Annotated in this window: 103 protein-coding genes and 8 tRNA genes (2 of these 111 cut by a window edge); 73 read left to right on the forward strand and 38 right to left on the reverse strand. The window is 38.7% G+C overall.

Translation table 11 applies throughout. The annotated features are described in order from the left end of the window. Both FHR28_RS02730 and FHR28_RS02735 read left to right on the forward strand, forming a co-directional pair. Positions 1–2,339, forward strand: partial view of an Hpt domain-containing protein gene (locus FHR28_RS02730; RefSeq protein WP_166781878.1) — the 3' portion only. The gene continues 2,188 nt to the left of window position 1, outside the view; only the last 2,339 of its 4,527 coding nucleotides appear in the window; its start codon lies beyond the left edge, outside the window; its stop codon occupies positions 2,337–2,339. An 8-nt stretch (positions 2,340–2,347) separates the two neighbouring features. Then, complete coding sequence (locus FHR28_RS02735; protein WP_105714352.1) at positions 2,348–2,812, forward strand: hypothetical protein; 465 nt, start codon at positions 2,348–2,350, stop codon at positions 2,810–2,812. A gap of 76 nt (positions 2,813–2,888) precedes the next feature. Here FHR28_RS02735 and dapE read toward each other — a convergent pair whose 3' ends face one another. From dapE to FHR28_RS02750, 3 genes are all read right to left on the reverse strand, one after another. Further along, the gene (gene dapE / locus FHR28_RS02740) at positions 2,889–4,022 is read right to left on the reverse strand and encodes a succinyl-diaminopimelate desuccinylase (protein WP_004723792.1); all 1,134 of its coding nucleotides are present in this window, start codon (positions 4,020–4,022) and stop codon (positions 2,889–2,891) included. A 156-nt stretch (positions 4,023–4,178) separates the two neighbouring features. Next, positions 4,179–4,319: an entericidin A/B family lipoprotein gene (locus tag FHR28_RS02745; RefSeq protein WP_004723791.1), complete on the reverse strand. Its 141-nt coding sequence runs from the start codon at positions 4,317–4,319 to the stop codon at positions 4,179–4,181. Between the two features lie 115 nt (positions 4,320–4,434). Then, a complete protein-coding gene (locus FHR28_RS02750) occupies positions 4,435–5,280 on the reverse strand; it encodes a DUF1853 family protein (RefSeq protein ID WP_166781879.1) in 846 nt (281 codons plus the stop codon). Between the two features lie 226 nt (positions 5,281–5,506). Between FHR28_RS02750 and FHR28_RS02755 the strand changes: the two genes are divergently transcribed. From FHR28_RS02755 to FHR28_RS02800, 10 genes are all read left to right on the forward strand, one after another. Beyond that, a complete protein-coding gene (locus tag FHR28_RS02755; RefSeq protein ID WP_004723787.1) occupies positions 5,507–5,905 on the forward strand; it encodes a YbaN family protein in 399 nt (132 codons plus the stop codon). A 282-nt stretch (positions 5,906–6,187) separates the two neighbouring features. After that, a tRNA-Val gene (locus FHR28_RS02760) sits at positions 6,188–6,263 on the forward strand. Positions 6,264–6,286: 23 nt separating this feature from the next. Continuing rightward, positions 6,287–6,363 (forward strand) — tRNA-Asp (locus FHR28_RS02765). 44 nt (positions 6,364–6,407) lie between these two features. Further along, positions 6,408–6,484, forward strand: a tRNA-Asp gene (locus tag FHR28_RS02770). 72 nt (positions 6,485–6,556) lie between these two features. Continuing rightward, positions 6,557–6,632, forward strand: a tRNA-Val gene (locus tag FHR28_RS02775). 8 nt (positions 6,633–6,640) lie between these two features. Further along, positions 6,641–6,717, forward strand: a tRNA-Asp gene (locus FHR28_RS02780). Between the two features lie 107 nt (positions 6,718–6,824). Beyond that, a tRNA-Val gene (locus tag FHR28_RS02785) sits at positions 6,825–6,900 on the forward strand. An 8-nt stretch (positions 6,901–6,908) separates the two neighbouring features. Then, positions 6,909–6,985: transfer RNA gene (locus FHR28_RS02790), tRNA-Asp, on the forward strand. Positions 6,986–7,170: 185 nt separating this feature from the next. Further along, positions 7,171–7,246: transfer RNA gene (locus tag FHR28_RS02795), tRNA-Val, on the forward strand. Between the two features lie 75 nt (positions 7,247–7,321). Further along, on the forward strand, positions 7,322–7,789 hold the full coding sequence (locus tag FHR28_RS02800) for a DUF2750 domain-containing protein (protein ID WP_166781880.1): 468 nt from the start codon (positions 7,322–7,324) through the stop codon (positions 7,787–7,789). A gap of 33 nt (positions 7,790–7,822) precedes the next feature. Here the strand turns inward: FHR28_RS02800 and FHR28_RS02805 are convergent, their stop codons facing one another. The 4 genes from FHR28_RS02805 to yccS all read right to left on the reverse strand — a co-directional run bounded on the left by FHR28_RS02805 (position 7,823) and on the right by yccS (position 14,375). Next, positions 7,823–8,608 carry a YdcF family protein gene (locus tag FHR28_RS02805; protein WP_105714350.1) on the reverse strand — a complete coding sequence of 262 codons (786 nt, stop codon included), beginning with the start codon at positions 8,606–8,608 and terminating at the stop codon, positions 7,823–7,825. Positions 8,609–8,732: 124 nt separating this feature from the next. After that, the gene (locus FHR28_RS02810; RefSeq protein ID WP_166781881.1) at positions 8,733–11,381 is read right to left on the reverse strand and encodes a PepSY domain-containing protein; all 2,649 of its coding nucleotides are present in this window, start codon (positions 11,379–11,381) and stop codon (positions 8,733–8,735) included. A gap of 159 nt (positions 11,382–11,540) precedes the next feature. Further along, a complete protein-coding gene (locus FHR28_RS02815) occupies positions 11,541–12,101 on the reverse strand; it encodes a YcxB family protein (protein ID WP_004723779.1) in 561 nt (186 codons plus the stop codon). A 99-nt stretch (positions 12,102–12,200) separates the two neighbouring features. Then, positions 12,201–14,375, reverse strand: a complete 2,175-nt coding sequence (yccS, locus tag FHR28_RS02820; protein ID WP_081401077.1) for a YccS family putative transporter — start codon at positions 14,373–14,375, stop codon at positions 12,201–12,203. Positions 14,376–14,521: 146 nt separating this feature from the next. On the opposite strand from yccS, the gene FHR28_RS02825 reads away from it, so the two are divergent. Both FHR28_RS02825 and FHR28_RS02830 read left to right on the forward strand, forming a co-directional pair. Next, on the forward strand, positions 14,522–15,733 hold the full coding sequence (locus tag FHR28_RS02825; protein WP_004723774.1) for a multidrug effflux MFS transporter: 1,212 nt from the start codon (positions 14,522–14,524) through the stop codon (positions 15,731–15,733). 354 nt (positions 15,734–16,087) lie between these two features. Continuing rightward, the gene (locus tag FHR28_RS02830; RefSeq protein ID WP_004723773.1) at positions 16,088–16,537 is read left to right on the forward strand and encodes an ABZJ_00895 family protein; all 450 of its coding nucleotides are present in this window, start codon (positions 16,088–16,090) and stop codon (positions 16,535–16,537) included. A 108-nt stretch (positions 16,538–16,645) separates the two neighbouring features. Here the strand turns inward: FHR28_RS02830 and FHR28_RS02835 are convergent, their stop codons facing one another. After that, positions 16,646–17,068: a hypothetical protein gene (locus tag FHR28_RS02835; protein ID WP_004723771.1), complete on the reverse strand. Its 423-nt coding sequence runs from the start codon at positions 17,066–17,068 to the stop codon at positions 16,646–16,648. 534 nt (positions 17,069–17,602) lie between these two features. Here FHR28_RS02835 and FHR28_RS02840 point away from each other — a divergent pair. The 3 genes from FHR28_RS02840 (at position 17,603) to FHR28_RS02850 (ending at position 19,771) form a co-directional block, all read left to right on the forward strand. Next, positions 17,603–19,225 (forward strand): mechanosensitive ion channel, encoded by a 1,623-nt coding sequence (locus FHR28_RS02840; protein WP_004723768.1) that lies wholly within the window; start codon positions 17,603–17,605, stop codon positions 19,223–19,225. An 83-nt stretch (positions 19,226–19,308) separates the two neighbouring features. Next, a complete protein-coding gene (locus tag FHR28_RS02845) occupies positions 19,309–19,473 on the forward strand; it encodes a hypothetical protein (protein WP_004723765.1) in 165 nt (54 codons plus the stop codon). 145 nt (positions 19,474–19,618) lie between these two features. After that, positions 19,619–19,771 carry a hypothetical protein gene (locus FHR28_RS02850; protein ID WP_004723764.1) on the forward strand — a complete coding sequence of 51 codons (153 nt, stop codon included), beginning with the start codon at positions 19,619–19,621 and terminating at the stop codon, positions 19,769–19,771. A gap of 168 nt (positions 19,772–19,939) precedes the next feature. Here FHR28_RS02850 and FHR28_RS02855 read toward each other — a convergent pair whose 3' ends face one another. From FHR28_RS02855 to FHR28_RS02875, 5 genes are all read right to left on the reverse strand, one after another. Further along, positions 19,940–21,139, reverse strand: coding sequence for an NAD(P)/FAD-dependent oxidoreductase (locus FHR28_RS02855; RefSeq protein WP_004723762.1), 1,200 nt, complete (start codon positions 21,137–21,139; stop codon positions 19,940–19,942). Between the two features lie 80 nt (positions 21,140–21,219). Then, positions 21,220–22,083, reverse strand: a complete 864-nt coding sequence (locus FHR28_RS02860) for a 1-aminocyclopropane-1-carboxylate deaminase/D-cysteine desulfhydrase (RefSeq protein WP_166781882.1) — start codon at positions 22,081–22,083, stop codon at positions 21,220–21,222. 181 nt (positions 22,084–22,264) lie between these two features. Further along, entirely contained in the window at positions 22,265–23,392 is a 1,128-nt protein-coding gene (locus FHR28_RS02865; RefSeq protein ID WP_166781883.1) for an HlyD family secretion protein, read from the reverse strand. Between the two features lie 75 nt (positions 23,393–23,467). Beyond that, complete coding sequence (locus FHR28_RS02870) at positions 23,468–25,120, reverse strand: MFS transporter (RefSeq protein WP_004723756.1); 1,653 nt, start codon at positions 25,118–25,120, stop codon at positions 23,468–23,470. A gap of 11 nt (positions 25,121–25,131) precedes the next feature. Next, a complete protein-coding gene (locus tag FHR28_RS02875) occupies positions 25,132–25,680 on the reverse strand; it encodes a TetR/AcrR family transcriptional regulator (protein ID WP_004723754.1) in 549 nt (182 codons plus the stop codon). 209 nt (positions 25,681–25,889) lie between these two features. Here FHR28_RS02875 and FHR28_RS02880 point away from each other — a divergent pair, with 209 nt between their 5' ends. The 5 genes from FHR28_RS02880 to FHR28_RS02900 all read left to right on the forward strand — a co-directional run bounded on the left by FHR28_RS02880 (position 25,890) and on the right by FHR28_RS02900 (position 29,295). Beyond that, the gene (locus FHR28_RS02880) at positions 25,890–26,561 is read left to right on the forward strand and encodes a D-Ala-D-Ala carboxypeptidase family metallohydrolase (protein ID WP_004723753.1); all 672 of its coding nucleotides are present in this window, start codon (positions 25,890–25,892) and stop codon (positions 26,559–26,561) included. A 329-nt stretch (positions 26,562–26,890) separates the two neighbouring features. Further along, positions 26,891–27,535: a hypothetical protein gene (locus tag FHR28_RS02885; RefSeq protein ID WP_004723752.1), complete on the forward strand. Its 645-nt coding sequence runs from the start codon at positions 26,891–26,893 to the stop codon at positions 27,533–27,535. 98 nt (positions 27,536–27,633) lie between these two features. After that, a complete protein-coding gene (locus tag FHR28_RS02890; protein ID WP_004723751.1) occupies positions 27,634–28,395 on the forward strand; it encodes a class I SAM-dependent methyltransferase in 762 nt (253 codons plus the stop codon). Between the two features lie 56 nt (positions 28,396–28,451). Then, positions 28,452–29,015 (forward strand): hypothetical protein, encoded by a 564-nt coding sequence (locus FHR28_RS02895; protein WP_004723750.1) that lies wholly within the window; start codon positions 28,452–28,454, stop codon positions 29,013–29,015. 106 nt (positions 29,016–29,121) lie between these two features. Next, positions 29,122–29,295, forward strand: coding sequence for an NF038215 family lipoprotein (locus FHR28_RS02900; protein WP_004723748.1), 174 nt, complete (start codon positions 29,122–29,124; stop codon positions 29,293–29,295). A gap of 89 nt (positions 29,296–29,384) precedes the next feature. On the opposite strand, the gene FHR28_RS02905 is transcribed toward FHR28_RS02900, so the two are convergent. Beyond that, the gene (locus tag FHR28_RS02905) at positions 29,385–31,004 is read right to left on the reverse strand and encodes an oleate hydratase (protein WP_166781884.1); all 1,620 of its coding nucleotides are present in this window, start codon (positions 31,002–31,004) and stop codon (positions 29,385–29,387) included. 399 nt (positions 31,005–31,403) lie between these two features. Here FHR28_RS02905 and FHR28_RS02910 point away from each other — a divergent pair, with 399 nt between their 5' ends. The 4 genes from FHR28_RS02910 (at position 31,404) to FHR28_RS02925 (ending at position 33,886) form a co-directional block, all read left to right on the forward strand. Continuing rightward, positions 31,404–32,027 carry a LysE family translocator gene (locus FHR28_RS02910; RefSeq protein WP_016539406.1) on the forward strand — a complete coding sequence of 208 codons (624 nt, stop codon included), beginning with the start codon at positions 31,404–31,406 and terminating at the stop codon, positions 32,025–32,027. A gap of 128 nt (positions 32,028–32,155) precedes the next feature. Then, the gene (locus tag FHR28_RS02915; protein ID WP_151956502.1) at positions 32,156–32,827 is read left to right on the forward strand and encodes a CsgG/HfaB family protein; all 672 of its coding nucleotides are present in this window, start codon (positions 32,156–32,158) and stop codon (positions 32,825–32,827) included. A 10-nt stretch (positions 32,828–32,837) separates the two neighbouring features. Then, positions 32,838–33,215 carry a DUF4810 domain-containing protein gene (locus FHR28_RS02920; RefSeq protein ID WP_105714339.1) on the forward strand — a complete coding sequence of 126 codons (378 nt, stop codon included), beginning with the start codon at positions 32,838–32,840 and terminating at the stop codon, positions 33,213–33,215. Then, positions 33,212–33,886 (forward strand): DUF799 domain-containing protein, encoded by a 675-nt coding sequence (locus tag FHR28_RS02925; RefSeq protein ID WP_105714338.1) that lies wholly within the window; start codon positions 33,212–33,214, stop codon positions 33,884–33,886. The genes FHR28_RS02920 and FHR28_RS02925 overlap by 4 nt, the downstream gene beginning before the upstream one ends. Positions 33,887–33,965: 79 nt before the next feature. On the opposite strand, the gene FHR28_RS02930 is transcribed toward FHR28_RS02925, so the two are convergent. From FHR28_RS02930 to FHR28_RS02945, 4 genes are all read right to left on the reverse strand, one after another. Beyond that, positions 33,966–34,709, reverse strand: a complete 744-nt coding sequence (locus FHR28_RS02930; protein WP_004723740.1) for an amino acid ABC transporter ATP-binding protein — start codon at positions 34,707–34,709, stop codon at positions 33,966–33,968. A gap of 13 nt (positions 34,710–34,722) precedes the next feature. Beyond that, positions 34,723–35,400: an amino acid ABC transporter permease gene (locus FHR28_RS02935; protein WP_004723739.1), complete on the reverse strand. Its 678-nt coding sequence runs from the start codon at positions 35,398–35,400 to the stop codon at positions 34,723–34,725. Positions 35,401–35,402: 2 nt separating this feature from the next. Further along, positions 35,403–36,245 carry an amino acid ABC transporter permease gene (locus FHR28_RS02940; protein ID WP_004723738.1) on the reverse strand — a complete coding sequence of 281 codons (843 nt, stop codon included), beginning with the start codon at positions 36,243–36,245 and terminating at the stop codon, positions 35,403–35,405. Positions 36,246–36,336: 91 nt separating this feature from the next. Further along, entirely contained in the window at positions 36,337–37,248 is a 912-nt protein-coding gene (locus tag FHR28_RS02945) for an amino acid ABC transporter substrate-binding protein (protein WP_105714337.1), read from the reverse strand. Positions 37,249–37,771: 523 nt separating this feature from the next. Between FHR28_RS02945 and FHR28_RS02950 the strand changes: the two genes are divergently transcribed. From FHR28_RS02950 to hisC, 8 genes are all read left to right on the forward strand, one after another. Further along, positions 37,772–39,220 (forward strand): RNA polymerase factor sigma-54, encoded by a 1,449-nt coding sequence (locus FHR28_RS02950; RefSeq protein ID WP_034613871.1) that lies wholly within the window; start codon positions 37,772–37,774, stop codon positions 39,218–39,220. 179 nt (positions 39,221–39,399) lie between these two features. After that, entirely contained in the window at positions 39,400–39,741 is a 342-nt protein-coding gene (hpf, locus tag FHR28_RS02955) for a ribosome hibernation-promoting factor, HPF/YfiA family (protein ID WP_004723731.1), read from the forward strand. A gap of 135 nt (positions 39,742–39,876) precedes the next feature. Next, positions 39,877–40,128: a BolA family iron metabolism protein IbaG gene (gene ibaG, locus FHR28_RS02960; protein WP_004723729.1), complete on the forward strand. Its 252-nt coding sequence runs from the start codon at positions 39,877–39,879 to the stop codon at positions 40,126–40,128. A gap of 6 nt (positions 40,129–40,134) precedes the next feature. Continuing rightward, the gene (murA, locus tag FHR28_RS02965) at positions 40,135–41,394 is read left to right on the forward strand and encodes a UDP-N-acetylglucosamine 1-carboxyvinyltransferase (protein ID WP_004817645.1); all 1,260 of its coding nucleotides are present in this window, start codon (positions 40,135–40,137) and stop codon (positions 41,392–41,394) included. A 4-nt stretch (positions 41,395–41,398) separates the two neighbouring features. Then, on the forward strand, positions 41,399–42,094 hold the full coding sequence (gene hisG / locus FHR28_RS02970; protein ID WP_056515646.1) for an ATP phosphoribosyltransferase: 696 nt from the start codon (positions 41,399–41,401) through the stop codon (positions 42,092–42,094). Between the two features lie 102 nt (positions 42,095–42,196). Beyond that, the gene (locus tag FHR28_RS02975) at positions 42,197–42,859 is read left to right on the forward strand and encodes a DUF4272 domain-containing protein (RefSeq protein WP_166781885.1); all 663 of its coding nucleotides are present in this window, start codon (positions 42,197–42,199) and stop codon (positions 42,857–42,859) included. 128 nt (positions 42,860–42,987) lie between these two features. Then, positions 42,988–44,289, forward strand: coding sequence for a histidinol dehydrogenase (gene hisD, locus FHR28_RS02980; RefSeq protein ID WP_166781886.1), 1,302 nt, complete (start codon positions 42,988–42,990; stop codon positions 44,287–44,289). A 175-nt stretch (positions 44,290–44,464) separates the two neighbouring features. Beyond that, entirely contained in the window at positions 44,465–45,562 is a 1,098-nt protein-coding gene (hisC, locus tag FHR28_RS02985) for a histidinol-phosphate transaminase (RefSeq protein ID WP_166781887.1), read from the forward strand. Here hisC and FHR28_RS02990 read toward each other — a convergent pair. Further along, complete coding sequence (locus tag FHR28_RS02990) at positions 45,559–46,902, reverse strand: anthranilate synthase component I family protein (protein WP_166781888.1); 1,344 nt, start codon at positions 46,900–46,902, stop codon at positions 45,559–45,561. The two genes, hisC and FHR28_RS02990, sit on opposite strands and share 4 nt — an antisense overlap. 264 nt (positions 46,903–47,166) lie before the next feature. Between FHR28_RS02990 and FHR28_RS02995 the strand changes: the two genes are divergently transcribed. The 6 genes from FHR28_RS02995 to FHR28_RS03020 all read left to right on the forward strand — a co-directional run bounded on the left by FHR28_RS02995 (position 47,167) and on the right by FHR28_RS03020 (position 55,365). Then, positions 47,167–48,093: a DUF6160 family protein gene (locus tag FHR28_RS02995; RefSeq protein ID WP_166781889.1), complete on the forward strand. Its 927-nt coding sequence runs from the start codon at positions 47,167–47,169 to the stop codon at positions 48,091–48,093. 209 nt (positions 48,094–48,302) lie between these two features. Continuing rightward, positions 48,303–49,136, forward strand: coding sequence for a C39 family peptidase (locus FHR28_RS03000; protein WP_166781890.1), 834 nt, complete (start codon positions 48,303–48,305; stop codon positions 49,134–49,136). A gap of 54 nt (positions 49,137–49,190) precedes the next feature. Next, positions 49,191–50,417, forward strand: coding sequence for a hypothetical protein (locus FHR28_RS03005; protein WP_166781891.1), 1,227 nt, complete (start codon positions 49,191–49,193; stop codon positions 50,415–50,417). Between the two features lie 13 nt (positions 50,418–50,430). Beyond that, the gene (locus tag FHR28_RS03010) at positions 50,431–52,095 is read left to right on the forward strand and encodes an OmpP1/FadL family transporter (RefSeq protein WP_166781892.1); all 1,665 of its coding nucleotides are present in this window, start codon (positions 50,431–50,433) and stop codon (positions 52,093–52,095) included. Beyond that, complete coding sequence (gene filE, locus FHR28_RS03015; protein WP_166781893.1) at positions 52,095–53,384, forward strand: putative pilus assembly protein FilE; 1,290 nt, start codon at positions 52,095–52,097, stop codon at positions 53,382–53,384. The genes FHR28_RS03010 and filE overlap by 1 nt, the downstream gene beginning before the upstream one ends. Before the next feature lie 10 nt (positions 53,385–53,394). Beyond that, complete coding sequence (locus tag FHR28_RS03020) at positions 53,395–55,365, forward strand: hypothetical protein (RefSeq protein ID WP_166781894.1); 1,971 nt, start codon at positions 53,395–53,397, stop codon at positions 55,363–55,365. A 105-nt stretch (positions 55,366–55,470) separates the two neighbouring features. Here FHR28_RS03020 and FHR28_RS03025 read toward each other — a convergent pair whose 3' ends face one another. Continuing rightward, positions 55,471–56,019: an NUDIX hydrolase gene (locus FHR28_RS03025; RefSeq protein WP_034613876.1), complete on the reverse strand. Its 549-nt coding sequence runs from the start codon at positions 56,017–56,019 to the stop codon at positions 55,471–55,473. Between the two features lie 125 nt (positions 56,020–56,144). On the opposite strand from FHR28_RS03025, the gene FHR28_RS03030 reads away from it, so the two are divergent. The 13 genes from FHR28_RS03030 to FHR28_RS03090 all read left to right on the forward strand — a co-directional run bounded on the left by FHR28_RS03030 (position 56,145) and on the right by FHR28_RS03090 (position 69,497). Then, entirely contained in the window at positions 56,145–56,759 is a 615-nt protein-coding gene (locus FHR28_RS03030; protein WP_056515624.1) for a CoA pyrophosphatase, read from the forward strand. A 59-nt stretch (positions 56,760–56,818) separates the two neighbouring features. Further along, positions 56,819–57,352, forward strand: coding sequence for a gamma carbonic anhydrase family protein (locus FHR28_RS03035; protein WP_166781895.1), 534 nt, complete (start codon positions 56,819–56,821; stop codon positions 57,350–57,352). A gap of 168 nt (positions 57,353–57,520) precedes the next feature. Continuing rightward, positions 57,521–58,186 (forward strand): tRNA (adenosine(37)-N6)-threonylcarbamoyltransferase complex dimerization subunit type 1 TsaB, encoded by a 666-nt coding sequence (gene tsaB, locus FHR28_RS03040; RefSeq protein ID WP_166781896.1) that lies wholly within the window; start codon positions 57,521–57,523, stop codon positions 58,184–58,186. A gap of 32 nt (positions 58,187–58,218) precedes the next feature. Next, positions 58,219–59,043, forward strand: coding sequence for an undecaprenyl-diphosphate phosphatase (locus tag FHR28_RS03045; RefSeq protein WP_004723699.1), 825 nt, complete (start codon positions 58,219–58,221; stop codon positions 59,041–59,043). Continuing rightward, positions 59,037–59,855, forward strand: a complete 819-nt coding sequence (locus FHR28_RS03050) for a class I SAM-dependent methyltransferase (RefSeq protein ID WP_154129599.1) — start codon at positions 59,037–59,039, stop codon at positions 59,853–59,855. The genes FHR28_RS03045 and FHR28_RS03050 overlap by 7 nt, the downstream gene beginning before the upstream one ends. A 121-nt stretch (positions 59,856–59,976) precedes the next feature. Beyond that, entirely contained in the window at positions 59,977–61,395 is a 1,419-nt protein-coding gene (locus FHR28_RS03055; protein ID WP_056515613.1) for a C13 family peptidase, read from the forward strand. Between the two features lie 122 nt (positions 61,396–61,517). Beyond that, complete coding sequence (fghA, locus tag FHR28_RS03060) at positions 61,518–62,354, forward strand: S-formylglutathione hydrolase (protein WP_056515610.1); 837 nt, start codon at positions 61,518–61,520, stop codon at positions 62,352–62,354. A 159-nt stretch (positions 62,355–62,513) separates the two neighbouring features. After that, positions 62,514–63,620: a YjgN family protein gene (locus FHR28_RS03065; protein WP_166781897.1), complete on the forward strand. Its 1,107-nt coding sequence runs from the start codon at positions 62,514–62,516 to the stop codon at positions 63,618–63,620. A gap of 20 nt (positions 63,621–63,640) precedes the next feature. Next, positions 63,641–64,765: a M48 family metallopeptidase gene (locus tag FHR28_RS03070; protein ID WP_171527294.1), complete on the forward strand. Its 1,125-nt coding sequence runs from the start codon at positions 63,641–63,643 to the stop codon at positions 64,763–64,765. 278 nt (positions 64,766–65,043) lie between these two features. Then, entirely contained in the window at positions 65,044–65,730 is a 687-nt protein-coding gene (gene rpe / locus FHR28_RS03075) for a ribulose-phosphate 3-epimerase (RefSeq protein WP_151801562.1), read from the forward strand. Positions 65,731–66,138: 408 nt separating this feature from the next. Next, a complete protein-coding gene (locus FHR28_RS03080) occupies positions 66,139–66,549 on the forward strand; it encodes a hypothetical protein (protein WP_228722730.1) in 411 nt (136 codons plus the stop codon). 55 nt (positions 66,550–66,604) lie between these two features. Then, positions 66,605–68,584: a multicopper oxidase domain-containing protein gene (locus tag FHR28_RS03085; protein WP_166781898.1), complete on the forward strand. Its 1,980-nt coding sequence runs from the start codon at positions 66,605–66,607 to the stop codon at positions 68,582–68,584. Next, on the forward strand, positions 68,571–69,497 hold the full coding sequence (locus tag FHR28_RS03090) for a copper resistance protein B (RefSeq protein WP_166781899.1): 927 nt from the start codon (positions 68,571–68,573) through the stop codon (positions 69,495–69,497). The genes FHR28_RS03085 and FHR28_RS03090 overlap by 14 nt, the downstream gene beginning before the upstream one ends. A 121-nt stretch (positions 69,498–69,618) precedes the next feature. Here FHR28_RS03090 and FHR28_RS03095 read toward each other — a convergent pair whose 3' ends face one another. Both FHR28_RS03095 and FHR28_RS03100 read right to left on the reverse strand, forming a co-directional pair. Beyond that, complete coding sequence (locus tag FHR28_RS03095) at positions 69,619–70,011, reverse strand: GFA family protein (RefSeq protein ID WP_166781900.1); 393 nt, start codon at positions 70,009–70,011, stop codon at positions 69,619–69,621. Positions 70,012–70,078: 67 nt separating this feature from the next. Beyond that, complete coding sequence (locus FHR28_RS03100) at positions 70,079–70,570, reverse strand: DUF6985 domain-containing protein (protein ID WP_166781901.1); 492 nt, start codon at positions 70,568–70,570, stop codon at positions 70,079–70,081. A 218-nt stretch (positions 70,571–70,788) separates the two neighbouring features. Here FHR28_RS03100 and FHR28_RS03105 point away from each other — a divergent pair, with 218 nt between their 5' ends. From FHR28_RS03105 to FHR28_RS03120, 4 genes are all read left to right on the forward strand, one after another. Beyond that, positions 70,789–71,106 (forward strand): DMT family transporter, encoded by a 318-nt coding sequence (locus FHR28_RS03105; protein ID WP_056515587.1) that lies wholly within the window; start codon positions 70,789–70,791, stop codon positions 71,104–71,106. A 109-nt stretch (positions 71,107–71,215) separates the two neighbouring features. Further along, the gene (locus FHR28_RS03110; RefSeq protein WP_034617609.1) at positions 71,216–71,533 is read left to right on the forward strand and encodes a DMT family transporter; all 318 of its coding nucleotides are present in this window, start codon (positions 71,216–71,218) and stop codon (positions 71,531–71,533) included. Positions 71,534–71,569: 36 nt separating this feature from the next. Next, entirely contained in the window at positions 71,570–72,052 is a 483-nt protein-coding gene (locus tag FHR28_RS03115) for a methylated-DNA--[protein]-cysteine S-methyltransferase (protein ID WP_004723675.1), read from the forward strand. A 35-nt stretch (positions 72,053–72,087) separates the two neighbouring features. Beyond that, complete coding sequence (locus tag FHR28_RS03120; protein ID WP_166781902.1) at positions 72,088–72,744, forward strand: nuclease-related domain-containing protein; 657 nt, start codon at positions 72,088–72,090, stop codon at positions 72,742–72,744. 108 nt (positions 72,745–72,852) lie between these two features. On the opposite strand, the gene FHR28_RS03125 is transcribed toward FHR28_RS03120, so the two are convergent. Both FHR28_RS03125 and FHR28_RS03130 read right to left on the reverse strand, forming a co-directional pair. Continuing rightward, positions 72,853–73,398, reverse strand: a complete 546-nt coding sequence (locus tag FHR28_RS03125; protein WP_154129609.1) for an XAC2610-related protein — start codon at positions 73,396–73,398, stop codon at positions 72,853–72,855. Positions 73,399–73,502: 104 nt separating this feature from the next. Further along, the gene (locus FHR28_RS03130; protein ID WP_004723672.1) at positions 73,503–74,270 is read right to left on the reverse strand and encodes a hydroxymethylpyrimidine/phosphomethylpyrimidine kinase; all 768 of its coding nucleotides are present in this window, start codon (positions 74,268–74,270) and stop codon (positions 73,503–73,505) included. Between the two features lie 102 nt (positions 74,271–74,372). On the opposite strand from FHR28_RS03130, the gene FHR28_RS03135 reads away from it, so the two are divergent. Then, positions 74,373–75,020, forward strand: coding sequence for an HAD-IA family hydrolase (locus FHR28_RS03135; protein ID WP_171527295.1), 648 nt, complete (start codon positions 74,373–74,375; stop codon positions 75,018–75,020). A gap of 138 nt (positions 75,021–75,158) precedes the next feature. On the opposite strand, the gene FHR28_RS03140 is transcribed toward FHR28_RS03135, so the two are convergent. Together FHR28_RS03140 and FHR28_RS03145 are read right to left on the reverse strand one after the other, a co-directional pair. Further along, a complete protein-coding gene (locus FHR28_RS03140) occupies positions 75,159–75,323 on the reverse strand; it encodes a hypothetical protein (protein WP_166781904.1) in 165 nt (54 codons plus the stop codon). A 31-nt stretch (positions 75,324–75,354) separates the two neighbouring features. Further along, positions 75,355–75,819 (reverse strand): Lrp/AsnC ligand binding domain-containing protein, encoded by a 465-nt coding sequence (locus FHR28_RS03145; RefSeq protein WP_004723670.1) that lies wholly within the window; start codon positions 75,817–75,819, stop codon positions 75,355–75,357. 139 nt (positions 75,820–75,958) lie between these two features. On the opposite strand from FHR28_RS03145, the gene FHR28_RS03150 reads away from it, so the two are divergent. From FHR28_RS03150 to FHR28_RS03175, 6 genes are all read left to right on the forward strand, one after another. Then, positions 75,959–77,218, forward strand: coding sequence for a D-amino acid dehydrogenase (locus FHR28_RS03150; protein ID WP_004723669.1), 1,260 nt, complete (start codon positions 75,959–75,961; stop codon positions 77,216–77,218). Positions 77,219–77,302: 84 nt separating this feature from the next. After that, complete coding sequence (alr, locus tag FHR28_RS03155; RefSeq protein ID WP_166781905.1) at positions 77,303–78,427, forward strand: alanine racemase; 1,125 nt, start codon at positions 77,303–77,305, stop codon at positions 78,425–78,427. Between the two features lie 10 nt (positions 78,428–78,437). After that, a complete protein-coding gene (locus FHR28_RS03160; protein WP_216076319.1) occupies positions 78,438–78,809 on the forward strand; it encodes a RidA family protein in 372 nt (123 codons plus the stop codon). 185 nt (positions 78,810–78,994) lie between these two features. Further along, complete coding sequence (locus FHR28_RS03165; protein ID WP_004723666.1) at positions 78,995–80,425, forward strand: amino acid permease; 1,431 nt, start codon at positions 78,995–78,997, stop codon at positions 80,423–80,425. Positions 80,426–80,677: 252 nt separating this feature from the next. After that, positions 80,678–81,787, forward strand: coding sequence for an acyltransferase family protein (locus FHR28_RS03170; protein WP_166781906.1), 1,110 nt, complete (start codon positions 80,678–80,680; stop codon positions 81,785–81,787). 5 nt (positions 81,788–81,792) lie between these two features. Continuing rightward, positions 81,793–82,314, forward strand: coding sequence for an SMI1/KNR4 family protein (locus FHR28_RS03175; RefSeq protein WP_166781907.1), 522 nt, complete (start codon positions 81,793–81,795; stop codon positions 82,312–82,314). Between the two features lie 34 nt (positions 82,315–82,348). Here FHR28_RS03175 and hemJ read toward each other — a convergent pair whose 3' ends face one another. The 8 genes from hemJ to FHR28_RS03215 form a co-directional block, all read right to left on the reverse strand. Continuing rightward, positions 82,349–82,801: a protoporphyrinogen oxidase HemJ gene (hemJ, locus tag FHR28_RS03180; RefSeq protein WP_166781908.1), complete on the reverse strand. Its 453-nt coding sequence runs from the start codon at positions 82,799–82,801 to the stop codon at positions 82,349–82,351. An 81-nt stretch (positions 82,802–82,882) separates the two neighbouring features. After that, on the reverse strand, positions 82,883–84,115 hold the full coding sequence (locus FHR28_RS03185) for a beta-ketoacyl synthase N-terminal-like domain-containing protein (RefSeq protein WP_004723663.1): 1,233 nt from the start codon (positions 84,113–84,115) through the stop codon (positions 82,883–82,885). Positions 84,116–84,563: 448 nt separating this feature from the next. Further along, the gene (locus FHR28_RS03190) at positions 84,564–88,298 is read right to left on the reverse strand and encodes a DUF4132 domain-containing protein (protein WP_374759605.1); all 3,735 of its coding nucleotides are present in this window, start codon (positions 88,296–88,298) and stop codon (positions 84,564–84,566) included. A 218-nt stretch (positions 88,299–88,516) separates the two neighbouring features. Then, the gene (locus FHR28_RS03195; protein WP_166781910.1) at positions 88,517–92,359 is read right to left on the reverse strand and encodes a DUF4132 domain-containing protein; all 3,843 of its coding nucleotides are present in this window, start codon (positions 92,357–92,359) and stop codon (positions 88,517–88,519) included. A gap of 129 nt (positions 92,360–92,488) precedes the next feature. Further along, complete coding sequence (locus FHR28_RS03200; RefSeq protein ID WP_166781911.1) at positions 92,489–94,642, reverse strand: hypothetical protein; 2,154 nt, start codon at positions 94,640–94,642, stop codon at positions 92,489–92,491. Beyond that, positions 94,639–95,823, reverse strand: a complete 1,185-nt coding sequence (locus FHR28_RS03205) for a VWA domain-containing protein (protein ID WP_105714309.1) — start codon at positions 95,821–95,823, stop codon at positions 94,639–94,641. The genes FHR28_RS03200 and FHR28_RS03205 overlap by 4 nt, the downstream gene beginning before the upstream one ends. Then, a complete protein-coding gene (locus tag FHR28_RS03210; RefSeq protein WP_171527296.1) occupies positions 95,820–98,447 on the reverse strand; it encodes a DUF5682 family protein in 2,628 nt (875 codons plus the stop codon). Before FHR28_RS03210 ends, FHR28_RS03205 begins: the two co-directional genes overlap by 4 nt. A 2-nt stretch (positions 98,448–98,449) precedes the next feature. Further along, entirely contained in the window at positions 98,450–99,541 is a 1,092-nt protein-coding gene (locus FHR28_RS03215; RefSeq protein WP_004817563.1) for an ATP-binding protein, read from the reverse strand. Positions 99,542–99,854: 313 nt separating this feature from the next. Between FHR28_RS03215 and FHR28_RS03220 the strand changes: the two genes are divergently transcribed. From FHR28_RS03220 to rimI, 8 genes are all read left to right on the forward strand, one after another. Beyond that, positions 99,855–101,336, forward strand: a complete 1,482-nt coding sequence (locus FHR28_RS03220) for an EcsC family protein (RefSeq protein ID WP_166781912.1) — start codon at positions 99,855–99,857, stop codon at positions 101,334–101,336. Positions 101,337–101,483: 147 nt separating this feature from the next. Beyond that, the gene (gene rpsL, locus FHR28_RS03225) at positions 101,484–101,858 is read left to right on the forward strand and encodes a 30S ribosomal protein S12 (protein WP_004648013.1); all 375 of its coding nucleotides are present in this window, start codon (positions 101,484–101,486) and stop codon (positions 101,856–101,858) included. A 179-nt stretch (positions 101,859–102,037) separates the two neighbouring features. Next, positions 102,038–102,508: a 30S ribosomal protein S7 gene (gene rpsG, locus FHR28_RS03230; protein WP_004655203.1), complete on the forward strand. Its 471-nt coding sequence runs from the start codon at positions 102,038–102,040 to the stop codon at positions 102,506–102,508. Positions 102,509–102,695: 187 nt separating this feature from the next. Continuing rightward, positions 102,696–104,834 carry an elongation factor G gene (fusA, locus tag FHR28_RS03235; RefSeq protein ID WP_004723654.1) on the forward strand — a complete coding sequence of 713 codons (2,139 nt, stop codon included), beginning with the start codon at positions 102,696–102,698 and terminating at the stop codon, positions 104,832–104,834. Between the two features lie 93 nt (positions 104,835–104,927). Continuing rightward, complete coding sequence (gene tuf, locus FHR28_RS03240) at positions 104,928–106,118, forward strand: elongation factor Tu (RefSeq protein WP_004723653.1); 1,191 nt, start codon at positions 104,928–104,930, stop codon at positions 106,116–106,118. 58 nt (positions 106,119–106,176) lie between these two features. Then, the gene (locus FHR28_RS03245) at positions 106,177–106,902 is read left to right on the forward strand and encodes a hypothetical protein (protein ID WP_166781913.1); all 726 of its coding nucleotides are present in this window, start codon (positions 106,177–106,179) and stop codon (positions 106,900–106,902) included. A 152-nt stretch (positions 106,903–107,054) separates the two neighbouring features. Beyond that, positions 107,055–107,936, forward strand: coding sequence for a metal-dependent hydrolase (locus FHR28_RS03250; protein WP_004817558.1), 882 nt, complete (start codon positions 107,055–107,057; stop codon positions 107,934–107,936). Positions 107,937–108,049: 113 nt separating this feature from the next. Further along, entirely contained in the window at positions 108,050–108,508 is a 459-nt protein-coding gene (gene rimI / locus FHR28_RS03255) for a ribosomal protein S18-alanine N-acetyltransferase (protein ID WP_004723651.1), read from the forward strand. A gap of 38 nt (positions 108,509–108,546) precedes the next feature. Here the strand turns inward: rimI and FHR28_RS03260 are convergent, their stop codons facing one another. The 4 genes from FHR28_RS03260 to trxB form a co-directional block, all read right to left on the reverse strand. Then, positions 108,547–109,362: an arginyltransferase gene (locus FHR28_RS03260; protein ID WP_004723650.1), complete on the reverse strand. Its 816-nt coding sequence runs from the start codon at positions 109,360–109,362 to the stop codon at positions 108,547–108,549. A gap of 23 nt (positions 109,363–109,385) precedes the next feature. Beyond that, entirely contained in the window at positions 109,386–110,117 is a 732-nt protein-coding gene (gene aat, locus FHR28_RS03265; protein WP_004723649.1) for a leucyl/phenylalanyl-tRNA--protein transferase, read from the reverse strand. Positions 110,118–110,185: 68 nt separating this feature from the next. Next, positions 110,186–111,736, reverse strand: coding sequence for a class I SAM-dependent methyltransferase (locus FHR28_RS03270; protein ID WP_154130297.1), 1,551 nt, complete (start codon positions 111,734–111,736; stop codon positions 110,186–110,188). A gap of 110 nt (positions 111,737–111,846) precedes the next feature. Then, complete coding sequence (gene trxB / locus FHR28_RS03275; RefSeq protein WP_004723647.1) at positions 111,847–112,800, reverse strand: thioredoxin-disulfide reductase; 954 nt, start codon at positions 112,798–112,800, stop codon at positions 111,847–111,849. A gap of 312 nt (positions 112,801–113,112) precedes the next feature. Here trxB and FHR28_RS03280 point away from each other — a divergent pair, with 312 nt between their 5' ends. After that, positions 113,113–115,343 carry the 5' portion of a DNA translocase FtsK gene (locus tag FHR28_RS03280; protein ID WP_166781914.1) on the forward strand. Its footprint extends 892 nt past the window's final position, so only the first 2,231 of its 3,123 coding nucleotides appear in the window; it begins with the start codon at positions 113,113–113,115; its stop codon lies beyond the right edge, outside the window.

Raw genomic sequence — 115,343 nt, forward strand, 5'->3', positions numbered from 1 at the left:
GTTTAGATCCTGTTGAAGTTGTTGCCCGAGAAACCTTTATCGAAGAAGCAAGAGAGCTGATTGATGATGGTTTAAGCATTTTATCTCAATGGTTTGATCAGCGTAGCAACCGTAGCTTCCTACTCCAATTACAACGTATTGCACACAGCTTAAAAGGCGGTGCAAAAATGGTGAAATTGGAAGAAGTTGCTGATATTGCATATGAATTAGAAAATGCATTTGAGCAATTTGGTTTACATAATTTTAACTCGAATGTTTATGATGGTTTACTGGAAAAAACCTTTCATTGGCTAGATGCAGCAATCTTTAAACATCACTACGATAACTTTGAAGGCTTAAAGTCGAGTTTACATGGCATTGAATATGTTGATGTTTCTGCACAGCTTCCAGAAAAATTATCTCGAACAAATTTAATCTTTGAGCAATCAATCAGTGAGTTTGTTCAGGGGGATGGTACTGAGCCACCGTCAATGCTGGGTGAATGGGATCTTTCACAAAAAACTGAATCCAACAATGAGATGATTCGTATCTCTGCGGATTTGGTTGAAAAAATGATTGACCTTTCTGGTGAAAACGCGATCAACCGTTCACGTATTGAGATGGATTTGGGGCAGTTAGGGAATACCTTGACTGATATGGAGTTGGCTATTCAACGTTTGGCTGATCAGCTACGCCGTATGGAAGGTGAGTTAGAAAGCCAAATTATTGCAAAACATGGTGATTTAAGCGCTCGCTATGCAGATTTTGACCCTTTAGAAATGGACCAATATTCATCTCTAAACCAGTTATCAAAATCGTTGGCTGAATCTGCATCTGACTTGGTTGATTTTAAGACCACGTTGGCTGAAAAGATTCGTGATACTGAAGGTTTATTGCTTCAGCAATCTCGTATTCAAGCTGAAATTCAGGAAAGCTTGATGCGTACTCGTCTGGTACCATTCTCAAGATTGTTGCCTCGATTACAGCGTTTGGTTCGTCAGACCTCTTCAACCGTGAATAAACCCACTGAGCTTTTAGTCAATAATACTGAAGGGGAGTTGGATCGTAATATTCTGGAAAAATTAGTTTCACCGTTAGAGCATATGTTGCGTAATGCGATTGACCACGGGATTGAAGAGGCGGAACAGCGTCAGAAGTCGGGCAAAGCGTTGACAGGTCGAATTGATTTGAATATTAGTCGTCAAGGTACAGATGTACTTGTATCGTTTAAAGATGATGGTAAAGGAATTGATCCAAAAGTTATTCGTGATAAAGCAATCGAAAAAGGCTTAATCAAAACTGATCAGCAGTTAGAGCCTGAGGAAATCCTACAGTTTATTTTCCATCCAGGTTTTAGTACAGCACAGCAAGTGACACAAATCTCTGGTCGTGGTGTTGGCTTGGATGTTGTGCAAAGTGAAATTAAATCACTTGGTGGACAAGTGAGTGTCAGTTCTGAGTTGGGGCATGGTTCAACCTTTACGATTACCGTACCTACAACAGTTGCGGTCAGCGATGCCTTGATGGTGAAAGTCGGTGATCAGCAATTTGCAGTCCCATTATCGCAAATTGATCGTATTGTTCGAATTTCACCAGCCGCTTTGGAAGAATATTTTGAAACTCAAAATGACTATTTTGATATCGATTTCCAAAGCTATAAGCTACGTTATTTAGGTGAGTTTACCTCGAATCAAGTCACTCCACGGTTACATGGACTTGCACATTCATTACCAGTGTTGTTGATCAAGGGAAGCTTGGGGCAATCCATTGCCATTCTGGTTGATCAGTTAATTGGTTCACGTTCACAAATTGTGGTTAAACCGATTGGTAAGCAGTTTGCTACCATCAATGCGATTGCGGGTGCAACCATTCTGGGTGATGGTCAGGTGTGTTTGATTTTGGATGGACAAAATATTGCACGACAAGTTCAAGCATCTACCCGAGGTGGCGCTGAACATCTTCAACATGATAAACAACGTCATCGTGATCAACGCCGTTTGATTATGATCGTGGATGACTCAGTTACCGTTCGTAAGGTCACTTCACGTTTGCTTGAACGCCAAGGTTTCGATGTGATTACTGCGAAAGATGGTGTGGATGCGATTGAGCAACTTGAAAATGTCAAACCAGACTTGATGTTGCTGGATATTGAAATGCCTCGAATGGATGGTTTTGAAGTCACCAACTTGGTTCGCCATCATGAAATTCACCGCGATTTGCCAATCATCATGATTACGTCACGAACAGGTGAAAAACATCGTGAACGGGCATTTAGCTTAGGTGTGACAAATTATATGGGTAAACCATTCCAAGAAGCTGATTTATTGGAAAATATTGAAGCTTTGTTGACGGTTAAATAGGAACGCTCATGACAAAGAATATCGAAAAGTCTGCAATTGATAAAATTAGCACACGGGAATTACAGCATTTAATTACGGTGTCTACTGGGTTTATTGATGCATATATTATTGATTGTTATGATAAAGCACCAATGTTATTACCACAAAATGTGGTGCTTTCTGCTCAGAATAGTCCAACCTATGTCAATGTCGTGGAATGGCATGAAAAGAAGTTACCGACATTTAGTGTCAGTGATCCTAAAAAGACCCTGGGTGTCGCACTGATCATTGAAGGGGAAGATGCAGACGAGCGTTTTGCCTTGATGTGCAATGAAATGCCAAGCTCGATACGGCTACGGATTTCAGAAGTGGTCGACGCAGAGGATAGCATCAAAGATAAGACGATTTTACAATATGTGAAAATTGGCGATAAGACTTATCATGTGCCGGATTTGGATCAAATCCAGTTACAGATTGGGATAAAGAAGGCTTGATTTGCAATGCTTTCAAAGCTTATCTGTAAAAAAGGACGCATTTGCGTCCTTTTTTACTTAGTGAGAATCGCTCAGCTTAAGCGAGTAATTCGACTAAGATTTGTTCGTAGATTTCAGCCAAAGGCTCTAATTCAGCAATATTCACATGCTCATTAATTTGATGAATCGTTGCGTTTAAAACACCTAACTCAAGCACTTGAGCGCCTGTCGGTGCAATAAAACGACCATCAGAAGTCCCACCACTGGTTGAAAGCTCAGTCTCTGTTCCTGTCACATTTTTAATTGCAGTTCGTGCAGCATTGACCAATTCACCGACTGGGGTTAAGAAGGGCAAACCTGATAAGGTCCACTCAATATCATAATCAACATGATGGCGATCTAAAATCTCAAGAACACGTAATTTGAGTTGATCTGCAGTTACTTCAGTTGAGTAACGGAAGTTAAAGGTAACGGTCATCGTGCCAGGTACAACATTGGTTGCGCCTGTACCTGCTTGAATATTGGAAACTTGGAATGAAGTTGCGGGGAAGTATTCATTGCCATTGTCCCACACCGTATCACATAGTTCAGCTAAGGCTTTTGACGCGGTATGAATGGGGTTGATGGCTAAATGTGGGTAGGCAACATGGCCTTGTTTCCCTTTTACTGTTAACACTGCATTTAATGAACCACGACGGCCATTTTTTACGATATCGCCCAGCGTATCTGTACTTGAAGGCTCACCGACAAGGCACCATGTCATTTTTTCATTACGTGCTTCTAAGGTTTCGACAACTTTAACCGTACCATTGATAGAAGGGCCTTCTTCATCAGAGGTGATTAAAAAAGCAATAGAACCTTTATGGTTGGGATGATTCTTTACAAAACGTTCAGATGCAACCACCATTGCAGCCAATGCTGTTTTCATATCAGCACTGCCACGACCATAGAGTTTGCCATCACGAATTTCAGGTAGGAATGGATCAGACTCCCATGCATCTAGATGACCTGTAGGCACAACATCGGTATGACCTGCAAAACAGAAAACTGGAGATGCCGTTCCGCGTCTTGCCCAAAGATTATCAACATCTTCAAAACGCATATTTTCAATATTAAAGCCAATAGCAGACAGACGATCTGCCATGATAGTTTGGCAGGTATGGTCTATAGGTGTCACGGAAGGCTGACGAAGAAGTTGTAAACTCAGTTCTAAGGTATCCGAATGATTCATGGACATTGATCAAGTAAGTAAATTGAACAATATAATAGAGGAAGATAAAACCGAATGAAAACCTTAAAGCTTGAGAAAGGATAAAACTATTTAAATTGGCATTAAAAAAGCCTTATCTATTGAGATAAGGCTCATGTTGTAGAATGAAGTTGAGTCTTACAATTTATTTTCAACTTTTTCTGCAGAATTCGTAACAGCATCCCCCGCTTTAGATACATCCTTACCAACACCTTTAAATGTGTTGCAACCAGCTAAAACAAAAGCGAATAACATTGAAACTGCTAAAATTTTTTTCATTACTATCTCCGTGTTTCACGCGTTAATTAGAATTTTAGTATACGAGCATCGGGTCAATATATCGTTATGTTTTTATGAGTGGATTGGTTAAACCATGTATAAGAAACGTGAATAATTAAGCATTTATGTCAAAGAAAAGCGCCAGAGGGGCTTGGCGGTACATATAAAATTGCAGGCTATGGGTATCATGATATAAACCATTACACCAAAATTGGGCAGCAGCTGAGCTTTGCTTTAGATCTGGGCAAATCCATTCATGCCGTTGTAGGCGGTAAAAATCTTGTGCAATGTGATGTCCCCATTGCCCCAATCGACGTTGCGTATTGATCCATGAGGGGGATGCAACACCGTCTTTATTGTGAGGCAGATAAAGCTGTCCTTTCATCACAGCCAGTTTCTTTTCAATTTTAAGATCTAAAGCCTGGGTAAATTGAAATTGTTTTTCTGAGAAATGATTTAGTTTTCGTAAAAGGGTGTCGCTACGATTTAGACCATACCAATGCTTTAAGTGTAAGTTTGATTCGCCTAAATAGTACTTTAAAGCAACTTCCCAATGCTCAATCTGTTTTGTGGCCTGATTACGAACAAGGAAATCAATTTCGCCTAATGTATTCTTTGCTTCAATGATTTGGATACTATGCTGAATCAGTTGATAGTGTTGATTGGCTTCATCTTGTAACCAGAACCAAAATAAATATTCAAAACGTAAACCTAAACGTGTGCTTTTAAGCTGTTGTACAAATTCAATGAGTGGGGTGGGGTCATGATCAAGTTGATCTAAGCGTGTTTGAAAATCTATATATTGTTGTTGCCAAAACGCCGTGTCGTGTACTTCAAAACGATTTTTAATTTCTAATTCATCAGGCAGATGCTGAATAATATTGGGACTGGCAATGCAAAAAGCCAATTGACGAACAATAGGGTGTTTGTACTTTAACCAAGGCTCAAAGAAGTCTGTCATTGTATGTTGTCCTAAGCTGAGGACTCACTCAGTTTATTTTTAAAGAAAAGGTTTTTAGTGTGTTGAGATTCAAGCAAATAAGTGGATCAACATGCAAGCTCAATTTGACTGTATTGGAAATGATGAACACCGTGATTTTAAAATACAATGATTTCAATTGATTTAAAATATACTGGCAAAATCATTTGGGCGGTATACTAGTCGAATGGGCAGATTGAGTTAATCTATGAAAGTTTTGTTTTGGCGAACATTGGTGATTGTTTTTATTGTACTCGGGTTTATTGGGGCAATATTACCGGGAATGCCAACGACAGTTTTCCTCATCTTGGCAGCTTGGGCGGCATCAAAAGGTTGGCCACAGGTTGATGCTTGGTTACTCAATCATCCAAAATATGGTGCAACGCTTCGTGCTTGGCGTGAAAATGGGACTGTGCCACGTAAAGCGAAGTGGATCGCCAGTATTATGATGTTGATCAGTGGAGTAATTATGTTATTCACCAATGCACCACTGGCTGTGAAAATTTTTACCGATGTGACCATGTTGATTGTGGCTATCTGGCTTTGGTTGCGCCCTGAACCAAAACCTATTGTAAAAAATCTGAATGAAATGGATAAATCCGAATAGCCTTTATTTGATATTCTTGATCATTCAGTACTGAATATTTTATTAAGTTTAGAGCAAATAGATAATAGGGTTAAAATATTGATTAAATGATCAACTCAATTTAATTAAAATACAGGTTTTAAAACCTTATAAATAGATAAATAATAAACAAAAAACACCAATTTAAACTAAAATGATCTATTTTTTAATCACTCAAACCTAAAATAGGTAAAACATCGAGAAAAGCGTTTGACACTCAGTAAAGATTCTCTATAATGCACCTCACAAACGATGAAGTCGTTAGGGCGCTTAGCTCAGTTGGTAGAGCGTCTGCCTTACAAGCAGAATGTCGGCGGTTCGATCCCGTCAGCGCCCACCAAGCTTTAACGTTGAATTTTTAGTGCAGCGGTAGTTCAGTTGGTTAGAATATCGGCCTGTCACGCCGAGGGTCGCGGGTTCGAGTCCCGTCCGCTGCGCCACTTAAATTCAATCATCGTATGTATAGCAATTCATTTGTTAAAGTGCAGCGGTAGTTCAGTTGGTTAGAATATCGGCCTGTCACGCCGAGGGTCGCGGGTTCGAGTCCCGTCCGCTGCGCCACTTTACAATGATTTTGCAGTGACATGTAATACTGAATTAGAGTCTAAATAGTTTTTTATTTATTCTAGTTTAGGGCGCTTAGCTCAGTTGGTAGAGCGTCTGCCTTACAAGCAGAATGTCGGCGGTTCGATCCCGTCAGCGCCCACCATATACAATGCAGCGGTAGTTCAGTTGGTTAGAATATCGGCCTGTCACGCCGAGGGTCGCGGGTTCGAGTCCCGTCCGCTGCGCCATTTATCTTATTTCCTGAGATTAAGATATTTGGATGTATAAGAATTTGAAAGGGAATATTGTTTTCTTTTATGTTCTGATAAAGTAATATTGTGATGATCCTCACTCAGGGCGCTTAGCTCAGTTGGTAGAGCGTCTGCCTTACAAGCAGAATGTCGGCGGTTCGATCCCGTCAGCGCCCACCATATACAACGCAGCGGTAGTTCAGTTGGTTAGAATATCGGCCTGTCACGCCGAGGGTCGCGGGTTCGAGTCCCGTCCGCTGCGCCATTTATCTTTTTTCCTGAGATTAAGATATTTGGAATTGTAAGAATTTGAAGTTTTTTGATTTTTAAAAATCAAACATTATAAACTTCGTATCGCTTACTCCCCATCTTTAGGTTAGAACTTAAGATTAAATCATCGATTTTTCTTATAGATTCAAACAGAGTAACTACTTTGTTTATCCTCACTCAGGGCGCTTAGCTCAGTTGGTAGAGCGTCTGCCTTACAAGCAGAATGTCGGCGGTTCGATCCCGTCAGCGCCCACCAAATTTTCCAATCTAGTTATTTGTTTAGAACTTCTGTATAATATATAAGCATAAGTATTTTAAAAATAAATTTTCTATGCGAAATCCATATCAACGTAAAGCAGCGTCTTCAACTCAAAGAAACTCAGTTCAAACCCTAGACCAATACAAACATTTTGTCGAAATGATTGTTTCGCAAACCAAGGTTTTTGTTCTGTATGATGACGGCTGGGCTTTGTGCGCATCACCGACAGGGCAACAGTCTTTAGCTGTTTGGCAAAGTAAAAATTTGGCACAACTTTTGATTAAAGATAACTGGAGCCGCTATGCAGTTCAAGAAGTTGAACTCATTGTTTTTATTGAACAGATGATTCCTTTTATCAAACAAAATAATACGGCAATTTCTATAAATTTAACCCCAGAAGGGCGGAATATTTTAGTTTCAACAAATAAATTTTTACTCGATATCAAAAATTATTTATATCAGATGTATACGACTCAACCTGAGTTATTTCAAAACAATAAACGCTTACCGTTACCACGGAAAATTCGCTTACATCAGTAACGCTGTATAAACAATCATATGGCGTTCTACGTCTTAATATTCACCGAGCACCCAACCGCTGATATAGGCAAAATACTCTCTTAACCATGCGTTATAGCGTGTCGTGAGTGGAGTTTCAGCACCTACAGTAATGAAGTTATGATAGCCTTGCTTTCTGGCGATTGCTGCGGCACGTAAGGTGTGAAAATCACTGGTCACAATCGCAATTTTAGAGTCTAAAGTTAAACCATGCGCTTTTAAAATCGCTTGGCTATTTTTTAGATTTAAGTCAGTACTGGTACTTTTATTTTCTTGTAGGACTCTACTGGCTTGGATTTGCATATGCTCTTGTAAATATTGCGACATAATTTCCGCTTCAGGTTTTTCTTCACCAAAATCTAAACCACCACTGACAATGATCAAAGCTTGTGATTGTTGTTTTGCAATTTCACCGGCTTGATCTAAACGTTTTGCGAGGGTCGGTGAGGCTTTTCCTTGAGTAATGCCACTGCCTAAAACAATAATTGCTTGTAGATTGTTTTCTGCTGTATTTTGTTGGGATTTTAAGTGGATATAACCAAAGAAGCCGATTAAGCTGACTGACCAAAGTGTAAATAGAACCCATCCTAAGCGCCAGATTTTCTTTAACTTTAAGTGTTGTGCCAAATACTGCTGAATGTGTTGGCTCCATAGCGCTGTAGTGATAAAGACTAAGCCAATCAGCAAAGGGAGTATTGTTCCTAAGTGGATTTTTTTATATAAAATTAAAATAAATCCATCGAGGAATAAGACAAATCCCAGCAAAAAAAAGACAATGCGGAAGAGTTTATTGTTATACATGGGTGAAAACAAATCATTAAAAATTAGTCTAATTCTAAACGAAATCTGTGTATTTATTATATATGAATCAAAAAAAACCGAGCAATCGAGCTCGGTTTTGGCGGGTAAATTTATTCAATAGAGCCTAATAAACGTCACGACGATAACGACCATCTAAACGTAATTGTTCAACTGTGTCTTCTCCAAGGATATCAATTAAAGCAAGATCAACATCAGTTGCCATACCATTGATACTGCCACAGACATAGATCACCGCATCATTGGCCACCCATTTTTTCAGTTCTTCCGCTTGATCACGCAGTTTATGATGTACATAAATTTTTTCAGCTTGATCACGAGAGAAGGCTAAATCAATACGTTTTAGCATCGCTGTATTTTGCCAAGCTTGAATTGTATCTTTAAAGAAATAATCGTTTGCTTGTTGGCGTTCACCAAAAATCAACCAGTTTTCAGTATAGTCCATACGAACACGGGCATGAATCAAACTCATTAATCCCGCAATCCCGGTACCATTTCCGATACAGATAATCGGGCGGTTATCGGTAATTAAATGGAAAGATTCATTATTACGAATTCTTAACGCAATTTTATCACGCAATTGCACATGTTCTGTCAGCCAACCAGAACCGAGACCAAGCTCACCTTGAGGATTTTGTTGCTGACGAACCACCAAACGCAACACTTGCTGACTTGGAATACTGGCAATCGAATACTCACGAGTCGGTAGTGTAGGGAGTTGCTCAAGTAAATGTTCCATATTGGCAAAAGGTTCAACAGCAACAGTTAAATCGCGATTCCAAAGCGCTTCTTGAATACTTTGTTCGAGTGAATCCACTTTTGTTTCTGCATGAACTTGATATTTATCCAAGAACAATTGAATACGTTCTGGGCTATTTCCCGTTTGAATTTCAGCAATATCACCTGCTTGCCAAGCTGTATCATAACTGGCTTGTAATTCAAGATTAAATGCGGGTGCGCCTAAGCTGTTTGGATTGAGTAATTCTCGTTTTGTTAGACGCCATTGATCAAAAACTTTATCAATAGACATTGTTTGTAGATCGAGTTTTGTGGCTTTTGCTAAAGCATCATTCCAATGTTGGATATCTGCATTATTGCCATTGTTGACTTCAAGCGTAGCAAACAATTGTTGCGCACCAGAATGTTTTAACCATGCATCTATGCGATGCCCAAAGCTACAATAGGTCTCAGGATAGTCTTGTGAACCCAATGCTAGAACCGCATATTTTAAATGCGAAAGATCAAATGATGTAGCCATAAGCTTTTTCTCAAAGTGCGAGGCTAAGTCAGGTGCTTCACCTGTACCATAGGTACTTGCAATCAAGAGAATCTGTTTGGCTTGCTTGAGGTCATCTTCAGAGAGTTGTTGTACAGCTTTTACCGTTGTTGGCTGATGGGCTTCTTGTAGACTGGTTGAGGTGCGCCATGCCAATTGCTCAGACATTCCTGTTTGAGAGGCATAAGTAATTAACCAAGGTGTTGCATTTGGATCAATTTGAATTGCTGAACCCGCTTGTTTTGCAGCAAGCGTAAGTCGCTTTTGCTTACGACGTTTTAAATACAGCATCCATCCAGTAACAAAAAATAATGGCATTGCCAATGCCGCAAGCATTGCGATGAATTGAAAAACTGGGCCAAAGAAACTACCACGGTGTACAGGGAGCATACTTCCCATGATTTTTTCATTGAGTGGTTTGCTTTCGTATAAGTCTAATTTTTCAATTTGTGCAGTTTGATAGTTATAGGTTGCTTTATTTCGTGCACGCTCATGTTGTGGAATAGCATCAACAAAAGTGAGTTCAACTTTACCATCTGGCTTTTTAGGGATCGAAACAGTCAGTGTCGAATAGTCACGATTAATTTGAGCATTAAACCCATTCCATGTTCGAGTAAGTACATGTTGAATTTGTTCTGGTTTTAAACCTTCTTTATTCTCATGCTTATTTTCACGGTCTGGTTGTTGATGACCTGTCGTTTGATTTTGCTTTTCGCCACGTTGTTGTGGTTGTTGTTGAGGATTGCCAGAAGCCCCTTGACGTCCTTGACCTTCTCCACCGCGTGCCGCTTGCATTTCAGGCTGAGGTCGTTCAACCCCCATTACTTTAAACATACCATTACGCCACCAGTCATACGACCAATACAGCCCAGTACATGCTAAAAGTAAATAAAAGATCACCACCCACGTTCCGACTACAGCATGTAGATCCCAAAGAAAATTACGACCTTTGAGTTTAGGCTTAATGGCAAACCATTGTTTAAAAGAATGCTTTTTCGGCCAGCGTAAATAGAGGCCACTGAGTACAAAGAAAATTAACATCAAGGTACTGGCGCCAGTAATTTGTTTACCGACTTCACCGACAGTTAAGTTACGATGCAGTTGCTGTATAAATTGAAAAAAATCTTTGCCTTTCACTTCTGGAAGAACTTCGGCCGTGTAAGGGTTTACCATCATGGTATAACCTCTACGAGCGCCTTCTTTGACAATATTAATGTTTGAAGCTTCTTCAGCGGCTTTTGCGACAGTAATACTGTTGATCTTCATTTCAGGGTTTTGGGTTTGGAAATGTTGATAAATTTCAGCAGGCGTGAGTTTTGCCTGATTTTCAACTTTTACCGTGTAGCTGTCTGGGTTTAACCATCTTTGAATAGGTTGTTCATAAGAATAGATTGCACCAGTCACTCCCATAATTGAGAGAATTAAACCAGCTGTAATCCCTAGAAACCAGTGAATTTGAAAAAAAGTCTTTTTAAACATGGCAATGCAAAGGGCAGAATATTTTTGATAGCAAATTATAGCTGAATAAATCGGAGAGATAATGAATTTTGCAGATAATATTTATTCTCATTATCATTTTTATTAAAATAGCGAAGTACAAAAAAACCTCCAAAAATGGAGGCCTTTTAAAATTTTAAATTAAAGTGTCTTGGGTTCACCAACAACTTCTTTTAAATGTTTACGCAGTGTTTCAAAGGGGAAATTCTTGCTATCCATACGTTTAGGTAGAATATATGCGCCTTGTTGGCCTTTTACTTTAAAGTTTACCAGTAAGAATTCAGGGGTGTTGTACCATTCATAAATGTCTTTCCAAGCCACGGTTCCAACACCCTCTTGTACACCCATTTGTTGACGCATCACAATACCACTTGGCTGCACCCCTAATTTTACACCTTTGATTTCCTGAACTGGAAATTCATTCATCTTGCGTTTTACATACCATTCAAGACCGAACTTGCGAACCAAAAGATAGATGGCAACTGCAGCAAGAACCACCCAAAAAATAATGGTTGAATAGTTTTTAATTAAAGCGATGCCAAGTAATGAGAGTACCACTGCTACACCCATGATTGCCCAAGCTTTAATCCCAATTTTATTGGTACTACGCCAAATTGCAAGTTGAGCGCCGCGTTGTTCGGCTTCCGAAACTTCGTACGGAACAGGTTGTAAGGTATAAGCGTAAATATTCTTGGCAGTCATAGTGTCAGTAATGTATGTAAATCTAGTCAGAGTTTAGCACTAAATCTCAAGATTTAGTGCACCTATTGTACCAAATAACGATGCAATTTTGATGCAGATTTATAAAGAAGCCAATTCAGTAGATTGATCATCTCGTTCATGGCTTAAATTCTGTTTCAAGCTACTTAATTGCTTTAAAATACTGAACATTAATGACAATTGTTGAAGAATAATGAGTGATTTAGAGTCTTCTGACTCGGATTGGCTTAAACGGGTACGAATGGCTTTCAACATATTGTGCGCGGTTAAATCAGGCATTTCATCCCGTAATAAAGCCCCAGAGATATCATCTAAAGCTTGATCCAATAAATTAAGTACCTGTTGGTCTTTCACTTGCTCACGATGTGCGCCGAGTGCTGCAATATAGCTAAGAAAGGTATGATTTAGACATAAGAACTCAAAAGCTAAGCTTTTTTGACTTGGGTCAAAATCTGGTTCAGTGGCAAGGGTTGAAATCAGTGAGGCAACATCTGCATCCCGATTATGTGCAGCACGGCGAACAATTCGATACTCTAAACTATTATTGCGTCCCTGATGATATTGAGCGACTACATTTGCCAAATAATTGCATTGAGCTTCCAATGAGCGTTGAATCGTGCGGGGTAAACGACGGAATTTCCAGTCAGGGAAAATAAAGCTGACACCGAACCAGGCGAGGGCACAGCCAATCACTGTATCAATCATACGAGGTAGCGCTGCCTCATAGCCAAGCCCATCCAAGTTAAAATTGATCAGCGCCATGATGGTAATAAAGGCAGTGGCTTGGGCATATTGTTTACTGCGTAAATCAAAAAACAATACACCACTGAGTACGAGTAATAAGAGTTGTCCTTCAATAGAGGGCACAAAATACAAAATTGCATAGCCTAAAATAATGCCGCCTAAGGTTCCAATAATCCGTAATCTTAAACGTCGTTTGGTCGCATTAAAGTTCGGTTGGCTGACAAACAGTGCGGTTAATAGAATCCAGTAACCATATTCAATATTGGTGAGTTGCACAAAAACATAGCCAATAAACAAAACAATCGAAACACGAATTGCATGTCTAAAAAGTACAGACTCGGGAGTTAAATTTTGTTTGATTCGAATGACAATATCATCCCAACCTTTGAGGTCATCATCTTTAAGTTGGTTTTCGAAATTTTTACTTTGATCGTATTTTATATGTCGTTCAGTTTCGAGATTTTGTAATTGGGCATCAATCGACTTTAAGTTTTGATAAAGTGCAAACAATGAATTGATCCAAATTAAGTCATAATTTTCTTCTTTTTTGAGTTTATCCAGCGAGTATCTGAGGTTTTTAAAAGCATGCTCAAAACGGACATTATGCTGGTAAGTGGTACGGTGTAAGATACTATCGCTTAGATCCTTACAGGCTTTGCCTTGCAGCGCTAAAATGCGTTGAAAACGAAATAACACATCGCTATGTTCAAACATTTTGGCCAGCTTTTGATAATCAATATGTGCTGAATCGGCCCGTTCATGAATATCTTGTGCAACAAAGTAATATTGTAAACTACGACGTGTATCACGTTGTCCTCGGTCACCCTTTAAACGCGTCAACAAGGCGGTACGCATATCATTAAAAATGCTGATGAGCTGCCCATTTTCCATAGACAAACTAATCATACTGTCTTGATAGCTGGTTGGTGTCATATCGACATCAAACAAATTGGATTTGGAAAATAGAAAATTACCTAATGAGGAAAAACATTGAGACAGCTTGTCTTGAACTTGCCGTACTGGGAACAGTAAAAAACTGATGGTTGAAATAACCCCATACCAAATTGCACCAACCACCAATAGACTTGGCTGGATATACCATTGATCAAATAAATGCACCCCAAGCATGGAATACACAGAAACCACCAGACAGCCATAAGAAATGGTGGCATAGCGACGTCCCAAAGAACCCAATAAAATCCAACCGATACAAGAAACAATCAAACCTAAGGCAAACAGAATAGGGTAAGGAAAGAGCAGGCTCACTGAGGCAGCGGTGATAAAGAATCCGATATAGGTATAGATCAAATTCATGATACGTACAGAGAAGCGATCGTCTATATCACTGAGACCTGCTGCAACCACCCCTAAGGTGAGAGGAATGGTCATTAACTGCTGTCCCAACAGATAAGGTACAAATGCAGTCCCTGTAAAGGCAATGATCATTCTCAAGTTATACATGAAACTTGTGTTGTAGGTTGCTTTTCTGAGTTTTAACAGCCAAGTGTTCAAAGGAAATCCTTGTTAAATCAATAGGGTGTTATTTACTTGGGAAATGCGATTTGGCTTATATGACTTTTCACTTATCTTTGTGACAAATCATACAATGGACAGTGTAAACTTGTCTGCAACATTCCTTATCAAATTATAAACCATCTATGTCTGAAAAAAACGTTGGTCAGCAGTATTCAACGGGCTGGATTATGCTTTTGGCTTTATTTACTTCTTTGGGTCCATTATCCATTGATATGTATTTGCCAGCATTACCACAAATGGCGCAAGATTTTAATGTGACGACCCAGCAAGTCGCCAATACCTTGCCGGCGTATTTTTTTGGTCTTGCTGTTGGTCAATTGATTTATGGTCCAATCAGTGACCGTATTGGGCGTAAGAAACCGCTTTATTTTGGTATGACCTTGTTTGCTTTTGCCAGTTTGTTGTGTGTTTTAGCACCTGATCATTGGTCATTGATTGCCGCACGCGTTTTACAAGCTTTGGGGGGCTGTGTGGGTGTGGTGATGGCACGGGCTGCAATTCGAGACCGTTTAGATGTGCAAGGTTCAGCACAAGCTTTTTCCAGTATGATGATTGTGATGGGGATTGCCCCAATTCTTGCTCCAACCTTGGGTGCCGCCATTCTACAATTCTTTAGTTGGCAAGGTGTCTTTATTGCCTTGTTTGTGATTGGTCTGTTTTGCTTATTTTGTGTACATTTTTTATTTAAGGAAACACTCGCACCAGAACGTAGGCTGCGTCTCAACTTTAAACAAGTTTTTATTTTATATGCTGCTATTTTTAAAGATCGAAGCTTTCGCTTTCCAATGTTGGCAGGTTGCTTTACTGGTGCAGCACTATTTTGTTATATCAGTTCCGCGGCAGCAGTGTTGATGGATGGTTATCATTTAACTCAGCAACAGTTTGCTATTGCCTTTGGTTTTAATGCTTTTGGTATCATTTTACTGTCTTCTATCAATAAGCGTTTAGCCAACAAACTCTCGGTGATCCTGCGGTTAAAAATTGGTGGTTTGATTCAGGTCACAGGCGCATTGATTATTGTCAGCGCAGGTTTCATGTCTGATGCACCATTGGCGATTGTGATGTTGGGCTTATTTTTCTCTGTTTCAGGGATTGGTTTTACTGGACCGAATGCGATGGCATTGGCGATGTCTGAACAAGGCTCAAGAGCAGGAACTGCAAGTGCAATTATGGGCAGTATGCAATTTGCGTGTGGTCTATTGGGTGGTGTGGTATTGAATTTTCTCATATGGAATCATTTATTAAATATGGGAATTTTGATGTTGGCTTTTACTGTGGCTGGATTTATGGCAATTTTAAAAGTGGCTCAACAGTTCAAGATGAAACAAATTTAAGCTTATATCGATACTGAACAAGTACGCGATACACATACACGCGGTCAAAGCAGAAACGATAAAAACACAAACGCCAGAAAAACAAAAGCCGACGATTCGAGTGATGAGTAAATCGTCGGCCAAAATACTTCGTTATAAAGATTCAGGCTGCTAAGTTGAATCTTAAGAAGCATAAGTTTTTAGTTTCTCTGAGAGAAGGTCTCCAAATTTCTTTGCGGATGCCGTGCAATCAATTTGGTTGCTGCAGACCTTATACTTATATAACGACAACAGTTTCAAATTGGTTGACAAGAAAATGAAAAAAAGTTGAAAAAAAATTATAATATTGTTCTTTATGCAATCTAGGCTGTCGTCATGGTGTCTTTAAACAAATATTTTTTGTGGTTTTTGCTGCTTTGTTTAGTCTTGACCATGGTTGCAGGTGTGTTAGCAGCATTACTGCCCAATGAAATTGCTGGCGTGTTAACCGCAATACCTTATTTGATTGCGATGATTATCGTGTTATATCGTTTTCTCAAACAACAACGCCGTGCACCTACAGACCAAGAGCGTAAAAAACTGACCCTTGGTTATACTGCAATATTTTGGGGCTATAATTTACTTGGGGTATTTGCGGGCGTTTGGTTTTTTTCTCAAAATGATCCAGAAGTGTGGAAAACTTTTGTGATGTATCTGCAAAATACTCAATTTTTGCTCACTGCATTGATCATGTTGTTGATGTTGGCAATCCCTTTATATTTAATTACCTATTGGTTTTATGGAAAGCAAGCGCAGCGTATGGCAGTTAAAATGTTTGGTCAATGATCTGTTTAAATTGTTGACTTTACTTTGAGAAATCAAAGTCATTGATGAAATCTGTATCAATACAAATAAGCAAAAAATAAATCTTATTTTTAAGCTATGGATATGCTGTTAGTGTACGAACATATCCATAAATTCGCGTAATTCTTGAATCGCAATTTCAATGTCTGTGGTTAACCACGTTGGTTCAAAGATCCCTGCATAATGTTCTAAACGATCTTGAGGAACAACAAGTCGTATCGGGCAGTCTTCTTCAAGTAAACGCCATGGCACGATTGGAACTTCATTATCCAGAAATGGTACGACATTGCGAATATCAATAATCATTGCATTGACACATTCTGGGAACGGCATGACCGACAATTCATCTGTACGGCGACGGAAATACTCTAAATCGCCCCATTTTAGAATATAACTTGGCTTGTTAAATTCAATAATTCCAATGAGATGATCATCTCTTGAGGTATGTGTGAAGCATTGATGCGTGACATCAGTGTCCAAGTCCAACCCGACACTTTGTCGTTGATAAGCCATATCTACAATAGCCAAAAAATGGGGTACATATTATAGCTCATTTATCTATCAAGAACTGCTCGAATTAAAATTTACTTTTGCTTAAAATATTTTTACACACTGATCACAAATAGCCTGTTAGTATAAAAATACATCAATTCGATGGAGGTGGACGTCATGAAACACGATTTCAATAAACCATCTTATGTAACAAGTACTGAAGATATAACGCATAAGAATCGCTTACCCATTTATATGCTTATTCTTGTGGGGTTATTTCTTGTTTCCTTGCTTGTTTACATGATCGCCGATTGGGTTTAATCCCATATATCATCTATAAAGATTATATTGATCAGACAAACTCTAGCTGCAAAGCTGGAGTTTTTCATTTTTGCATGCTTTTGTTGTATTTATGCAGTTAAATTTGCTCGTTATATAAGCAATAGATAAAGTAGAAGAGTAATTCATCAAGTATCCAATTCAAATAAAGAATGTTGCTTAAAGTCATTTGAGCACGCTCAGATTGTTATAAATCTATAACTTGAGGAAATAAAAATGAATGAAATTTTACAAACAAGGGGGAGATTTGATGCCATGTATTATTGGGATCAATTCCACCCGATTCTCGCCGCTGTTGCCATCCTTATTGTGGGATGGATTATTGCACTGATTGTTGCAGCAGGAATTAAAAAAATCCTAGAAAAACTAGGTACAAATACAAAATTGTCTTCAGCAACAGGTCATCGTTCAAATATTGAAAGTATTCTTTCTCGAATTGTTTTTTGGGTGGTGATGGTGATCGCGGTGATTGGTGCATTAAATGTGCTGAATCTTACCAGCGTAAGCAGCCCATTTAGTTTAATGATTCAGCAATTCTTATTGTTTATTCCACAATTACTGGCTGCCGTGGCCATCGGGTTCATCGGCTGGATTGTGGCAAATCTGGTTAAAGTCGGCTTAAAAAAAGCCTTGGATCGGACTCAACTTGATGAAAAATTAAGTGCCGATGTTGGGGTCAGTCCGATCAGTCAGAATATCGCTGATATTGTGTACTGGCTAATTTTATTGCTGTTCCTACCAATTGTATTATCAATTTTAGGTTTGCAAGGCTTATTGCTTCCAGTGCAGAACATGCTGAATGAGGCAGTCTCTTATATACCAAATATTTTCATTGCGGGTGTCATCGTTTTTGTCGGTTATATCTTGGCAAAAATCCTGCGCGGGATTGTTGAGGGTTTAATCAACAGTCTAAATTTACAAACCCAAATAGAAAAAGTAGGGCTATTTAAAAACTCAAACCAAGGTTTAGCGAAGTTTTTAGGCTCTTTTGTTTTTGCCGTTGTCATGATTACTGCGTTAATTGTGGCTTTTGAAGCACTTGGTATACAGGCTATTTCACAACCAGCAACCGCAATGCTGGGTGAAATCATGTATGCAATTCCACATATTATTGCAGCCGGATTAATTTTAATTGTGGCCTATGTGGTGTCTCGTTTTGTGGGGCGTTTGGTTTCAGAAGTTGTTGCTGGAACAGGTGTTGATGAAATTCCTGCAAAATTAGATTTGCAACGCTTTTTAGGTGACACGAAAGTTTCTTGTATCATTGGTTATCTGATTGTTTTCTTTACCATGTTATTTGCTGTTTCCGAAGCGGCAAATCGACTGGGCTTTGAGCAAGTTAGTCATTTGATTTCAATGTTTATTTACTTTGGTGCCAACATTTTGTTAGGCGCAGTGATTTTGGTGATCGGTTTCTGGTTGGCCAATATCGTGGCGAATGTGGTACAGCGTGGTGAGTACAATAGCTCAAGATGGTTAGGCAACTTGGTTCGTGTTTTGATCATGGGGCTGGTGATTGCAATGGGTTTAAAAGCCATGGGAATTGCCGATTCGATCGTTAATCTTGCTTTTGGCTTAACCTTGGGTTCTGTGGCAGTTGCTTTTGCATTGGCCTTTGGTCTAGGTGGACGTCAACCTGCAGAACGCGTTTTAACGGATTTAATCGATAAAGCCAAGAAAGAGGCAAATCAACCGAATCCATTAAAGCAAGAAAATACTTATTCATCACAGCCAAGTGGCACAGATGCTACGCAAGTAACCGCGGATACCCCTGCGATTGAAAATGAGTACAAGTCACTTACTGATTCATTGAAACAGGACAAAGATGACCCGAATTAACATTTAAATTCTTTTAAAGATCGATCAGGATTGATGCTTGATCGATCTTTTTATTTTTAGGTCAAAAGTGAGAGGGAATAGAGATGTCTAAGAAAAAGCCAAATAATTTCATTGCACCCATTGTGATTGCAGGAATCACTGTGGGTTTTTTAGCAAGCGCTTATAAATTTGTGTTTGCAAAACCGAAAAAGCAGCCATCAGAAATTGTTAAGCAACAACATGAATCTCAAAACAAATCTCAAGAGTGATTGTGTTCGCAAAGCATGAATTTTATCGGTTTTTTTATAGAAAACAGATAGACATCAGATGATTTATTGTCTAGATTGAATGGGTGAATATGTAGGCAATATAAAACACACTCATCTGATAAATATCATTTTCAAAGGAATTGAAATGAAGATCATCTATTTTTTACACAAAATTCATCAGTCGTTATTTGCAAAAAACCATGATCTAAAGTCGATGGATTTGGCGATTCAACGTGTGACCCAGAAGCAGCAAATTCAGAATCAACTTATCTTATTTAAAACAGATTATCTGGAATAAGCTTTCTATTAGACTTCTTTCATAAGTTCGTTTTAAAACCATAAAACAACATAAAAGTGTCCTCATCCTAGCCTTCTCCCAGCGAGAGAAGGCGCTTTCAATACCCAAATGATTCACTCCACATGATCATTTTTTGATTTATAAAAGATCTTTATTGATCAATTTAAATTAGACATATTCTGAAGCTGCATGTGCTGAAGCCCATGCCCACTGGAAATTAAACCCGCCTAAATGACCAGTTACATCTAAGATCTCACCTATAAAAAATAAACCTTTTTGTTTTTTACTTTCCATGGTTTTTGATGAAACTTCAGTGGTGTCAACACCGCCTAAAGTGACTTCTGCAGTCCGATAGCCTTCAGTACCAGAGGGTTTGACTTCAAATTGCTGTAGTTTATTGGCAATCGTTTCAAGTTTTTCATCACTTAATTGCCCAATCGCCGTTTCAGCCCACTCGGACCAAATGAGATTTTGTAGTTCAATCACCACACTTTTCGGTAAAAGTTCAGTCAGTAAGGTTCTGATTAACACCTTGGGTTGGCTTTGCTTTTTGCGCTTTAAAAAATCAAACAGCTCAAGACTTGGTAAAAAGTTAATATGGAATGCTTGTCCTGCATTCCAATAATTTGAAAGTTGTAATGAGCTTGGACCACTTAAACCACGATGTGTAAACAACAATGCTTCAGTAAATGCAATCAGTTCGTTAGATAGTGTTGCTTCAACTGCATTGCCGCTTAAACGAGTGGTAACTTCTTTAAATTGATCTGAAAAAGTGAAGGGAACTAAACCTGCGCGTGTAGGATAGATGTGGTGACCAAATTGTTTGGCAATTTCATAGCCGATGCCAGAGCCACCCAATGTTGGAATAGATAAGCCACCTGATGCAACAACAACAGATTCAGCCTGAAAATAGCCTAAATTGGTGGCGACTTGAAAAGTCTGTTCGTCAACCGTGTTGATCGCTTTGACTTCACAACTGGTTTTAATCTCAACATGATGTGTTTTTTCACATTCGTTGAGCAGCATGCTTAAGATTTCTTTTGCGCCATTTAAGGTAAACAGTTGTCCATGTTTGCGTTCTTCATAGTCAATGCCATATTCACAGACCATCCCAATAAAGTCCCAATTGGTATAACGAGTCAGGGCAGAGATGACAAAATGTGGGTTATGTGAAATAAAATTTTCAGGCTCAACATAAAGATTGGTGAAGTTACATTTACCACCACCTGACATGAGGATTTTTTTACCAATTTTATTGGCTTTCTCAACCACTAAGACTTTACGACCTCGAGCAGCTGCTTTTGCCGCAAGCATTAAACCTGAAGCACCCGCGCCGAGGACAATCACATCATATTGGTTAGAAGACATATCACACTCATGGAAACTTTGAGCAGGGGATTATAGACAAATTTAAAGTAATTTTCAGGACAATTATAAACAGATGAGATTTAGCTACGTCCTTGCAAGCCACCACTGTGCAGGATCAAAATTTTTGCATTTTCTTCAAAGTAACCTTTTGAAATTAAGTCAAAAATTCCATAAAACATTTTTCCAGTATAAATCTGTTCAAGCGGAATGTGATATTGTTGCTCAAAGTTGTTTATAAAGCTAAGTAATTCAGCAGTGGTTTTGGCATAGCCCCCAAAACAATAATCATCCAGTATTTTCCAATTGCTTTTATGGGTGAGTTGACTGACATCTTGTTGTAAAAAATCACCTTTAAGTGCTGAAAATCCTAAAATTTCCTGCTGTGGTGAACTGGCGTTAATCAGCCCAGTGATTGTGCCACCTGTTCCTACCGCACAGCAAATCACATCATAATGATTTAAATCTTCTGTCGTTAAAATTTCCTGACAACCTTGTATAGCAAGCTCATTGGTTCCACCTTCAGGAATAATATAAGTGTTTGGATAATGTTGTGTTAATTCATCGATCCAGTCATGATTATTTTTTTGTCTATATTTTTCACGTGAAACAAAAACTAGCTGCATGCCCAACTGCTGTGCTGTCGTTAGAGTAGGGTTGAGCGGTTTATGCGCTAACTCCTCGCCCCGAATAATCCCGATGCTTTTAAATCCAAATAACTGTGCTGCATAGGCTGTGGCAGCGATATGATTGGAATACGCACCACCGAAAGTCAGAATGTGTTTTAGGCCAAGCTGACGTGCTTCAATCAAATTATATTTGAGTTTAAAAAATTTATTGCCAGAAATTTGTGGATGGATTAGATCAAGCCGTTTAACTGTAAGTTGAACAGATCCAGCAAAATCTAAACTTTGGTAGGGAATAGTTTGGGCAATACGATCAAACATGCTGATTTTTTAACTGAATGGGGGTATATGAGTAGCTTTGCTTTGAATTAAGCCTGTTCAAGATATTCTAATCAAACCTGTAAAGCAAGACAGGTTTGATTGAGTTTCATGTCTATTATTGGGGATAAATTTCTAGGCTTTAACTCAAGCCTTTTTAACTCAAGCTTTTCACTTAGGCGGATCATTGAGTGTTGGTATCGACAGAAGTCACCACAGACATCCCCGGTCGTAAAAATTCTAAACCTTTTTGATTGGGATCAATAGCAATCCGCACAGAAATACGCTGTACGACCTTGGTAAAATTACCTGTGGTGTTGTCAGGCTTAAGCACACTAAACTCAGCACCTGCAGCAGGTGAAATCTGTTCAATACGGCCAGTAAATTTTTGATGTTTCATAGCATCTACCGTAAATGTTGCTTTTTGCCCGATGTGCATATCAGCAATTTGTGTTTCTTTGAAATTGGCAATCACCCAGGTTTGTTGCGGAATTAGATACATTAACTGGGTACCAGCTGCAACATATTGTCCCACACGAGGAGTAACTTCGCCCAACTGTCCATCCATCGGTGCTGCAATCACGCTGTAGTCTTTTGTCGTTACCGCTTGATCAAATTGTGCCTTGGCATTGGTGACTTGTGCTTTTAAGCCCGATTGAGCCACTTGAGCTGTTTTTAACGCTTCTTGAGCAACCAATACATTGGCTTCCGCTTGTTTGAGTAAGGCTAAATTATTTTTTACATCCGCAGCCGCTTTGTCTTGTTCTGTTTTAGAGGTTGCGCCAGTATTTCCCAATTGTTGATAACGATTGAGTTGTGCTGTTGAAAGTTCATAACTTGCTTTGGCTTGTTCAACTTTGGCTTGTGCAGCCACAATATCTGCTTTGCGTTGTTCAATCGCTTGGGTTTGATTGACTAAAGTGGTATTGGCCTGATCAACACCTGCTTCAGCTTGAGTCACTTTCTGATCATAGGTTGTGGTATCAATATGCATTAACGGCTGCCCCTTTTTGACATGGTCAAAATCAGTCACCAATACATCTTTGACATAACCATTGATTTGAGAAGATAAAACTGTGGTTCTGCCTTTGATATAACTATTGTCGGTGGATTCTATGCTGCTATCAAAAGGGCCAATTTTCCATGCGCGCATAATCACAGCAATCCCCACCAACAAGACCAAGAGCATCAACAGCAATGTTCTTTTTGCAGTTGGGATAAGCTTACTGGATGGTGGTGGCGCTGCTGCTGTTGCAGGTGCTTGTGGTGGTGTAACTGCTGCTTGCTCTGTTGGTTTTTGATCTTGCGACATAAGAATTCTCAAATATTTTTTAATACATAGCGTGACATCATGGATCATCTGATTTCGGAATAGCCTGAGATCTGTCTAACTGCTATTGAGGACCTGTTGCTGTTTTTTGAGTTGATAGCGTGTCCAAGCAATATTAAAACTACTCCAAATCAACAGTAAAATGGCGAAAATTCCATTTAATGCAATCACATCATTATAGGCACGCACTTGCGCTTCTCGTGTCACAATCTGGTTTAAATTGCGATAAGCTTGGTTCTGTTCGAGTGATGCATCTAAAGTATATTTATTGGCTGCTTGCTGATAGGCTGCAAGTCGTTGCACCACCAATGGATCAGTGGGTGACAAGTCACTGACAATTTCAGCCCGATAATTTTGGGTGCGTAATTGTTGATAGGTTGAAAAGAATGAATTTCCAATTAAACCACCAAAGCTTTGTGTTGCAGAGAACAACACCACAAAAGTGACCATGTGTGATGGGCCTTTTTGTAAGGCGTTAATAATCCCTGTCAGCAACAATGGTCCGATAAACATACCACTGGCAAAGCCAACGATAAATTGGCTGCGGTAAAAGTTTTCTGGTCGTACATCACTGGTGAGGTGATAGTCTAAAGCGCAGGCGATAAGAACCAAGACCACAGCACCGACCAAGTGCCATGAGATGCGCTCTCTTTTAAAGGTCATGGCGCTAAAAACAGTGCCGAGCACAATGCCAAGAAAAATCACGCTATACAAGGTAACGAACTGATCAGGTCCCATGCCCATAGTTTTTAAAAAGTTAACAGCCGCGTAACTTTGCTCAGACATGAGCAAGCGAATCGCCAACGCACCAAACACAAATTTAAGTGTGGTGGCTGAACCTAGCCAACGGGTAATGATAAGCGGATTGACACGGTAATGTTCATAAGTCAGTCCGATAATAATAAGACAGAATCCTGCAATTAAGGCATACCCTAACCATTTGACTTCAAACCACCAAAGGATTGGGCCTTGGGTCAGGACGATACATAGCAGGGCAAAGCCAGGTGCGAGTAAGGCAAAAGTAAAGAAATCCTGTTTTTCAAAGACTTCGATTCTTAAGCTACGCGGCAGTTTTAAAGAAACCACCATAGCCAAACAACATATCGCTAAACCCAACTCAAAGGTATAGAGCACAATCCAGTCATTTACATCGACCAGAGATGGGGAAATGATCCATGCCAGTGGAATACCCAATTGTTGAAAGCCCAGCGCGAGATAAATTCCTCGCCCAAAGTTTTCTCGTTTAAAGGCCTGCATGATGTAGTACATGCCTAAAGAACTCAGGGGGGCGGCAACCAAACCGCTGATCACACGGACAAACAATGCCATTTCAAAGGTGTGCACAAAGATATGCAGCACCAACACACAAATAAAAAGCACTAAACCAATTTCAGAAAAAAGCCGTAACCCATATTGTTGCCGAGCTTTAAATAGAATCATGTTGGAACTAATATTTGCCATCACATAAGCTGCGGGAATCCATGCAGCCTCTGAAGGCGTTAGCGAGTATTCACCCTGAATAAGTGGTAAATTTGCGGTAATAAAACCATTACTTAAACTGCCTGAGATCGCAACAAACAGGCCAATAAAAAAATAAATCAGCTTCTTATGTGTTGGATGTGCAATAGCCGCAGGCGAGCCTGGTAATGTTGGACGTTCTTCAGGTGTCCAATCTGGGGCAGGTTCAAGTAAACGTGGCGATTTATCCATAATTGCCTCAATTATGCCTTGATGCCATCAATCAGTAAGTCAACTGCACGAGTGGCCAGTTGAACCTGTTCTTCATCGGTTAGTCCTTGAAAGGAAGCTCTTAGAATACCGGTAATTAGCGCATAATCTTTTGGGGTGAGATCTGGTCGGCAAATATGATGGGCAATGGCTTGATCAATCAGCGGTTGAAGAATTGCGTCACGCCGTTGATAAATATCCACCATACTTGGGTCATTACGATCAATCACACGCCAATATTCCATCAATGCGGTGAGATAAGGCAGATTCTCGACATGATTACGAATTAACCGAATCAAACCGTCAGGATATTCTGAAAAGCTTTTTGCCCGTTCATCTAGACGAGTTAATGCTTGTTCCATCAAGGCGATGACTAACTCACGGCGATCTTGAAAATTACGATAAAAGGTTGCTCGTCCAACGCCAGCTTCATCAATCACGAGCTGTAATGGCGCACGAATCCCTTGTTTACGGAATATTTTCAGTGCAGCATTGAGCAAATCTTCGCGATTTTGTGCCGCTTGTTTTTGACGTATACGCATAGGGAAAATTGCATTAAATTTTACTCTGATATTTAACGGACATTTTTGTCCGTTGTAAATTGCTAACTCTGTGGATTTTTGTAAATAGCAGCTTTAAAGTGAATGAGATTGGTTAGAATGACTTAGGTCAATGATTAATAAATCGTATAAATAGGTTTAGATTTCTAAATATTTACCCTTTAAAATAAAACAATAAGTGTGCTGAAATTGTGAAAATTTTTAAAAATATTGTTATTTCGATCTGCTGCATCAGTGTATTGGTGTTAAATGCCTGTACGCCATCTGAGAAAAAAGCAGATCAGGCCGCATCTTCAAGAAAATCATCAGATCATCAGATTGAACAACAATTCAAGCTTTGGAAGGCGCAACAAGACCCCCAATTATTGGCAGATTATTATCAGTTTATGTCGCAGTATTTAAAACATCCGCCTAGTCTGATGGAGCTGACAACCAGCCGAAACTATATGCCAGAACAGTGTTACTCAAAACGTTTTGCCATTCCACCTAAAGCCTTTTGGAAAAATGTGGTGAGTAGTTTGCAATTGGTGGAAAAGTTAAATCGAAATGAATATTTTAAAACATATACGATTTCAGCAATCTATCGTGCCCCTGAATTAAATAAATGCATAGGTGGGGCGGAAAAAAGTAAGCATTTAAGTAATTATGCCGTTGATTTTCATGTGCTATCACCCAAAGAAACCATTAAAAAAGATCGCGAATTATTGCTTAAAAAAATGTGTCATTTTTGGCAAGTGGAAGGCAAAAGTTATAAAATGGGTTTAGGTGTTTATGGTAATAATCGCTATCATATTGATACCCAAGGATATCGTACTTGGGGTAAGGACTTTAAATCGAAAAGTTCGCCGTGTCTAAAAAGTTAAAATTGTATTTTTGAGCAAGAATTGAACTTGAATCTATATTAAAAAATGTTGAGAGATTGGGAACGTTATGTATGTTGAACATAGGGTCTGCTGACAATTCGTCTATGTTTGCGACTACGTGTGTTTTTTAGACGATACTAGGCGCGAAATAGGAAATTTAGTCATTCTAAATGAGTAGTTTGTAACGACGTAACGTCAAAAACACGCTAGTCCCGAAGGGTTGTGGCTAAAATTATCTCAGCCTACGTTATGAAACTCGAAAATAGTCTCGCTATTCTCTTCGTTTCCTGCCTTGACTGCTCAATTTTAACCTACAACGCAAGCCATTTATGAAATGTCTACAGACCCTAATAAAGGGTTGTTTATTTGCTCTGCCTTTTTTCAGTAGTTATTCTGCTTTTGCGCAAGCTGATGCTGCTGTCGAAGTTGACCCTGAATACGAAGTATTGGGGCGTGCAGGAAAACTGAAAATTCAAAAAGAGTCTTGCACTCAGTATGGTTCTAGTTGTGACTATGTACTCTATGATGCTAAAGGAAAGAAGCAGGTATTAATGGAAAAATGGAGTAAAACCGCAAATGTTTATCAATTTAATCCAAATTTAATGGGTTTTTTGTTGGGGCTAACAGGAAGTGAGTATAATCTCACTGTGATTAACGATAAAAATCAACAAAAAGATTATGGCAGTTTTCTTGCGATGAATGGGCAGCAAAGTTGTTTTGTAACTTTTGAATCGAATTTAAAAAATATGCCAAATTCATTGGTATTTTATAGTATTCCTGATTTTCGGGTACGTTTAGTGCTCAACAACAAAGTGCCACAGTTTAAAAAGCTGAACTATCCTGCAACGGCAAATTTTGAGGATAATGGTGATTTTTCATTTAACTATAATATCAAGATCGGAAACGAGATGGGGGTACAGGATGTTATCATTCAAAACCCTTGTCAGTCTGATTATCGGGTGATCATGAGTTAATATAAATAAAATAAAGTTATTAATTTTATTAAAATTCATCATTTTTATTTTTGAATTGAGTTGTCTATTGTCGTTTTATTCAACAAGAGGACACGACAATGACCACTCAACAGCAAGTTAATCAGGCACAATATCAAAATAAATCAGAAGCATACTTAAATAGCCAAGTACATGCACAAGGCATTGAGTTTGAAAAAATGCAAAATTTAATCCAACAGCATCAATTCAAACGAGTTTTGGATCTAGGCTGCGGTGGTGGGCATGTCACTTATCAGATTGCAGCATTCATTGAGCAAGTAATTGCCTATGATATTACGCCTGAAATGGTCAATCTTGTGACCATGCAATCTCAACAAAAGGGATTCGATCATGTCATAGGGAAGGTTGGTGCAGCAGAGCAATTGGATTTTCCTGTTGAGCATTTTGATTGTGTGATCAGTCGTTATTCTGCGCATCATTGGCAAAGTATCACTCAAGCAATTCATGAAATTTATCGTGTATTACGTGCTGATGGCAAAGTGATCCTGTTTGATATTATTGGCAACTCTAACCCTATTTTAGACACCTTTATTCAGACCATAGAAACCATTCGTGATCCAAGCCATGTTCGAAATTATAGTTTGGCGGAATGGGTACAAATCGTAGAACAAGCAGGCTTTAAGGTAGAAACCATTGAAAAGCAAAGTTTAAAGTTAAATTTTCAAAGTTGGGTGGAGCGTATGCAAACACCAGTAGAGGGCATCAATACCATTCGCTATTTGCAGTCCAAAGCCGCTGATCAAGTACAACAGTATTATCAGATTCAGCAAGATGGCACATTTACCAGTGAAGCTGTATATTTGGTATTGAGTAAAACTTGATTAGAAATCTGATGTCAAAAAAAATAATCAATACAATATTTCCGATATTATTTAGCATGATGGTCTATTCCAGCAGTAGTTATGCTGAGCAGATTCATCGAATAGTGGCCAAGATAGGGCAATTTTCAGTCATTCAGCAAACATGTGATGAAGATGCAAATTATCATTGTGATTTTGTACTCTATGAAGGCGATGACTATAGATTACCTTTGGTCATGGACTGGGAGCGTGGTTTAAATGTTGAAAACCAAACCGAGGATTTCTTGCATTTAAGCTATGGCTATACCTTTAATGTTCATCATAGTCTTTTCATCTCGAAGGCGGGGATCGTTCAGGCTTTAGACAACGTTGTTGCTGTGGATGAAAACACTGAGTGTATCGCCCGATTTGAATTAAAAAATGCGCCTACGATTATTTTCCAAAAAGTATTTACTGCAAAAGTTTTAAATAAAATTCAATTTCAACCAGAGCAATACTCTAAAATTGAGTCTGTAAGCGTAGATGCTTTTCAATATTTTAGTGACATGGAATTTGATGGAAATGGTGGCTTTCACTATCGTTACAAAAATAAAAATGGTGAAGATCAAACTGTTTTAATGATAGATCCTTGTGAGGTATAGCAACTTTCTATAGAGATAGACACCTTTTGAAATAAAAAATAGCTGTATTTTTAATCAGAACTGTTATGCTCGAACTATAAATAAAACAAAAAATGGAGGAGATGCCATGAAAAAGCTATCCATCAGTTTGAGTGTAATACTTGCAGTATTTTTGGTTGGGTGTGAAAAGAAACCACCTACACCAACAAAAACTGAAGTTCGTTCAATCCATATCGCTGGTATGCCTGTGTATGAAAAAGACTATCGTCTCAGTGTTCGTTCAGTGGATTCACAACCCTGATTTTTATTCAAAATATAAAAACGAGTGCATCAAAAGAGGATGCACTCGTTTGGTTTTAATTCAATTTAACTCAGTTGATTTTAAATGAATTAATGAAAAACAGTTTCTAAAGCTTTTAGTCCGACTTTAGGATCAAGTAATCCATTATAGATATCAGGAATTTCACGTTCTACGTCAAAGAACTCATAAATTGCAATCATGGCACCACGAACAGAATATTCAACTGTAAAAACCACATCATCTTCAATTTCAACAAATTGTCCCAAGAATGCGAAGTTTTGTGAGCCTTGTGGAATAACCTGTGGGCGGTCACCAGGCTTACGGCAAGCAAATAAAGCTGATGCATAAGGCATCATGGCTGTTGTTACAATAGTGTTTGCTAGAACATGTTCAAGAATGTCATCAAAGCCGAGTTGTAGAATCAGTTCAGTGAGTATTTCATTGCCTGTTGCTTGTGACATCGGTTTTTTGATGTAGTCACCTGTTTGATCAATTTGGAAACCATAGCCCCAGAGGGTAAAGGTGCCTTCTGGTAAATTTGCAAAATGCGGTTGAGCTGGCACCACAATCGATAAATGCCAACCAGATTCAAACCAAGTCATCAGTGCCCCAGTACCTGGCTGGTTGCCTGTGTAATCAATGATGCGATTTAACAGAACATCGTCTTTCATGGTGAGTGTAAAAGACTCCCATTTATGTTCATCAATGTTGCCATAAAAGGTCATTGGTCGGCCAAAGTCCAGTGCTTTTTTCGCAAGGGTTTCCCATAAGGTCCAACCATGATCAAGTCGATCACGAATAAGCGCTGGAATATCATCATTCCCTGCATAACGAGAATCTGCTGTAATTGAACCTAAAGTAAATATTGCAAGATCATTCTCTTGAAGGTTGATTTGCTCAGTACCTTCAGGAAGGTTGACATACAAGCGTGTTGCACGACGTTCTAGGGTTACATCATCGGTTTGAAAGTCTGCATCTGTCACATAATTACCAAAACGAACATCTACGCCTTGTTCAAGCAACCAACGTTGTAGCGGCAAAATCATGGAATCATATTGGTTGTATTTGGTTCTTTTTACCCCAGCGAGGGTATGAATACGTGGTAACTCTTGGATAAAACGTAAGAAATAGCGACGAAGTTCTGCTGCACTGTGCCATTTTTGGAAGGCAAATGTCGTACGCCACATACGCCAAAAGTTTGTTTCAAAGAAGGTCTCATCAAAAAATTCATCAATACGACGGCTGCCAATTTTTTCTTCTTTCGCTGCCAATAAGCGTAACATTTGCGCGCGATGGCGTGTATTTAAACCCAGTTTAGCGGCATCTGAAATTACATGCTGCGCATTAATTAAACGGGCTTGTGCATGGGTTTTGACTTGCTCATTGAACTCACGACATTCTTCACGAACAGAAATTTCAGGATTTTCTAAGGATGGAATACTCGAAAATAAGTCCCAAAGACATAAATATGTTTCATCTGTCAGCATCCGCCCGCCACGGGTAACCCATGCTTGTGCAGCATGTGGCGTATGGCCGCCATCCATTGAACCACCTGAGACATCTAACTCTTCGAGAATGTGAATATTTTTAGCCGGTACTTTGGCATCACGTATGGCAAATGCGGCAGCTGCCATTCCAGCAATTCCACCGCCAATGATCCACAAATGTGCTTGGCTTGCATCTAAGCGGTTGGTTTTATTGTTGTGCATTTTTTACCCCTGAGTATAAATATTGATTTTGGATAATTTAAAACCATAGTTTTATTATGGTTTTTTATAGCCTATAAATACATGAAAATGGAAGTTAATTTTTGTGATTAATGTTGTCTATTTTATGGCTTTTTAGGATATTTTATATACCTTGATGATTTTATTGATATAATTAAAATATTGAAAAATAAATTTTTTATTGAGTTTTTACTCTAAAAACATTTGTTTACTCTGTTTGTGGTGATAATACACAAGTGTACTTAAATTTATGATTGAAATTTTGATGAATTTGCATTGAATAAAAGTGTAATCGCGAAATAATAAAGATTTTTATATCTTCAAAAATCGGTTGTAGCGTAAAATATCTATTCTTAAAAATAGTCTAGGTCGGGGTGTCTCTTGGAATCATTATTGATTTTAGGTTCAATTGCATTGGCATTAATGCTAGGCGCAATTAGCCCTGGTCCTACATTTGTTTATGTGGCTAAAAATTCAATTGCGATTTCTCGTAAACATGGTCTGTTTACCGCTTTAGGGACAGGCACGGGCGCAGCTTTATTTGGTTTTTTAGCTGTAATGGGATTACAGGCAATCTTATTGGCTGTACCTTCTGCATATTTAGCTTTAAAAATTTGTGGTGGTCTATATTTACTTTGGCTGGCTTATAAAATTATTAAACATGCTAAAGATCCTATGGCGCAGGCATCTGACTCATCCACGGTGATGAGTTATCAACAAGCGTTTCGTTTAGGTTTAATTACCCAGTTAAGTAATCCTAAAATTGCGATTATTTTAGCCAGTATTTTTACTGCGCTTTTACCCAAAGAAATTCCAACATATTTTTATTTTGTTTTGCCTATCTTGTGCTTTTTTATCGATGCAGGCTGGTATTCACTAGTTGCAGTGGCGCTTTCAGCAGAAAAGCCGCGCCGTGTTTATTTAAAGTTTAAAAAAGTCTTCGATCGAGTCGCAGGCGGTGTCATGACATTACTTGGTTTAAAGTTAATTTTTGGTATGAAATGATTGTTTTTACGAGTAAAAATAGTTATACATTTTATCAGTAGATCTCATTTGTTAAAAATTAATTAATAGTGTGTTTAGTTTGTGTTATATATATTCATTATAATGGTTTAGACCTTAGAGATGTAATTTTGAAAAAAATATTATTGATTGCTGCCTTAAATGGCTTGGTACTTACAGCTTGTTCTACCACTGAAAGCTCTAAAACCATCCAAGCACCTCAAGTGGCTGTAGCGACTTCAGCGGTTAAATATTCAGGTGCGAAAACAGCAGTTTCGATTGGTAAGTTTGATAACCGCTCAAGTTATATGCGTGGAATCTTCTCTGATAATGTCGATCGTTTAGGCGGTCAAGCAAAAACGATTTTAGAAACGCACTTGCAACAAACAGGATATTTTTCAGTCTTAAATCGAGACAATTTATCAGAGCTGCAACAAGAGGCTGGTTTTGGTAAAGCATCTCAATCCATTAAGGGTGCACGTTATGTGCTCACTGGGGATGTATCTGAATTTGGACGTAAAGAAGTGGGTGACCATCAATTGTTTGGGCTATTAGGGCGTGGTAAAACTCAAATTGCCTATGCAAAAGTCAATATTAATGTTGTCGATGTAAAAACAGCAGAAGTTGTCCATTCTGTGCAGGGTGCAGGTGAATACGCGCTCAGTGAACGCGAAATTTTAGGTTTTGGTTCTACAGCATCTTATGACTCAACCTTAAATGGTAAGGTTTTAGATCTGGCTGTACGCGAAGCAGTTAATCACCTTGTCACAGATATTCAAACAAACAAGTGGTCCGTACAATAGGTTTGAATAAATGAAACGGGTTTTATTATTCTTAAGTTTTTTTACAACGTTAACTTTGGTTGGGTGTGCATCTGGACCACAGTCTTTATATAGCTGGGGCGGATATCCACAGCAAACCTATTTAATGCTGGCGGTTCCAGAAAAAACTTCGCCTCAGCAACAAATTTTAGCGCTTGAAAAAGATGTTGAGAAAGCAAAAGCAAAAAATGCCGCAGTTCCGCCAGGTTTATATGCGCATTTGGGCTTGTTAAATCTTAATATTCAAAATGGCCCACGTGCAATTGAATATTTTGAGTTAGAGCGCCAAATTTATCCTGAGTCAACCGTATTGATGGATCGTTTATTGAAGAAGATGACCACTCAATCGACTGAGGTAAATCCCAAATGAAAAATATGAAACAATTATTTGTACTTGGTTTACTGATGATGCTTTTCACCGGTTGTGCGGTATCACCTAAACAGAATCGTGATTTAGCAGCATATCGTGAGCATATCCCTAAGTCGATTTTGGTACTTCCTCCAATCAATGAGTCTCCTGATACGCGTGCAACCTATGGATATTGGTCAACAGTAACATTGCCTGTGGCTGAGGCTGGTTATTATGTATTTCCAATTTCTGTTGTTGACACCATGTTTAAAGAGAATGGGGTGACCAATGGATTTGATGCTCAAGCAATTCCACCTCAAAAGTTAAAAGAGATTTTCGGAGCAGACGCCGCGTTATATATTAAAGTTAAAGAGTATGGTTCTAAATATCAGGTGATTCAATCTGTAGCTGCAGTTTCAGTAGAAGCCAAACTTGTAGATTTGCAAACTGGAACATTACTCTGGCAAGGTGAGCAGCGACTTCAGCAAGCCAATGATAATAGCAATGCAGGTTTGATTGGCGCGCTGGTCGGTGCTTTAGTTGATCAAATATCCAATCATTTGTCAGACAAAGCCTATACTTTATCCAGTACTGTAAGCTCGCAATTATATTCACCAAGTCTAAATCAGCAAAAAGGTCTGTTATATGGACCACGATCTCCAAACTTCACCCAAAATGCGGTGAAACCTTAAGCACTGGTACTGTTTGCGAGCATCAAATAAAAACCCCAATTTAAAAATTGGGGTTTTTATGTTTAAAGCATATTGCTGATTAGTGCACCATAGAAATCTTGTCTAAGAAGAATTTGGTTCTTTCATGACGCTCATCCGGCTTATTAAAGAAGTCATCTGTTGCACAGTCTTCTAAAATCTTGCCTTGATCCATGAAAATAACTCGACTTGAGACTTTACGAGCAAAGCCCATCTCATGAGTTACACACATCATGGTCATGCCTTCTTTTGCCAATTGACTCATGACTTCAAGCACTTCACCCACCATTTCAGGGTCTAATGCCGAAGTAGGTTCATCAAATAACATGCACACTGGATCCATACACAGACCACGGGCAATCGCAACACGCTGTTGCTGACCACCAGACAGTTGACCTGGGAACTTATTTTTGTGGGCTGCCAAACCAACGCGATCTAAATATTGCAACGCTTTTTTCTCAGCCTCTGCTTTAGAACGATTTAAAACCTTAAGTTGCCCAATGGTTAAATTATCCAAAACAGTCATATGTGGGAACAATTCAAAGTGTTGGAAGACCATTCCCACACGAGAACGGAATTTTGCCAGATCAGTTTTTGAGTCTTTTAACGCTGTTCCATCAACAACAATATTGCCTTCTTGGAACGGTTCTAATGCATTTACAGTTTTAATCAGTGTAGATTTACCAGAACCTGAAGGTCCACACACCACCACAACTTCACCTTTTTCAATTGAAGTGGTGCAATCTGTAAGAACTTGAAAATCTCCATACCATTTTGAGATATGTTGTATTTCTATCATTGGCATATTGATTCTCCAATTATCGAATTATTGCTATTTTTTGATGTAAACGCTTCACAAGTCGTGAAAGCGCAAAGGAGATACAGAAGTAAACAACTGCTACAATCAGGTAGAAAGTTGCTTTGGTTTCAGCACCGTAGGTATTTGCTAAGGTATTGGCATTGCCCAAGAAGTCTGGCGCACTAATCACGTAAACTAATGATACATCTTGGAAAAGTACGATAGATTGAGTCAAAATGACAGGTAGCATGTTTCTAAAAGCTTGTGGCAACACCACATTGGACATGGTTTGTCCATAGGTGAAACCAAGTGCATAACCTGCATTGACCTGACCTTTGGAAACAGACTGAATCCCTGAACGGACAATTTCTGAAAAGAATGCTGCTTCAAAAATTGCAAAGGTCACCACACTTGAAAACAGTGGGCCATAATAGGTATCTGACTGAAACTCAAAAATCTTTGGCAATAAGAAATAGAAAATGAAGATGACTTGAATCAGTGGTACACCACGGAAGAAATCGACATAAACTTTAGCAAAATTACTGGCGACTTTATTGTTGGATAAACGCATCATGGCCAAAGGTGTGCCAATCAGAATCCCGCCAATAATCGATAAAATCGTCACCGTAACGGTAAATTTAAACCCTGCGATCAGCGTTTGAATAACATCTTGATTTTGTAAAATACTAAAATCCATGACTATTTACCCCCCGAGCCTAGACCAGGAACAGCCATACGTTTTTCAATCCAAGCCATGATCAATTTAATGGTATAGGTAATGACTAAGTAAACTGGTGTCGAAAGAATAAGAATAACAATATCTTGGGATGTTTCTTCACGCATGGTTTTGGTATAAGCAAAGAAGTTCAAAACACTCAGTGCATAAAGCACGGCAGAGTTTTTGAAAATATTCATTGCTTCAGAAGTGAGCGTTGGCCAAACAATACGATAAGCGACAGGGAGAATGACATAGCGATAACTTTGGCTTTGATTTAAACCAATTGCAAAAGCTGCATTTTTTTGTCCATTTGAAACCGTATTAATACCTGAACGTACTTGTTCAGCAATACGTGCTGCAGTATATAGACCGAGTGCGAACACCCCAACCACGGCGGGATTGTCATTGAGAATATTTTGCCACCATCCACCATGAACCATCTCACCACTACCAGTACTTAAGCTGAGTGGCAGTAATTGTGGGAATACAAATGCCCAGAAAAACAGTTGAACGATCAAGGGGATATTTCGGAAAAGTTCGACGTAGCAGGTACCAATAAATGAAAGTGGTTTATTGGGTAACGTACGTAAAATCCCGATGAGAGATCCAAGAAGAAATGCAATGAAAAATGCAGCAATCGCGGTCCAGACCATGGTCCAAACACCTGAGCCTAGAAGTTGTAGCCAGGTTGGTGCATCTGCAACAGGGGAATAACTTTCACCACCAATCGCTTTACAGACAGATTCAGCCCATGCAGCTTTATCAAGACTATATTCATTCGAGGGGAGACAATATGCTGTCCAGTTAAGTGAGCCTACGGACATGTGTGCTCCTTGTATTTTTAATTTTATAAAAATTTATAGACCAGACTTTAAACCGAATCTGATCTATAAACCGTTGTTTTAAACTACGTTATTAGTTAATACCAGCATCCGTAGGATTAGCTTTAAGCTTTAAATATGATGAGCTCATTGGCATATTTAAATTGACATTTTTAGGTGCAATTGGTGATTGGAACCATTTTTTATATAGCGCCGCCATTTGACCATTTTTCCACATTGTTGTTACTGTTTTATCTGCGATTGCTTTATATGCTGCATCGCCTTTCGGTAACATAATGCCATATGGTTCAGAAGAAAGTACTGGACCTACAATTTTAAAGTCTTTTGGATTTGATGATTTTGCAATTAACCCTGCAAGAATATTGTCATCCATCACAAATGCTGCAGCACGGCCAGAAGCGACCATGGCAAATGAGTCTGAGTGGTCTTTACCATAAACGTTGTTTACGTTGACTTTTTCGCCTTTCTCACCCATTTTGATGTATTTGTCAGATGTAGTCCCTTGGGTGGTTACAACTGCTTTACCATTTAAATCTGCAATTGTTTTAATTGGTGCACTGGCTTTAACTGCCATGCGTACTTCTGTTGCATAATAGTTGGTTGAGAAGCTTACCTGTTGTTGGCGTTGAATAGAGTTTGTTGTCGTACCGCACTCCATATCGATATTGCCTGCCAACATTTCTGGAATACGCGTAGAAGAGGTAACTGCTTTATATTCAACTTTAAGATTTGGCATCTTGAGCGTTTTTTTCAGCTCATTGGCAAAGTTATTACAAATATCAACAGCGTATCCCATTGGTTTACCACCAATCACATAAGAAATCGGATCAGATGACTCACGGTAACCAATGATCACTTTCCCTGATTGTTTGATCTTTGCTAATGTATCTGCTGCTTGAACCTGTGAAAAAGCACCGCCAGCCATAAGTATACCAAGCGCTGTGGTTAAAACTTTTTTTGATAGTGTTTTTGTAGATAGTGTCATTTGAGTTCTCCATTACATGATTTTTTTGGCAGTTTAAGCCGCTCGTTTCTAAAATTAAGCAGTTATCGTGCCAAACCTTTTCCTTGAAACTACGATTCATCATATTTCTTTATATCATTATTTTTATACTCACTATTCCAATAAGTAAAGGATAAAAATAATAAATTTCACAAACTAGAAATGTGACTGGTCTCACAAAGTGGAACCTATTTTATTTAAATATTTTGAAATAAATAGCCCTAAAGCCATTTATTTTTGCTTATAGGTTTTAAATCTCTATTTATATAATTGATGACTATTTCAACAGATCTGGATCGAAGGTCTTTTTAAAGAATTGAATAAAAAAACGACATAATTAAAATTTATCTTTAATTGATAAATAACAAACATTTTTATGTAACGTATTCATTTTTTTTACTGGTCCTAATCCCTTTCCTGTGATATAAAAAATCAGTAGGCATGAATTTTGCATTGCTTATTCACATAAGATGAAATGAAATAATACAGTGTGGGAATTATGGGTATGAAGTTATCGGTTGGATTAAAAGTTGCAAATTCGTTGTCGCTTACGCCACAACTGCAACAAGCCATTCGATTACTGCAATTATCGAGTTTGGAGCTTGAGCAAGAAATTCAAATTCAACTTGATAGTAATCCTTTGCTTGAAAAAGTTGAAGAAGAGACACATGAAAGCCCTGAAAATGTAAAACAAGAACAACAAGAATATGAGCTTTCAGATTCTTTAAATGCCAACCACTTACCTGATGAACTGCCTGTAGATACAGATTGGGATGATGTCTATACCCATCAATCAACTGCAATGGAGCGCCCAGAATTTGAAGATCGTGAAGATAATCGTCATTCAGAAGCATCATTAAAAGAACATATGTTGGGGCAAGTCAATTTATTGCATTTTTCTCCAGTGGATAAATTGATTGCGTATTGCATTGTCGATGCTTTGGATGAAAAAGGATTTTTGGCTGCCGATATTGAAGAAATTGTTAGCTCAGTACAGCATCTACTACAACAAATGGATTATGACATTGAAGTTGAAGAGGATGAAGTTCTGGTTGTTTTAAAACATATTCAACGCTTAGAACCGATTGGTATTGGTGCTCGTAGTCTTGCAGAATGTCTTTTTGTGCAAATTGAGGCTTTAGCTACCACCACACTGTTTAGGAAAGAAGCGCTGATGTTGTTGAAACATTATGAGCTTTTGGTCAGTAATGACTTAAATAAACTGATTAAGCAAACGGGTTTAAATGCTGAGTTATTAAAGTCAGCAATTGATTTATTGAAAACCCTTAAACCTTATCCGGGTGCTGAATTTGAGCAAAAAGAATCAGATTATCAAATTCCAGATGTGGTGGTGTCCAAGAAAAATGACCATTGGTATGTTCAACTGAACCCAGATATTTTACCAAAACTTCGAATTAACTCATTTTATTCAGGCATGATTAAACGTGCTGATCAAAGTGATGATAATCAATATTTACGCAATCAAATGCTTGAAGCAAAAAACTTTATTAAAAGTGTCGATGAACGTCACAAAACTTTATTAAAAGTTGCAAGTTGCATTGTGCAACATCAACGTGAGTTTTTAGAAATCGGTGCTGAAGGAATGAAACCTTTGGTTTTGCGAGATGTTGCAGAAGAAGTGGAATTACATGAGTCAACAGTTTCCCGCGTCACCACCAATAAGTTTTTACTGACACCTCGTGGTCTATTTGAGCTGAAATATTTCTTTTCGAGTCACGTTGGAACCACTTCTGGAGGAGAAGCATCGTCGACGGCCATTCGAGCAAAAATCAAAAAGCTTGTTGCAGATGAAAACCCGCGTAAGCCGTTGTCAGACAATACAATTGCCAATTTATTAAAAGAAGAGGGGATTGATGTGGCACGACGGACAGTCGCAAAATATCGTGAATCGTTACATATTCCGTCTTCATCTGACCGAAAAGTGTTGATCTAAATTTTAAAGTGTGGCTATTCTAATTGTTCATTATGACGAAATAATGAATCGCTTTTTGTCTTTTGGAGTAACTTAAATGATTGCATGATATTGAGCACAGTTTCTTCCTTGGTGAATGCTGTCATGAGATCGTTTGGGTTATGACTTTCATATTCCTATATAAGGAGAGGGATAAAGCTATGCAAATTACAATCCGTGGACATCACTTAAGTATTACACCAGCAATAGAAGAAAATATTCGAGATCGATTTACCCAGATGACCAAGCATATTGATCAGGTCAATAGTATGCAGGTCAAGCTGAGTAAAGATCATCAATTGGATAAAAGATCAAAAAAAGGCAGTGCAAATCATATTGCTGAGGCAATTGTTCGTTTGCCGGGTATAGAGCTTTTCGCCCAAGCGAGCGCTGATGATATGTATAATGCGATTACAAAATTGACAGATAAATTAAAAAGGCAATTAGATAAGCATCGGAAAATGCAGTTGGATTATCAACCAATGGAAATTTTAGCGACATAAAATTGATATTTTAAAAGAGGTTGAAAAGACCTCTTTTTTTTATCTATATTTTTTGTACAAGTTAATGAATTATTTCGGTGAGTTATAGTAAAATATCCGGTTTTTACACTGTCAGTCCTATAAGAGGTCGATGCAATGAATAGTGAACAGCTCACTGAAATCTTAAAAGCAGCTTTTCCTGATGCTGAAGTTGCTGTCAGTGGACAAGCAGGTAAATTTGACCTCCGTATTGTCGACAATCAGTTTGAAGGGAAACGTCCTGTTCCTCGTCAACAAGCTGTTTACGCGCCACTTAATTCTTATATTGCCAGTGGTGAGGTACATGCGGTAACTATTCGTGCAATGACTAAAGAAGAATGGCGCAAAGCCAGTATGTTTGGAGCTTAAGCGTCAATGGATAAATTTGTCATTCAAGGTGGTGTAAAACTCGAAGGTGAAGTTCGTATTTCTGGTGCGAAAAATGCGGCTTTACCTTTATTGGCTGCAATGATTCTTGCAGATACACCGATTACATTAAAAAATGTTCCAGATCTAAAAGACGTTCGTACTTTAGTTAAGCTGATTGGTGGTTTAGGTATCACCATGAGTTATGAGGGCGAAACGGTTATCGCGGATACCTCTACACTGGATAATCAGTTTGCACCTTATGAACTGGTTAAAACCATGCGTGCATCTATTTTGGTGCTCGGGCCACTGTTGGCGCGCTATGGTAGTGCAAAAGTTTCACTTCCTGGTGGTTGTGCAATTGGTTCACGCCCTGTTGATCAGCATTTAAAAGCCTTAGAAGCTTTGGGTGCACAAATTGAGGTCGAAGCAGGTTATGTTCACGCCAAAGTGGATGGCCGTTTAAAAGGCGGTGAAGTCATCTTCGATATGGTGACTGTAGGTGGAACCGAAAATATTTTAACTGCAGCAGTATTGGCAGAGGGTGTTACAACAATTCGTAATGCGGCGCGCGAACCTGAAATTACAGACCTTGCACTAATGCTTATTAAAATGGGTGCAAAAATTGAAGGTTTAGACACAGATACCTTAGTGGTCACTGGTGTTGAAAGTCTCCATGGCTGTGAATATTCAGTGGTTGCTGACCGTATTGAAACCGGTTCATATTTGGCCGCGGCAGCAATTACGGGCGGTAAGGTAAAAACCACACATACTGACCCAAATCTTCTTGAATCTGTTTTAGATAAGTTTGAAGAAATGGGTGCAGAAGTCACACGCGGTGAAGACTGGATCGAATTGGATATGCTGGGGAAACGTCCGAAGGCTGTCAGCTTCCGTACCTTGCCACATCCAGAATTCCCAACGGATATGCAAGCACAGATCATGGCGGTAAATGCCATTGGACGTGGTTTTGCAACAATTTCTGAAACGATTTTTGAAAATCGTTTTATGCATGTACCTGAGTTAGCTCGTATGGGCGCAAATATTCAGGTTGAAGGTAATGATGCTGTTGTGACAGGTGTGGAAAAATTATCTGCTGCACCTGTTATGGCAACTGACCTACGTGCTTCGTTTTCTTTAGTTTTGGCTGCTTTAGCTGCTGAAGGGGAAACCATCATCGATCGTATTTATCATATTGATCGTGGTTATGAAGATATCGAAGCAAAGTTACAAGGTCTAGGTGCCCAAATTAAGCGAGTGAGCGAGTAAGTTAATGAGCGATATGAGAAACGATGATCCTAACTTTGACGTAATGGGCAATTTTGATCATGGTTTAACTTTGGCATTGAGTAAAGGGCGTATTTTAAAAGAAACGTTGCCTTTACTTGAAACTGCTGGAATTAACTTATTGGAAGATCCTGATAAATCTCGTAAGTTAATTTTTCCAACCACACACAAATCCGTTCGTATTTTAATCTTGCGTGCTTCTGATGTGCCAACGTATGTTGAGAATGGCGCCGCGGATATTGGTGTAGCGGGTAAAGATGTGTTGATGGAACATGGCGCTCAAAATGTCTATGAACCATTAGATTTAAAGATTGCCAACTGTAAATTAATGACCGCCGGTAAAGTGGGCATGGTTCGTCCTAAAGGACGTTTAAAAATTGCCACCAAGTATGTAAATTTAACCCGTCAATATTATGCAAGCTTAGGTGAGCAAGTTGATGTGATTAAACTTTACGGCTCAATGGAATTAGCCCCATTGGTTGGTTTGGGTGATTATATTGTCGATGTAGTGGATACCGGAAATACATTACGTGCCAATGGTCTAGAGCCTCTGGAAGAAATCTGTAAAGTCTCTTCACGTTTAATTGTCAATAAAGCCAGCTTTAAGCGTAAGCAAACTTTATTAAATCCAATTCTTACTCAGCTTGAAAAAGCAGTAGAAGAACGTCAAAAGAACAATTAATTCATTTAGGTTTGATCGATAAAGATACCGTCTAATTTTAGGCGGTTTTTTTATGCAATTTATGTTAAAAAATAACCATCCATGATTTAAAAAAAAGAGTTTATGAAAACACCTCAACAGCGCAAAGAACAATCTATTTTAAAACTTAAAAAGTATTCAATTCCTTATATTGACTGGTTACCTGTGATCGAATCTGCTGAAGACGTGCAAGCACGCAGTGCAGAACAGATTGCAAAACGTGCGATTGCTTGTTTGTGGGTGATTCAAGTCGCATGTGATCTGAATAATGATCAATATGATGATGAAACACAGCTATTTGTATTTGATATTTTGAAGAAAATGCAGGTCCTAGATGCTTTAACAGAGAAAGAACAGGCAATTTTAAATCGTGAGGCTTCAGCGCAAGATATCATCAATATGGTGTGGAAATATGAGGCATATTGGGTATTGTTATGGGCTGTGGGGATTGTGGCTGAGTTAAGTTATCCAGCAGATATCGTTGATTGTGATTTTGCTATTCAAGCTGTATCGTCGTGCGATACCTTTGCTGAATTTATGGCAAAAGTACAGTTGCGGGATAGCGAAGAAATTTTAGATCAGGCTGATTTAATCTATCGTTATGATTGGGCATGTGTAAATGCGCGTTTAAAGCAACAGGATGCACCTGAAAATTTAAATTCATCTATTGTTGTGGAACGGCATGGTGCATTGAACTGGCTGATTCAGGCTGATAGTGACTGGGATCATCCTGATGTGAGTACCTAAATAAAAATTTGCTGTGTCAAAAGTTTTTTGCAATCAAACTTTCCTATTAAAGTAAGTTGAAATGTTGCGGTGATGTTGCCCACAAGATACTCAAAACAAGGTAAACTAAATCTTTCTTAAACAACCTTGTGGGTAAATTGATGCGACGTTTATCGACTCAAGAGCAGAACTTTAAACAAGTCTTTGCTGACTTGTTAGCTTTTGAAACAGTGAGTGATCCTGAGCTTTTAAAAACAGTAGACCAAATTATTGCAGATGTGCGTCAACATGGCGATGCACATGTACTTAAACTCACTCAACAGTTCGATCGACATCCAGCGCATCAATTTTCAGATTTAGAACTGACACAAGAACAACTTAAAGTTGCATTTGAGGGTTTAACTTCAGAAGTACGTGAAGCTTTGGAAATGGCAGCCAATCGGGTTCGTTCATTTCATGAGGCTCAAAAACAAGAAGGTTGGTCCTATGTGGATGAATTAGGAAATACTCTTGGTCAAAAAGTTACCCCTTTAGACCGTGTTGGTATTTACGTTCCAGGTGGTTTGGCTTCTTATCCATCCTCTGTGCTGATGAATGCTTTACCCGCGCACGTGGCTGGGGTAGCAGAAATTATTATGGTGGTACCTGCGCCAAATGGTGATTTAAATCCTTTGGTATTGGCGGCTGCTTATTTAGCGGGTGTAAGTCGTGTGTTTACGATTGGCGGTGCGCAAGCAGTTGCCGCACTTGCTTATGGAACAGAAACGATTCCAGCGGTAGATAAAATTACAGGACCGGGTAACCGTTTCGTTGCTGCCGCAAAACGTGCTGTTTTTGGTCAAGTCGGTATTGACATGATTGCTGGACCTTCTGAAATTTTGGTTTATGCAGAAGGTCACAATGACCCGAAATGGTTGGCGATGGATGTTTTGTCACAAGCTGAACATGACACGGTTGCGCAAGCGATTTTTATTACACCAGATGAACAATTGTTAAATGATGTTGAGCAAGCTATCGAAGAACATTTGGCTGCACTACCTAAAGCTGAAATTGCACGAACTTCGATTGCAAATCGTGGCGCTTTGGTCTTGGTTAAAGATCGCCAAGAAGCCATTGATTTGATTAATCAAGTTGCGCCTGAGCATTTGGAATTGTGCTTAGATGACGCTGAGCAGATGTCACAAAGTATTCGCCATGCAGGTGCAATCTTTATGGGGCGCTATACACCAGAAGCGATTGGTGATTATTGTGCGGGACCTAACCATGTCCTACCTACTTCTGGTACAGCACGCTTTTCATCACCGTTAGGTGTTTATGATTTTCAAAAACGTTCAAGTTTGATTATGTGTTCTGAGCAAGGGGTAAAATCGCTTGCCAAGGCCGCAGATATTCTTGCACAACAAGAAAATTTAGATGCGCATGCCCGATCAGCAAGATATCGTTATCAGTAATTCACCAATGGCCCAGTATCCGTAAAAAATCCTTCTCCTTGAGGGAGAGGGCGAGGATGAGGGGATAAAAATTTAACTGACTTAGTTTGGGGATTCTATTGAAATGTCCAAACTCTCTCCTAGCGTGAGCGCGCTTATGTGAAGTAAGTCAAATGAGAAAAAATACGAGATAAAAATGCCAAATATTAGCCCTGAGCAAATGCGTTTTTGGAGCCCTGATGTACGTGAATTAGAACCGTATGTTCCGGGTGAGCAGCCTAAAATCCAAAACTTATTAAAACTGAATACCAATGAAAACCCATATCCACCATCGCCAAAAGTGGTTGCAGCGGTTCAGTCCGTACTTATAGATTCAGCAGATGTATTGCGACTTTATCCAGATCCAGATGCATCGGCACTCAAACAAGCGATTGCGAAACAACAACATGTAGATGTCGCAAATGTCTTTGTTGGTAATGGGTCTGATGAGGTTTTGGCCCATATTTTTAAAGCATTTTTTGTTCAAGATAAGCCGATTCTATACCCAGATATTACCTATAGCTTTTATCCTGTTTATAGTCAGTTTTTTGGAATTTCAACCCAAACTAAAATATTGCCTTTAAATGAGAATTTTGAAATTGATGTGGCTGATTATAAACAGCCTAATGGTGGGATTATCATTACCAACCCTAATGCACCAACCAGTATTGCATTGGGACTATCTGCAATTGAACAAGTCTTGCAAGCCAACCCAGATTCGGTGGTTGTGATTGATGAAGCATATGTAGATTTTGGTGCTGAGTCAGCTGTGAGTCTGGTTGAGAAATATGAAAACTTAGTGGTTTGCCAAACGACTTCAAAATCGCGGTCTTTGGCAGGTTTACGCGTTGGTTTTGCAATTGCACAGCCACATTTGATTGCAGCATTGGAAGCTGTTAAAAATAGTTTTAACTCCTATCCAATTGATCGTTTTGCAATAGCTGCAGCTGTCGCATCATTTGAAGATCAAGAATACTTTGTAGCACAATGTCAAAAAGTTATTGTGAGTCGTGACAAACTGGTGGCAGATTTAGCGGCGCTTGGGTTTAACGTATTGCCATCTTCAGCCAACTTTATTTTTGCGTGTTTACCCTCAAAAGATGCTGGTGAATTGGCAAAAGCATTGCGTGAGCGTGGCATTATTGTTCGCTACTTTAATAAGCCACGGATTGATCAATTCTTACGTATCACTATTGGTACAGATGAACAAAATCAACGCCTTGTTGATACATTAAAGCATGAGATTTTAGTCTAGGATTCATGTTGATGTTGATGCCATGTATTGAGTAAATCAAGCATGGCAGCAACTTTATCAAAACATTCCTGATATTCTGCATCACAATCTGAAGCGATGGTGATTCCACCGCCTGCCCACAATGAAACATCATCTTGATATTTTTGAATTGAACGAATCAAAATGTTCCAAGAACCGGTTCCATCAAAATTAAAATAGCCCAGTGATCCGCAATAAGCGCCTCTTGGCGCACTTTCAAGTTCTTCAATAATTTGCATGGCGCGAATTTTGGGTGCACCAGTAATTGAACCACCTGGCAACGCTGAAAATAAGACCTCAAATGGGTTGACATCCGGTTTTAGGATGGCAGTCACCTCACTCACCATATGATGTACTTGGTTAAAAGATTCAATATTAAACAGTTTTGGGGTTTTTACTGAGCCAGTTTCAGCATAGACACTTAAATCATTGCGTAATAAGTCCACAATCATGACATTTTCTGCTTGATCTTTTTTAGATTGAATCAAAGCATTTTTTGATTGCGCATCTAAAGTTGGATCGTCATAACGAGGCATTGTCCCTTTAATTGGTCTGGTGATAATTTTACGATCAGTTTCAAAATCAATAAATAACTCAGGTGAGCAGCTCAGTAATTCAAAATCATTGATTTTTAAATAACCCGAATAGGGAGCATCTGTGAGTTTCCAAAACTTTTCAGCGGTATCTAAAAGTGAACCGTGTGCCTTTGCAGTGAATTCCTGAGTTAAATTAATTTGATAGCAATCACCCGCTTTAATATATTCTTGAACTTGTGTAAATGCATGATCATATTGTGGCTTTGTCCACGTCGCAGTACAGTTTGATAAAAGTTTAAAGCTTTGATTCTGGGTGACTGGTGTGGTTAATAAATCTTGTATAAAGTTGAAAAACTCTTCTGCACAGGCTTCTAAACTATAAAAAAAGAGTTGCTCATTTTCTCGTTTGATAAATGTTTTATAAATACCCATGTAAAAATTGGGCTGAGATTTGCTTTGAGCATCAACATATTGCTGACTGGCATAGTTATAGTCAATAAAACCCATGTATCCACCCTGAAAACTGTGCTGTTTCGGAGCTGATTGAGCGGTGAAGTTAAAGAAGTGTTTTAAATGAGGATCGCTTTTATCTTTTTGATAATGGGTAAAATGATTTCTTGTATAACGATAAAGTTGTTGCTGGGTTGAGATACAGTATTGTTCAGGTGAAAAAGCAACAATGTCTTCACCCGCGTTTTTTAAATAGATACAACCGAATAATGAGTCAAGACGGTGTAATAAATCTGCAGTGCTATTTGATGGAAAATCTAATAACTTCCGAAACATAGGGAGGTTTAACTCAAGCGCAAAAAGGGTTTGTAAGGCACTATTCTACCTGAAAATAGCACTTATAAAAGTGTTTACCGTTTATCGGTTTAATTGGCTTTTTGATAAACAGCAGTTGAACAAAAAGTAACATACCGTTAATTTAAAAGGGCAAAACGGACTACTCAAGGATTGGTGTTCTAAGTTGTAAAACAACTAAAAACAACAGGGAACTATGGAGAGTGGTTAAAAATGAAAAAAAATGCTCTTGGGAGAGTACAGATTATGAAATTATTTACTAAACTTGCTTTAGTTTCCGCAGTGGCTATGAGTTCAAACGCAATGGCAATGCAAGCAATGGATGATGCAGCGCTGAGTGCTACTACTGGTCAGGATGGTATCAGTATTGGTATCGATGCAGATAAAATTGAAATTGCAAAACTACATGTTTTTGATGGTGATGGTTTAGCTGCTACAGGTACTCCTGGTGTTACTGCTGGTTCTGGTGGTTCAGGCAAAGCAGGTGCGATTACTTTAAATAACGTGGTTGTAACTAAAACTGGTACAGGTAACTTAGCTGATTTGGTTATTGATACTGATGGTAGTGCTACGGCTGGTGCTACTGGTACACCATTCTTAAATGTTGCTGCTGCAATTAATGCATTAAAAATTGAGTTAGGCAAAATTGAAGTGAATAATGTTACGGGTTCAGCAGGCGCATATAAACCTGATGCTGGATCAGCTGAAATTTTAAGTGGCTTGACTGTGAATGTAGGTTCTACTACTGCAAATATTCAATTGGGTAATACGCCTCAAGGTGCAATGATTAAATTGAATGGTTCGATGATTGGTGGTTTATCAATCAGTAACTTGGCCTTGAAAGATGCTTCTGCAGCAGGTGGTGGTTATATCGTATTAGGCGGTATTAAAGTGACTGACACTGGTTCAACGAATTTAGCTTTAGATGCTGATGTTGCTGTTACAACGAAAGGTTTGGCTGTAACTGCAATGAAAAGTACAACAGGTACAGATATTTATCTAAGTAAAGTTGTATTGGGTGGTGGTACTGGCTTTGTACCAGGTACGCCAGGCACTGCAGGTACAGGAATAGGTTCGGGTTCGATTGGTGATGTTGCGATTACAGGTATGAAATTCTATAACGGTGGTTCAGCAACAGCAAATGGTGTAAAACTGTCGATTTCTGGTCACTAAGCCTAGAATTAAAATCTTAAAAAAGACGCATGCAAAGCATGCGTCTTTTTTTTACAAAAAACTGAATAAAAAGCGACAAAAGTTGAAAAAAAGACTGTTTTTTTTTTCAAAAACCGTTATCTTCATAATCACAGGGACGTAGAGTGTTCACTCTAAAAATAAAATCAGCACTTTAGGCAAAATACTGCCGATACTTGATAGTTAAAATTATGATAGAAATTACTTTAGGTTCGGCATTAATGTATTATTTTGCCAACCACGCCTTAGATGTGAAACCCAAGCCAAAGGATGCGATTTACTATACTGAGCTTGCGGATTCCAGAGATAAATCATTTACACGTAATCATCGTGAAATGGTGCATGTTAAACCCGCCTTAGAAAATCAATTCCGTGGCATCGTACGTCAAGGATATGACTATAGTTGCGGTTCTGCTGCGTTAACAACACTGTTAAATGGCTATGTTGGGACAAATTTAACTGAGCAGCAAACCATGGAAGGCTTATTACGATTTGGTGAATACAACCGCATTATTGAGCGACGAAGTTTTTCATTGTTAGATATGAAGCGTTTTGTTGCTGCAATTGGATATGAAAGCGGTGGCTATAGAGGCGAGTTCACAGACCTAATCAATCAAAATCAACCGGTGATTGTGCCAATTTCTTATGCGGGTTTTAAACATTTTGTTGTGTTTAAAGCTTATAAAGATGGCCGTGTTTATGTGGCAGATCCAGCCTTGGGGAATATTAGTTTTGATCAAGAGCGATTTAAGCAAATTTGGGAAAATAACACCTTATTTGTGATCAATGCGCCAAAAGATCAGCAACGTAATCTGTTGGCACTACAAGATGCGGATATGCGTCATGTAGAGGATGCAACGATCAACCGTTATGCTTTAGTTGAAACGCAATATTCAACGGATTATATCAATAAATTAGCAGATAGAGCCTCTACAATGCGTAAGGTGATTGACCAAGATACCAAGTCTGCAACATACAATCAGCCAATTACATCCTATATGCGACTCTATTATAAACGTAAGTAAAAGATGGATTAAAAAATTACATAATTGAATTGGATTTTTGGGAATAGGAAGAATATGAATAATCAGTGGATGAAACGGACTTTACTTGCAGTGAGTATTCAGTTTGCAATTGGAAGTTTATATGCAGCTGAAACAGAGGCAAGTGCGGATGTAGTAGCAGATCAGGCTGCAAATAGAGACAATGTCAGTTCTGCAACCAGCAGTCAAGCAGCTCCAGTTGCAAATGTGGCGCAAGCTACAGAAGATGTAAAAATTAATAAAGATGAAACAAAATCTTTAGCACCTAAACCTGGTACGCAAGCTGCAGAAGCATTACAAAAGAAAGAAGGTGATGCTTCTCAAGAAACCAACTTACAAGAAGTTTTTACATCCAATGAACGTCAATACTCTTTAATTAAAAAAGGTGAGTTCTCAACTTTTTATGATTTAGATTATTCTTACTATCGTGATTCGCAATTAAATTTAGGAATTAACGAAGGCACAGCTTATCAACTTCGTGTTGATGAAGATGCAAGTCATACCATTAGTAATACTTTTACTGCACAGTACGGGATACGTGATAATTTAACCTTTACCGCATCTATTCCATTTATTGCTAAATCAGATAGCTTAAAAGATGCCACGGCTGCGGGCCTAGGGGATATTAACTTTGGTGCACGTTGGGAACCGTTCCCGCTGAAAGCAGGGCGTTTACCACTTATTTTATTTGGTAGTTTATCTACCAAGACAGGGGATAGCCCATATGAAATAAACCCTGAAAAAGACCTTTCAACAGGTAAAGGCTATTATTCTGTAGGTGTTGGCGCAAGTACCCGTAAATATATCGACCCTGTTGTACTGTTTGCATCGGTCTCTGCCAATTATGGATTTAAAGAAACCGGCTTAAATCAAGTGCGTGGTGGGGGTAATGCCAATGGTCAAGGTGGTGATCAGACCTACCAACGTGTTTTAGAAGAGTTTGATCCTGGTATGACCGGTGGTTTCTCTTTTGGTTTTGCTTATTCATTTAATTATGATGTTTCAATGACCATGTCATACCAACAATCATTCAATATGAATACTTCGTTTAAGTATAGACCTACAGCGGGACTTGCAGATTCATATAAAGCAGCTGACCAATCTAGTGGGATGTTTTCCATCGCTTTAGGGGTTCGTGTTAATCCAGATACGATTGTCAATGGTACATTGGGGATCGGTTTAACTGAAGACTCACCAGATATTTCGCTTGGTCTATCTTTCCCATTGGATATTTTAGGCTTTGGTAAGAAGAAAGCGAACTAAAGGAGTGTAAAGTATGAAAAACATACGTTTGCGCCCATTAGTTACAGCGATTTTATTAACAGGGTGTTCAACTCAAGTATTTGCGGCGTTAGGACTTAACCTATCGGTAGATATACGCTCACTAACCATGGGGAATGCAGTAACTGCAGACCCACCTGGAATTAGTGCGATTCATTTTAACCCCGCAGCATTAACGAAACTCAAAGGCTTACAAACTGACGTACAAGGGATTGTTGCAAACTTTGATATACAACGTGAATTTTCTGCGCCACCTGGTTATAACGTATTTGGTTATTCTGATGACCCATTGATCTGTAATGATGCACCAGACAATCCTTCGGGGCTTTGTACAGATTATAAAGATTCAGTGCGTGGCGATGTAGAGTATGCAAGTTTATATGTCCCCATTCTAAAAAAAGTCGTGGATTTGGGACCAGGCTGGCCAGTGTTAGCGCCAACGGGAGGGATTTCTTATAATCCTCCAGGCTCAAAATTGACCTATGCAACTGCTGTATATGCACCAATGGTGGCAGGTTTTGGCTCAGAAGATGGTAACCCAGGTAACTATATGGGGCAGCAAGTTGCCATTGAGCGTATAACCTATTTGTCTCCATCTATTGCATACCAAGTCAGCGATGAATTGTCTATTGGTGCTTCGATCGGGATGTCATACAACGCAATGGCATTAAAAACCGATTTAAGATTTCCAAATGAAATGATCGGTGTTCTAAGATTGATTGATGAATCGGTTTGTGGGCCTTTCCGTAATAATTCGAATGTGATTACAGATCTTCTATTATTTGGTATTTGTAATGCGGATGAAGGCATGAACCCATTTGGTCAATTCGGCAAAATGCAGGTGAGTCTTGAGCAAAGTTTAAGCCCAAGTTATAACTTAGGTTTAATGTGGGAACCTACAGAAAACTTCGGTTTTGGTATGGTGTATCAAAGTTCCGCCAAAATGCGTATGAAAGGTAAATATTTTATCGATAATGCCAACGCACCACGCGAGCTTATAAAAGGCTTAAACTCTTCAGCAACAGGTCAAATTCTTGCGGCGATTTTAGGTTTTCCAGGCTATATTCCACCAACCGAATCAGGTTTGATTTCAATGGATTTGGAATATCCTGCTCATTTTCAAACCGGTATAAAATATAAGATTTTACCTGATTTACAGGTGAATTTTGATGTGGGCTGGACCGACTTTAAAGCATGGGAAAAGTTTCAGTTTGAATTTGATCGACAAATTTCAGCATTAAAAATTGCCAAATTATTATCCAATCAAGTCACAGATACCTCATTGGCTTTTCCACTAGGCTTTCAATCATCGTGGAGCTGGGGAATTGGTATTGAGTATTCAGCAAATGATCGTCTAAAACTTCGTGCTGGTTATGAACCTCGTGCCAGTGCGATCCCCGATGATAAACGTAATACCATGGTGCCGATTAACAATGCACAATTATTTGGTTTAGGTTTAGGTTATCGTTTTGATGAAGATAGTGATATCGACTTATCGATCGGTTTCTTGCGTAGCCGAGATAATATTCCAGCAAATACCAGTAGTTTGGCTAATAAAACAGGGGTGGATAACTTGTTACTCAACCCATATGCTGGTTTAAATGTAAAGACCAATACAAAAGTTACAATTCTAGGGCTTAACTACAGAACGAGATGGTAATGCGTTTGAATGTTGGAAAAAAAACAGTCGTAACTTCTTTGTGGCTAGCTTTAAGTTTTAGTCTAGCCACATCAATTTCTTATGCTGCCAATTTTTATACAATTATTGGCCCTGATGGACATCCGATGATTGTTCAAAAACCTGAAGCAGCTCCAAAAGTAGATATAAAGCAAAAAAATAAACCAATACAAGATGTTAAACCAATAATAGAAGTCAAACAAATACAAGAGACTCAAGCTGCCAAGCCTAATGTACCAATAATAGAAGCTCCAGCTATCGTTAAACAAAGTCAAAAAGAGAGAGCGCCTAAAAATACGCCATCAGCGGTTACTACTGCTCAGCCTGCACAGCAACCCGCTTTAATGGAGCATAAAGCTAAAATTCAAAGCCCTGTTCAGATACCTGATCAGCCTTTACCACCAGCGTCACAGATGATAGTACCTCAGCTTGTTGTGGAAAAACCTCCACAGCAGCCCGCTGATATTACTCAAAAAACCAATAAGGTTGAGAAACTAGAGAAAATAACGCCAGTAGACCAAACTGCGGTCAAGACCAATAAAGAAGTTGCCCCAAAAAGTACTCAAACGATAGAGGATCAGCATTTCACCGTTATTGATGGTGAACAATATGTCAATAATGAGTATTTAGAGGATCGTGAATTTAATTTAGAAGGTAAAAAAAGATTTTATATGACGCCTGAGATCGGCGCAGTGCATGGTCGTTATGAAACCATCGAACGGCAAAAAGGTCTAAGTGCGAGTCTTTTAAATAGTATTCGCGGCAATTCAGAATCGAAAGAAAAAAAGCCAGTTGTTTTATCTTCAACCTATTTTCGTTTACCTAAAGATGAAGTTGTTCATAATTTAGAACAAGCGTGTTTTTCTGGTAAAAAAATAGCTAAAGCAAAAGATTTATCCATAAAAAATCAGGAAGTTGGCTTGTGGCCAGTTGCTCCAATCAAAGAGACCTTTGCTTATGAAGTGGTGAAATTAGATTCTCAAGTGCAAAATATTTTATTAACATCCTATGCATCCTCTTCAAAGCTTCAAAGCTATTATTGGCCTTTGGTGGTATTTTTAGATGGGCAAGGCTGTGTTCTCGAAGGTGTCAGCGGTTTTAAAAATGAAGAATCTCACGACAATAATTTACAATATGCGGCTATGGAAGGCGTTTTAAGAAAACCTGATCAGGCTGTATATTTATTTTTAACTCCATTATCCTCAGCTTTAGATGTGGAAAATAAACAATTAACAAATCATGGACAAATTAAGCTGAGTGTACTTCAGTAAGGATGAAGATATGAAAAAAAGATTATTCGCCCCTTTAGTTTTAACAAGTTTAGGCCTAACACTCGTAGGGTGTGGTGGTGAAAGCGCAACAGTCAATGAAGATCCATATAAAGGCATGACTATGTATGCAAATGGTTGTAATTCAATTGATGAAAAATGTTTGGGCTTTAATGTTGACTATCCAATAGAAGGTTTAAATTTTGATTGTAGTGGAAATACTAAAAATCATTACATGACTAAAATCGAAGGAGGGGCAGCAGTCGGTGGCTGTTTAATTGGTGATAAAGCGAAATTCTATATAAAAGGTTCTCAATCGGAAAGAAAAATTGTTTTAGGTGATGTTGATCTTGCAAAAATTCGTCCTTTGAAAATTCGAGGACAAATTGCAACAATCGGCTTGATTGATATTGCAAGTGCTATGACAGGCAAGCCACCAACAAGTATGACCATGAGTGATGAGACATTTAAAGTGATGGTTGGGTTGGTTCGCGTTTTCCAAGCAATTGGATTGGAGCAAGATACCAATCAGGTTGGTGATATTCAGCTTCTTGATTTAACGGATAATATTAAAAATAATTTAAAAGCAGTCAATGCAGATATTGTTGTAAGCGACTTTATCAATGGTAGCTATGTTGAAAAATTAAAACCGTGGGTCAATATTGATAGTGTCGATGAAGCTTCAGGAGTCGCGACTGCGCAACGCTTGATTCAACAATCATTGGTTAATAATTATTCGACAAATTTCCTTATTTTAAATACTGTAAATGCCGATATTCAAGGTTTTTCAGGTAAAAGTGAATTAAGTACCAAAAATGAATCTATTGCCAATATGTATTTAGTCACTGACCGTCAGGGTTATACCACAGGCTATGCAATGCAGTGGGTCGGTGTACCTCAAAAAATAGAAGGGAATAATAACAATAATAATGATATTACTAACACACTCTTAAGGTTTTTATTGTTAAGCCAAGTTGCTCCAGAAAAACTCAATGTAAATGGTCAACAAGGTTGGATCAATCCACTCACCCGTAAAATTACTAATCCACTGGTGTTTAAAAAAGATCAAAATTCAACGGATAAGCTTGAAATTTATCAGGGTACTTTGCTGAATAATACCAATGTTGCTGGTACCGAATATATGTATAAGCAAGTAACAGGTGCAACAACAGCACCTACAGATCCAACGGTATATGGCAAATGGCGCCAAACTTTAAATGGAGATCAGCTTTCTGGCGGAATTGATATTTATAAAACCAATTCTGCCAACTATTTGGATCGAAAAGTTTTTCTTACTAAAAACACAGTGAAAACAGGCGAAAAATATTATTTCCCACTGTATGCGAATATTACATTTACGTTTGATAATAAAGAGGTTTCTCCAAATAGGCAAACACTCGGTATTGTGATTGATGAAAATGGAAATATTCGCACCAATTTAGGTAAAAATGGTGCGCTAAATTCAGATACATGTGCTGAGGTAGATCCAATCACTTATATAGATAAAGAAACAGATGTACAACAATATCGTATTGGTACTACAGGTACAGCTTATATTAGAGGGGATGTTGAAAAGTCGATTACACTACGTATGATTTTGGCCAATCCTGTATTTGGCAGTCTTGATGGCGCATTAGCGGGTTTAAATGAAACATTAATTGTTAGACCCATCAATACATCTTCAGGTAAGACATCTCCAGAAGACCTAGCTAAAGCCTCTGAATCTTCTGGTGGTATACGTTTAAATCTTCAGAGATTAATTAATGAACAGAATACCACCAGTGGTGTCAATATTACCAGTTGGAACGGGGATGTTCCTACTACAGCGACTTGGTTAAATTTACAAGCAGTTTATCAGTCGATGTATAATATTGTAGAAGCCAATCAAAATAAGCTTACCAACGAGCAAAAGGAGCTAGCGAAGCGTCAAAAAGGGACTTTAACTGTAAGCTTACCGCAGTGTTATACCATTAAAACCAAGTAATTTATGTTAATTAAAAAAGCCTCAATTCAAGTGATTTGAATTGAGGCTTTTTTGTGCTCATATTTTTAATGCTCAACCATTGGTCGAAGCAATATCTATTTGTGATTATCCTGTCTGATCTAATCGGGTGCCTAATGTTTCAAGATGCATTGGAAAGGTATTGGTTTTACGGTCTTCAAAATAATGTCTTAATGTGCGTTCTACACTTGGGAAAGCTAAATCGTTCCAAGGAATTTCATGTTCTTCAAATAAACGACTTTCGATAGTTTCCTCACCAGCACCAAATACACCATCTTTTATTTGTGTTTTAAACAAAACATAAACTTGCCCAATCCGTGGAATATTATACATGCAGTAAAGTTGTTCAATTTCAACCTCAGCTTCAGATTCTTCACGTGTTTCGCGTGCTGCACCTTGTTCCATGGTTTCAAAAAGTTCCATATAACCAGCAGGTAAGGTCCATAGTCCATAACGTGGTTCTATTGCACGACGACATAGTAAAACTTTATTTTCCCAGATCGCCAAAGCGCCACAAATCACTTTAGGGTTAACATAATGAATGGTGCCGCAGTGTGTACAAACTTTACGGATTTTTTGATCACCTAAAGGAATTTTTTCTATGGTTGGATGACCACAAGCACTGCAAAAACTCATAAGCTTCATTAAAAATGTGAGATAACTCAGCATAACTGAAAAATTCTACTTTCGCATCATTTATAGCCTTATCGATAAAATTTCCTATATGATAGAACGAGAACAAAAAAGATAGAGTGAGATCAATGAAGGATGATGAGCTAACCCAAGTATTGCAAAATCGATTACGTTTTGGCAAAAGAACCTATGCCGCCAATGCCGCAGTGCTCATTGCAATTACTCAAGAAGCTGATCCTAAAATTTTGCTGACCAGACGTTCTGCTTATTTATCAAATCATGCTGGAGAAGTTTCCTTTCCAGGTGGAAAGCGTGATCCAAATGATACCAGTAATATCGTTGTGGCTTTGCGAGAAGCATGGGAAGAAACAGCACTCAATCCCTTTGATGTTAAGCTGATTGGTGATTTACCCATGGAACGGGCGAAAAGTGGAATGACAGTAAAACCTGTTGTTGGATTAATCCCGCCAGATATTCAATTGATTGCTCAGCCAAGTGAAATTGATCGTATATTCTATGCACCGATTAAAAAAATGATGGAATCACAGCCTATTCCTTATGAGGTGCGTTTGGCACATCAATCGGTTTATTTTCCCAGCCTAAGAATTGAAAATGAAATCATTTGGGGCTTAACCGCCAGAATTCTAATTTCATTATTTAAATATGGTTTGGACTATCAAAAAAACTGGCCATTTTTATTGAATTCTCCATCATTTAAATCACAAATATTCAATAAAAAGTAATGCTGAAAAGCTATGATCAAAGCGAATGGTCTCAAAGTATCTCAAAGGAATGTAATACCATGATGTATAAATTTAAAGGTTTTATGCCAAAAGCTTTGCATGCACCTTTTGATGGTTGGATTGCGGATAATGCGACGGTGATTGGTCAGGTCGAACTGGGGCAACAAGTCAGTGTCTGGTTTGGTGCAGTCATTCGTGCCGACAATGCCAAAATTCATATTGGGAATTTTAGTAATGTTCAAGAAAATGCCGTTTTACATACAGACACTGGGATTGAATTAACCGTTGGCGATTATGTAACCATTGGGCATCAAGCCATGTTGCATGGTTGTACGATAGGCGATAACAGTCTAATTGGTATTAACGCCGTGGTTTTAAATCATGCTGTGATTGGTAAAAATTGCATCATCGGTGCAAATAGTTTGATTCCTGAAGGTAAAGTTATTCCCGATAATTCTTTGGTGGTGGGCTCACCAGGTAAAGTCGTGCGAACTTTGGATGAGAATGCAGAGAATTTATTAAAAATGAGTGCTTTGCACTATGCATCCCATTACAAGAATTTTATTGATTTAGAAGAATTTAAATTTGATTAAAGTCGTGGTTTTAAAATTATCACTTAAATGCCAAGCACAATGTCTTGGCATTTTTATGGATTATTTTGGTCTAATGGATTTTATCTGACTGGCTTTATCTCTAAGCCCTCGCGCTATTGAAATGAGTGGAGTATCATAGGCAGCATTTTTAACACAGTAAGGTTGTGCATGAAATTGCTGGCATTGGAAACTGCCAATGAGCAGTGTTCCGTTTCGATTGTTGATGAAACTCAAACACTCTATTTTCAACTTGATACGCGAGCAAAAGCACAAACTCAAACCATTTTGCCGATGATTGAGCAAGGTTTTGAGCAAAATCAAATTTCCAGTAAAGACTTGACTGCAATTGCATTTAGCCGTGGGCCAGGTTCATTTAGTGGTGTACGTATCAATGCAGCAGTGACTCAAGCTTTAGCCTGGGCAAATGATATTCCTGTGATTCCAGTTTCAACCTTGCAAGCTTTGGCGCAAGCTGCTTATCAGCAAGCCCAATTGATTGAAGTCACGGCTGTTTTAGATGCACGTATGCAAGAAGTTTATATGGCAAGTTTTAAGCTTGACCAAAATAACATTATGCAACTTGTAGACGAAGAAAAATTATTAGACTATCAACATGCTGCAGAATATCAAAAATATACCTTGATCGGTTCAGGTTCAGCTTTGGTGAATGTAGAGGCTGTTGCGTTTCAACAGATTACTGCCTCCGCTAATGATATCGCCACAATTGCGCGTCAAAATGCACTGCAAAAGCAATGGTTGAGTGCAGAACAAGCTTTACCTGTATATTTACGTGATAATGCATGGAAGAAAATTCCAGAACAAGGTAAACCATAATCGTTTTTCGCTTTAATTTTTAGGATTTCACAATGGATCTTTTACTGCTACTCAAAGCAGCCATTATGGGTATTGTTGAAGGTATTACCGAATTCTTACCTATCTCAAGTACAGGGCATTTAATTCTTGCATCTGAATTAATGAATTTCTGGACCAAAGAAAAAAGTGACTTATTTGTCGTTGCTATTCAAATGGGTGCAATCGCTGCGGTGATTTATGAGTATTGGGGCAAGCTTTGGGGTGCAGCAATTGGTTTGTTTTCAGGTGAACCGAAAGGGCGTCATCTTGGGATCAGTATTATTGCAGCCTCTATTCCAATTATGCTGGTTGGCCTAACCTTTGGCGATATTGTAAAAGAGTTGTTGTTTAATGATATTTCTGTGGCGATTGGTTTGATTGTCGGTGGTTTAATTATTTGGTGGGTTGAAAAAAATCCGCCAAAAGTCAATGCGGTAGAAGTGGAAAATATCTCGATTAAAGAAGCGATTTATATTGGTTTAATTCAGGTATTGGCGCTTATTCCAGGGACTTCACGTTCCGGTGCAACCATTATTGGCGGCATGATGTTGGGTGTATCGCGTAAGGCTGCAACTGAATTTTCGTTCTTCCTCGGTATACCTGTCATTGTTGGTGCAGGCTTATTAGATCTTTTTAAAAATTACCATATTTATGAAACAACACAAGATTGGACCGTATTCTTTGTAGGGCTAATTGTTTCTTTTGTTTCTGCTTTAATTTTGATCCGTGTTTTGGTGGCTTATGTTTCTAAGCGTGATTTCATGGTCTTTGCTTGGTATCGTATTGCTTCAGGTTTGTTGATTTTATTGTTTGCATTAACAGGTTGGAAATTATGGTAAGCGAAATTCGCTTATTTACTGAATCCACATTTTTTGAGAAAGCACAGTCCTACCAAACTGTGCTTTCTTTACGTGGTGTCGTGGTAAACATTGCAACGATTGAAAAACTCAATGCACGGTTTTTAAGATTGAACCCTGAACTTGCCTTGTGTGTTGATGAGCAAGGGTTAAGCCTGTGCGCCAATGGCATGAAAATGCAACCTGACTGGAAAGCTGAGATCCCACGTTTAAAACGTGCGAGTTTAAAATCTGAAATGATTGCACGGGCATGTAATATTTCAGAAAAACCAAACTTAATTGATGCAACTGCTGGTCTAGGGCATGACGCATTGTTGATGGCACACTTAGGGGCGAAAGTAACCCTGATCGAACGTCATCCAATTTTATTTACTTTACTGGAAGATTCAAAAAAACAGCTGGAAAACGACCCGTTTTTAGCCAAAGTTGTTGAGCGTATTGATTTGATTTTTTCTGATTCAGCTGAATATTTACAACAATTGATCATCACCCATCAAACTGTCGATGTTGTTTATTTAGATCCGATGTTTCCGCAACGGGATCAAAATCAGCAAGCCATAAAAAAGCAGGCACAAGTGAAAAAGCAAATGCAGCTATTACACATGCTTTTACCTGAAGATGGTGAAATGGATTTAGGCGATCATCTTTTAGTCTTAGCACGTCAAATTGCTAAGCGAGTTGTGGTAAAACGTCCTAGACTGGCTGTATTTTTAAATGATCAGGCAACCGATCATCAATGGCAAGGTGATGCTTGTCGTTTTGATGCCTATTTTAACAGCAATCTTATTGAGTAATTTGGTAACTGTTTCAATAATAGTCGAATTATTGATATATAGTTAAATCAAACATTGATAATTTTTTAGCCAAGCCTAAACTAGATAGGCTGATTGAAGCCACTGCCTTAACAGAATCTTTATGATAGATCTTAAACCCTCGATTAACTTTTGGCATGATTTGAAAAGTAACCAACGTGCAGGGATTTGGTTATTCTTAGGTTCGCGAAAGTCTTTACAAATTGTTCGTCCATCGATTCTTCAATTGATTTTTTGGGGGCTGTTGGGTGCAGGTGCCAATACACTATTTAGCTGGTTAGTTGCTGGTGATGGTGGTGTTTTTAATCGGCAAGGTCTTGTCAGCTACGCATTGTGGCCTTTTATTGCCTTAATTGTAGGGATTTTCCTATCACAACGAACCAATAATCCGCGTTTGATGTTGGTTCCAGCACTGTTATGGCTGGTGCTTGATACGCACATCATGTTGTTTCAATGCTTGCTGCAATATTTGGGCAATCAAGATCTACTACCTTATTTCACTTACGATGTAATCCCACTGCTATTTTTTGCTTTGTTTATTTGGCAAAGCCTTGCTGTGGTGTGGGTATTTTCAAGAGAATTAAAATGGCCATGGTGGGAACGTGCTTTGATCATGTTTGCTACTGTAGCCACTTTGTTCACTTGGCAGGTTTCGATTAAGGAACAGCCGATTTGGAAAGTAGAAGACGTTCCTCCAACGATCAGTGAAAATGCTTTTTATGCACAAAGCCATTTACTCAATAAGGCATTGGAACAGGTTCAGTTTGGTGAGTTTGCTCAAACGCATTGGTACTTTTTAGGTGTTGCTGGTGCAAGTTATCAAGACGTGTTCAAATTTGAAATAGATCGAATTAAAGAACAATTTGATACCCGCTTTGGAACCTTTGGACGCTCTGTTGAGTTGGTCAATAACCCACAAAGTATTAAAGACACTCCTATTGCATCTAAAACCAGTATTGACCTTGCTTTACGCCGTATTGGCCAACAGATGAATCGCGAAAGTGATGTATTATTTCTTTATATGACTTCTCATGGCTTACCTAATCGTTTTGAACTAGAAAATGAACCGATTAATTTGGATGATGTCGATCCAAAATGGTTAAGAGAAACCCTCGATAAATCGGGTATTCGCTGGAAAGTGATCGTGATTTCAGCCTGTTATTCCGGTAGCTTTGTTTCAGCACTCCAATCACCAGATACTTTGATTATTACTGCTTCAGCAGCAGATCGTGCCTCATTTGGATGTTCAAATGAAGCCGATTATACTTATTTTGGTCGAGCTTTCTTTGATCAGGCAATGCGTGAGCAAGGTTCTCTCAAAGCCGCATTTAAAGAAGCGACTGAAACAGTTGCAAAATGGGAAAATGCACAAGGTTTTGATCCATCTGAGCCGCAATGGGTGATTGGGAAAAATATGGAAATGATGTTACCGCAGTTGGAACAACATTTATTTCCACAACAGGGTGTTATCACTTCTGCACAAACCCAAAATGTAAAATTGGATACGCAACAAAAGCCATGATAAATAACGGCGTTTTAAATGCGAAAGCAAAAGCGCTTTAATTTATATTGAGTTGAATCTATTGATGCTATAAGACGGTAGCCCTAAACAATTTAAAGATCAAAATGTGGAGCGATGCGCTGATGGAACTTTTAAGTAAAAATATCTGTTTTGATGGTGAACAAAGAATTTACCAAACTCAGTCAAATTATTTAAAAGGGGCAACGAAGTTTGCGACATATCTTCCGCCTCAAGCATTAAAAGGGCAGAAATGTCCTGCATTATTCTATTTAGCAGGACTGACCTGTACAGAAGAAACCTTTATCATAAAGGCGCATGCACAGCGCTTGGCATCTCAGCTTGGTTTAATCTTGATTACACCTGATACATCACCTCGTGGTGAACACGTTGCACAAGGCGATTCATGGGATTTGGGGCAGGGTGCAGGATTCTATCTCAATGCAACTCAAGCACCTTGGGCTGAGCATTTTCAGATGGAAAGTTATATTGTAGATGAACTTTATCCATTGCTAATAAAAAATTTACCGATTCAATCTGAAGCTGTGGGAATCTTTGGTCATAGTATGGGCGGGCATGGCGCACTAACACTGGCTTGGAAATATCCAAATTATTTTAAATCAGTATCTGCATTTGCACCGATTTGTGCACCGACAGAATGTCCTTGGGGTGAAAAGGCTTTTTCTCATTATTTAGGCGCTGATCAGTCTGAGTGGACAAAGCATGATGCGACTCAATTACTGCTTTCTAAAGGTCAGTTATTTGACGAAGTGCTTATCGATCAAGGTATAAAAGATCAGTTTTATAGTCAATTGAATCCCGAGAAATACCAACAAGCTTGTCATAAAGTTGGGCAAAAACTCACCTTAAGATTTCATGAAGGTTATGATCACGGTTATTATTTCATTCAAAGTTTTATTGATGACCATTTACAATTTCATGCTTTGCAACTACAAAAATAATTGAATCGTCTAACAAAAACTGAATTTTGAGTAAAAGTAAATCGTTGTTTGCTTTTACTCTATTTCTTTCAGCGCAGAAAAAATATAAACTGCTTTTTGAGGTTTTTTATTTCATATCATTTTAGATTGTCATCAAATAATTTGAATAAAGAGAAGAATATGCAAGAACAAATACCGCCTCCATTTCCGAGTCATTTGAGTTTGGAAAAAGGCGTTACACCACCAGAAATACAGCAACCCGTAGATCAGCAATATCCTAGAATTCACCGTTTTAAATTTCACGGTGATGCGATGGAATATTTTGGTATATGGATTGTGAATATCTTATTGACCATCATTACCTTAAGTTTGTACGCGCCTTGGGCGAAAGTACGTCGTTTACGTTATTTTTATGGTAATACTGAATTCTTTAAAAGACGTTTTGACTTTACTGGTATCCCCACCAAGATTTTAGTTGGACGTTTGATTGCATTGGGTATTTATGCCGCCTTTTCAATTTCCTCGCAGTATTCCATGATTGCGACGGTGGTTGGTTTAGTGGTGCTGTATGCAGCAGTGCCATGGCTGATTCGGGCAACAATGCGCTTTACCGCAAGAAACAGCAAATTCGGCAACAGTCGGTTTTATTTTGCGGGAACCACAAAAGAATCCTATAAAGTCTTTTTTCTGAGTATTTTAATTTATATTTTTAGTTTAGGGATATTTGCTCCTGTTGCGATCTGGTTGTATAAAAAATACTACATCGATCATTTATATGCAGGGCAGTTGGATTTTAAATTGAATGCTGATTGGTCAGCTTATATGGCGGCAGTTTACATTCCAATTTTTATGTCTTTTGGAATTATGCTGGCATTTGGCATTATCTATTTCGGTATTATCGGCCTTATTGCAGGGTATACGCCAAACTTTTTTATCTTTGGTATCTTTGCGATGTACGCTGTGGCAGGGTTGTTTATTTATCCATTGATCGCGGCACGTATTTTTATTACCACATGGAACAATACAACAGTTGGCAGCAGCCAATTTAAAACAGATTGTAATCAATGGCGTTATGCATGGATTGTGGCATCAAATTGGCTGGTTAAAATATTAAGTATTGGTTTAATGTCTGCCTGGGCGGCAATTCGTATTCACAAATATCAAGTTGAGTCGATGAGTTTAATTTTGCATGATGATCCAGATCAAATGATGAATCTTGCACAGCAAGAGCAAAGTGCTTTAGCTGAAGAGATTAGCGACATCTTTGACATTGATATTTCTTTATAATGATATGAGTTGAATAATTTATGTCACGACCAATAGAAGTCATTTTCTATGATGGTGTGGTGTCTAAACCACACCATGCCCAACTTTCTGCTCAATCTGAGTCCGAAGTGCTGATTCAGTATGGTGAGCGTTTAGAGCATCAACGCCGTTATGCATATCGCGATATGGAATTAATTGGCGCACTTGGGCAATTAAATCCTGCGATTGAGCTTAAAGATGATGCACGTATTGAATTTCAGGGTGCTTTACCAGAATGGTTTAATTTGGGGGCTAAAAATGTCCAGCATTCGATCTGGAAATTAGAACGTTCTCCAAGTTTAATTGTATTCAGTATCATCTTTGTGGTGGCTTTTGTTTTTGCTTTAGTAAAATGGGGTGTTCCTGCGGCATCGCATTATGTTGCTTTTCAGCTGCCTGAAAATAGTTTAAATAAATTAGGCGATGAAGCGGAAAAATATGTGTTGAATAATTGGACTAACCCCAGTCATTTGGCACAAGGTCAAAAAGATCAAATTTCCAAGCAATATCTAAATACCATCGCTGAAGGAAAGCCAGCAAAATTGGTCTTTCGTGAAGGTGGGCGATTGGGCGCCAATGCGGTGGCTTTACCCAACAATACGATTATTATCACCGATGAACTGGTTGAAATGGCGCATAGTGATCAAGAGATTTTAGGTGTATTGGCACATGAACAAGGGCATTTGGTTGAACGCCATAGCTTACAGCAAGGCTTGACCAGTTTGGGGTTGAGTGTGCTGTATATTGCCATGACGGGAGACAGTTCAGACTTATTGACCTCGTTACCTGCTGCGATGATCGGTGCAAATTATTCACGCAAATTTGAAGCTGAGGCGGATATGTATGCGCTGAAATTGATGGATCGTAAAGGCATTGAAGTGTCTCATTTTGCTAACTTCTTACAACGCTTAGGTGATGAAACTGCGTTGGAAGAAAAACCAAAGCAAGCAGGCAAAACGGCTGAAGCTGATAAAAAAGCGGATCCAAATAAAAAACAACCTCAAAATGAATCTACTGAAAAAGAGAGCTCTTTAGAGATTTTTGATGCATTGTCTTCACATCCTGCAACTGAAGAACGCGTTAAAATGGTTCGTGATTTTGAGAAAAAACAACAGGCTAAACCTTAAACAATAAAGATAAGCGATGCTTATCTATAGATTATGCAAGGTGGCGGTGACTTGATCTAGGGCTTAATTAAGCCCTTTATTTTTTTGTATTTTTCTCAAAGACCAGAGCACTCGTTAAAACCCATATCATCAAGTAATAGGCAGTCGTTGATTAAACTAGGTTGATTGCTATGATCTGATAAATTAACCAAGATGAGTAAAACTGTTGCTTTTTAAAACAACCCAGTAGGGTAAGTTTGTTATAATAGGAAAAATTTTTATCTTTGCCAGGTTGTTTCATGTCCAAGCCATATCTGATTGCACCTTCAATTTTATCTGCTGATTTTGCCCGTCTGGGTGAAGATGTGGAACATGTATTGGCAGCTGGTGCAGATGTTGTCCACTTTGATGTCATGGATAACCACTATGTTCCAAACCTAACTTTTGGTGCGGGTATATGTAAGGCATTAAAGAAATATGGGATCAAAGCCCCAATTGATGTGCATCTTATGGTTTCCCCTGTTGATCGTATGATTGGTGATTTCTTAGAAGCAGGCGCAGATATTATTACTTTTCATCCTGAAGCAACGCATCATATCGACCGTTCATTACAATTGATTAAAGATGGTGGTGCTAAAGCAGGTTTAGTGTTTAATCCAGCAACACCTTTGCACTATCTCGACTATGTTTTAGATAAAGTGGATCAAGTGCTTTTGATGAGTGTAAACCCTGGCTTTGGCGGTCAAAAATTTATTCCTACCACTTTGGATAAATTACGTGAGGCACGTAAAATTATTGATGCTTCAGGTCGTGACATTCGTTTAGAAATTGATGGCGGTGTTGGGCCAGCAAATATCCGTGAAATTGCTGAAGCGGGAGCAGACATGTTTGTTGCTGGTTCGGCGATTTTTAGTAAACCTGATTATCAAGCTGTGATTAACGAAATGCGCGCTGAATTAGCAAAAGTTGGACAAGTTTCGGCTTAAACTTTTCCACAAATGTATTGTGTGAATTGTGGATAACTTTGATGATAACTATATGGATAACCATGTTGATAAGCATATGGATAAGCTGGGTATAGATTAATCAAAGGGTGATCAATCGTTTATCACACATGCAATTTTTGTTTAAAAAGAGCTCAAACGAGCTCTTTTTTAATAAGAATAGTCCGCTACTCATCAATTTAATTATTCATTTTTTATTCAAAGTGCAGTTGATGGAAAATTATTCAGTGATATTGGCAATCTTTCCGCGTGATATTTGCCAAACTCGTCATTATTGGCTATGCTTTAGCTTCATCTTAGATTAAAACATAGGTTTTAGTTTTGTTTAGACAACTGCACAAACGGCTTTGGTTTGTTTGTCTTATGGTTTTTGCCATAGGGTGGAGCAGTGTGTCTATTGCATCTGTAAATGTGATGCAACATGAGCAAATGATGAATTCATCGCTTTTAGATGAACATCAATCGATGATGAAAAACAGTGTTGTACAAGAAATGAAACAGCACTGTGCAGATATACAACAAAAACAAAATGATCAAAACTCGCATCTCAATCATGAGCAACAGGCGCAAAATCTAAAAGATTGCCATAATCAACAGGTTCAATCTCAAGATAGGCAACTGACTAAATGTCTAGATTGTGCTGCATTCTCATGCCAATCTTCAGTGGTTTGGTTCAATCCTGATATTCCAAAATTGATTGCACCTGATCACCTGCACAATACTCAAGCCTATCAAATCAATTACCAAGCTCAGCACCTCGCAGGGCATTGGCAAGAAATCCTACGCCCTCCAAAAGCTTAATCTGATTTTAGACACTTTTTTATTCAAAGTTGCTTGTTAAAATTTAGGTTAAGTTATGTTTATTCAGTTATCTCAAAAGCGATTAGCTCAAAGCTTGATTGCGACATTGTGCTTGGTCTCCTCAACTTGGGGAATTGCCGCAATTAAAGAATATCAACTCAGCATTGATGAAGGAATTGTCAATGTAACAGGTAAACCGGTAAAACGAATTACTGTAAATGGCCAGTTCCCCGCACCACTTTTAGAATTTGAAGAAGGTGATGAAGCGGTGATTCGAGTTAAAAATAATTTAAAGAACCAAGATTCATCGATCCATTGGCATGGTCTATTATTGCCAGGCATTATGGATGGTGTACCTGGCTTTAATGGTTATAACGGGATCAAACCCAACGAAGAATTTGTCTATAAGTTCAAAGTTCGTCAGAGTGGAACCTATTGGTATCATGCCCATTCGAAAGGCCAAGAACAGGATGGTTTATATGGTTCTTTAGTGATTTATCCAAAGAATAAAAAACCGCTGGCAGCGCATGAACGCACAGAGCGTGATTATGTGGTGATGTTGTCGGATTTTCATGAGCAAACCAGTGACCAGATCCAAAAAAATCTAAAGGTTTCCGCAGAATATTATCAAAATCGACGTGAAACATTAGGGGATGTTTGGAAACAGTTACAACGTGATGGTCTAAAAGCAACGTGGTCTGATCGCAAAATGTGGAATCAGATGCGTATGTTAAAAACAGATATGTCAGATGTGACAGGTTATACCTTTCTTGTAAACGGAAAAACCCCTGAACAAAATTGGACGGGTCTGTTTAAGCCAAATGAAAAAGTTCGACTGCGCTTTGTGAATGCATCGGCAATGTCGTTCTTTGATGTACGTATACCTCAGCTTAAAATGACAGTGGTCAGTGCCGATGGGCAGCCTGTAAAGCCAGTGGCTGTGGATGAATTTCGTATAGGTACTGCTGAAACCTATGATGTGATTGTTGAACCTAAAACCAATCATTATCAGATTGAGGCAGAGTCTATTGACCGTTCAGGATTTGCGATTGGAACACTCCACAATGAATTAACAGCAAAAAGTGCTGCTATTCATATGCCTGCTGCTCGTCCACGTGCTGTGCTGACTATGGAAGATATGGGAGGTCATGGTGGCGGAGGGATGGATCACTCTAAGATGAGTATGGGTGATATGTCAGGCATGGATCATTCAAAAATGAATGCCAACGAAATGCAAGGTATGGATCATTCAAAAATGAATGCTGACGATATGCAAGGCATGGATCATTCAAAAATGAATGCTGACGATATGCAAGGCATGGATCATTCAAAAATGAATGCTGACGATATGCAAGGTATGGATCATTCAAAAATGAATGCTGACGATATGCAGGGTATGGATCATTCAAAAATGAATGCGAATGATACCCAAGCTATGGATCATTCACAGCATCGCAATTCATCGGCAGCGCAAAAAAATGATCAAGTGGTTTATGGTTGGGCAAATGCCTCGACACCGCAAGGAGATAAAGCACTGCAATACAGTGATTTAAAATCACTAACCCCACAACCTGATACTCGGGATGCCACCAGTGAATTGGTAATTCGTTTAGGCGGAACCATGGAACGCTACGTTTGGACAATTAATGGTAAAAAATTCAGTGATGCTGAACCACTCAAAGTGAAATACGGCGAACGTATCCGAATTAAATTTATCAATGACAGTATGATGGCACATCCAATGCATTTACACGGCATGTTTATGCAATTGGAAAATGGTCAGCCTGCTGCGGATATGCCCAATAAACACACCATTGTTATACCACCTGCAAAAACAGTTACAGCATTATTAACCGCTGATGAATTGGGTGAATGGGCAATCCATTGTCATTTGCTCTACCACATGAGTGCAGGGATGATGAATAAATTGATTGTTGCCAATGTGAGTGATGGCAAAGTGTCCACCCAGCCAGTTCAAACAACAAATACCACTCAAAAGGCTGAAGTGAAAGGAGACGAACATGCAAATCATTAATCTTTTTTCTAAATCAGTTCTGGCAAGTTCATTACTTATGCTGAGTGGTTTGGCTTTGGCCCATGAAGGGCATCAGATGCAAAATGATGTGAGTATTGCGACAGACTCAGCTGTCGTGACTGATCATTCAAGCATGGATCATTCAAAAATGAATCAGTTGGATGAGCAAAGCAATCCTGTAGATCATACACAGCATCAAGCGCTTACAACCACTACGGGAGAGGAAAGCATAGCTTCACATAGTACCCATGATCATCGTAAAGAACATGGTGCGCAGGTTTATCAGCGAGTGACTATTGATAATGCTTGGATGCTGGATGAAGATGGAAAAGGTACTTTAGATTCATCTTTAGAGTTACGCATAGGTACTGATGAAAATAAGTTATTCATTAAAGGGAGCTCCAGTAAGGCTGAATCAGACAAAATAGAATATGATCTAAGTGCCCTCTATAGCCGTAACATTGCTGATTTTTGGGATGTACAGGCGGGTGTGCGCTACAGTGATAATCCTGAACGAACCACTGATCAGGAACGTGTAGATGCGGCTTTGGGTTTACACGGCTTGGCGCAGTACTTTTTTGAAACCGATGCTTATCTGTATTTCGGACAGGACAGTCGGGTTGCATTTAGCCTAGAAACTGAACGTGATTTATTATTGACACAAAAGCTGATTTTAAAGCCTTATTTAGATTTAAATGTGGTCTTTAGCGATGATTCACGCTATGCCCAAAAAACAGGCCTAAACAGTATTAAAACAGGTTTAGAAACCCGTTATGAAATCACAAAAAAGGTGATGCCTTATGTAAGTGTGGCCTATGCATATTCTAAAGGTAACAAAGAGACAGCATGGCAAACTGCAACTAACTCCGAATCAGGTTGGTTATATGGTGCAGGTCTGCGTTTTAGATTCTAAGCTTTCGTTTTTCGTATAAAGCAAAAGGTCACTTCTTTGGGAGTGACCTTTTTAAATGTAATCTTAATTTTTTAGATAAATCGACAATTCATGATTTAATGTAATTTATGAGTGATTGGTATCATGTCGGATTTTCTTGGAATTGTGTGGCTGAATCGCATATTTCATACCAAACGGGTTTGGACGAAACAAAAACATGAAATTGATTTCTAAGCACAGGATCATCATCTAAACAATTCACAGGCACAGGAAAAGACTCACTGTTTGAGCCAATTTCACCTAAAGCTGTTCCACATCTTTTACAGAATGTTCGGGCATAAGCAAATGGAGATTCAGGAGTATATGTTTGTATGAACTCTTTACCTTGAAGCAAATTAAAAGATTCTTTTTTAACGAAAACAATTGTGCTAGAACCTAATTTTCGACAACGAGAACAGTGGCATGTTCCCATCATATCGGGCGTAGTATTTAATTCAAATTTTATGGAACCGCAGCAACAACTACCTTTAATCATAATTATTTTCTCTTTTTAGGAAAGCTAAATAATTAATTTATCAAAAAAAAGCATTTATGTCATGTCTTTAAGTTTCTGCAATGCCAGCAACACGTTCAAGCTGGTTATTTACAAACTTAAATTCCATTCCATGCTCTGTATCTAAATCATAGTGAATAGAGAGGGTTAAGGTATCGGGTGCACTCACACGCAAATTTAACATGGTCTGTATATAAGGATTATGAGATTCCACATCTTGAATATTCAATGCAGCCTCACCTGATTTTTCTGGATTTTCATAATAATGTGCATAAAGCTTTTGATAGCGTTCAAAAGCATGTTGCTGAATGGTCTGAATATGTTGTTCAATACTGTTGATAAATAACTGGTAGGTTTTCGCAAAAGCGTTGAGTTGATCTAGATTGGGCGTTTCTTCGATTTCATCGCCATCTTCATCAAACTCTTCCCCTAAGAAAATCTCCCGATCAGCATTTTGATTAAAAAAACAATGTGAAAAAAATGTTTCTGAACTAAACCCAGCCCAGCTCGGGTGGATATCACCCCAATAATCATGTTTCATGGTTTTGATTCCTGATTTTTATATTTAGCATGCTTGATCATAAAGTAAGCCTCATGAAAAAAAATTATTCGAAATGTAAAAAAGGTCAAATTTTGTAAATTTTAATAAATTCCTCAACATGAGTTGATATAATTAGGCTTCTTCAGGAGGAACGACCTCCCTCAATTTGAGAAAAATCGTCAGGACGGCCTGATTCTAATTTAAATTTGGAGCTGGTCATGGCTTGGGTTTTTCTTATTTTTGCAGGTATCTTTGAAATCGTTTGGGCATATAGTATGAAATTGTCCGAAGGTTTTACAAAGCTTACACCAAGTATTGTCACCTTATTTTTCATGATTTTAAGCTTTGGTCTATTGGCATATGCGATGCGTACTTTGCCATTGGGAACTGCTTATACCATTTGGACAGGGATTGGAGCGATAGGCTCGTTCTTGGTTGGTATTTTTATCTTGGGCGAACCTGCAACAGCAATGCGTATGTTCGCTGCTGTACTGATTGTTTCTGGCTTAGTTTTAATGAAACTTTCTTCGACTTAATTTATTGAAATGTTTAAGTGCTATTTCTGTAGGAGATAGCACTTTTTTTACGTGTAGTTCATGGTGTAATCAATAGTGGAAACACCCAATAGAAAATGGTGAATGTGTAATGGCATGGGTTTTATTGGCAGTTGCGGGTGTACTTGAGGTGGTTTGGGCATATTTTATGAAGGTGTCTGACGGGTTTACCAAGCTGACACCGAGTATCTTGACCATCATCTTTATGATTGCAAGTTTTGCATTACTTTCTTATGCAATGAAAACATTACCACTTGGTACTGCTTATACAGTGTGGACAGGTATTGGTGCGATTGGTTCTTTTGCTGTCGGAATTTTCTTTTTAGGTGAAGCTGCTTCAGCGATGCGGATGTTGGCTGCTGTATTGATTATTTCAGGTCTTATTTTGATGAAATTATCTTCAAGCTAAGTTAAGCTGTTGGTGAGTTGGAAAGGGAATAAGGACATGCAACTTTCATTTATGGAAATGAGCTCCCCAGTCGGGATATTAAAATTAGTCGCCCACGATCATGCCTTGGTTGCAGTACTTTGGGAAAATGAAAATCCTAAACGGGTTCGTCTGGCTGAATTAATTAAAAACAATACACATCCTGTTTTGTTGGAGACGGCGAAACAATTGAATGAATATTTTCAAGGAAAAAGAACCCAGTTCGATTTACCGCTAGATTTTGCGGGGACTGAGTTTCAGCAGAAAGTTTGGCAAGCTTTATTGACGATTCCATTTGGTGAAACGCGTAGCTATAAAGAGATCGCAGAACAGATCGGAAATGTCAAAGCGGTTCGGGCGGTAGGCGCAGCGAATGGTAAAAATCCCATCTCTATTATTGCGCCATGTCATCGTGTGGTCGGGGCTGATGGTAAATTAGTGGGTTTCGCGGGTGGGTTGGATAATAAGGATATTCTTTTAAAAATTGAACAAGTGCCATAGACTCAACGCTATTCATTATTACATTACAATTTAAAATGATTGCTCAAATTTTTGCACCATTATTATCAAATCTAGGTTGGATCGTTTTACTTTTCGTTGCGATTACGCTGGTTAAATTCTTTAAGCCCTTTTTAAAAGGGAAAATAGGTGAATTTGCTGTCAGCACCCATGTCAAACTCTATTTAGACAAAGAAAATTATATTTTATTAAATGATTGTACTCTGCCTGATGAGCAAAATCAGACCACCCAAATAGATCATATTTTATTAAGTCCTTATGGTATTTTTGTCATTGAAACAAAGAATTATAAAGGTTGGATATTTGGTGGCGAGCGTCAAAAGATTTGGACACAAAAGATTTATAAAAAGAGCTATAAGTTCCAAAATCCATTACATCAAAATTATAAGCACCAAAAAGTTTTAGAAAGTGTGCTCACAGATATTGTTGATTCTACTCAGATCCATTCAATCGTAGTTTTTATGCCTGATTGCGAATTTAAAACCCAAATGCCAAACCACGTCTTTCGTGGTGCAGGTTGGACAGATTATGTCAAACAATTTAAGCAAATCAACATTTCTCCAATGAAATTAAAACGTATTCAGTATCGTCTAGAGAAAGAAATTTTAGAAAAGTCGTGGAAAACCAATCGCCAACATATACAAAGCCTTAAAGATAAATATACTGAGAAATGAACATATTACTCATAATCAACATCGTACTGATTAAATTATATTTTTTGTATGATTGGATCCGTATCCTGTAACTGTGGCATTAAGATCAGCAGAGGATGAGGGGAAAAATCACTCATCCGCAGCTTTAGACTTTAACCATTTCCATTGCCCATTTTTAAATTGGTAAGTGTCGATCCACCATCTTGCGCCACCTCGACATGAGCTGGTCATTTGTTTCTTCTGGGTAATCAGTTTGAGATCCGTCAATCCAGAACATTGTGCATGGCTAAAATCAATTTTTTCTTGGTCCAACACTTGATAATCTTTACTTTTAGGTCGATAGAGAAAAATATCAAAAATAGAATAAACCCCCATTCCCATGTCAGGTGTAGACACAGCAATATCGGTATATCCATCAAAATTATAGTCTTGAAAATGAATCTGTCGTTTTCGTTCAAATGGTAATTCTGCAAGATCAAATGCTTGCTGTTTAGCCGCTGTTTGAATGATGAGTTGACCTGATTCGTCATCGCCATCTTTAAAAATAAAATGGGTTTTTTGCCCATTCACTACATCGTTAATATTGCGATTTACAGTTTGTTGTTGAGGTTGGGCAAATGCGAATGGGGTTAAAAGTAAACTTGATAGCATTGTTGTCGTGAGTGTTTTGTACATTATTATTCTCATTGTCATTCCCATTGTTTTAGGGGATTTCCAAGTTTCAGCTGTTTATTGAAACTTGGATGCTATTTTCAAAAGTGCAGAGTAATATTCAACATTTAAAAGCGCTTTGGAATTTTTTGCCCACCTTCAATCGGTGTTTCAGCATTTTTCAATACACCAAATAACCATGTTTCAGCATGTTGTACCGCGATTTTAAGCGGGTCTCCTAGTGCTAAACGTCCTGCAATAAAGCTTGCCAATGAACAACCTGAACCATGGTATTCACCTTCTAAACGGGGACATTTAGATTCAGCGATCATTTCACCATTCACATACAAGGCGTTGCGAATATAGTCTGGGGTATCTTCATGACCACCTTTTACCAGAACAGCTTGTGCGCCCATTTCAAACAGTTTGGCTGTGGCTTTTTCTATGTCTTGTTCTGCTGTTAAGGCGCGTAATTCCACAGTATTTGGGGTAATGATTGTTGCCAGAGGAATCAGTTCGATAAAGGCTTTAACCAAAGTCTCTTGATTACCCAGTGAACCACCACTATTTGCCACTAAAACAGGATCAAGTACATATAGATAATCTGGATGTTCACGTAAAAACTCAGCCAGTGCAGCAATATTGTCTGTGGTTCCTAACATCCCCGATTTGATGGCTTTAATAGGTAAATCACCAACAACTGCATTGGCCTGAGCAAGCAGTAGTTCTTTGGAGCTGGCTTCAAAACCAAAAACTTGTTGAGAGTTTTGAATGGTTAATGCTGTACAAGCAATTGCCGCATGTGCGCCACTTTGACCAATCGCTTCAATATCAGCCTGTATACCAGCACCACCAGAAGGGTCTAGACCTGAAAAACAAAGTACAGTAGGGCGCACGATGATGTCCTTAATTCACAAATTTACGTTAGTATAGGCAAGTTTACGAGAACACTCGATAGTAATTTGATAATTGTTTCAAACACAGATTTAAAGGATTGGATGGTGATAAAGAATATTTTAATTGATCTCGACGGCACATTAACCGACCCAAAAGTAGGCATTACGACATCTGCACGTTATGGACTTGCAAAGGTTGGGCATCCGATTCCTGACAGTGAAAATATCGACTGGATTATTGGTCCACCGTTAAAGGCATCATTGGCAAAGCTACTCAATGTTGAAGCAAATGATATTTTAGCTGAACAAGCTTTATTGGGTTATCGTGAACGCTTTGCTGTAACTGGCCTATTTGAAAACCATGTTTTTGATGATGTTGCACAAACCTTGGAAGCCTTAAAAAGTAAGGGCTATCGACTGTTTTTAGCCACCGCAAAACCTGAAGTTTATGCACGTCAAATCTTAGATCATTTTGATTTATTAAAATATTTTGATTATCCCTATGGCAGTGAGTTAAATGGCGAGCGCACCAATAAAGGTGAGTTAATCACTTATATCCTTGAAAAAGAAAAGTTAAATCCAGAAGAGTGTTTGATGGTGGGAGATCGGGAACATGATATTTTTGGTGCACGTAAAAATGCGATTGAAACCATTGCGGTAGAGTATGGATATGGCTCAAAACAAGAGTTGGACGAAGCAGCGCCCAAAGCAAGAATTGAGAAGTTCTCTGAATTGTTAAACCTGCTCTAAATCTGCTTTTAGTTCAGACTTTTGAGATAATTCCAATTCACCTTAATCATCCCCAACACATCGATAAAATATTCTCGGTTGGGGATTTTACTCGTAATCACATAGTTAGTTAGTAGCAATCACACATTTAAACAGGGACTAAATCCCCAGTAGTCTTTTAATGTTATTCACTAAATTGGGTAGAGATACTGCATGATGTGGAATCGTTAAACGCTTAAACCAATCACCGCCAAATTTACGATCTACTTCCAATAAAACATGGGTTTGATGTGGAGAGATATTCAAATGTGAAATGGGTAGCAAGTCAATCCATCTAAAGGTAAAAATGATGGAATTAACGCACATCCAAATACAATGATTCCTTAATTTCTTCCATCACAATATAACTATGTGATGAGGCTGAGGATGGAAGTTTTTTAAGTAAATCACCAAGTAAGCGTCGGTAAGCGCTCATTTCTTTTAGTCGGGCTTTGACTAAATAATCAAAATCTCCCGAAATAAGATGGCACTCTTGTACTTCTGGTATTTCCATTAAGTCTTTGGCCACTTGTTCAAACACATCGCCAGACTTTGCAGATAAACTAATTTCTAGGAAAACCAATAAGTTACGATCAAGATGTTTCGGGTTTAGACGAGCATGATAGCCCATAATGATGCCATCTCGCTCCAAACGTTTGACACGTTCAGAACAAGGTGTGGTCGATAAACTGACCCGTGAAGCCAATTCGCTGATGGCAATTCGACCCTCATTTTGAAGAATATCTAAAATCATTCGATCTATACGGTCTAATTTACGCATCAATTATTCCCTTTTTTTTAATCATTTTTCACGACAATAAATTAAAACACCTAAATTTTAGCATTAAAAATAGTGAAATAAACTATTGAACCAAAAATATACTAGTGAAATAAACTAGTAAATGCATAAAGGATAAGAAATGCGTGTAATAGTATTAGGTAGTGGTGTGATTGGCGTAGCAAGTGCATATTACCTCGCGCAGCAAGGAGCACAAGTTACAGTTTTAGACCGTCAAGCAGGTCCAGCTGAAGAAACCAGCTTTGGTAATGCAGGTCAAATTTCTCCAGGATATTCGACACCGTGGGCTGCCCCAGGTATTCCGTTTAAAGCGGTTAAGTGGATGTTTCAACATCATGCGCCACTTGCGATTAATATCGATGGCAGTATGTGGCAGTTACAGTGGATGGCGCAAATGCTTAAAAACTGTAACTCAGAAAGTTATGCGATCAACAAAGAACGTATGACCCGTGTTGCAGAATATAGTCGTGACTGTTTAAGAGAATTACGTAAAGATACTGGCATTGAATACGAAAACCGTTCAAAAGGCACATTGCAAGTTTTCCGTAATGAAGCTCAATTAGAAATGGTTCAGCGTGATATTGCTGTACTTAAAGAATGTGGTGTTCCACATGAGTTATTGCTTAAAGATGATCTTGCTAAAGTAGAACCAGCACTTGAACATGCCAAAGATAAATTGGTCGGTGGTTTACATCTTCCAAATGATGAAACGGGCGACTGCTATTTATTTACCAATGCTTTAGCCAATTTAGCCAAAGGTTTAGGTGTCGAGTTTAAATTCAACCAAAATGTTGAAAGATTGGTGGTTGAAGGTGATGAAATCAAAGGTGTTGTGGTCAATGGTGAAGTGTTAACTGCTGATCGCTATGTATTGGCTTTTGGTAGCTATTCACGTGATTTCTTAAAGCCGCTGGAATTGAATTTACCTGTTTACCCAGTGAAGGGTTATTCTTTAACTATTCCAATTGTTGATCCAACATTTGCACCACAATCTACAGTTTTGGATGAAACCTATAAAATCGCGATTACTCGTTTTGATCAACGTATTCGTGTTGGTGGAATGGCAGAATTAAGCGGTTTTAATCATGGTTTAAATGCGGATCGCCGTGGCACATTGGAAATGGTGACCCAAGATTTATTCCCGGGTGGTGATTTGGCACAAGCGTCATTTTGGACCGGTCTTCGCCCAATGACCCCAGACAGCACACCAATTATTGGCGCAACACGTTTTAAAAACTTATTCCTTAATACTGGACATGGCACTTTAGGCTGGACGATGGCATGTGGTTCAGGAAAATTGATTAGTGATTTGGTGCTTAATCATCAAACCGATATCAGTACCGAAGGTTTATCTATTCAGCGTTATCCACACGCTGCTTAAGTGCCACGTTGTTAAAACAGTGATAAATAAATTGTTTAGCGATAAATAATTTACAACGCCAATTAATATTCAGGGATGAATAAAATGCCTAGACCAATTACTGCCGTCATTCATCAGGATGCTTTGTTGCATAACCTGAATGTCGCCCGTCAATTTATGCCACAAAGTAAAGTTTTTACCGTGGTCAAGGCCAATGCTTATGGACACGGTATTGAACGTGTCTATGATGCATTCAAATCCGCAGATGGTTTTGCTTTGTTGGATATCGATGAAGCAAAACGCCTAAGAACGTCGGGATGGACAGGTCCAATTCTGCTCTTAGAAGGCATTTTTTCAGCAGATGATTTATTGGATTGTGAAAAGTATCAATTAAGTTTTAGCCTACATAATGAAGATCAAGTGAATTGGCTAGAACAATTTAAAAGCCAATCTCTCAAAGACAATCCAGCACAGACGCAATTCGATGTATTTTTAAAAATGAATACAGGAATGAATCGCCTTGGTTTTAAACCTGATGCGTATCGGGCAATGTGGCAAAGATTAAAGCAATTCGATGTGGTGAAATCTATCACACATATGATGCATTTTTCAGATGCAGATGGTGAGCGTTTGGGGCAATCTGGGATTGCATACCAGCAGGCTATTTTTGAACAAACCATTCAAGATTTAGACGGTGAGCGCTCAGTTTCAAATAGTGCGGCCATTCTCCGACATTCACAAGATTTACGTTCAGATTATATTCGTAGCGGGATTATGCTGTACGGCAGTTCTCCAGACTATCCAACACATTCAATTCAAGATTGGAATCTTAAACCAAGCATGAGTTTACGCAGTGAAATCATTGCAATTCAAGATTTACAGCCGAGTGAAACAGTGGGTTATGGATCTAAATTCACGGCAACCCAAGCCATGAAAATCGGTATTGTGGCATGTGGTTATGCAGATGGTTACCAACGTATTTCTATGGATGCACCCGTATTGGTTAATTCTGTACGAACCCAAACTATTGGTCGTGTCAGCATGGACATGTTAGCGGTTGATTTAACCCATATCCCAGATGCTCGTGTTGGAAGTGAAGTGGTACTTTGGGGACAGTCTTCAAATGGAACTGTACTGCCGATTGATGAAGTTGCAGCAAGTTCTGGAACCGTAGGTTATGAGCTCATGTGTGGTGTAACTGCACGGGTCAATTTTAAAATTTCAAAATAAGGACATCAACATGTCAAACAACGTTCAACACGCAGACATTCAAAAACTCAACAGCAATCAAGTGATGAGTGCAGTCACCATTTTCAATAAAGTGGTTTATTTGTCAGGCCAAGTTCCTAAAAACACCCAACAGGATATTATTGCTCAAACTCAAGAAATCTTGGCAACGATTGATCAGTTATTGCTTGAGGCAAATACTGATAAATCACGTTTATTGTCTGCTCATGTCTACATCAAAAATTTAGATGATTTTGCAACGTTCAACACCATTTGGATTGATTGGTTAGAAGGCTGTGTTGCACCATCTCGCGCAACGATTCAAGCGGATTTGGTTAATCCAGATTGGTTGATTGAGATCGCAGTTATTGCGGCGCAGGCATAAATTAATCTCTTGTCATAAAGTAGAATTGATTATTGTCAATAATTAAAGCAGTATTTGCCCCGAATTAAAGCTGGTCACATGTAAACCATGTGGCCCAGTTCGCGTTAGGTAGAACAATAGAACGGGAATGTTCTTATGCCACAAGCGGGTTTTACCTCCAAAAAATTGTCAAAAAGGATATTTTTATGACAACTTCAAGCCATTCAGATGACGTACCATCGTCGCCAAATGAGCTACAACGGAAATTATCCAATCGTCACCTACAATTAATTGCGATTGGTGGTGCAATTGGTACAGGCTTATTTATGGGTTCAGGGAAAACCATTTCCCTTGCAGGCCCTTCAATTCTGATCATTTATATGATCATTGGTGCAATGTTCTTTTTCCTGATGCGCGCATTGGGTGAAATTTTACTTTCAAATCTGCACTACAAATCCTTTATTGATATGGCACATGACTTAATTGGTCCGGGTGCTGGCTATTATATTGGCTGGTCATACTGGCTCGGTTGGATCTTAGTGGGTATTGCGGATTTAGCTGCAATTATCAATTATCTCAACTTTTGGCTTCCTGACGGAACCGCCTTTACCCCCATGGGACAAGCCTTAATTAGTGCAGGATGCGTACTCTTGGTATTGGGTATTAATCTCCTCACGGTAAAGTTGTTTGGTGAAATTGAGTTTTGGTTTGCTTTGATCAAAATTTTAGCCATTGTCGGATTGATTCTTATTGGTGGCTATATGGTGTTGAGCCATTTCCAAGCACCGACAGGTTCAGTTGCAAGCTTTAGCAATGTCTGGTCGCATGGTGGCATGTTCCCGAAAGGCGCAAGTGGCTTTTTAGCAGGTTTCCAAATTGCCTTGTTTGCTTTTGTCGGTGTCGAGCTGATCGGTACTATGGCGGCAGAAACCAAAGATCCTGAAAAGAACTTACCTAAAGCGGTCAATGCGATTCCGACCCGTATTATTTTGTTCTATGTATTGGCACTCTTTATCGTGATGTCGGTAACCCCTTGGAATGAAATTCCTGCGGATCAAAGTCCATTTGTCACATTGTTTCTACATGCTGGTATTGGTGCAGCGGCTGTGATTATGAACTTGGTGGTTTTATCCTCGGTAATGTCATCGATGAACAGTGGTGTATTTTCGACCAGTCGTATGTTGTTTGGATTGGCCAAAGAAGGGCAAGCACCGACTAAGTTGGCTGAACTGTCTAAACGCGCCGTTCCTGCAAAAGGTTTATTGTTCTCTTGTGGCTTTATTATGGCAGGTGCAGCACTACAATATTTTGTTCCAAATACCGTTGAAGCATTTACCTTAGCCAGTTCTTTATGTGTGATTTTATTCATTAGTATCTGGAGTATTATTATGGTGTGTTATATACGCTACCGTAAATTACGCCCAGAATTGCATGAGAAATCAAACTTTAAAATGCCGGGTGGTGTATGGATGTCTTATCTTGTTTTGATCTTCCTTGCTTTTACTTTGGTGATTTTAAGTCTAGAGCCTGATACTTTAAAAGCTTTAATCATCAGCCCATTGTGGGTGATTATTTTAGCGGTGACCTATCAAATGATGTATAAACCGCGTATGAAAAAGCGTAATCAGCAGCTTTAATGTTGAATATTCAATTGATCAGGAGATGGTGTTAGATCATCTCCTGAATAACTATGATATGAAAATTTTTGATATAAATTAAATTTAAAAATTAAACGCTTAGATTAAATATAAAATACTCAACTTTTTGGTTTTATCCGTGATTGATTGCATAGGTTCAATGTGAAATTTAACAAATTATTCAAAATAAATTACTGAAATAAAAATAAAAAGCACGTTTAATAGCATCATTTACGCTAAACAACAGCATATATGCGCAATAACAAGATCGATCTCTTACGTGGAATTTCAATTTTATTGGTACTTCTCCACCATTTTAATATTCCTTATAAACTGCATGACACATTTCTAGGTATACCAATCTTTGGCGAAAGCTTAAGTACCTTAATTGCCCGCAATGGTAATTATGGTGTGACCCTATTTTTTGTGATTTCAGGTTTTTTAATCACCCAACATACTTTACAAAGAAGTGGCACACTCGCGCAGATTAAGCTCAAAGATTTCTATATCCGCCGTATTGCCCGAATTATGCCTTGTTTGGTCCTACTGGTGGCGCTGGTGACGGCACTGGGTGCAATGGGGTTAAAACCCTTTATCAATCAAGCGCCAAACGGTATTGAAGTCTCTTATGGCTTAACTGTATTTTCTGCTTTTACGTTTTGGATGAATATCCTGATCATTGAAAATGGCTGGGTGAATTATGCGCTAGGCGTGCTATGGTCTTTATCTGTTGAGGAAGTCTTCTATTTAGCATTTCCAATTTTATGTGTTGTATTAGGCCGTGGTAAAGGCTTTATTATATTTTTATTGGCAATCATCATTTATGCACCTTATTTCCGTTCATTGCATTTTGCTGAGGAAAGCGGGGCTTATCTTTATCATTACTTCTCAAGTTTTGACGGAATTGCGATGGGTTGCTTAACTGCTTTAATGACTCAGCGGATGGGACAAAAAATACAGGTTTCAAAAATCGTGGTTCCAATCATTGTTTTGTTGATGGCCGCTGTTTATTTATATGCACCAATCAAAGAGGTTAGTACGTGGGGAATCAGCATTTTTGCTCTATTGTCAGCAATGTTGATCTTCTGTTTTGCTCAGAACCCATATACTGAATCTCGCTCTATATTGTCAAAAGGTGTAGCGTGGATTGGACAACGTAGTTATGAAATGTACTTGTTTCATTTGATTATCTTGGGTTTATTTAAAGTTTTTTATTTTCCCAAAGAAACCTTAGCTGTTGAAAAATTAATGCTATTACCAATTTATTTTATTGCTGTTTTTGTATTGAGTTGGGCCATTGAAAAGTATTATTCAACACCGATGAACAGAAAAATACGCCAAGTTTTACTTAAAAATGGGTGATAAAAATGGAAATATTGCAGTTAATAGAAACCATAAAACAAGATCCAAGCTGTGAGGTGCATCCTGCACAGTTAGCACAAAATTTGCCACAAAATATTCCTGATGATGTGAAGATCTTTTATCGTGAAACCAATGGAATAAAATTTTTTCCACAAGAAGCTTATTCAATTGAAATCGTCGCGAGTCATCAATTTATACCGATTAATACTTATTTATTCTCAGACGAATCAACCGATTTGGAATTGGAAAATGATGATATCAGTCATGACTGGTTTTTAATTGCAAAGGTAGATGAAATGAGTCAATACATCAGTATTGATACGGCGCAAGCTAGACGAGGTCAATGTTATGATAGCTTTTTTGAAACCCATGCAACGATTGGTGATTCACCTATTCTTGCCCAGAACTTTACTGCGCTTTTACATCAGTTATATTTGAATAAAGGGCAATACTGGTATTGGTTACAAGATGATTTTCAATATTTAGGTGATGCTTATGATCCGCCTTTACCCAATCGAGATGAATAAAAAAACCTCCATTTAGGAGGTTTCTATCTACAAGTTAAAATGTTGGTTTAACGACCACTAAAATCACCACTGCAAATAAAATCAGGGTTGGCATCTCATTGAAAAATCGCCAAAACTTATGCGATTTATAATGTGCATTGCCAATCAGTTTTTTACGGTAATAGCCACAAACAAAGTGGTAAATTACTAAAAGACCAACTAAACCGACTTTTAGATAAAACCATAAAGCTTCATGGTAATGACGTGTTGCATCACCCCAGTCCACAAGAAAATGTGCAGTGATTAATGTTGCGATCATCGAAGGCCACATAATGCCCCGATATAATTTACGCTCCATGATTTCGAAACGCTGATGACTTATATTGTCATCGCTCATGGCATGGTAGACAAACAAACGCGGGAGATAAAACAGTGCTGCAAACCAACACACGACTGCAATGATATGTAAAGCTTTTACCCAAAGGAAAGCTTCTGAAGGAGCATCCATCAATTTACCCTTTTAAGGGCAGTGTGCGAGATGTCGATCATCCAAACTTATTTTTAATTTGGATGATCGACAATTCTTTGTTTAGCCTTCCCATTTTTTAAAAATGAGACAAGCATTGACACCGCCAAAACCGAAACTGTTACTCATCACAGTATTCAATTTTGTATCGCGTTTTTCAAGTACGATGTCATAACCTTTTGTGCCTTCATCAAGTTCAGTGACATTGATGTTTGGCGCGATAAAGTCATTTTGCATCATCAATACAGAATAAATGGCTTCTTGAACACCAGCAGCACCCAGACTATGACCTGTCATAGACTTGGTTGAGCTTAATGGTGGAACATTACCTTCACCAAATGCACGACCCATCGCAAGAAGTTCAGTCACGTCACCAGCAGGTGTTGAAGTACCATGGGTATTGACATAGTCAACCTTATCTACGCCATGTTGTTTAGCTTCTTCTAAAGCCATTAAAATACAACGGGTCGCACCTTCACCCGATGGTGCAACCATATCCGCACCATCCGAATTTGCAGCATAAGCAACAACTTCTGCAAGAATATTTGCACCACGTGCTTGAGCATGTTCAAGTGATTCAAGTACAACGAAACCACCACCACCCGCAATCACAAAACCGTCACGGTCAGCTGAGTATGGGCGTGAAGCTGTTTCTGGAGCATCATTATATTTAGAACATAGTGCGCCCATTGCATCAAACAATAAGCTTTGTGACCAGTGATCTTCTTCACCGCCACCGGCCAACATTAAATCTTGTTTACCCAATTGAATCAGGTTGTAAGCATAGCCAATCGCATCAGCTGAAGTTGCACAAGCACTGGTGATTGAATGAGCAACACCTTGTAATTTAAATGCAACACCGACATTGGCAGTAATGGTGTTTGACATATTACGTGGTACGAAGAATGGGCCAATTTTACGCGCACCTTTTTCTTCTAAAAGTTTAACCATCTCTGTAACAGACGCCGTTGAGTTACCACCTGAACCCCCTGCAATACCGTAACGAGGATTACCGCCCAATTGCTCTGGTGTTAAGCCAGCATGTTCAACAGCTGCAAGCGCTGAATTGTAGGCATACATTGCACATACGCCCATGAAGCGCTTGAGTTTACGGTCAATACCATCAAAATCTTGTTCTGCTGCGGCACTGACATGACTTTTAAAATTAAGTTCTTCGTAAGTTGAATTATGACGTGTCCCTGAAATACCATTTTCCAAAGAGTGCTTAACAGCTTCCAATGTATTACCGATACATGAGTTAATGCCCATACCAGTGATGACAACACGACGGTTCATGCAAAGTCCTTTATTTTAGAATACAGAATGAATGTTTACATTTAAACGCGTTTACTTTTTTAGTTCAATGGCGAAAGATATTGATTCTTGTGCATCATTTAAAACAATATATTGTATGCTTAAAAGTTAATTAAATAGCTGAAAATAAATATATTTATTATTTTTATAATAATATGAATTCATGATGGATATTTACATCAATTAGGCAAAACCATCCATAAGCAGGGCTTAGCAGAGATGGTTTGAAGCACTAATTTTTGAAATAAATTTTAAATTGCTGGGATAAGCATGGTGTTTTATCCCTATTGTAGAACAAGGCTTCTCTTTACCTGCTGAGTTGAATTATCCATATAACCGATATGATGACCATCAACAGTAATCATATCGGTTGCAATACAACTGTTATAGCCTGTAGCAAGCCTCAACAAAATTTCTTTGTCTTTATGAATTACCAAGGCGTTTTCTTTTCCCACTCTGGATCAAAACCTGATGTCGATGCAGCAACTTTTAAATAATCTGCATAGCTCTCAGCCAATAAAATTGGTGGAATCTGTTTAAGTGGAAGTTCATTGTTGTTCCAAGAGCGGCTGGCTTTTTTACTAAAAGTCAGTTCATAAAGGACAGCAGGAATATTTTCCTCTGGTACATAACTTCCGCTAAATGTAATTTCTACATCGATACCCAACTGTTTATACGGCTTGGTATAGCGATCAAATGAACCACCATCTTCGATACTGGCACGTTGATAGCCCAATTTGGTTACAACACCACGGAGGGTAAAGGTATCTGTAAGCCAGCCATTATGATCCTTAATTTCAGTGACATTATCATCTTCAAGCTTTGGTAGGTGATGGGTCATCTGTTCAAATAAGAATTTCACTTTATAGTCTTTAAAGTGTGCAATCCAATCTTTTGCTTCCTTTTCACCGACCAAAACCGCATGAGAAATTTGAATTTTGCTGTCTGTGCTCAGCTCGACTTCATCATCATCTAAATTCAGTAATGCACCATCATCACTTGGTCTAAAACTGATTTTTTCATCATTGGTTTTGATTTCAAGCCAAATCAGTTTTTGGATTAAGCGCCTCATGATTGGGTGGGCAAAGATATACTCTTGCCACTCAGCAACATTCCACTGACGTTCGCTACACATCGCCTCATACAAACGACCTGTTTGCATATCAACCACTTGTTTAAACTCTTTTTTACTGGTGCTAAACAGTGCTTTGGCTTCTTTGATCAGGCTTTCATCATCATTTTGGCGGGCAGCAGGTAGTGCTTTAATTTCTTTACCTTCTTCATTTTTAAGAATGAATTTGTCTTTATCATCGACAATGGCACTAAAGTTACGTGAGCCATATTGTAGCTGTAACACTCCATTTTCATCTAAACCTGCTGTTGGAATAGTACGGTCAGCCAGCTCATCACTTGTCCATTGATTACGTTCAGCAATCTCAGCAACCAATGTGTTTGCAAGTGTTTGTACCGAAGCAGTACGGTAACGACGTGAAAGTGAAAGCAATAGTTGGGTGATAGACGGGTTATCGCTAATGGATAATGCACTAATCATGGCTTCTAATTGAGCTCGGCGCGTATAGTGCTGTTTGATAAAATCTTGTATTTGTTTTACTGCAAAACTTCCTTGAGCTGCAAATGCCAGTGCTAAGAAACCTTTACTTTTGATTGCTGAACCTAAAATACAAGAAAGCTGAATGTTTTTGATTTCTGTAATGACTTCTTCAAGTGTAATCGTCCCATAGTATGCATAATAAGTGTCATTTTTCGCCCAAGCCTGATAAGCATTGCGATACTGTTGTAAACGTTGTGGCGCATTTTTAACAGCATATTCTGTTGCTTGATCCAATCTAGGGCCACGAGTATCTTCAGTAATAAAGCTCTGTAGGGCGAAATTTGCAAGTTCTTGTTGGCTTTTTTCACTCAATAATCCTACATAACGTTGTAGCAATTGATTGGCTTTTGGTTCCTTCAATTTTTCTGCCAAAATCGCCCACCATTGTATAATTTTGGGGTCAACATCTGTGTTATTTTGCCATTTCACTTTTGGTAAAGTTTCAAAATCAAACCATTTAAAACTCACTGACAATTTACCTTTTAGCCCAGCTTCTGCTTCTTTAAGCAGTACTTCTGGCTTGAGATAAGCACTAATATCTTGTCCGAGCTTTTCCAATGCCGTTAAAAGTGCAGCTCGAACGATTTCTTTTTTCTCTTTATTCAGCAAAGTATTCAGTGGTTTTAATGCATCTTGATTTTGCAAACGCGCCAACCACTCAATTGCAGCAATTCTTACTTCTTGCTTACCAGATTCAAGTGCTGTGATGGCTTGTAGATGGATGTCTGGAATTTTTGCCAAAGCCTGTTGTGCATCAAAGCGTAAGCTCTTATTTTCACCAAGTGCTAATTCTAATAATTTGGGAATAAACTCACTTGGCACTTGTGGGAAATATCTTAAAATATTGATTGCTTTTTGGGGATTAAATTGCTGCCAACTGTCTTTGAAAAGAGAAGGTGTTAAACCTAAAGCTTCTGTTAAAAATGCTTGATGATCGGCAAAAAATGGCCAAATTTTTTCAGGGTCAACGATATAATGAGACAACATATTGTACTCATCCATTAACATACCTTGAGCAATTAAACGATCAGCTTGACTGAATTTGGTCCGATGCATGGCATCAGCAAGTTGTTTTAAATCGAGTGTTGCTGTCTGTTCTGTTGTTAATATATCAAATAAATCTTCCCAATATAGATTTCCACGTTCAGAGTGGAATGAACGAAGTGCATGGAAGATCGTATAATTATTTTGTTCTTTTATGCGGTTTTTATAATGAATAATCTCAAAATCATAAGCAAATGATTTACGTTCTATTTCACCATTTAACTGTTGTACAACTGATTCTAAATTGGTTTTTTTGACATATGTCCGATTTTTAAAGTAGTTTTGAAAATGTCGTGACTGATAATCTGAGGTTTTATTTTTCTCAATTTCCAATAATGCTTTTTGCTCTGCTTTAGTTAAAATTTCTTGATAATTTTCCAATATGATTTCAGTAAAAGATTCAGGAAGTTTTTTCTCGACCAACGCTACAAAGTCAGGCAGTTTGACTTGTTCAAGCTGAGTTTTTTCACTTGGTTTTAGTCTTTGTAATGCCATTTGTATGGCTTGTTGTACTGACTTTTGCTTTTCTTCATTAAGGGCTTTTTCTAAAAGTTGAGCATGATCTTGCCCTAAACGTGCAAAAAGTTCCGCTGCCGCAGAGCGTTCTTGGCTATTCCCTGAAAATAAGAAATAACGCATATGTTTTTGAACGATATTTTGATCGATGATGCTCAATAATGGCGAAGCTTTATCACTGATGGCTTTGGTTTTATGCAATGAAAGTCGTACGATGAGTTTGCTAAGTTTATCGTATAAATCGCCATGTTTTTGCAAGAAATCTAAGAATGTATGAATCCCGTTGCTGGTTAAATTGGGAATTTTTTCAATCAATTCATCTGCATGTTCTGCTAAAAAAGATTCTGTGTCTTTCAAATTAAAAAGCAAGTGTAAGCGATCAAAATCGTGACTTCTCAGATTCTTACGTTCAAATAAGACCAGTAATAAATGTTGTTCGAAACATTCTTTTTCACTTTCAAGCAATTCAAAGAGTTTTTGTAAGGTCCAATGAGATTTGATATTTTGCGACTGTCCTAAAGCTTTAAAACCAACACCATAAGTTGTGTTTAATGCATCGACGATAAAATATAAAAACCAAACAGGTGCTTGTTCATAAAAATTAATAAAATTAAGTCGTTTGGTTGTTGCTTCTAACACTTTTGCAAAACGTACAATCTGCGCATGATCAAGCTCGTCAAAAATTACGCCATATAACTTTTGACGTGCATTTTGCGAATGATAAGCCATGTGCTCTTGCTGACGATTAATATGAAAATTGGGTCTATACCAATTGTACGTGCCAGGATTACCCAGTAGGGCCGTGGCTTGATCATCAGGGAGTTTTTGAAAAACAAGTAATATTTCTGGATTTTCACCAGTGATTACAAATTTTAAGGTTTGGGCTGGTAAATCAGCATCAATATCGACTAAAGGTTTAAAAATATCTTGTAAATTTTGAGCTGTATCTAGGCTAAATGGGGCAAATAATTCATTTATTTGCATATATGTCATATCTTGCATTTGGCACCTTATTATTAAATTTCATTTTTGGATCTCATTGAATTTTAATCTAAATTTTTTATGGATGATATCGTGCTTAGTTTTATGACGACATGATGTGTCTTTGTGAATATTAATATTCCATTTTCACAATAAAATATCAAACAGCCAGTTTTGAAAAACTGGCTGTTATCCCTTTTTTAGCGATTATTTATACATTTTGATCCAGATTACCAAGGCGTTTTCTTTTCCCACTCTGGATCAAAACCTGATGTAGAAGCAGCAACTTTTAAATAATCTGCATAACTCTCAGCCAGTAAAATTGGTGGAATCTGTTTAAGTGGAAGTTCATTGTTGTTCCAAGAGCGGCTGGCTTTTTTGCTAAAGGTCAGTTCATAAAGTACAGCAGGAATATTTTCCTCTGGTACATAACTTCCGCTAAACGTAATTTCTACATCAATCCCCAACTGTTTATACGGCTTGGTATAGCGGTCAAATGAGCCACCATCTTCGATACTGGCACGTTGATAGCCCAATTTGGTTACAACACCACGTAGAGTAAAGGTGTCTGTAAGCCAGCCATTATGATCCTTGATTTCAGTGACATTATCGTCTTCAAGCTTCGGTAGGTGATGGGTCATCTGTTCAAATAAGAATTTCACTTTATAGTCTTTAAAGTGTGCAATCCAATCTTGCGCTTCCTTTTCACCAACCAAAACCGCATGAGAAATTTGAATTTTACTGTCTGCACTGAGTTCGATTTCATCATCATCTAAATTCAGTAATGCACCATCATCACTTGGTCTAAAACTGATTTTTTCATCATTGGTTTTGATTTCAAGCCAAATCAGTTTTTGGATTAAGCGTCTCATGATTGGATGGGCAAAGATATACTCTTGCCACTCTGCAACATTCCACTGACGTTCGCTACACATCGCCTCATACAAACGACCTGTTTGCATATCCACGACTTGTTTAAACTCTTTTTTACTGGTGCTAAATAGTGCTTTGGCTTCTTTGATCAGGCTTTCATCATCATTTTGGCGGGCCGCTGGTAGCGCTTTAACCTCTTTACCTTCTTCATTTTTAAGAATGAATTTGTCTTTATCATCAACAATGGCGCTAAAGTTACGTGAACCATATTGCAGTTGTAACACTCCATTTTCATCTAAACCTGCTGTTGGAATAGTACGGTCAGCCAGTTCATCACTTGTCCATTGATTACGTTCAGCAATCTCAGCAACCAATGTGTTTGCAAGTGTTTGTACCGAAGCAGTCCGGTAACGACGTGAAAGTGAAAGCAACAGTTGGATGATTAATGGATCATTACTGATTGATAATGCACTAATCATGGCTTCAATTTGTGAGCGACGAGGGTAGTGCTGCTTCATATAGTTCTGCAATTGTTTTACTGCAAAACTTCCTTGTGCATTGGCAGTCAGTGAAAGCATACCTTTACTTTTGATCGCGGAACCCAGATAAAGTCCTAAACGTTCGCGTTTAATCTCTTCAATCACTTCTTCTAAGGTGATGGTGCCATATTTGGCATAATATTCAGGGTATTTTTCACCATAACGTTTGTATGAATCCCGATAAGAACTCAGACGGCCAGGTGCTTCTGTGGTTGCATATTGCGTTGCTTCATCCAATGGTGTTTGTAAGGTATCTTGATGAATAAAACTGTGTAATAAATGATTGGCAAGTTGTACCTGATCTTTTTGATCGAGTAAGTCACTATAGCGTTGTAATAAGGCATTGGCTCTAGGCTCTTTAAGTTTTTCCGCCAATATCACCCACCATTTAATAATTCTAGGGTCAACCTCTTTGCCATTCTGCCATTTCACTTTTGGCAATGTGTCAAAATCAAACCATGTAAAACTGCTTGAAAGTTTGCCTTTTAAACCGTCTTCTGCTTCTTTTAGCAGCACTTCTGGTTTGAGATAAGCACTAATATCCTGTCCAAGCTTTTCCAATGCTGTTAAAAGAGCAGCTCGAACGATTTCTTTCTTCTCTTTTTTAAGTAAAGTATTCAGCGGTTTTACTGCATCCTGATTTTGTAGACGTGCTAGCCATTCAATTGCAGTGATTCGAATGTCTTGTTTACCCGAATCTAGAGCTTCAATGGCACGTTGATGAACGTCAGGAAGGTGCTGTAAGGTTTCTTGCGCTTCATAACGCAAACGCTTATTTTCACCCAATGCAAATTCGAGTAAGCGCGGAATAAACTGTACTGGTAAGGATGGGAAACATTTAAGTACAAAGATGGCATCGGATGGGTTAAAGCTTTGATATTCATTTTTTTCTAAAGACGGAGAAAGCCCCAACGCTTCAGTTAAATATTCTTGATTTTCCGCAAAAAATGGCCAAATTTTATCTTTTTCATAAATATGATCTTGTAAACTTTGATAATAGGATGATCCCGCTAGAATCCCTTGAGCGACTCTACGTTTGGGATTGTTAAATTTAGCCGCATCTAGGGCCTGAACGATATGGCGAAGTTCATAATTGGCATATTCTTCAGGTTTAAGCATTTCAAATAAATTAGGCCAATAAATCCAATTCCGATTACGTATTGCAATGATTCTCATGGCATGATTAATGGAAAACTCAGGATATTTTTTATATTTATTTTTATGGGTAATAATATTTTCAACTTGGTGTACATTTTTAAAAGATGCATCACCGTTCAGCTGGTCAACAATCGACGTTAAGGTTTGATGATTGATTTTTTTAAGCTGCTTTAAATGATCTTGAGCCCAAGTTCTTTTATAACTTGCTGTTTTATTCTCTTCAATTTCATCGGCAGCATTCTGTTCAGCTTTAGCCAAAATTTCTTGATAATTTTCTAAAATAACCTCGGTAAAACTTGCTGGAATTTTTTGTTCAACAAACGGTTGAAAGGTTGGTGCTTCAAAATCTTGCTGTAATTGAGCAGTATCAACAGATCTTAAGCGCTGAATTGCCATTTGTAAGATTTGTTGTACAGATTTTTGTTTTTCTTGTGCAAAAGCTTGTTCTAGTACAGTTAGATTGTCAGCACCTAAACGTGCCAATAGATCTGCAGAAAAGCCACGTTCCTGATTTGAACCTTCCAATAGATTTTGATTTAAATATTTTTGGCTATCTTCTGGATTTAAATTCGTCAATAAACTGGTGGCTTTAGTACGAATGGTTTTAGATTTCCCTACAGAAAGTTTTACAATCAAGTCAGGGATTTGTTTGATCAATGTCGTTTGTTTGGCGATATAGTCTAAAAAGTTTTCTTGTCCAATGATGCTCAATGTTGGAATAAGTTTTCTGAGTTGATCTAATCGGGCTGAAATGAAATCTTGGGTGTCCTTGAGTAATAATATTTTATCTAATTTACTAGAATGATAACTGTCGATATTTTGGCGTTCAAATAAATAAGGCAGTAGTTCATCGCCTAAACCCTGTTGATCACTTTCAAGCAAATCAAATAGTTTCTGTTGAGTCCAATTTTGCTTTAACAATTTATTCGGATCTGCTTCGCTAAAATGATGACTATCAAAAGCAGTAATAAATGTATCTACCGTGAGATAAATAAACCAAGCGGGCACTTTTTCATAAATATTGGTAAAATTTTTCTGTTGTGTTGCCGCTTCAAGCACTTTGGCAAAACGAATAATTTGTTCAAATTCTAATTCTTCAAAAATCTCACCATAATAACGACGGCGTAGTTTTAGTGCCGCTTCAGCAAGCTTATTTTCTTTTTTATCCAGTGATTGATTGTTTTGAGGCCAATACCAGCTATAGGTACCTGGCTTTTCCAGTAAAAGCAGTGCTTTTTCATTCGGGTATTGCTGTAATTTAAGTAATATTTCTGGATTTTCTCCATCCAAAATAAACAAAACCACATTTTGATCAAGTTGGTCTTCAATGACGGCCAAAGGCCGGAAAATATGGTAGAGCTTTTCAACTTTATTTTTTAGATCTTCATTATGTTTTTGAATGTGGTCATGATCAGCGGTTGAGTCTGCTTGTTGCGTTTTCACTGCCTTATCCTCAGGCTTTAAAAACATCGACTCAATTTTTGAAAAAAGTTTATTTAACATCTGTATTCCTTTTGAGCAACTCGCTGTTGCTTTTCTATAGGCGCTAATACTTTAGGCTTTAATACTGTGCTTGGTAGTTCACTAAAATTATAGAAAAATATCATCAATTTAAATAGCAAGCTTAATTTATCACGACGTAACTTGTCCTTCTAAAGCGATTCTATGATTTAGGCGTTGTAGTTGTAATAAAACATGTCGCCATTTTAAAAGCTGACTGGCTAAATTGTGCTGTGTGGAATCTGATTTGAGTAAGTTTTGAATAAAGCTTAAACCCAAATCTGCAAACTTCTCAGCAAAATCATCCAGTTTAACCAGATCATCCATATCCAGTTTTGAACGACCTGTATTTGCATAGAATTCAAACAAGGCTTGTGATTCCAAGATCAAAAGGTCTAATGCAGATAAATGTTGCTGATGTTTCCATTGCTTTTTTTGTTCGAGCAATTTTTCAATTCGACCAGTAATCAGCTCAACCAAGCTACTTTTCTTCTGTACAGGATGGTCATAATCCAGACTGAATATTTTTAAACCTTTTGGCGTTGTTAAAAACACACTACATGGAATGAATTGAATCTGTTGCTGTGTTGCTTCGATACGCACCAACGTTGCGATAATTTTTTCATTATGAATCAGTTGGGTGAGATGTTTAATTCGTGCACGGTATTCTGGTTCTATCGGAATGACCAGCTTGAGTGCTCTATTTTCATCGTCAGTAATACGGTATTCAAAATATTGCTCTAGTTCGTTGAGTTCAGGCGCTGTGATACTTTTATGGCGAAGCAGTACATAACGAGATTTAAGCTGTTCTAGGCTTGAATGCGGAACAAGCATTTCCTGTAAAGATTGCCATGTTGAAATGCCAATATTCATCTGTTCTAAGTCAGATTGGCTGAGTGCATTGAACAAGCCTTTTGGTAAAAAACGAGTATCTGTGCTGGCACTGAGTTGTGTATCTGAACTGGATTTTGCATGGGTTAGTTCAAGTTGATGTTGGAGTAAAAAGCTGAGAGAACTTCCCCAAATTCCAGTATTGGCTGCACTGTGCATATCAAAGGTACGATCTAAATGATTGGCACGTGCCTGAGTCACTTCTTTGAGTTGTTGCTCTTTTACATCCCAGAAGCATACCGTTAGACCATGTGCACCACTCTCTGTATTCCACCATTCACAACCAAGCGGGATCAGATGTGCTATGGTTTCTTGTTGATAGTCGCGTTGTACAGCACCACGAAGTTGTCGCAATGCTTCGGCTTGAACATCTGGACCTAAATGCTCGATTTCTGACAGTGCAGCCAAATAGGCATACAAATGTGCCAATTGATTAAAAATCTGCTGCTCATCAACCTGTACATCTGCTTCCAAAAACTGCTTCATTGAGCCATGTAAGGCACGCAATAAGCTCCCTAAACGTGGTAAGTTTTGTGCGCGTGCTTGCATATTTAAAATATGCAGTGACATGACCATTTCTTTGGCCAGATGTGACAAACCTTGCTGAATAAAGTTTTGACAAATGATTATAAGTTCTTGGATCAATACCTGATCATCAGGTGAAAGTTGCTGTGTAGGATGGTGTTGTTGCGCTGTTGTATCAATTGACCATTGCCATTTTCCAGGGGCATTTTTCAGAAATAAATAAGCAATACATGCCAAATGCCCAGCAATTTTTTGTTTGTCTGTAATTTCTGACAACATGCCTTCAAACCCTGTTGCAGGGTAGAGAATAACTGGATTGGGACTTAAATCAGTTTGAAAAGTGATTTTATGTTCTTGCATATCAATTTGACAGGATTCAGGTTGAAGCAACCAATTTTGTACAAATTCATAGGCCAAACGAATATTGGCTTTGCCTGCTTGTTTTTGGATTTTGCTTGGATCAAACTCTAAAACAGTTTCAAGGGCTGATGTTGTTGCTTGCTCAGATGGCTCAGTATGTTGAGATGCTTCTTGTTGAGCTAGCAGTACTGTATCTTCTCGATTATTGTTAGGGCTATTTTCACTTGGGCTATTTGCGGTAGCCAGTAGTGTTTCATGTTCCTGAACCCATAAAATACTGCTAAGAATGTGTTTACAACAGCCTTGTGCTGAACAATTACACAGTGCTTTGGTGATGCCTTCAAAGGGCAGTTTAACTTCACATTCTTCGACTTTAAATACCAGTTGATCGTGCTCTTGTTGTAGTAGTTCAACAGCATCTAAGGCTTTACGGGCACGACGTAGAAGACCAGCATTGCTATGCATGGTTAGGCTGTCTTCATCGTATTGGGTATAAATATGCCAACTCATTGCATCACCTCTGCAAACCATGTCGCCAAATGTTCAGGAGTCATTGCTGCGATTTGCATACCACGTTCTTGGAGTTTTTGTGCCATATTGATGTCATAAACAGGATTAGCTGCTTGATCCAGCGCCGCAAGCCCAAGCAGTTTGCAGCCTTGTTGGTTGAGTTGACTGGTGGTGTTGAGCATTTGTTGAACGGATGCACCTTCTTCAAAGTCACTGATCAAGACTAAAATACTGCGATTGGGTTGTTTAATCTTTTTTTGACAGTATTGCAAAGCTTGACCAATGTTGGTTCCGCCACCGAGTTGAATGGTCAGTAAGACTTCAACTGGGTCATGTGCCAAATGGCTTAAATCAACAATTTGGGTGTCAAACAGGACCAGACTAATATTGACCGCAGGGAGAGCTGCCAAAATACTGGCACATACTGCTGCATACATGATCGAATCCATCATCGAGCCACTTTGGTCGACACACAGTACAATTTCCCACGGCAAATGTTTTTGTACACGGGCATTAAAATAAGGGGTTTGGATAATCAGTTTTTGTAAATCAGGCTGGTAATTCTTGAGATTGGCTTGAATGGTCCGTTTCCAATCAAAGTTTTGTGCCTGTTTAAGATGTGAACGCTTAAAACGATTACGACGACCTTGTAGCGCTTTTAAAAATTGTGTGCGGATTTTTTGTAAGAGTTCTTCCACGACTTTTTGAATTAATTCTCGAATCGCATCTTTCATTTCATTGCTTAAACGACCACGCATACTCAGCAAAGCTTTAGCCACTGCAGGGTTGGGTTCAAGTTGTCTTACATGCTCTGGGTTTTTAAATAACTCAGTTAACTCATAGCGTTCTATGGCTTGTTTTTGCATACGTTCAAAGGTCGATTTTGGGAACAGTTTTCGACTTTGGTTGAGCCAGTTAATCGCGTTAAGCTGCGAGGCTTCCAAACCGCCATGGCGATTTTTCCCTTGTTGGATACCACGACGTTTATATTCATTTTGGTAGAGATAATCGAGGTTGCGCTCAAGTTTTAGTTGATCGCCTGACAATGCCGCTGCTGATAAATTCTGGTCGGCATAGCGACCGAGCATCAAGCGCCAACGGCGTGCTTGATCCATTGCATCAAGAGAAGCGGGGGTATCTGAGTTTTCATCAAGATTTGGTTCAGGAGGTAATTGACTCATTCATTCACTCCTTGTTGTTCTGGATTGAGTTGTTTTGAGCGATTGCTTGCCCAGCGATCTAAGTGATCATATTCAAATATTTTTTGCAGTTGCTGGTTAAGTTGTATGCCTTGGAATACATCCTGTTCCCCAATATGACTGAGTACCTGATCGAGAATGACATCCTCGCCAAGTCCTGTGGTTTTTGCGATAATTTTAGATACTTTAGTGCTTTGCTTTGGGGTAAGCTGACTAAAGATATAGCGTAAATCAGGTAAAATCCGAATAAAGGTATCTTCAGTCCAATGACTGACCAATTGGTGAAGTGCATCAATTGCAACCTTGGATTGCGCAAAGATTTCAGGCGCAATAAAAAACATGCCATGTAGGTATTGCACAGCATCTTCAGGATCACTTCCCACTGCAAAAGCCAGTTGTAATTGTTGTTGAAGCTGATTTTGCTCAATTTCATGATCTAAAAACTGTAAAGTATGTAGCGCACCTTTGAGTGAACTAAGATGAAACTCATCAATTTTTGCCAGATCAATTTGGCTATACATCAGTTCCAGTAAATCTACATCTTGTGCATTTACGACTGCATGCTGTAGTGAAAGATTTCGTTGCTTGATATTTAAAATCAGTTCATGCAAGGTTTTTAAGTTGCTAAGATTTTGTTCAACTTTTTCTTCGTGGGTATCGTAAATTTGATCAAGTAAAAAACAGGCCTGATAGACGGCAAAACTTAAACTTTGTATCACGATATTTTCGGGTAAATTTAACAGCTTGTGACCATGCCACAAATAATACAATTGCTGTGCTGCACCAATCACCGAGGCAAGGTTTTGATCGCTTTCTAAAAAAGTATCGAGTTGTTGACGGAGCAATTCTAAATGTTGCTTTAATCCTAAGCGACATGCCAAAGCCAGCAATTTGGCAGTTTCAAAGGCAGATTGTCCCACACCTTTTGCTTCATTTTCTTGCTGTAGTTTAATAATTTTAAGCAGTGCAATTTGTTCGAGTTGATTGCCCATTTCTGCCAATTCAATCAAACGCGCTTCGACACTGGGTGTCCATGCATAACGCCATTCCTCAAACAGCAAATCCAGACTGGCACCTTGAACAAAATCTGGACCCGAAATACGTTGAGCAAAATTACAGCCGACAAATTCCAATAAATGCAAATATTGACTAATGTTCTGATGTAAAGGTTTACGATAAATATCGAGTTTTCGATTGCGTAAAATGGTGTCATTTAAATTAAAACGATAGGTTTTAATCTGTTGATAGGTATTTTGTAATAAGGCAGGGCTGTGCTGATTTTGAGCAACCTTACCAAGCTGTTGCCCACTTAAAAACTGAAAAATCAGGGTAAATAAATGCTGTTGTCCATCATCCATTTCCCCTTTGATTAGGGCTGATTGTAAGGCATCGAGTAAATCATAACGGCTCGGTTGATAATGCCCTCGAAGGCAAGCCAATTGCCAAGCAAGTTCAGCGGTATTTTTTAGCGCGATATAAGGCGTTACATCCAGTGCATTTTCTTGGTTTAAAAAATGGCATAACTCATTTAAATATTGAAAAAATTGCAGTTGCGTTTGTTCAACCGTTGGATTGTTTGCAGATTTTAAATTTTGCCAATGTTGTTGATAATATGCAGGTGAGGGCATACCTGAAGCATAGCCATTTAAAGCATCTAAACGATCGAAACTATAGCGAATCAGCCAAGCTTGCTCTTGCCAGTTTTGCTTTTGATCTTGGACAATAAAACGTTCTGCTTGCTGTGGGGCTGCTAGATTTTCAATTAAGGCAAGACTATGAAAGCCACCCGTGATCACCAAAATTTTATGCTTGGGATCAATACTGTCTTGGATGCAATTCCACATCACATCTTCACGATGTAATGAAGCATCTTGTAAGAGTACCTCACGCTCATAATCCAGACGTGCCAATGAACACCAAGCAAAAACATCATCAAAAAAAGTTTGAGCATGTTGCAGTTGTTCAACATTTTGCAGCTCGAATAAATGATCCCAAAGTTCATCGTGATTTCGGCAATGCATGCTTTCAGCAAGTTTTTGGATATATTGGCTATGCGCAAAATAACGTTCAGACAGCAAATTTTTTTGTTGCCAGTCCAAATCGGACTGTTGTGTTTTTAAGGCACTTTGTTTTGCCCAATCCAAGTCTATAAATTTAACGTCTGCTTGAATGAGTTTTGCCTGTTGGATGGCGACCCATTCAGGTGAGTATTCACAAAACGGGAAGTAGGCAGAAAAGATTTCTGGTTGAACCTCGTCATCACTTTCATGTTCTTCGGCAGCACTATCTTTATTTGCAGCGCCTTTTTTGGGTGAGGTTTTATTTGAAGAGCGTTGTGCTTGTGCAAATATAGCCACAGGAGGCTGAGTGGCTTGGTTCTGTAAGCTTTCAATTAAGAATTCAAAACTTGTTGGTGCTTCGATTAAAATGTGTGTGGGCTTCAGTTCATCGATATATTGTTTTAACGCGTATGCACAAGCGGGGCTATGATGGCGGATTGGCGCAAAAAAAACGTTTTGCTCTGCCATTTGCTGTTTCAGTTGAAATGCCTGTTTTAAGCGTTCAGGCATTTCACCTCTCTCTATATTTCGATCCAACAGCTGCATGATTAAAACTCTCGGCTGGCGTCATAGAAACTTTTCCAGTCGGCATCTTTACGTGCACGCTCTTTCACCACAGTATCCAGATAGTAACGTAGGCGTTTAGCGTCATCTGGATTATCTTTAAACACAACTCCAATCAATTGTTGTGCGAGGTGTTCTGCTTTTAATTTTCCATCACTGAGATAAATGGCTTGTAGACCTGCCGCATGGGCAATATTGACCGCTTCAGCAGTAGACATAACAGCATCAGGCGTTTTAAGTGTTGCGCCTTGCAGACTTTGTCCTGTTCTGAGCTCATTGAAAATGGTCACCAAGAGTTCGATAACTTCTGGGCGAACTTGGATTTCACTGTATAAATCAGCAAGCTGGTTCTTAAGTTGTAATCCCACCAGTTCGATTTCAAATTTTTGATCACGAATTGGTTTTACTGTTTCAAAGTTAAAGCGGCGCTTTAATGCTGCTGACATTTCATGTACGCCACGATCACGCAAGTTTGCTGTTGCGATGATGTTAAATCCTTGTGTAGCTTGCAAACTAAAATCTTGTCCCATTTCAGGGATCATCATTTGCTTCTCAGACAGTAAAGACACCAACACATCCTGAATTTCAGGTGGACAACGGGTGATTTCTTCAAAGCGGGCAATTTGTCCGTTTTTCATGGCATAGAAGAGCGGGGAGGGAATCAGTGATTTATCTGTTGGTCCTTCCGATAAAAGGAGTGCGTAGTTCCAAGAATATTTAATATGGTCTTCGGTTGTCCCTGCTGTCCCTTGAATTGTGAGCTGAGAATTGGCTGAAATGGCAGCACTAAATAGCTCTGAAAGCATCGATTTTGCTGTACCTGGTTCACCCACCAGCATCAAACCCTGATTGCCCATCAACGTAACCAAGGCGCGGTCAACTAAAGCATCATCACCATAAAACTTTTTTTGAATATCCAGCTTGGCATCACCCAAGATAAATGAGCGAACAGCGTAGGCAGAAAGTTGCCAACCTGCTGGCTTTCTATGTTGATCTTGTTCTTTTAATCGTTCTAGTTCCGCTTGATATTTTTGTTCTGAACTGTGCTTAATTTGATTTTGAAAATTTTGCTTCATAATGATTCTATATATATTTTATCCAATGAATCTATCATAACTGGCAAAGGCTGAGATGACCACTGGTACATAAGTTGTCTGCGACAAATTGTGACATCTATTTGTTATAAAAAGTATTTTTAAGTAAATTGAGTGCTGTAATTGCAAGTGAACTAGGGGTAGATTGTTTATAATTGTATAGTATGATGATCTGTATTGAAATTTTGTGAAATAGTGATTGTATTGATTCGTGAATCAGTACATTAATGTAAGCGTTGAGAAACTATTTAATACAAGCTTTAGTGTTTGAAAAACCACAGTTACGAGGGTGCACATGGCAAATTCTAATAAAAAACAATCAGGCGGATTTATTTCAAATGCTTTTGGCGTGGCCAAAAAGCTAAGCGAAACAGGCTTAAGTGTGATCAATCATGTTGCTCCTGGTACGGTGAGTAAATTGAGCCACAGTCCTAAAGATGAATCCGTTGTACAAGGTACTGCTCAAGAAAAAAGTGCTTTTGAAGGTAAACAATATGAAAATCCTCAACAAATGCTACGGGAACATTTACCCAATGTAACCGGGCAGCTTTTGGGGAAACATTATAAAAAAATCAATAATGTCGCTTCGTTTATTTCACCAGATTTAAACGATAAATTGTCTGATTTTATTTTTGATAAGCTCAATGAATTTGTTTCAGAACTGACTTCTGTAGATGCTGTTCTAAAAGAAGTGGGTGCAAAAAGCTTGGCAGAATTGGCCAAGGATCCTGAACGTTCACAACGGATCAGTACTGCGCTGGCGAATCAGAATAAAATTATTGCTGCAATTCAAGGTACGGTTACAGGCGCGTTCGGCGGCTTAGGCGCAATTCTTGATGTACCTAGTTCACTGGCTTTGGCACTTCGAAGTGTTTATCACACTGGGCGAGCGCATGGTTTTGAGTTGAATGCAAAAGATCATGCTGTTGTTGAATACATTTTTAAACAAATTGATCTAGGCACTGTTGCTGAAAAACACGCATTGATGGCGGCAATACGAACTTTTGCAGGGGTGTTGCAAACCCACAATGTGAGCCAATTGCAACAGCTATTAGGTTCAAGCAATGATATAGAGCTGTTAAAAAAATGGGTGGCAAATGAGGATGGTACATTTAAGTTGCCATGGATGAATAATCTTCCACATTTTAGTCTGTTGACACGACTCACCCCCTTAGCCACGATGGGCATCAGTGCTGCATATAACTGGAAACTGGTCGATGATGCAACCGATAAAGCTCAAATCGTATTTTCTGGCGCAAGGCAATATCTGCTACAGCATTCTGATGAAAAAATTGATGTACTAGATGCTTATGAAAAATTTAGTCAATTGATCTCAGACGCGCATCCCTTGCTTTTAGAAGACAGCAAAACAGAAACGCTTGCAGAGAAAGTCGAGCCTCAGGTTGAAAATGAAGCAATTACTCATGTTGAAGTGAAGGAAAAAACCAGTGAAGCTGTTGAAGAATCCAATGCTGAGCAAAAAGTTGAGCAGGGGATTCAAAAACTGGCTGAAACGCACATTGAAGATAAACATGCGACTCAACAGCAAGACAAGGCGACACCCGTAAAACCTCGACGTACCGCGCAAAAGAAAGTCGCAGCAGTGGAGACCACTACAGCGAAAGTAACTGATGTGGCGAAAACATCGACAACTGCAAAAACTGTAACAAAAAAGCGTACCCCGGTAAAAGCCAAAGCGACTACAGAAAATACGGTAAAAGCGTCTGAAAAAACGCAAGAAGCTACTGAAACAAAATCAGAAAGTAAGCCTGAGTAAGTTAAATCATTCATTTAGCCAAAGCTTGAAATGGTCAATATTTGACACCATGTTGAATGTTGACCATTTTTACTTCTTGGCTTACAATTGCATGCCCTCAAAAAGTGGTAATTTTTTGAGGCTTTTTATTAACGGGAGAATTGCCATATGGCAACAACAAATCAGTTGATCCGTAAGGGTCGCACAACTTTGATTGAAAAATCAAAAGTTCCTGCGTTGAAGGCTTGTCCACAACGTCGTGGTGTTTGTACACGTGTTTATACAACTACACCTAAAAAACCTAACTCAGCAATGCGTAAAGTTTGCCGTGTTCGCTTAACTTCAGGTTTCGAAGTTTCTAGCTATATCGGTGGTGAAGGCCATAACCTACAAGAGCACAGTGTTGTTCTTATCCGTGGTGGTCGTGTTAAAGACTTACCAGGTGTACGTTACCATACCGTTCGTGGTTCTTTGGACTGTGCTGGTGTTAAAGATCGTAACCAGTCTCGTTCAAAATACGGTACTAAACGTCCTAAGAAATAATCTTTTAAAGATTAGCTTCTTAAGAATATAGAGCCGCAATCCTTTATCGTCTCGCTTGTCTGATTTCTGCATTAATTTTGTGAAATTCAAGCGACGTGTAGTAAGGCCAGCGAATAGCACACGACACTTTGTGCTGATGCTGGATAAACCTGAAGTGTCATATTTATAGGTAGATTAAAATGCCAAGACGTCGCGTAGTCGCTGCTCGTGAAATCCTTCCGGATCCTAAGTTCAGTAGCCAAACAATCGCTAAATTCATGAACCACGTAATGCAAGATGGTAAAAAGTCTATTGCTGAAAGTATCGTTTACGGTGCTTTAGACCGCGTTCAAGAAAAAAATAAAGTAGACCCAGTTGAATTTTTCGAGACTACTCTTGAAAAAGTTCGTCCTATGGTCGAAGTAAAAGCACGCCGTGTTGGTGGTGCTACTTATCAGGTACCTATGGAAGTACGCCCATCCCGTCGTACTGCCCTAGCTATGCGTTGGTTGGTAGATGCTGCTGCTAAGCGTTCTGAAAAAACTATGGCGTTACGTCTTGCTGGTGAGTTGCTTGATGCAGCTGAAGGTAAAGGCGCAGCGATCAAAAAACGTGAAGATGTGCACCGTATGGCTGAAGCTAACAAAGCCTTCTCTCACTACCGCTTCTAAGCGGCTAAAACAGTCCCTAATCAGGAGAATACTCATGCGTACTGCAGCACGATTTAACATCGCCCTCTACCAAAGTGGGGGATTTGCGGGTATTTAAGTTGCCCATTACGTATCGAGTATCCGTACGCATCAATGCTTCATTGATGCGTCCTGTTTTAAACAACAAAATTTAGGAATGCAAGAAATCATGGCTCGTCAAACCCCAATTTCTCGTTATCGTAACATTGGTATTTCTGCGCACATTGATGCCGGTAAAACTACAACTACTGAACGTATTTTGTTCTACACAGGTGTATCTCACAAAATTGGTGAAGTACATGACGGTGCAGCAACAATGGACTGGATGGAACAAGAGCAAGAACGTGGTATTACAATCACTTCAGCTGCTACGACTTGTTTCTGGTCTGGTATGGGCAAGCAGTTCCCTGAACACCGTATCAACGTAATTGATACACCGGGACACGTAGACTTCACAATCGAAGTTGAACGTTCTATGCGTGTTCTTGACGGTGCGTGCATGGTTTACTGTGCTGTAGGTGGTGTTCAACCTCAGTCAGAAACTGTATGGCGTCAAGCAAATAAATATAAAGTGCCTCGTTTAGCATTCGTGAACAAGATGGACCGTACTGGTGCAAACTTCTTCCGTGTTGTTGAACAAATGCGTACTCGTTTAGGTGCTCATCCTGTACCTGTAGTGATTCCAATTGGTGCTGAAGAAAATTTCCAAGGTGTTGTTGACCTGATCGAAATGAAAGCAATCATTTGGGATGAAGCTTCTCAAGGTATGCAGTTCGAATATGGTGATATTCCTGCTGATCTTCAAGCATCTGCTGAAGAATGGCGCACCAATATGGTTGAAGCTGCTGCAGAAGCATCTGAAGAGTTGATGGACAAATACCTAGAAGAAGGTGATCTTTCTAAAGAAGACATCGTTGCAGGTATTCGTACGCAAACTTTGGCTGGCGAAATCCAACCAATGCTTTGTGGTACAGCATTCAAAAACAAAGGTGTTCAACGTATGTTGGATGCTGTAATTGAATTCTTACCATCGCCTACAGAAGTTAAGCCTATCGAAGGTATTCTTGACGACAAAGCTGAAACTAAAGCGATTCGTGAAGCATCTGATGAAGCACCGTTCTCTGCATTAGCGTTCAAAATCATGAACGATAAGTTCGTAGGTAACTTGACTTTCGTACGTGTTTATTCTGGTGTTCTTAAACAAGGCGACCCAGTATATAACCCAGTTAAGTCTAAACGTGAACGTATTGGCCGTATCGTACAAATGCACGCAAATGATCGTCAAGACGTTGAAGAAATTCGCGCTGGTGACATCGCTGCATGTGTAGGTCTTAAAGACGTAACAACTGGTGATACGCTTTGTGATGAGAAAAACATCATTACACTAGAGCGTATGGAATTCCCAGAGCCAGTAATTTCTCTTGCTGTTGAGCCTAAAACTAAGGCTGACCAAGAAAAAATGTCTATCGCTCTTGGTCGTTTGGCTAAAGAAGATCCATCGTTCCGTGTACGCACAGACGAAGAATCTGGTCAAACGATTATTGCGGGTATGGGTGAGCTTCACCTTGACATCCTTGTTGACCGTATGAAGCGTGAATTTAACGTTGAAGCGAACATTGGTAAACCAATGGTTGCTTACCGCGAAACAATCAAAAAGAGTGTTGAGCAAGAAGGTAAATTCGTACGTCAAACAGGTGGTAAAGGTAAATTCGGTCATGTATATGTTCGTTTAGAGCCTATGGATGTTGAAGAAGCTGGTAAAGAATACCAATTCGCTGAAGAAGTTGTAGGTGGTGTAGTACCTAAAGAATTCTTCGGTGCGGTTGACAAAGGTATTCAAGAACGTATGAAGAATGGTGTATTGGCTGGTTACCCTGTTGTGGGTATCAAAGCGACATTATTTGATGGTTCTTACCATGATGTCGATTCTGACGAATTATCGTTCAAAATGGCAGGTTCTTACGCATTCCGTGATGGTTTCATGAAAGCAGATCCTATCTTGCTTGAACCAATCATGAAAGTTGAAGTAGAAACTCCAGAAGACTACATGGGCGATATCATGGGTGACTTAAACCGTCGTCGTGGTATGGTTCAGGGTATGGACGACTTACCTGGCGGTACTAAAGCAATTCGTGCTGAAGTTCCACTTGCTGAGATGTTTGGTTACGCGACTCAAATGCGTTCTATGTCTCAAGGTCGTGCGACATATTCTATGGAATTTGCTAAATATGCTGAAACTCCACGTAACGTGGCTGAAGGCATCATTTCTAAATTCCAGTCTGGCGGTAAAAAAGGTGACGACGAGTAATCTTTCGATTACTATAAGCCCAAACTAATTCATAGTTAAAAACCAAGTGCTCATGCAGTGACCCTGCATGAGTAGTTTAAAAAGGAAGCTCTCATGGCTAAGGCTAAGTTTGAACGTAATAAGCCACACGTAAACGTGGGTACAATTGGTCACGTCGACCATGGTAAAACAACTTTAACTGCTGCAATTGCAACAATTTGTGCAAAAACTTACGGCGGTGAAGCTAAAGACTACGCAGCAATCGATTCTGCACCAGAAGAAAAAGCACGTGGTATTACAATTAATACTTCACACGTAGAATACGATTCTCCAATTCGTCACTACGCTCACGTAGACTGCCCAGGTCACGCCGATTATGTTAAAAACATGATCACTGGTGCTGCTCAGATGGACGGTGCGATCCTTGTATGTGCTGCGACTGATGGTCCAATGCCACAAACTCGTGAACACATCCTTCTTTCTCGCCAAGTAGGTGTACCTTATATTCTTGTATTCCTTAACAAGTGTGACCTTGTTGATGATGAAGAATTACTTGAATTAGTAGAAATGGAAGTTCGTGAACTTCTTTCTACTTATGACTTCCCTGGTGATGACACTCCTATCATCCGTGGTTCAGCACTTGCTGCACTTAATGGTGATGCTGGTCAATATGGTGAATCAGCTGTACTTTCACTTGTTGAAGCGCTTGATTCTTATATTCCAGAACCAGAACGTGCTATCGATAAAGCATTCTTGATGCCAATCGAAGATGTATTCTCTATTTCTGGTCGTGGTACAGTGGTAACAGGTCGTGTAGAATCTGGTATCGTTAAAGTCGGCGAAGAAGTTGAAATCGTTGGTATCAAAGATACAGTTAAAACAACTGTAACTGGCGTAGAAATGTTCCGTAAACTTCTTGACGAAGGTCGTGCGGGCGAGAACTGTGGTGTTCTTTTACGTGGTACTAAGCGTGAAGACGTACAACGTGGTCAAGTACTTGCTAAACCAGGTACAATCAAGCCGCACACTAAATTCGACGCAGAAGTATATGTACTTTCTAAAGAAGAAGGTGGTCGTCATACTCCGTTCCTTAACGGTTACCGTCCACAGTTCTACTTCCGTACAACTGACGTAACTGGTGCAATCCAATTACAAGACGGCGTTGAAATGGTTATGCCAGGTGACAACGTTGAAATGTCAGTAGAACTAATTCACCCAATCGCAATGGACCCAGGTCTACGTTTTGCGATCCGTGAAGGTGGTCGTACAGTTGGTGCTGGTGTAGTTGCTAAAGTAACTGCATAATCGCTGATTGTGTAAAAAGAGCGCTCCTTTGGGGCGCTTTTTTTATAAAGTGAAGAATATGAATATCATAAAATCTATACCAAATAAAAAATTGACCAATTATTTACGCGTTGTTTATTTCTTTTTCTTTGCGTATTTTATTAATGTAATAATTACTCTACCGATGATTTTTTATGAATCTGATCAATGGCTTAGAATAAATTTTATTATGCTAGTCATTATATCTTTTGGATTAAGTGCTTTGATTTGGTGGTATGTTTTTAAGGTCGTAACTTCAAAAAAATTTTTTAAAAGTCAAATATGTAGCTATTCAGTTGATGATTTGGGTTTTCATTATCATTTATTTGGTGGAGGGAAAAGATCAATTTTATTTAACCAATTAAATCATGACTTAAATAGATCTAATCCTGATATTTATATTGTAAATTATACAAAATTACCAAGTTCACTTTATGTTCATATTAATAATATAAACACCAATAAAGTTATTGTAGAAAAATTATATTTTCAATTGGGTGGATTCTTTGGTGAGTATGTAATTAAAAATTCCCATGAACTTGCATGTGAGTTTTTTAAGCGAGTGCATCAACACCGTCCTGATATTACAGTAGCTCCAGAAATTTACTATCAATTTAATATTCATCCTGAACATTTTAATTTTGATCATGATGCTTACCATGCGAAAAGAAAGAATCGTATTTGGGTGCTGGGAGTCATTATTTTATTTTTGATTTGTATTTTTTTATTTATTTACTATAAGCATCATTTTACACATAGTATTTAAATTGTTAGACAATACCTATCAAAAGCTGTCCTTAACTGATATTTGTGTGACCTAATCTGCAATTATTAAACTTTCATATAAACGTAATATAAAGAAAGAGAAAAACAAACATAAAGAATTTAAGTGAAACTCACTTAATAGGAGGAATCGCAATGAATGCAAAAGTGAATATTTCAAACCGTGCTGGTGCATCTTTCCCTGTACGTCGTATGGATTTTAATTTTGACGATGTACCTGAATATTGGGCAAGTGGTTCAGCGGGTATTACACATTTCATGACTGCATTGTCAGCATTGTTCCCAGATGGCGAAAAACTTTTTATCGATTCTGTGCGTGCGGTACGTTATCACCCTGCGATCAAGGACAATGAAGCATTACAAAAAGAGATTAGTGCTTTCATCGGTCAAGAAGCTATGCACACCAAAGAGCATGAAAACTTTAATGCTTCAGCAAAAAAGTTTGGTCATGATGTTGAGAAATACGAGCGTGAAACAGGTGTGTTAATTCAAGGCGCACGTAAATGGTTTGCACGTGTAGTCAAGCCTTTTGGTATGACTCAAGAAATGGTGGATTTAACCGCGACTACTGCATTAGAGCATTTTACTGCAACAATTGCTTCGCAACTGCTGGTCAATGGGCATATCCAAAAGTTAATGACTGATCCAACCATGTCGTATATGTGGTATTGGCATGCTGTGGAAGAAAATGAACATAAAGCAGTGGCTTATGATGTTTATGAAGCGGTGTTTGGTAAAGGTATCAAGGCTTATGGCTTACGTACCACGGCTTTAGTTTTTGCAATGGTACTCATCTTTATGGCGCAATCATCTTTTGTGGTGCGTTTATTAAAAGAAGATGGCAAGCTCAACCTAAAAGAGCTCGGTATTATTTATAAATATGCTTATAGCCCATCTAAAGGCATTATCACAGGAATGACCAAAGAAATGTTGGCATACTTTAAGCCAGGTTTTCATCCAAATGATCTCGATACAGTGAGTTTGCTTGAGACATGGAAAGCGAAACTGGGTCTGTAACGCGTTTTAAAGTCAGCATTTTGATTAAGGAGCAACAATTGTTGCTCTTTTTTATTAGACTTCTTGGTTTAATTTCTTATAATTCATTTTTTATATTGAGTTGATGAACGCAGATGATTCGTTTAATGCAATCTTCAGATCTGCACGCTGTTTCTCAAATTGAAGACTTGGTACAAAGTCATCCTTGGAAAAAAAGTCAATTTGAAGAGTCTATAACAAGTTATCTAAGTACGGTGATTGAGCAAGACCATCAAGTGGTGGGCTTTTGTATTCTGCAACCTGTTTTAGATGAAGCCAATTTATTACTTATGGCCATTCATCCGAGCCAGCAGGGTAAAGGATTAGGCTATCAACTGTTAGATGAGTCGATTGCATTATTAAAAAATAATCCAGTACAAATCTTTCTTGAAGTGCGTGAGTCCAATAAAGCTGCGATTGCGCTGTATGAAAAAGCCAACTTTCATCAAATTGATTTAAGAAAAAATTATTATCCGAATCAACAGGGCGGCCGTGAACATGCAATTATTATGGTCAAAGCCTGTAGTGATGATTTTTCAAAATTATTTAAATAAGGCTAAGCAATACCGAGAATGCGAATAGCGAAAGCCGATTATTTGATAATCGGCTCATTCCATTCTGAGGGCAGGGTAGTCATCAACATATCGCCTAACTCTTGAATTTCTTTGGCTTCCAAGTGACGATTGATCCGTCGCCATTGTCCATCTAATAATAATTCAAATGGTGCATATTGAGATTTGTAATTCATTTTCTCAGCATGTGGAACCCAATACCCGAGGTAAACAAAATCTAGATTCAACGATTTTACATATTCAATTTGTTTGAGAATCGCAAAAACCCCCAGTGAACGCTTACTTTCATTTGGATCAAAGAAGGTATACACCGCAGAAACGCCATCGTCCAATTGATCACAGGTAGAGACACTAATTAAACGATCATCTTTCCACAGTTCAAGGAAAAAACTGTTGGTACAACTGTGAATCAGGAATTTTTCAAATTGGTCATAACTGGGTGGGAACATATCACCATCAGCGTGTCTTTCAATAATATAACGCTCGTACAGATGATAATGCGTTTGTGTGGCCTCTTGGGTCGAAATAATTTTAACGGTTAAATCTTGATTGCGTTTCCAGGCTTTTTTCTGAGCACTGCTCATTTTAAATTCAGTCACTGGCACCCGACAAGATAAACATTGGCGGCAAAGATGACATTCAGGGCGATAAACAAAGTCGCCACTGCGTCTAAAACCTACACGCGATAATTCTGAAAGTGTGACGACATCAATACGATGTACAGGATCGAGAAACACCATCCGTGCAGATTTATTTTCTAGATAACTGCAATCATGCGGTGGCGTAATATAGTACTGTAAGTCGTTTAATAGGGACTTAGGATGATAAGAATTCATAAATCATGTCCCTCCTTTTATTTTCATTCCATTAAGCGCGATAAAATCGCTATTGTTTTACTTGAAAATACACGCTCTTGATAACTTTTCCAATCTATAGAGGGTTGTTTTATTACATCTTGTAACGATTTAAGGTATTCATGGCGAGAAAGTGTACAAGCACCGAGGCTGAGTAAGTGATCATTGACCAACTGACAGTCAATCCACGGTAAATTATTTTCTCGGCCTAATAACATCAGTGTGTAAAAAGCCATTTTGGAAACATCGGTTTGAGTGCTAAACATCGACTCACCAAAGCAACCATGGCCAATTGTCACACCATACAGCCCACCTACAATTTTGTCTTGATCCCAGACTTCAACACTATAGGCATAGCCAGCTTCAAATAGTTGACAATAACCGTGAATAATCTCCTCAGAAATCCACGTTTCATCCGCATAGCTACGTGGGAGCGAACAAGAACGAATGACCTGTTCAAAAGCATGATTGATGGTAATTTTATAATCAAACTTTTTCATATTTCGCAGTAGTGATTTACTTGGATGATAATCCTGAGGGCGAATGATGCAACGCGGTTCTGGACACCACCAACAAATTGGCTCACCTTCGGAAAACCATGGAAATAAGCCATGCGTATAAGCTTCATATAATGTAGAAGGTGCTAAGTCTGCACCTATACAAATCAAGCCTTGTTCATCTGGATCAGCTTCTATTGGATCTGGAAAAATAAATTGTGAAAGGGGGAGTTGATTCACGAGAATTCATCAATAAAAAAGATCAGCTTTATCTTAGCTGATCATGTAATTAAATGTCTAAACAGACCCTATGCAAAAAGTTTCAAATGTTTTGCAATTTTGAGTTTGTCACTATCTATAAAGAATTGGGCTTTCTCTTGAATGACTTCAAGGCTGGTTTTTGGATCTGAAACGGTGTTGCCTTGTTGGTCCAATACCAGCCAGCCTAATTGAGTCAGCACATCCCAAACATATTGTGCAAATTCTGCGGCAGAGTCTAAACCATCGATAAAGTGAGCGCGGTAGAAGAGTTGGGTAAACTGATCGGCTGGAATACCAATCCCTGTGAGTGGACAGGCCAATACTTGATAATTGGTATGATAGCTGGCTTGCTCAAGGAAATAACGATTTAATTTCTGAGCATGTTCAACCATATCTTGATTTGAAGCCGCCTGACAAGGTTGTGCCAAACCTAAGTGGCATAAAATCACCAAGGCATTGAGTAGCTTTGAATAGGTAATATCAGGAATGGCCTGTTCAAGCTCTGCAATCGTCTGTGGCTTATAGTCACATTGCTTAAAATAAGCACCGAGTGGTTGATAAATCTCTTGGATTAAATCGAATTCCCCTAAGTATCCTGAAATTGTTTTTGGCAATTTTTCTGGTGCTGTTAATAAGACAAAGGCTGTATTTCTCAAACGATGCTGAATTTCTAATGCAGTTAAGGTATTTTTCCCGCGGATATATAAATCTTTTCTAAATTGTGTATTGGCAAAATAATCACGGCATTGCTCTTTAAAAACAGGATGTTCAATGGTGTTTAAAAATTGCTGATGTTGTTCACTAAAATTAATGTTATCTAGATGTGAATTTAAATCTGTTGAACCCGCATAGGTCAGTTTAATTTCTTCTAAAATTCGCACCACTTGTTGAAAAGAAAAACACTGCCAATCTTGATTTAAGTATTCGTGGATCAAATAGTTTGGATTTTGTTTTTTTAAATCTTGCACTTTGTTGAGTGCATTTGGATTTCTCTGAGCAAAGAGGGGATTTTGCGCTAATAGCTCTTCACTAAAGTTAAGTGAATCATTTACTTTTTGTAGCGGGTTGGTACTGGTGCTATTAAATTTAAAATGACTGTGAAATAACTCGCGGACTGGCATATTGGCAGCCCAACCGGTCAGGCAGTTATAGCTGATATAGACAATCCCATTGGGACTTAAAAATTTTCGGATAAATTGCAAAATAATATGTTGGTTTTCGTGGCTAATCCAACTCCAGATTCCGTGTAAACTAATCGAGTCAAACATCGGTAAGTCTTTGTTGAGCAACTCTTCAAAACTTGCATCATAGAAATGATGCGGGACTTGATTTTGTTCAGCCAAGACATTGGCATGGGCAGCATGAGCAGGGTTAAAGTCTGTACCAAAAAATAAACCAAAACTGGATGCAGCATGAATATTTAGACTGACACCTTGACCAAAGCCGAGTTCACAATGTTTGTGACGTTCATTGGTGGGTGGGCAATCAACCCCATTGAGTAATAAGCAAAACTTTTGGTAGTTCGGGCTTAAGTCTCTGTAGTAACCATAGGTGTAATTTACTTCTGTCTGGTAGCCATCGGTCCACGCTGTTGTCATGTTTTTTCCTATAGTTTGTATTCGTTTAAAGTCATTTCTCTTGTTTATTTATAAATCAAAAATAAACAAACCGCCATGTAGGCGGTTTGTTTTTACACAAAATAAATCAATTATTCTAAGCCATCTAAATAGCGGTCAGCGTCAAGTGCTGCCATACAGCCTGAACCTGCAGATGTAATTGCTTGACGATAAACATCATCAGCAACATCACCTGCAGCAAATACACCCGCTACAGATGTCGCTGTGGCATTGCCCGCAGTACCACTGCGTACTTGAATATAGCCATTACGCAGTTCAAGTTGATTTTCAAACATTGCGGTATTTGGTTTGTGACCAATTGCCACAAACATACCTGATACGTCAACGTCTTGAGTTGAATCATCTTGGGTAGACTTAATACGTACAGAGGTCACACCAGAATTACTATCACCTAAAACTTCATCAACTTGATGGTTCCAGATGATCGAAATTTTACCTTCTTTAACTTTTTCGTTGAGATGGTCTTGAAGGATTTTTTCAGAACGTAATTTGTCACGACGGTGAACAAGGGTAACGTGTGAAGCGATATTGGAAAGATATAGTGCTTCTTCAACAGCAGTGTTACCACCACCCACAACCATCACTTTTTGGTTTTTATAGAAGAAACCATCACAAGTTGCGCAAGCACTTACACCTTGGCCCATATAAGCCTGTTCAGACTCAAGGCCTAAATATTGTGCTGTTGCACCTGTTGCAATAATTAACGCATCACAGGTGTACTCGTCCATATCGCCTTTAAGCACAAAAGGGCGCACCTGAAGATCAACTTCATTGATATGATCGTATAAAATCTCAGTACCAAAACGTTCAGCATGCGCTTGCATACGATCCATTAACGCTGGACCTGTTAAACCTTCAGCATCGCCAGGCCAGTTCTCAACATCAGTCGTCGTGGTTAATTGACCACCGAGTTGCATACCTGCAATTAAGGTTGGTTTTAAATTTGCACGCGCTGCATAAACAGCAGCACTATAACCAGCAGGGCCAGAACCTAAAATAATTAACCGAGAGTGACGAGCGCTCATGAGTCATCCTTTTTTATGAAAAATATAGAAATTGTTTGAATTATACGTGAAACTTTATCAAAGTTGTGTGGCTTCAATGTCGATAATATTGATCATCTAAATCGAATTGAGCTATATAGAATAATCAAATAATATTGTTTGGCATTTTTATCGAAATAAAAGCTTAAATTTCTAACAATGCTTTACAACACAAGTAAATAATAGTGCATCTTTTTTTTAAGAACAGGTGCATAATATAAAAATTTCTTCTCTCAAGAAAGCTGATCAAGCTTCAGAAAAGAGTAATTTGAACAATTGGTTACAGGATAGTATATGACTGCGGTGTCAAATGTTTATGCACAGCGCTTTTTAACAACAATATTCTTGATTTCATTTGGGATATATCTGTTCCTTGCAACAGTGACATATACCCCATTTGATCCAGGCTGGATGCATATTTCGAGTGATACACAACAGGTTTCAAATGCCAGTGGTGTAGCGGGTGCTTGGATTGCTGATTTGTTGTTTGGTTTTTTAGGTTGGGCAAGTTTACTCATTCCTGTATTTATTTTTATAGAAGCAGTCCAAGTGTGGTGGCCACGAAGTTTTGTGAGTCGCCCGTTTCGTTATGCTGCTCAATTTTTTATTTTGCTTGCAACCTCAAGCCTATTGTACTTGCTTTGGAATGTACCAGCAGATACATTAGCCAATGCTTCTGGTGGAATCATTGGTTATGAGCTCGGTGAAAGCCTATCTCAACTGATGAGTATTTATGGCGCAGTTGTATTTATTTTGCTCTTGCTCGTTGTTCTATTTACCTTAGCATTTGGTATTCAATGGAATAGAACCTGGGCAACACTAAAAGCCATGCCTGCTTATTTACAAGATTTGTTTTATAAAAATGTTCCTGAAAGTGAATCTGCTTTTGATTTGACATCACCGCAGAAAAATAAAAATCATGCGCATACGCATAAAGCTGAGCCAATAACAGCTCAAGCTGAATTTGTCGAAGCTGATGATCAGGCACCAGTAAAAGAGCATTTGATTGTTAAAAATACTAAACACAATCAAACAGCAGAACGCTTATTTGATGACATGATTGAGCAAGAAAATAAAACTCAACATCATGTTCAATTTGATCAAGACGATATTGATGATTTGGAATTAGAGCGGACTTTAGAAAAAGCACATCGTCTAGAACAAGACAGTCAACGTACTGTTTCATCTGGTGAAGTATGGAAAGCCTTACATCAAGATCAAGACCATAATCGTGATATTGATGCCTTGATCAAAGCGTCAGAAGATCAAACTGAAGATAAATATGCAGATCATTTGCCACGCGCGCATCAACATGATGTTGATCCTGTGCAGATCAATAAAAAATCTTCACTTGATTGGGATGATGACCAAGTGTTTGATGAATTGTTATCAGTTGTACCAAATGGACAAACTGCCACAGATATCCATAGCCCATTTAATACCGCTACAGCGCAGACTCATATTGAAGCTGGTTATGTAGATACTGCTGTTCAGGGTGGGCAAAGCGTTGCGAGTGGTGTCGCAGTAGCGGCAACTTCAGGCGTAGCAATACAAAATTTAGCCAATGAATTAGATGAGCTTGCATCGCTTGCAGATGAAGAGCTTACTGAAAGCCCAACTGCGTACCAACCAAATCAGCAATCTGTAGATGTTCGTACAACCAGTAATTATGCTCAATCTACGCCATTTACCCGTGCCAATATTCAAACCAATTTAAATGCATCAACCTTGGTCAGTGAAGAAGAAAAGTCTTTAATTGCTGCAGATAAAGATGCATTTAGAGATGCTTGGCAAGAAACTGCGGGTAAACCTCAAGACGAATTGCAAAGTGAGTTTGCAGAACTTGAAGATGATTTCGACTTGGATGCACCATTAACAGATGCATTTGGTCGTCCGATGTCACGTGCAATGCAAGTTGCAAATAAGCGTCGAGACTTACCAACATTGCCAGGTTATGAACTGTTAGATAAAGTCGATCCAAATAAAAAAGTCAACTTTACCGCAGAACAATTGTCACGTTTATCTGAACTGTTAGAAATTAAACTTCAAGAGTTTAACGTCAAAGCCAAAGTGATCGAAGCCCAACCTGGGCCAGTGGTTACACGTTTTGAGTTAGATTTGGCACCCGGTGTAAAAGCCTCGAAAGTGACCAATATTTCCCGAGATTTGGCACGTTCTATGTCAATGGCATCTGTACGTGTGGTTGAAGTGATTCCCGGAAAGCCTTATATCGGGATTGAAGTACCGAATAGCAGTCGTGAAATGGTACGTCTGATAGAATTGTTAGAAACTCCCGTTTTTAAAGATCCAAATGGTTTGCTTTCAATGGCAATGGGTAAGGACATTTCGGGTAATCCTGTGATCACTGACTTAGGTAAAGCACCACATATGTTGGTTGCGGGGACAACAGGTTCAGGTAAATCGGTTGCTGTAAACTCAATGATCCTGTCGATGTTGTTGAAATATACACCTGATCAATTGCGTTTGATTCTGATCGATCCAAAACAATTGGAATTAGCGAACTA

The sequence above is a fragment of the Acinetobacter sp. BIGb0196 genome (assembly GCF_011759595.1).
GTDB classification, from domain to species: domain Bacteria; phylum Pseudomonadota; class Gammaproteobacteria; order Pseudomonadales; family Moraxellaceae; genus Acinetobacter; species Acinetobacter guillouiae.

Coding starts and splice junctions, on each gene's coding strand:
- FHR28_RS02735 (WP_105714352.1), top strand. CDS start 2,348: ATGACAAAGAATATCGAAAAGTCTGCAATTGATAAAATTAGCACACGG.
- dapE (WP_004723792.1), bottom strand. CDS start 4,022: ATGAATCATTCGGATACCTTAGAACTGAGTTTACAACTTCTTCGTCAG.
- FHR28_RS02745 (WP_004723791.1), bottom strand. CDS start 4,319: ATGAAAAAAATTTTAGCAGTTTCAATGTTATTCGCTTTTGTTTTAGCT.
- FHR28_RS02750 (WP_166781879.1), bottom strand. CDS start 5,280: ATGACAGACTTCTTTGAGCCTTGGTTAAAGTACAAACACCCTATTGTT.
- FHR28_RS02755 (WP_004723787.1), top strand. CDS start 5,507: ATGAAAGTTTTGTTTTGGCGAACATTGGTGATTGTTTTTATTGTACTC.
- FHR28_RS02800 (WP_166781880.1), top strand. CDS start 7,322: ATGCGAAATCCATATCAACGTAAAGCAGCGTCTTCAACTCAAAGAAAC.
- FHR28_RS02805 (WP_105714350.1), bottom strand. CDS start 8,608: ATGTATAACAATAAACTCTTCCGCATTGTCTTTTTTTTGCTGGGATTT.
- FHR28_RS02810 (WP_166781881.1), bottom strand. CDS start 11,381: ATGTTTAAAAAGACTTTTTTTCAAATTCACTGGTTTCTAGGGATTACA.
- FHR28_RS02815 (WP_004723779.1), bottom strand. CDS start 12,101: ATGACTGCCAAGAATATTTACGCTTATACCTTACAACCTGTTCCGTAC.
- FHR28_RS02825 (WP_004723774.1), top strand. CDS start 14,522: ATGTCTGAAAAAAACGTTGGTCAGCAGTATTCAACGGGCTGGATTATG.
- FHR28_RS02830 (WP_004723773.1), top strand. CDS start 16,088: ATGGTGTCTTTAAACAAATATTTTTTGTGGTTTTTGCTGCTTTGTTTA.
- FHR28_RS02835 (WP_004723771.1), bottom strand. CDS start 17,068: ATGGCTTATCAACGACAAAGTGTCGGGTTGGACTTGGACACTGATGTC.
- FHR28_RS02840 (WP_004723768.1), top strand. CDS start 17,603: ATGAATGAAATTTTACAAACAAGGGGGAGATTTGATGCCATGTATTAT.
- FHR28_RS02845 (WP_004723765.1), top strand. CDS start 19,309: ATGTCTAAGAAAAAGCCAAATAATTTCATTGCACCCATTGTGATTGCA.
- FHR28_RS02850 (WP_004723764.1), top strand. CDS start 19,619: ATGAAGATCATCTATTTTTTACACAAAATTCATCAGTCGTTATTTGCA.
- FHR28_RS02855 (WP_004723762.1), bottom strand. CDS start 21,139: ATGTCTTCTAACCAATATGATGTGATTGTCCTCGGCGCGGGTGCTTCA.
- FHR28_RS02860 (WP_166781882.1), bottom strand. CDS start 22,083: ATGTTTGATCGTATTGCCCAAACTATTCCCTACCAAAGTTTAGATTTT.
- FHR28_RS02865 (WP_166781883.1), bottom strand. CDS start 23,392: ATGTCGCAAGATCAAAAACCAACAGAGCAAGCAGCAGTTACACCACCA.
- FHR28_RS02870 (WP_004723756.1), bottom strand. CDS start 25,120: ATGGATAAATCGCCACGTTTACTTGAACCTGCCCCAGATTGGACACCT.
- FHR28_RS02875 (WP_004723754.1), bottom strand. CDS start 25,680: ATGCGTATACGTCAAAAACAAGCGGCACAAAATCGCGAAGATTTGCTC.
- FHR28_RS02885 (WP_004723752.1), top strand. CDS start 26,891: ATGAAATGTCTACAGACCCTAATAAAGGGTTGTTTATTTGCTCTGCCT.
- FHR28_RS02890 (WP_004723751.1), top strand. CDS start 27,634: ATGACCACTCAACAGCAAGTTAATCAGGCACAATATCAAAATAAATCA.
- FHR28_RS02895 (WP_004723750.1), top strand. CDS start 28,452: ATGATGGTCTATTCCAGCAGTAGTTATGCTGAGCAGATTCATCGAATA.
- FHR28_RS02900 (WP_004723748.1), top strand. CDS start 29,122: ATGAAAAAGCTATCCATCAGTTTGAGTGTAATACTTGCAGTATTTTTG.
- FHR28_RS02905 (WP_166781884.1), bottom strand. CDS start 31,004: ATGCACAACAATAAAACCAACCGCTTAGATGCAAGCCAAGCACATTTG.
- FHR28_RS02920 (WP_105714339.1), top strand. CDS start 32,838: ATGAAACGGGTTTTATTATTCTTAAGTTTTTTTACAACGTTAACTTTG.
- FHR28_RS02925 (WP_105714338.1), top strand. CDS start 33,212: ATGAAAAATATGAAACAATTATTTGTACTTGGTTTACTGATGATGCTT.
- FHR28_RS02930 (WP_004723740.1), bottom strand. CDS start 34,709: ATGCCAATGATAGAAATACAACATATCTCAAAATGGTATGGAGATTTT.
- FHR28_RS02935 (WP_004723739.1), bottom strand. CDS start 35,400: ATGGATTTTAGTATTTTACAAAATCAAGATGTTATTCAAACGCTGATC.
- FHR28_RS02940 (WP_004723738.1), bottom strand. CDS start 36,245: ATGTCCGTAGGCTCACTTAACTGGACAGCATATTGTCTCCCCTCGAAT.
- FHR28_RS02945 (WP_105714337.1), bottom strand. CDS start 37,248: ATGACACTATCTACAAAAACACTATCAAAAAAAGTTTTAACCACAGCG.
- FHR28_RS02950 (WP_034613871.1), top strand. CDS start 37,772: ATGAAGTTATCGGTTGGATTAAAAGTTGCAAATTCGTTGTCGCTTACG.
- hpf (WP_004723731.1), top strand. CDS start 39,400: ATGCAAATTACAATCCGTGGACATCACTTAAGTATTACACCAGCAATA.
- ibaG (WP_004723729.1), top strand. CDS start 39,877: ATGAATAGTGAACAGCTCACTGAAATCTTAAAAGCAGCTTTTCCTGAT.
- murA (WP_004817645.1), top strand. CDS start 40,135: ATGGATAAATTTGTCATTCAAGGTGGTGTAAAACTCGAAGGTGAAGTT.
- hisG (WP_056515646.1), top strand. CDS start 41,399: ATGAGCGATATGAGAAACGATGATCCTAACTTTGACGTAATGGGCAAT.
- FHR28_RS02975 (WP_166781885.1), top strand. CDS start 42,197: ATGAAAACACCTCAACAGCGCAAAGAACAATCTATTTTAAAACTTAAA.
- hisC (WP_166781887.1), top strand. CDS start 44,465: ATGCCAAATATTAGCCCTGAGCAAATGCGTTTTTGGAGCCCTGATGTA.
- FHR28_RS02990 (WP_166781888.1), bottom strand. CDS start 46,902: ATGTTTCGGAAGTTATTAGATTTTCCATCAAATAGCACTGCAGATTTA.
- FHR28_RS02995 (WP_166781889.1), top strand. CDS start 47,167: ATGAAATTATTTACTAAACTTGCTTTAGTTTCCGCAGTGGCTATGAGT.
- FHR28_RS03000 (WP_166781890.1), top strand. CDS start 48,303: ATGATAGAAATTACTTTAGGTTCGGCATTAATGTATTATTTTGCCAAC.
- FHR28_RS03005 (WP_166781891.1), top strand. CDS start 49,191: ATGAATAATCAGTGGATGAAACGGACTTTACTTGCAGTGAGTATTCAG.
- FHR28_RS03010 (WP_166781892.1), top strand. CDS start 50,431: ATGAAAAACATACGTTTGCGCCCATTAGTTACAGCGATTTTATTAACA.
- filE (WP_166781893.1), top strand. CDS start 52,095: ATGCGTTTGAATGTTGGAAAAAAAACAGTCGTAACTTCTTTGTGGCTA.
- FHR28_RS03020 (WP_166781894.1), top strand. CDS start 53,395: ATGAAAAAAAGATTATTCGCCCCTTTAGTTTTAACAAGTTTAGGCCTA.
- FHR28_RS03025 (WP_034613876.1), bottom strand. CDS start 56,019: ATGAGTTTTTGCAGTGCTTGTGGTCATCCAACCATAGAAAAAATTCCT.
- FHR28_RS03030 (WP_056515624.1), top strand. CDS start 56,145: ATGAAGGATGATGAGCTAACCCAAGTATTGCAAAATCGATTACGTTTT.
- FHR28_RS03035 (WP_166781895.1), top strand. CDS start 56,819: ATGATGTATAAATTTAAAGGTTTTATGCCAAAAGCTTTGCATGCACCT.
- tsaB (WP_166781896.1), top strand. CDS start 57,521: ATGAAATTGCTGGCATTGGAAACTGCCAATGAGCAGTGTTCCGTTTCG.
- FHR28_RS03045 (WP_004723699.1), top strand. CDS start 58,219: ATGGATCTTTTACTGCTACTCAAAGCAGCCATTATGGGTATTGTTGAA.
- FHR28_RS03050 (WP_154129599.1), top strand. CDS start 59,037: ATGGTAAGCGAAATTCGCTTATTTACTGAATCCACATTTTTTGAGAAA.
- FHR28_RS03055 (WP_056515613.1), top strand. CDS start 59,977: ATGATAGATCTTAAACCCTCGATTAACTTTTGGCATGATTTGAAAAGT.
- fghA (WP_056515610.1), top strand. CDS start 61,518: ATGGAACTTTTAAGTAAAAATATCTGTTTTGATGGTGAACAAAGAATT.
- FHR28_RS03065 (WP_166781897.1), top strand. CDS start 62,514: ATGCAAGAACAAATACCGCCTCCATTTCCGAGTCATTTGAGTTTGGAA.
- FHR28_RS03070 (WP_171527294.1), top strand. CDS start 63,641: ATGTCACGACCAATAGAAGTCATTTTCTATGATGGTGTGGTGTCTAAA.
- rpe (WP_151801562.1), top strand. CDS start 65,044: ATGTCCAAGCCATATCTGATTGCACCTTCAATTTTATCTGCTGATTTT.
- FHR28_RS03085 (WP_166781898.1), top strand. CDS start 66,605: ATGTTTATTCAGTTATCTCAAAAGCGATTAGCTCAAAGCTTGATTGCG.
- FHR28_RS03090 (WP_166781899.1), top strand. CDS start 68,571: ATGCAAATCATTAATCTTTTTTCTAAATCAGTTCTGGCAAGTTCATTA.
- FHR28_RS03095 (WP_166781900.1), bottom strand. CDS start 70,011: ATGATTAAAGGTAGTTGTTGCTGCGGTTCCATAAAATTTGAATTAAAT.
- FHR28_RS03100 (WP_166781901.1), bottom strand. CDS start 70,570: ATGAAACATGATTATTGGGGTGATATCCACCCGAGCTGGGCTGGGTTT.
- FHR28_RS03105 (WP_056515587.1), top strand. CDS start 70,789: ATGGCTTGGGTTTTTCTTATTTTTGCAGGTATCTTTGAAATCGTTTGG.
- FHR28_RS03110 (WP_034617609.1), top strand. CDS start 71,216: ATGGCATGGGTTTTATTGGCAGTTGCGGGTGTACTTGAGGTGGTTTGG.
- FHR28_RS03115 (WP_004723675.1), top strand. CDS start 71,570: ATGCAACTTTCATTTATGGAAATGAGCTCCCCAGTCGGGATATTAAAA.
- FHR28_RS03120 (WP_166781902.1), top strand. CDS start 72,088: ATGATTGCTCAAATTTTTGCACCATTATTATCAAATCTAGGTTGGATC.
- FHR28_RS03125 (WP_154129609.1), bottom strand. CDS start 73,398: ATGTACAAAACACTCACGACAACAATGCTATCAAGTTTACTTTTAACC.
- FHR28_RS03135 (WP_171527295.1), top strand. CDS start 74,373: ATGGTGATAAAGAATATTTTAATTGATCTCGACGGCACATTAACCGAC.
- FHR28_RS03145 (WP_004723670.1), bottom strand. CDS start 75,819: ATGCGTAAATTAGACCGTATAGATCGAATGATTTTAGATATTCTTCAA.
- FHR28_RS03150 (WP_004723669.1), top strand. CDS start 75,959: ATGCGTGTAATAGTATTAGGTAGTGGTGTGATTGGCGTAGCAAGTGCA.
- alr (WP_166781905.1), top strand. CDS start 77,303: ATGCCTAGACCAATTACTGCCGTCATTCATCAGGATGCTTTGTTGCAT.
- FHR28_RS03160 (WP_216076319.1), top strand. CDS start 78,438: ATGTCAAACAACGTTCAACACGCAGACATTCAAAAACTCAACAGCAAT.
- FHR28_RS03165 (WP_004723666.1), top strand. CDS start 78,995: ATGACAACTTCAAGCCATTCAGATGACGTACCATCGTCGCCAAATGAG.
- FHR28_RS03170 (WP_166781906.1), top strand. CDS start 80,678: ATGCGCAATAACAAGATCGATCTCTTACGTGGAATTTCAATTTTATTG.
- FHR28_RS03175 (WP_166781907.1), top strand. CDS start 81,793: ATGGAAATATTGCAGTTAATAGAAACCATAAAACAAGATCCAAGCTGT.
- hemJ (WP_166781908.1), bottom strand. CDS start 82,801: ATGGATGCTCCTTCAGAAGCTTTCCTTTGGGTAAAAGCTTTACATATC.
- FHR28_RS03185 (WP_004723663.1), bottom strand. CDS start 84,115: ATGAACCGTCGTGTTGTCATCACTGGTATGGGCATTAACTCATGTATC.
- FHR28_RS03190 (WP_374759605.1), bottom strand. CDS start 88,298: ATGACATATATGCAAATAAATGAATTATTTGCCCCATTTAGCCTAGAT.
- FHR28_RS03195 (WP_166781910.1), bottom strand. CDS start 92,359: ATGTTAAATAAACTTTTTTCAAAAATTGAGTCGATGTTTTTAAAGCCT.
- FHR28_RS03200 (WP_166781911.1), bottom strand. CDS start 94,642: ATGAGTTGGCATATTTATACCCAATACGATGAAGACAGCCTAACCATG.
- FHR28_RS03205 (WP_105714309.1), bottom strand. CDS start 95,823: ATGAGTCAATTACCTCCTGAACCAAATCTTGATGAAAACTCAGATACC.
- FHR28_RS03210 (WP_171527296.1), bottom strand. CDS start 98,447: ATGCAGCTGTTGGATCGAAATATAGAGAGAGGTGAAATGCCTGAACGC.
- FHR28_RS03215 (WP_004817563.1), bottom strand. CDS start 99,541: ATGAAGCAAAATTTTCAAAATCAAATTAAGCACAGTTCAGAACAAAAA.
- FHR28_RS03220 (WP_166781912.1), top strand. CDS start 99,855: ATGGCAAATTCTAATAAAAAACAATCAGGCGGATTTATTTCAAATGCT.
- rpsL (WP_004648013.1), top strand. CDS start 101,484: ATGGCAACAACAAATCAGTTGATCCGTAAGGGTCGCACAACTTTGATT.
- rpsG (WP_004655203.1), top strand. CDS start 102,038: ATGCCAAGACGTCGCGTAGTCGCTGCTCGTGAAATCCTTCCGGATCCT.
- fusA (WP_004723654.1), top strand. CDS start 102,696: ATGGCTCGTCAAACCCCAATTTCTCGTTATCGTAACATTGGTATTTCT.
- tuf (WP_004723653.1), top strand. CDS start 104,928: ATGGCTAAGGCTAAGTTTGAACGTAATAAGCCACACGTAAACGTGGGT.
- FHR28_RS03245 (WP_166781913.1), top strand. CDS start 106,177: ATGAATATCATAAAATCTATACCAAATAAAAAATTGACCAATTATTTA.
- FHR28_RS03250 (WP_004817558.1), top strand. CDS start 107,055: ATGAATGCAAAAGTGAATATTTCAAACCGTGCTGGTGCATCTTTCCCT.
- rimI (WP_004723651.1), top strand. CDS start 108,050: ATGATTCGTTTAATGCAATCTTCAGATCTGCACGCTGTTTCTCAAATT.
- FHR28_RS03260 (WP_004723650.1), bottom strand. CDS start 109,362: ATGAATTCTTATCATCCTAAGTCCCTATTAAACGACTTACAGTACTAT.
- FHR28_RS03270 (WP_154130297.1), bottom strand. CDS start 111,736: ATGACAACAGCGTGGACCGATGGCTACCAGACAGAAGTAAATTACACC.
- trxB (WP_004723647.1), bottom strand. CDS start 112,800: ATGAGCGCTCGTCACTCTCGGTTAATTATTTTAGGTTCTGGCCCTGCT.